Origin of the sequence: Paenibacillus sp. FSL R5-0636 (genome assembly GCF_037974255.1) — a bacterium.
In the GTDB taxonomy this organism is placed as follows: Bacteria; Bacillota; Bacilli; order Paenibacillales; family Paenibacillaceae; genus Paenibacillus_AQ; species Paenibacillus_AQ odorifer.
In genome coordinates this window covers 576,715-692,057 of the sequence record NZ_CP150232.1, presented here as the reverse complement: position 1 = coordinate 692,057, position 115,343 = coordinate 576,715, and the positions used below count along the sequence as shown (strand labels likewise).

107 protein-coding genes, 1 pseudogene and 2 riboswitches (2 of these 110 only partly in view) are annotated in these 115,343 nt (G+C 46.0%); of the genes and pseudogenes, 26 read left to right on the top strand and 82 right to left on the bottom strand.

The window, feature by feature from the left end:
* A protein-coding gene (gene acnA, locus MKX34_RS03070) for an aconitate hydratase AcnA (protein ID WP_076106042.1) crosses the window boundary here: on the top strand, positions 1–510 show its final stretch. Its footprint begins 2,232 nt before the window's first position; 510 of the gene's 2,742 nt are visible here — the last part of the coding sequence; its start codon lies beyond the left edge, outside the window; its stop codon occupies positions 508–510.
* 1,089 nt (positions 511–1,599) lie between these two features.
* Entirely contained in the window at positions 1,600–1,779 is a 180-nt protein-coding gene (locus MKX34_RS03065; RefSeq protein ID WP_339204381.1) for a hypothetical protein, read from the top strand.
* Between the two features lie 727 nt (positions 1,780–2,506).
* Here MKX34_RS03065 and MKX34_RS03060 read toward each other — a convergent pair.
* The gene (locus tag MKX34_RS03060) at positions 2,507–3,250 is read right to left on the bottom strand and encodes an IclR family transcriptional regulator (RefSeq protein WP_036676839.1); all 744 of its coding nucleotides are present in this window, start codon (positions 3,248–3,250) and stop codon (positions 2,507–2,509) included.
* 296 nt (positions 3,251–3,546) lie between these two features.
* On the opposite strand from MKX34_RS03060, the gene MKX34_RS03055 reads away from it, so the two are divergent.
* A complete protein-coding gene (locus MKX34_RS03055; protein WP_143763770.1) occupies positions 3,547–4,587 on the top strand; it encodes an alpha/beta hydrolase in 1,041 nt (346 codons plus the stop codon).
* On the opposite strand, the gene MKX34_RS03050 is transcribed toward MKX34_RS03055, so the two are convergent.
* The gene (locus MKX34_RS03050; RefSeq protein WP_256715524.1) at positions 4,588–5,679 is read right to left on the bottom strand and encodes an MATE family efflux transporter; all 1,092 of its coding nucleotides are present in this window, start codon (positions 5,677–5,679) and stop codon (positions 4,588–4,590) included.
* Between the two features lie 8 nt (positions 5,680–5,687).
* Positions 5,688–5,855 (bottom strand): hypothetical protein, encoded by a 168-nt coding sequence (locus MKX34_RS03045; protein ID WP_256715522.1) that lies wholly within the window; start codon positions 5,853–5,855, stop codon positions 5,688–5,690.
* Between the two features lie 255 nt (positions 5,856–6,110).
* On the opposite strand from MKX34_RS03045, the gene MKX34_RS03040 reads away from it, so the two are divergent.
* Positions 6,111–7,289, top strand: a complete 1,179-nt coding sequence (locus MKX34_RS03040) for a Fe-Mn family superoxide dismutase (RefSeq protein ID WP_076105973.1) — start codon at positions 6,111–6,113, stop codon at positions 7,287–7,289.
* A gap of 118 nt (positions 7,290–7,407) precedes the next feature.
* Here the strand turns inward: MKX34_RS03040 and folE are convergent, their stop codons facing one another.
* The 5 genes and pseudogenes from folE to MKX34_RS03015 all read right to left on the bottom strand — a co-directional run bounded on the left by folE (position 7,408) and on the right by MKX34_RS03015 (position 10,879).
* Positions 7,408–8,001 (bottom strand): GTP cyclohydrolase I FolE, encoded by a 594-nt coding sequence (folE, locus tag MKX34_RS03035; RefSeq protein ID WP_036676830.1) that lies wholly within the window; start codon positions 7,999–8,001, stop codon positions 7,408–7,410.
* Positions 8,002–8,046: 45 nt separating this feature from the next.
* Entirely contained in the window at positions 8,047–8,298 is a 252-nt protein-coding gene (locus MKX34_RS03030; RefSeq protein ID WP_036676828.1) for a YneF family protein, read from the bottom strand.
* Between the two features lie 171 nt (positions 8,299–8,469).
* Positions 8,470–9,624, bottom strand: a pseudogene (queG, locus tag MKX34_RS03025) (tRNA epoxyqueuosine(34) reductase QueG); the annotation flags it as partial.
* 35 nt (positions 9,625–9,659) lie between these two features.
* The gene (gene lepB / locus MKX34_RS03020; RefSeq protein WP_036676825.1) at positions 9,660–10,268 is read right to left on the bottom strand and encodes a signal peptidase I; all 609 of its coding nucleotides are present in this window, start codon (positions 10,266–10,268) and stop codon (positions 9,660–9,662) included.
* Between the two features lie 191 nt (positions 10,269–10,459).
* Positions 10,460–10,879: a GNAT family N-acetyltransferase gene (locus MKX34_RS03015; RefSeq protein ID WP_036676822.1), complete on the bottom strand. Its 420-nt coding sequence runs from the start codon at positions 10,877–10,879 to the stop codon at positions 10,460–10,462.
* A gap of 484 nt (positions 10,880–11,363) precedes the next feature.
* Between MKX34_RS03015 and MKX34_RS03010 the strand changes: the two genes are divergently transcribed.
* Positions 11,364–11,972 carry a superoxide dismutase gene (locus MKX34_RS03010; RefSeq protein WP_036676820.1) on the top strand — a complete coding sequence of 203 codons (609 nt, stop codon included), beginning with the start codon at positions 11,364–11,366 and terminating at the stop codon, positions 11,970–11,972.
* Between the two features lie 945 nt (positions 11,973–12,917).
* On the opposite strand, the gene mutY is transcribed toward MKX34_RS03010, so the two are convergent.
* Together mutY and acpS are read right to left on the bottom strand one after the other, a co-directional pair.
* On the bottom strand, positions 12,918–14,198 hold the full coding sequence (gene mutY / locus MKX34_RS03005) for an A/G-specific adenine glycosylase (RefSeq protein ID WP_076105969.1): 1,281 nt from the start codon (positions 14,196–14,198) through the stop codon (positions 12,918–12,920).
* Positions 14,199–14,235: 37 nt separating this feature from the next.
* Positions 14,236–14,634 (bottom strand): holo-ACP synthase, encoded by a 399-nt coding sequence (acpS, locus tag MKX34_RS03000; protein WP_076101391.1) that lies wholly within the window; start codon positions 14,632–14,634, stop codon positions 14,236–14,238.
* A 209-nt stretch (positions 14,635–14,843) separates the two neighbouring features.
* On the opposite strand from acpS, the gene MKX34_RS02995 reads away from it, so the two are divergent.
* A complete protein-coding gene (locus tag MKX34_RS02995; protein ID WP_036676817.1) occupies positions 14,844–15,671 on the top strand; it encodes an alpha/beta fold hydrolase in 828 nt (275 codons plus the stop codon).
* Positions 15,672–15,766: 95 nt separating this feature from the next.
* On the opposite strand, the gene nadE is transcribed toward MKX34_RS02995, so the two are convergent.
* The 3 genes from nadE to MKX34_RS02980 form a co-directional block, all read right to left on the bottom strand.
* A complete protein-coding gene (gene nadE / locus MKX34_RS02990; RefSeq protein WP_036676815.1) occupies positions 15,767–16,576 on the bottom strand; it encodes an ammonia-dependent NAD(+) synthetase in 810 nt (269 codons plus the stop codon).
* Positions 16,577–16,744: 168 nt separating this feature from the next.
* Entirely contained in the window at positions 16,745–17,179 is a 435-nt protein-coding gene (locus tag MKX34_RS02985; protein ID WP_036676813.1) for a BrxA/BrxB family bacilliredoxin, read from the bottom strand.
* A 120-nt stretch (positions 17,180–17,299) separates the two neighbouring features.
* Positions 17,300–18,916, bottom strand: coding sequence for an ATP-binding protein (locus tag MKX34_RS02980; protein ID WP_081394564.1), 1,617 nt, complete (start codon positions 18,914–18,916; stop codon positions 17,300–17,302).
* A 280-nt stretch (positions 18,917–19,196) separates the two neighbouring features.
* Here MKX34_RS02980 and MKX34_RS02975 point away from each other — a divergent pair, with 280 nt between their 5' ends.
* Positions 19,197–20,465 (top strand): NAD(P)/FAD-dependent oxidoreductase, encoded by a 1,269-nt coding sequence (locus MKX34_RS02975; protein WP_076105967.1) that lies wholly within the window; start codon positions 19,197–19,199, stop codon positions 20,463–20,465.
* A gap of 445 nt (positions 20,466–20,910) precedes the next feature.
* On the opposite strand, the gene MKX34_RS02970 is transcribed toward MKX34_RS02975, so the two are convergent.
* The 3 genes from MKX34_RS02970 to MKX34_RS02960 form a co-directional block, all read right to left on the bottom strand.
* Positions 20,911–22,170 (bottom strand): ABC transporter permease, encoded by a 1,260-nt coding sequence (locus MKX34_RS02970; RefSeq protein WP_076272729.1) that lies wholly within the window; start codon positions 22,168–22,170, stop codon positions 20,911–20,913.
* A complete protein-coding gene (locus MKX34_RS02965; protein ID WP_036676805.1) occupies positions 22,167–22,907 on the bottom strand; it encodes an ABC transporter ATP-binding protein in 741 nt (246 codons plus the stop codon). Before MKX34_RS02965 ends, MKX34_RS02970 begins: the two co-directional genes overlap by 4 nt.
* A gap of 159 nt (positions 22,908–23,066) precedes the next feature.
* Entirely contained in the window at positions 23,067–24,410 is a 1,344-nt protein-coding gene (locus tag MKX34_RS02960) for an MFS transporter (RefSeq protein ID WP_076297315.1), read from the bottom strand.
* A 349-nt stretch (positions 24,411–24,759) separates the two neighbouring features.
* On the opposite strand from MKX34_RS02960, the gene MKX34_RS02955 reads away from it, so the two are divergent.
* Complete coding sequence (locus MKX34_RS02955; RefSeq protein WP_036676802.1) at positions 24,760–25,227, top strand: MarR family transcriptional regulator; 468 nt, start codon at positions 24,760–24,762, stop codon at positions 25,225–25,227.
* Between the two features lie 613 nt (positions 25,228–25,840).
* Here the strand turns inward: MKX34_RS02955 and MKX34_RS02950 are convergent.
* The 4 genes from MKX34_RS02950 to MKX34_RS02935 form a co-directional block, all read right to left on the bottom strand.
* The gene (locus tag MKX34_RS02950) at positions 25,841–25,981 is read right to left on the bottom strand and encodes a hypothetical protein (protein ID WP_179088401.1); all 141 of its coding nucleotides are present in this window, start codon (positions 25,979–25,981) and stop codon (positions 25,841–25,843) included.
* Positions 25,982–26,006: 25 nt separating this feature from the next.
* The gene (locus MKX34_RS02945; protein WP_036676799.1) at positions 26,007–27,515 is read right to left on the bottom strand and encodes an MDR family MFS transporter; all 1,509 of its coding nucleotides are present in this window, start codon (positions 27,513–27,515) and stop codon (positions 26,007–26,009) included.
* A gap of 30 nt (positions 27,516–27,545) precedes the next feature.
* Positions 27,546–28,100 carry a GNAT family protein gene (locus MKX34_RS02940; RefSeq protein ID WP_036676796.1) on the bottom strand — a complete coding sequence of 185 codons (555 nt, stop codon included), beginning with the start codon at positions 28,098–28,100 and terminating at the stop codon, positions 27,546–27,548.
* A 184-nt stretch (positions 28,101–28,284) separates the two neighbouring features.
* A complete protein-coding gene (locus MKX34_RS02935) occupies positions 28,285–28,566 on the bottom strand; it encodes a hypothetical protein (protein ID WP_036676794.1) in 282 nt (93 codons plus the stop codon).
* A gap of 228 nt (positions 28,567–28,794) precedes the next feature.
* Between MKX34_RS02935 and MKX34_RS02930 the strand changes: the two genes are divergently transcribed.
* Positions 28,795–29,274: a GAF domain-containing protein gene (locus MKX34_RS02930; protein WP_036676791.1), complete on the top strand. Its 480-nt coding sequence runs from the start codon at positions 28,795–28,797 to the stop codon at positions 29,272–29,274.
* 86 nt (positions 29,275–29,360) lie between these two features.
* Here the strand turns inward: MKX34_RS02930 and MKX34_RS02925 are convergent, their stop codons facing one another.
* The 3 genes from MKX34_RS02925 to MKX34_RS02915 form a co-directional block, all read right to left on the bottom strand.
* Positions 29,361–31,793 carry a glycogen/starch/alpha-glucan phosphorylase gene (locus MKX34_RS02925; RefSeq protein WP_038568597.1) on the bottom strand — a complete coding sequence of 811 codons (2,433 nt, stop codon included), beginning with the start codon at positions 31,791–31,793 and terminating at the stop codon, positions 29,361–29,363.
* A gap of 100 nt (positions 31,794–31,893) precedes the next feature.
* Positions 31,894–32,997: a glucose-1-phosphate adenylyltransferase subunit GlgD gene (gene glgD / locus MKX34_RS02920; protein ID WP_036676786.1), complete on the bottom strand. Its 1,104-nt coding sequence runs from the start codon at positions 32,995–32,997 to the stop codon at positions 31,894–31,896.
* 122 nt (positions 32,998–33,119) lie between these two features.
* Positions 33,120–34,283 (bottom strand): glucose-1-phosphate adenylyltransferase, encoded by a 1,164-nt coding sequence (locus MKX34_RS02915; protein ID WP_038568594.1) that lies wholly within the window; start codon positions 34,281–34,283, stop codon positions 33,120–33,122.
* A 475-nt stretch (positions 34,284–34,758) separates the two neighbouring features.
* Between MKX34_RS02915 and MKX34_RS02910 the strand changes: the two genes are divergently transcribed.
* From MKX34_RS02910 to MKX34_RS02900, 3 genes are all read left to right on the top strand, one after another.
* Complete coding sequence (locus MKX34_RS02910; protein ID WP_038568592.1) at positions 34,759–35,442, top strand: response regulator transcription factor; 684 nt, start codon at positions 34,759–34,761, stop codon at positions 35,440–35,442.
* On the top strand, positions 35,439–37,022 hold the full coding sequence (locus MKX34_RS02905; RefSeq protein ID WP_076105955.1) for a HAMP domain-containing sensor histidine kinase: 1,584 nt from the start codon (positions 35,439–35,441) through the stop codon (positions 37,020–37,022). Before MKX34_RS02910 ends, MKX34_RS02905 begins: the two co-directional genes overlap by 4 nt.
* 166 nt (positions 37,023–37,188) lie before the next feature.
* On the top strand, positions 37,189–37,755 hold the full coding sequence (locus tag MKX34_RS02900) for an FAD-dependent oxidoreductase (protein ID WP_036676776.1): 567 nt from the start codon (positions 37,189–37,191) through the stop codon (positions 37,753–37,755).
* Between the two features lie 393 nt (positions 37,756–38,148).
* On the opposite strand, the gene galU is transcribed toward MKX34_RS02900, so the two are convergent.
* The 18 genes from galU to MKX34_RS02810 form a co-directional block, all read right to left on the bottom strand.
* On the bottom strand, positions 38,149–39,069 hold the full coding sequence (gene galU, locus MKX34_RS02895) for a UTP--glucose-1-phosphate uridylyltransferase GalU (RefSeq protein ID WP_218641946.1): 921 nt from the start codon (positions 39,067–39,069) through the stop codon (positions 38,149–38,151).
* Between the two features lie 18 nt (positions 39,070–39,087).
* Positions 39,088–40,074 carry a glycosyltransferase family 2 protein gene (locus MKX34_RS02890; RefSeq protein ID WP_036676773.1) on the bottom strand — a complete coding sequence of 329 codons (987 nt, stop codon included), beginning with the start codon at positions 40,072–40,074 and terminating at the stop codon, positions 39,088–39,090.
* A 78-nt stretch (positions 40,075–40,152) separates the two neighbouring features.
* Entirely contained in the window at positions 40,153–42,279 is a 2,127-nt protein-coding gene (locus tag MKX34_RS02885; protein WP_076105953.1) for a glycosyltransferase family 39 protein, read from the bottom strand.
* 205 nt (positions 42,280–42,484) lie between these two features.
* On the bottom strand, positions 42,485–43,030 hold the full coding sequence (locus tag MKX34_RS02880; protein ID WP_036676770.1) for a DUF1697 domain-containing protein: 546 nt from the start codon (positions 43,028–43,030) through the stop codon (positions 42,485–42,487).
* Between the two features lie 27 nt (positions 43,031–43,057).
* Positions 43,058–43,876: an aminoglycoside phosphotransferase family protein gene (locus MKX34_RS02875; protein WP_038568584.1), complete on the bottom strand. Its 819-nt coding sequence runs from the start codon at positions 43,874–43,876 to the stop codon at positions 43,058–43,060.
* Between the two features lie 14 nt (positions 43,877–43,890).
* On the bottom strand, positions 43,891–44,187 hold the full coding sequence (locus MKX34_RS02870) for an antibiotic biosynthesis monooxygenase (RefSeq protein ID WP_036676767.1): 297 nt from the start codon (positions 44,185–44,187) through the stop codon (positions 43,891–43,893).
* Positions 44,188–44,205: 18 nt separating this feature from the next.
* Positions 44,206–44,832 (bottom strand): alpha/beta hydrolase, encoded by a 627-nt coding sequence (locus MKX34_RS02865; protein WP_036676765.1) that lies wholly within the window; start codon positions 44,830–44,832, stop codon positions 44,206–44,208.
* 23 nt (positions 44,833–44,855) lie between these two features.
* Positions 44,856–45,374 carry a DJ-1/PfpI family protein gene (locus MKX34_RS02860; protein ID WP_076105951.1) on the bottom strand — a complete coding sequence of 173 codons (519 nt, stop codon included), beginning with the start codon at positions 45,372–45,374 and terminating at the stop codon, positions 44,856–44,858.
* Positions 45,375–45,599: 225 nt separating this feature from the next.
* Positions 45,600–46,712, bottom strand: a complete 1,113-nt coding sequence (locus MKX34_RS02855; protein WP_076105948.1) for an endospore germination permease — start codon at positions 46,710–46,712, stop codon at positions 45,600–45,602.
* Between the two features lie 26 nt (positions 46,713–46,738).
* A complete protein-coding gene (locus tag MKX34_RS02850) occupies positions 46,739–46,927 on the bottom strand; it encodes a hypothetical protein (RefSeq protein ID WP_143760483.1) in 189 nt (62 codons plus the stop codon).
* A gap of 24 nt (positions 46,928–46,951) precedes the next feature.
* Positions 46,952–48,109 (bottom strand): Ger(x)C family spore germination protein, encoded by a 1,158-nt coding sequence (locus MKX34_RS02845; RefSeq protein WP_036676759.1) that lies wholly within the window; start codon positions 48,107–48,109, stop codon positions 46,952–46,954.
* Positions 48,106–49,665, bottom strand: coding sequence for a spore germination protein (locus MKX34_RS02840; protein WP_076105946.1), 1,560 nt, complete (start codon positions 49,663–49,665; stop codon positions 48,106–48,108). Before MKX34_RS02840 ends, MKX34_RS02845 begins: the two co-directional genes overlap by 4 nt.
* Before the next feature lie 1,475 nt (positions 49,666–51,140).
* Positions 51,141–57,518 carry an S-layer homology domain-containing protein gene (locus MKX34_RS02835; protein WP_076103913.1) on the bottom strand — a complete coding sequence of 2,126 codons (6,378 nt, stop codon included), beginning with the start codon at positions 57,516–57,518 and terminating at the stop codon, positions 51,141–51,143.
* A gap of 19 nt (positions 57,519–57,537) precedes the next feature.
* Positions 57,538–58,416, bottom strand: coding sequence for a carbohydrate ABC transporter permease (locus MKX34_RS02830; RefSeq protein WP_081382617.1), 879 nt, complete (start codon positions 58,414–58,416; stop codon positions 57,538–57,540).
* The gene (locus tag MKX34_RS02825) at positions 58,416–59,393 is read right to left on the bottom strand and encodes a sugar ABC transporter permease (protein WP_081384022.1); all 978 of its coding nucleotides are present in this window, start codon (positions 59,391–59,393) and stop codon (positions 58,416–58,418) included. The genes MKX34_RS02830 and MKX34_RS02825 overlap by 1 nt, the downstream gene beginning before the upstream one ends.
* Before the next feature lie 34 nt (positions 59,394–59,427).
* Positions 59,428–60,828, bottom strand: coding sequence for an extracellular solute-binding protein (locus tag MKX34_RS02820; RefSeq protein WP_076103911.1), 1,401 nt, complete (start codon positions 60,826–60,828; stop codon positions 59,428–59,430).
* Between the two features lie 92 nt (positions 60,829–60,920).
* The gene (locus tag MKX34_RS02815; protein ID WP_076103909.1) at positions 60,921–63,332 is read right to left on the bottom strand and encodes a hypothetical protein; all 2,412 of its coding nucleotides are present in this window, start codon (positions 63,330–63,332) and stop codon (positions 60,921–60,923) included.
* A 67-nt stretch (positions 63,333–63,399) separates the two neighbouring features.
* On the bottom strand, positions 63,400–64,452 hold the full coding sequence (locus MKX34_RS02810) for a LacI family DNA-binding transcriptional regulator (RefSeq protein WP_036676749.1): 1,053 nt from the start codon (positions 64,450–64,452) through the stop codon (positions 63,400–63,402).
* A gap of 214 nt (positions 64,453–64,666) precedes the next feature.
* Here MKX34_RS02810 and MKX34_RS02805 point away from each other — a divergent pair, with 214 nt between their 5' ends.
* Entirely contained in the window at positions 64,667–64,984 is a 318-nt protein-coding gene (locus MKX34_RS02805) for an MGMT family protein (RefSeq protein ID WP_036676747.1), read from the top strand.
* Here MKX34_RS02805 and MKX34_RS02800 read toward each other — a convergent pair.
* The 8 genes from MKX34_RS02800 to MKX34_RS02765 all read right to left on the bottom strand — a co-directional run bounded on the left by MKX34_RS02800 (position 64,981) and on the right by MKX34_RS02765 (position 71,733).
* Positions 64,981–65,676: a DUF1361 domain-containing protein gene (locus tag MKX34_RS02800; RefSeq protein WP_076103907.1), complete on the bottom strand. Its 696-nt coding sequence runs from the start codon at positions 65,674–65,676 to the stop codon at positions 64,981–64,983. The genes MKX34_RS02805 and MKX34_RS02800 overlap by 4 nt on opposite strands.
* Positions 65,677–65,826: 150 nt before the next feature.
* On the bottom strand, positions 65,827–67,590 hold the full coding sequence (sulP, locus tag MKX34_RS02795; RefSeq protein WP_076103906.1) for a sulfate permease: 1,764 nt from the start codon (positions 67,588–67,590) through the stop codon (positions 65,827–65,829).
* Positions 67,591–67,697: 107 nt separating this feature from the next.
* Complete coding sequence (locus MKX34_RS02790; protein WP_036676741.1) at positions 67,698–68,024, bottom strand: metalloregulator ArsR/SmtB family transcription factor; 327 nt, start codon at positions 68,022–68,024, stop codon at positions 67,698–67,700.
* Positions 68,025–68,098: 74 nt separating this feature from the next.
* On the bottom strand, positions 68,099–68,476 hold the full coding sequence (locus MKX34_RS02785; RefSeq protein ID WP_076103903.1) for a hypothetical protein: 378 nt from the start codon (positions 68,474–68,476) through the stop codon (positions 68,099–68,101).
* 62 nt (positions 68,477–68,538) lie between these two features.
* Complete coding sequence (locus tag MKX34_RS02780; protein ID WP_076103900.1) at positions 68,539–70,107, bottom strand: phospholipase D-like domain-containing protein; 1,569 nt, start codon at positions 70,105–70,107, stop codon at positions 68,539–68,541.
* Between the two features lie 174 nt (positions 70,108–70,281).
* The gene (locus MKX34_RS02775; RefSeq protein ID WP_036676736.1) at positions 70,282–70,575 is read right to left on the bottom strand and encodes a putative quinol monooxygenase; all 294 of its coding nucleotides are present in this window, start codon (positions 70,573–70,575) and stop codon (positions 70,282–70,284) included.
* A gap of 58 nt (positions 70,576–70,633) precedes the next feature.
* On the bottom strand, positions 70,634–71,269 hold the full coding sequence (locus MKX34_RS02770) for a nitroreductase family protein (RefSeq protein WP_076101373.1): 636 nt from the start codon (positions 71,267–71,269) through the stop codon (positions 70,634–70,636).
* Between the two features lie 35 nt (positions 71,270–71,304).
* Positions 71,305–71,733 (bottom strand): MarR family winged helix-turn-helix transcriptional regulator, encoded by a 429-nt coding sequence (locus MKX34_RS02765; protein WP_036676732.1) that lies wholly within the window; start codon positions 71,731–71,733, stop codon positions 71,305–71,307.
* Between the two features lie 158 nt (positions 71,734–71,891).
* Here MKX34_RS02765 and MKX34_RS02760 point away from each other — a divergent pair, with 158 nt between their 5' ends.
* A complete protein-coding gene (locus MKX34_RS02760; protein WP_036676852.1) occupies positions 71,892–72,677 on the top strand; it encodes a carbon-nitrogen family hydrolase in 786 nt (261 codons plus the stop codon).
* A 100-nt stretch (positions 72,678–72,777) separates the two neighbouring features.
* Here MKX34_RS02760 and MKX34_RS02755 read toward each other — a convergent pair whose 3' ends face one another.
* Complete coding sequence (locus MKX34_RS02755) at positions 72,778–73,671, bottom strand: hypothetical protein (protein ID WP_081384020.1); 894 nt, start codon at positions 73,669–73,671, stop codon at positions 72,778–72,780.
* Positions 73,672–73,910: 239 nt separating this feature from the next.
* On the opposite strand from MKX34_RS02755, the gene MKX34_RS02750 reads away from it, so the two are divergent.
* The gene (locus MKX34_RS02750) at positions 73,911–74,798 is read left to right on the top strand and encodes a CHAD domain-containing protein (protein WP_036676731.1); all 888 of its coding nucleotides are present in this window, start codon (positions 73,911–73,913) and stop codon (positions 74,796–74,798) included.
* A gap of 28 nt (positions 74,799–74,826) precedes the next feature.
* Here MKX34_RS02750 and MKX34_RS02745 read toward each other — a convergent pair whose 3' ends face one another.
* The 7 genes from MKX34_RS02745 to MKX34_RS02715 all read right to left on the bottom strand — a co-directional run bounded on the left by MKX34_RS02745 (position 74,827) and on the right by MKX34_RS02715 (position 81,321).
* Positions 74,827–76,038 carry a Ger(x)C family spore germination protein gene (locus MKX34_RS02745; RefSeq protein WP_036676729.1) on the bottom strand — a complete coding sequence of 404 codons (1,212 nt, stop codon included), beginning with the start codon at positions 76,036–76,038 and terminating at the stop codon, positions 74,827–74,829.
* A complete protein-coding gene (locus MKX34_RS02740; RefSeq protein WP_036676848.1) occupies positions 76,035–77,126 on the bottom strand; it encodes a GerAB/ArcD/ProY family transporter in 1,092 nt (363 codons plus the stop codon). Before MKX34_RS02740 ends, MKX34_RS02745 begins: the two co-directional genes overlap by 4 nt.
* A gap of 27 nt (positions 77,127–77,153) precedes the next feature.
* Positions 77,154–78,899: a spore germination protein gene (locus MKX34_RS02735; RefSeq protein ID WP_076101368.1), complete on the bottom strand. Its 1,746-nt coding sequence runs from the start codon at positions 78,897–78,899 to the stop codon at positions 77,154–77,156.
* Between the two features lie 111 nt (positions 78,900–79,010).
* The gene (locus tag MKX34_RS02730; RefSeq protein ID WP_036676728.1) at positions 79,011–79,337 is read right to left on the bottom strand and encodes a thioredoxin domain-containing protein; all 327 of its coding nucleotides are present in this window, start codon (positions 79,335–79,337) and stop codon (positions 79,011–79,013) included.
* 38 nt (positions 79,338–79,375) lie between these two features.
* Positions 79,376–79,768: a MerR family transcriptional regulator gene (locus MKX34_RS02725; RefSeq protein ID WP_036676727.1), complete on the bottom strand. Its 393-nt coding sequence runs from the start codon at positions 79,766–79,768 to the stop codon at positions 79,376–79,378.
* Between the two features lie 145 nt (positions 79,769–79,913).
* Complete coding sequence (locus MKX34_RS02720; protein ID WP_076103895.1) at positions 79,914–80,549, bottom strand: ThuA domain-containing protein; 636 nt, start codon at positions 80,547–80,549, stop codon at positions 79,914–79,916.
* Between the two features lie 49 nt (positions 80,550–80,598).
* Positions 80,599–81,321, bottom strand: a complete 723-nt coding sequence (locus MKX34_RS02715; protein WP_076297314.1) for an SDR family NAD(P)-dependent oxidoreductase — start codon at positions 81,319–81,321, stop codon at positions 80,599–80,601.
* 228 nt (positions 81,322–81,549) lie between these two features.
* On the opposite strand from MKX34_RS02715, the gene ytxJ reads away from it, so the two are divergent.
* Together ytxJ and MKX34_RS02705 are read left to right on the top strand one after the other, a co-directional pair.
* Positions 81,550–81,876, top strand: a complete 327-nt coding sequence (gene ytxJ, locus MKX34_RS02710) for a bacillithiol system redox-active protein YtxJ (protein ID WP_076103892.1) — start codon at positions 81,550–81,552, stop codon at positions 81,874–81,876.
* Positions 81,873–82,112, top strand: coding sequence for a glutaredoxin family protein (locus MKX34_RS02705; RefSeq protein WP_036676715.1), 240 nt, complete (start codon positions 81,873–81,875; stop codon positions 82,110–82,112). The genes ytxJ and MKX34_RS02705 overlap by 4 nt, the downstream gene beginning before the upstream one ends.
* Positions 82,113–82,212: 100 nt before the next feature.
* Here the strand turns inward: MKX34_RS02705 and MKX34_RS02700 are convergent, their stop codons facing one another.
* The 5 genes from MKX34_RS02700 to MKX34_RS02680 form a co-directional block, all read right to left on the bottom strand.
* Positions 82,213–84,537, bottom strand: a complete 2,325-nt coding sequence (locus MKX34_RS02700; RefSeq protein ID WP_036676712.1) for a histidine kinase — start codon at positions 84,535–84,537, stop codon at positions 82,213–82,215.
* A gap of 104 nt (positions 84,538–84,641) precedes the next feature.
* Positions 84,642–85,250 (bottom strand): potassium-transporting ATPase subunit KdpC, encoded by a 609-nt coding sequence (kdpC, locus tag MKX34_RS02695; protein ID WP_076101422.1) that lies wholly within the window; start codon positions 85,248–85,250, stop codon positions 84,642–84,644.
* 55 nt (positions 85,251–85,305) lie between these two features.
* Positions 85,306–87,339: a potassium-transporting ATPase subunit KdpB gene (gene kdpB / locus MKX34_RS02690; RefSeq protein ID WP_076297313.1), complete on the bottom strand. Its 2,034-nt coding sequence runs from the start codon at positions 87,337–87,339 to the stop codon at positions 85,306–85,308.
* 16 nt (positions 87,340–87,355) lie between these two features.
* On the bottom strand, positions 87,356–89,032 hold the full coding sequence (gene kdpA / locus MKX34_RS02685) for a potassium-transporting ATPase subunit KdpA (RefSeq protein WP_076297312.1): 1,677 nt from the start codon (positions 89,030–89,032) through the stop codon (positions 87,356–87,358).
* Positions 89,033–89,248: 216 nt separating this feature from the next.
* Entirely contained in the window at positions 89,249–89,665 is a 417-nt protein-coding gene (locus MKX34_RS02680) for a hypothetical protein (RefSeq protein ID WP_036676842.1), read from the bottom strand.
* A 252-nt stretch (positions 89,666–89,917) separates the two neighbouring features.
* A riboswitch (cyclic di-AMP (ydaO/yuaA leader) is annotated at positions 89,918–90,107 on the bottom strand.
* Positions 90,108–90,526: 419 nt separating this feature from the next.
* A riboswitch (cyclic di-AMP (ydaO/yuaA leader) is annotated at positions 90,527–90,691 on the top strand.
* 80 nt (positions 90,692–90,771) lie between these two features.
* Between MKX34_RS02680 and MKX34_RS02675 the strand changes: the two genes are divergently transcribed.
* The 3 genes from MKX34_RS02675 (at position 90,772) to MKX34_RS02665 (ending at position 92,343) form a co-directional block, all read left to right on the top strand.
* Positions 90,772–91,314 (top strand): hypothetical protein, encoded by a 543-nt coding sequence (locus tag MKX34_RS02675; protein WP_143760484.1) that lies wholly within the window; start codon positions 90,772–90,774, stop codon positions 91,312–91,314.
* 14 nt (positions 91,315–91,328) lie between these two features.
* The gene (locus MKX34_RS02670; protein WP_051490930.1) at positions 91,329–91,850 is read left to right on the top strand and encodes a hypothetical protein; all 522 of its coding nucleotides are present in this window, start codon (positions 91,329–91,331) and stop codon (positions 91,848–91,850) included.
* 133 nt (positions 91,851–91,983) lie between these two features.
* Positions 91,984–92,343, top strand: coding sequence for a hypothetical protein (locus tag MKX34_RS02665; protein WP_155986523.1), 360 nt, complete (start codon positions 91,984–91,986; stop codon positions 92,341–92,343).
* Between the two features lie 462 nt (positions 92,344–92,805).
* Here the strand turns inward: MKX34_RS02665 and MKX34_RS02660 are convergent, their stop codons facing one another.
* From MKX34_RS02660 to MKX34_RS02635, 6 genes are all read right to left on the bottom strand, one after another.
* Positions 92,806–93,015 (bottom strand): hypothetical protein, encoded by a 210-nt coding sequence (locus MKX34_RS02660; RefSeq protein ID WP_179089320.1) that lies wholly within the window; start codon positions 93,013–93,015, stop codon positions 92,806–92,808.
* Between the two features lie 31 nt (positions 93,016–93,046).
* Positions 93,047–94,327, bottom strand: a complete 1,281-nt coding sequence (locus MKX34_RS02655) for an ABC transporter permease (protein ID WP_076141852.1) — start codon at positions 94,325–94,327, stop codon at positions 93,047–93,049.
* On the bottom strand, positions 94,320–95,222 hold the full coding sequence (locus MKX34_RS02650) for an ATP-binding cassette domain-containing protein (protein ID WP_036676693.1): 903 nt from the start codon (positions 95,220–95,222) through the stop codon (positions 94,320–94,322). Before MKX34_RS02650 ends, MKX34_RS02655 begins: the two co-directional genes overlap by 8 nt.
* A 4-nt stretch (positions 95,223–95,226) precedes the next feature.
* The gene (locus MKX34_RS02645) at positions 95,227–96,156 is read right to left on the bottom strand and encodes an ABC transporter ATP-binding protein (RefSeq protein WP_036676691.1); all 930 of its coding nucleotides are present in this window, start codon (positions 96,154–96,156) and stop codon (positions 95,227–95,229) included.
* Between the two features lie 19 nt (positions 96,157–96,175).
* On the bottom strand, positions 96,176–96,571 hold the full coding sequence (locus MKX34_RS02640; protein WP_036676688.1) for a GntR family transcriptional regulator: 396 nt from the start codon (positions 96,569–96,571) through the stop codon (positions 96,176–96,178).
* 61 nt (positions 96,572–96,632) lie between these two features.
* On the bottom strand, positions 96,633–97,361 hold the full coding sequence (locus MKX34_RS02635) for a hypothetical protein (RefSeq protein WP_052096740.1): 729 nt from the start codon (positions 97,359–97,361) through the stop codon (positions 96,633–96,635).
* 489 nt (positions 97,362–97,850) lie between these two features.
* On the opposite strand from MKX34_RS02635, the gene MKX34_RS02630 reads away from it, so the two are divergent.
* Positions 97,851–98,063: a hypothetical protein gene (locus MKX34_RS02630; RefSeq protein WP_076297310.1), complete on the top strand. Its 213-nt coding sequence runs from the start codon at positions 97,851–97,853 to the stop codon at positions 98,061–98,063.
* A 353-nt stretch (positions 98,064–98,416) separates the two neighbouring features.
* Here the strand turns inward: MKX34_RS02630 and MKX34_RS02625 are convergent, their stop codons facing one another.
* The 7 genes from MKX34_RS02625 to MKX34_RS02595 form a co-directional block, all read right to left on the bottom strand.
* Complete coding sequence (locus tag MKX34_RS02625) at positions 98,417–98,881, bottom strand: DUF420 domain-containing protein (RefSeq protein WP_036682502.1); 465 nt, start codon at positions 98,879–98,881, stop codon at positions 98,417–98,419.
* A 26-nt stretch (positions 98,882–98,907) separates the two neighbouring features.
* Positions 98,908–99,828 (bottom strand): cytochrome c oxidase assembly factor CtaG, encoded by a 921-nt coding sequence (gene ctaG, locus MKX34_RS02620; protein WP_076101359.1) that lies wholly within the window; start codon positions 99,826–99,828, stop codon positions 98,908–98,910.
* 85 nt (positions 99,829–99,913) lie between these two features.
* Entirely contained in the window at positions 99,914–100,240 is a 327-nt protein-coding gene (locus tag MKX34_RS02615; RefSeq protein WP_036682505.1) for a cytochrome C oxidase subunit IV family protein, read from the bottom strand.
* A 5-nt stretch (positions 100,241–100,245) separates the two neighbouring features.
* Positions 100,246–100,872, bottom strand: a complete 627-nt coding sequence (locus MKX34_RS02610; protein WP_076101357.1) for a cytochrome (ubi)quinol oxidase subunit III — start codon at positions 100,870–100,872, stop codon at positions 100,246–100,248.
* Positions 100,869–102,716, bottom strand: a complete 1,848-nt coding sequence (ctaD, locus tag MKX34_RS02605) for a cytochrome c oxidase subunit I (protein ID WP_051491246.1) — start codon at positions 102,714–102,716, stop codon at positions 100,869–100,871. Before ctaD ends, MKX34_RS02610 begins: the two co-directional genes overlap by 4 nt.
* A 126-nt stretch (positions 102,717–102,842) precedes the next feature.
* Positions 102,843–103,889 carry a cytochrome c oxidase subunit II gene (gene coxB, locus MKX34_RS02600; RefSeq protein ID WP_076101356.1) on the bottom strand — a complete coding sequence of 349 codons (1,047 nt, stop codon included), beginning with the start codon at positions 103,887–103,889 and terminating at the stop codon, positions 102,843–102,845.
* 403 nt (positions 103,890–104,292) lie between these two features.
* Positions 104,293–104,481, bottom strand: a complete 189-nt coding sequence (locus tag MKX34_RS02595) for a hypothetical protein (protein WP_019913840.1) — start codon at positions 104,479–104,481, stop codon at positions 104,293–104,295.
* 48 nt (positions 104,482–104,529) lie between these two features.
* On the opposite strand from MKX34_RS02595, the gene MKX34_RS02590 reads away from it, so the two are divergent.
* From MKX34_RS02590 to MKX34_RS02575, 4 genes are all read left to right on the top strand, one after another.
* Complete coding sequence (locus tag MKX34_RS02590) at positions 104,530–104,661, top strand: hypothetical protein (RefSeq protein ID WP_256715230.1); 132 nt, start codon at positions 104,530–104,532, stop codon at positions 104,659–104,661.
* A gap of 290 nt (positions 104,662–104,951) precedes the next feature.
* A complete protein-coding gene (locus tag MKX34_RS02585; RefSeq protein ID WP_076297309.1) occupies positions 104,952–105,941 on the top strand; it encodes a serine hydrolase in 990 nt (329 codons plus the stop codon).
* Between the two features lie 93 nt (positions 105,942–106,034).
* The gene (locus MKX34_RS02580) at positions 106,035–106,373 is read left to right on the top strand and encodes a membrane protein (protein WP_036682511.1); all 339 of its coding nucleotides are present in this window, start codon (positions 106,035–106,037) and stop codon (positions 106,371–106,373) included.
* 110 nt (positions 106,374–106,483) lie between these two features.
* Positions 106,484–107,440 (top strand): diacylglycerol kinase family protein, encoded by a 957-nt coding sequence (locus MKX34_RS02575; RefSeq protein ID WP_076297308.1) that lies wholly within the window; start codon positions 106,484–106,486, stop codon positions 107,438–107,440.
* Between the two features lie 113 nt (positions 107,441–107,553).
* On the opposite strand, the gene MKX34_RS02570 is transcribed toward MKX34_RS02575, so the two are convergent.
* Genes MKX34_RS02570 through MKX34_RS02555 form a run of 4 tightly spaced genes read right to left on the bottom strand, consistent with a single transcriptional unit; the run spans position 107,554 to position 110,168 of the window.
* Complete coding sequence (locus MKX34_RS02570; RefSeq protein WP_036682513.1) at positions 107,554–108,147, bottom strand: xanthine phosphoribosyltransferase; 594 nt, start codon at positions 108,145–108,147, stop codon at positions 107,554–107,556.
* Positions 108,148–108,189: 42 nt separating this feature from the next.
* The gene (locus MKX34_RS02565) at positions 108,190–108,492 is read right to left on the bottom strand and encodes a hypothetical protein (protein WP_036682514.1); all 303 of its coding nucleotides are present in this window, start codon (positions 108,490–108,492) and stop codon (positions 108,190–108,192) included.
* Between the two features lie 25 nt (positions 108,493–108,517).
* Positions 108,518–109,336, bottom strand: coding sequence for a TrmB family transcriptional regulator (locus MKX34_RS02560; RefSeq protein ID WP_036682516.1), 819 nt, complete (start codon positions 109,334–109,336; stop codon positions 108,518–108,520).
* A 40-nt stretch (positions 109,337–109,376) separates the two neighbouring features.
* Positions 109,377–110,168, bottom strand: a complete 792-nt coding sequence (locus MKX34_RS02555) for a zinc ribbon domain-containing protein (RefSeq protein ID WP_036682517.1) — start codon at positions 110,166–110,168, stop codon at positions 109,377–109,379.
* A gap of 204 nt (positions 110,169–110,372) precedes the next feature.
* Here MKX34_RS02555 and MKX34_RS02550 point away from each other — a divergent pair, with 204 nt between their 5' ends.
* The gene (locus MKX34_RS02550; protein WP_076218890.1) at positions 110,373–111,101 is read left to right on the top strand and encodes a GTP pyrophosphokinase family protein; all 729 of its coding nucleotides are present in this window, start codon (positions 110,373–110,375) and stop codon (positions 111,099–111,101) included.
* 362 nt (positions 111,102–111,463) lie between these two features.
* On the opposite strand, the gene MKX34_RS02545 is transcribed toward MKX34_RS02550, so the two are convergent.
* The 3 genes from MKX34_RS02545 to MKX34_RS02535 form a co-directional block, all read right to left on the bottom strand.
* Positions 111,464–112,615 (bottom strand): YCF48-related protein, encoded by a 1,152-nt coding sequence (locus MKX34_RS02545; RefSeq protein ID WP_076297307.1) that lies wholly within the window; start codon positions 112,613–112,615, stop codon positions 111,464–111,466.
* Between the two features lie 138 nt (positions 112,616–112,753).
* Positions 112,754–113,545 (bottom strand): hypothetical protein, encoded by a 792-nt coding sequence (locus MKX34_RS02540; protein ID WP_076101349.1) that lies wholly within the window; start codon positions 113,543–113,545, stop codon positions 112,754–112,756.
* Between the two features lie 33 nt (positions 113,546–113,578).
* Positions 113,579–115,343 carry the 3' portion of a DEAD/DEAH box helicase gene (locus MKX34_RS02535; protein WP_076297306.1) on the bottom strand. The gene runs 1,322 nt beyond the window's last position, so the window shows 1,765 of its 3,087 coding nt (coding positions 1,323–3,087); its start codon lies off the right edge, out of view — the gene reads right to left on this strand; it ends in the stop codon at positions 113,579–113,581.

Sequence of the window (115,343 nt, the reverse complement as noted above, 5' to 3'; positions counted from 1 at the left end):
GAAGGCGGCGTTACTACCTTCTTGCCAAGCGACGAGGTTATGTCCATCTATGATGCTTCCATGCTCTATCAGGATGCTGGACAAAATCTGATCGTCATCGCTGGTAAGGAGTACGGTACAGGAAGCTCACGTGACTGGGCAGCTAAGGGTACGCTTCTGCTTGGCGTTAAAGCAGTTATCGCTGAAAGCTTTGAGCGGATTCACCGCAGCAATCTGGTCGGTATGGGTGTACTCCCACTTCAATTCCAAGAAGGCCACGGCTGGAGCAGCTTGGGACTGACCGGACGCGAGACCTTCAATATTACTGGTCTCGATAACAACGTGGCACCAAGTCAAGAGCTAACTGTCACGGCTACCCGTGAAGACGGCACACAATTCGATTTCCCTGTCATTGCACGACTCGACAGTACAGTCGATATTGATTACTATCGCAACGGCGGTATCCTGCAGACTGTTCTTCGCCAGATGCTGGCAGATGCTACAGACTCTTCCGCGGTGTCGGTAGAATAGGTTTAAAGTAACTTAAAAAGGGACTGTTTCACGGCCATGAGTGGCTGTGAGCAGTCCCTTTTTTATGGGGTGGTTCCAGCAGCCAATTTGTGGCGGGTGGGGTGCCCTTGTCTTTTGGATCTTCACCATTGCTGCGTTGCTGGTTCCAAACTCCAAGCGTCGTTTGATTCGATGATATTCGCGCATAGGAGCAGCTCGAAGCAATTCACGGACAACTTACGGAATCAGCCGGCTTTAAACGTAGCTATATCCGACTTCGGGACCTGTAAGCCTCGGGCATCAGTAGGATTCGGCGCTATCGGACTCAGCTGACCTTATACGCTGGATTATCCGATATTTGGCGTGCTGTCGGACTTAGATGACTCTATACGCTCGATTATCCGACTTTTGGCGTGCGATCGGACTCCATAGTCGCTATTGGCATGAAAAACACACTAAAGGTTCCCGTTTTGGTCGAATAGCTGCACTGGGGTCCGCAACTCTGCCAAACTGGCTGTAAATTCGCAAATAGCGTCCCCTAAGTCCGCACGCCTCAGGAGACGCCTAGGATTCCGCGCTATCGGACCCAGATGACTCTATACGCTCGAATATCCGACTTTTGGCGTGCGATCGGACTCCATAGTCGCTATTGGCATGAAAAACACACTAAAGGTTCCCGTTTGGGTCGAATAGCTGCACTGGGGTCCGAAACTATGCCCAAAAGGCTTTAAATGGGCTAATAGCGTCTTCTGAGTCCGCACGTCTCAGGGGACGCCTAGGATTCCGCGCTATCGGACCCAGATGACTCTATACGCTCGAATATCCGACTTTTGGCGTGCGATCGGACTCCATAGTCGCTATTGGCATGAAAAACACACTAAAGGTTCCCGTTTGGGTCGAATAGCTGCACTGGGGTCCGAAACTATGCCCAAAAGGCTTTAAATGGGCTAATAGCGTCTTCTGAGTCCGGAAGCCTCAGGGAAGATCTAAATAACAACCCGAGATTACTTGTGTACGAGTTATGAGATACGTGGGTTCGTTGACTCGTGGGTTCGTGGGTTCGTGGGTTCGTGGGTTCATTGGCTCGTGGGTTCGTGAGTTCGTGAGTTCATGAGTTCATTGGTTCGTGGGTTCATTGACTCGTGGGTTCGTGGGTTCATTGGCTCGTGGGTTCGTGGGTTCGTGGGTTCGTGGGTTCGTGGGTTCGTGAGTTCGTTGACTCGTGGGTTCGTGGGTTCGTGGGTTCCTTGGCTCGTGGGTTCGTTGACTCGTGGGTTCGTGAGTTCATGAGTTCATGAGTTCATTGGTTCGTGGGTTCATTGACTCGTGGGTTCGTGAGTTCATTGGCTCGTGGGTTCGTGAGTTCGTTGGCTCGTGAGTTCGTGGGTTCATTGGCTCGTAAGTTCGTTGGCTCGTGAGTTCGTGGGTTCATTGGCTCGTAGGTTCGTGGGTTCGTGAGTTCGTTGGCTCGTGAGTTCGTTGGCTCGTGGGTTCGTGAGTTCGTTGGCTCGTGAGTTCGTTGGCTCGTTGGCTCGTTGGCTCGTAGGTTCATTGGCTCGTGGGTTCATTGGCTCGTGGGTTCATGGGTTCGTGGGTTCGTGGTGGTTTCTCTACCCTCCCGCCCCTCCGTCCCTCTGCCTATCTAGGCCCTGGGTTCAAACGCTCGTGCCTCAGCATTACGAGTTACTGAGGCTCCCAAAGGTACGTATATTCACTGAAGCTCACCATACAAACGCAAGGTGGGGAGCCGTTAGTTAGTCATCAGTTAGCTGTTGATTAGCCATCAGTTACGCATCTATCATCCCATCAGCTACCCGTCAGACCGTCAGTTACCCATCAGTTACCCATCAGTCACTCATCAGTCACTCATCAGGCCATCAATTCCCCCTCAGTTACCCATCGTTTCCTGCCACTTTACCCACAATCGACTAAGCATCCCTCCCCAAAACATCAAAACAGCGATCCTCCAGTAACAGAGAGATCGCTGCTTAGTTTCTTATATGTCTCAGCCAGCGAATTAAGGAATCATCATGCCCATTTCACTAGCCGCTTCCTTCAGTACCGCGGCATATTCCACTAACGTATCCCTTGATAGGCGACTTACTGGACCTGACAGTGATAACGCCGCGATCACATTTCCACTGCGCCCCGTAACAGGCACCGCCACCGCGGCCGCGCCGGGCTCGCGTTCCTCGAAACTGGTGGCATATCCGAGCCGGATAATGTCATTAAGCTGCTCTTGATAGACATCCTTCTCAACGTAGTCCGGCCATCCCGAACTCTCCAGCAATTCTTTCAGCACCTCTGGAGGAGCATAGGCTGCCAGCACTTTACTTGATGCGCCCACAGATAAAGGCAATCTCGCACCGATCTGCGCCACTCGCCGTATGGCCTGCTGACTCTGAACCGCCTGAATCCGCACACGTTCTATGCCGTCGCGTAAGTATAAACTAACGGTCTCCCCTAGCCGATCCCGCAGCCGTTCCATTGACGGCAACAATACCGCAGCCGACTCATCAAAAGCAGGCAAATGCGTAGACAATTCCCAAATTCGTATACCCAGGCTGTATTTCTCAGTGGCCGGATTACGAATGAGGAAGCCCTTTTCCTCCAAGGTTGCCAGCAGCCGATGGACGGTACTTTTATGTAAATCAATCTTTGAAGCGATCTCCGTCAACCCTAAATCTCTGTCCTGCGTAAAACAAAGCAATATATCAAGCGCACGTTCTACCGCACGCACTGTAAGCTTTCGGTCCTCCATGACAATCTCCCCCTCGTGTTTCATCAAATGAAACTCGGTTACATTATAACTAACTCTATCTTAGTGCAAAACTCTATGGAAAGTCCAGTATATTCACTCCTCCGGAGTTGTGCCAAAAATGTGCCGGAAAAGGTTGGGCCGCACTTTACAGTTACATTACAAAAGCGTCTAATTCATTGACTTTGTAAGGGCTTTTTCATACGATTAACATATTAAATTATCTACTGATGCTTTAGAATCATTTTTACAAATTCTTCTAGGCACTAGTACTCACATCATTCTTAGGAGGGGACCATATGGATCTGGCAACTCGCCAAACCGGCACAACCGTCTCCCGTCGACCTAAACTACCTAAACAAGGCAGTTCGTCCCGGCTATCGCTGCGGATGATTCGTGTGAAGCATATTATCGTTGCACTGCTATTATCTATTTTTTTCTTTTTAGCCTACTGCTTTGTCTCACTTCATGGCTATATCGCCTGGGTATTATCTAATCCAACGGTCGCACCTCTGTATTCCAATCCCATGCAGGCCAAAGGTCTCGCATACGAGGATGTGACGTTTCCAGCTAAAGACGGCAGTCGAATGATGAGCGGCTGGTATATTCCCTCCGAAGGGGCTACCAAAACGATCGTGTTCAGCCATGGCTATGGCGCCAACCGTGAAGAATCTTGGGTACCTATGTACGATCTCGCTCACTATGCACACAGTCTGAATTTCAATGTCGTGATGTTTGATTACGGCTTTGCTGCCCAAGGCAACAAGGATATTGCAACCGGGGGTAAAAAAGAATCCCAGCAGCTTCTAGGCGCTATTGATTTTGCTAAGGAACGTGGAGCTGAGGAGTTAGTTGTATGGGGCTTCTCCATGGGAGCAGGCACAGCACTGCAAACAGGATTAGTATCAGAGGACATTGACGCGATGATTCTGGACAGTACCTTTTTGTTAGAGCCAGATACGCTGTATCATAATATTAAGCAAAATATTGATCTGCCCCGCCAGCCTTCCCTGGCGATTATGGAAATGCTGTTCCCAGTTCTGAACGGTACGGGGCTGAATCAAATTCCTTATGCGAAGGTCAAATCCGAAGATTATCCTTTCCCTATTCTACTCATGCATGGAACCGAAGATGATAAAGCTCCTTATCCTATTGCAGAAAAGCTGGCCGCGAACCAAAGCAATCCGTTCTCAGATTCCTGGGTCGTAGAGGGCAGCCATCATGAATTGCTGTTCCGTGAGCACCCGCGTGAGTATTTGCGGCGAGTCTCTGCTTTCTTAGGAAATGTTCAACTAGCCAAAACCTACAATGGCAATCAGCCGGCGATGGCAAGTAACTAGTTAAGCACTACAATCCGCCTCTGTCCCCTGATGGGTCAGTTGCTTCAACCATTTACCACGGCGAAAACGCACGTAACCTATAACCAATCGAACAGCCTCTTCCAGGGACAGAAAGAAGTATACCCAGGGAAGAGGCTGTTTCCATCCCCATGACAACAGTAGCCCTAGAGGCACCCCAAGCAACCAAGTTGTAGAGGCTTCCATAATAAAGACGAACTTACTATCGCCACCACTCTGCAGAATCCCTCCCGCAATCATCATATTGCCCACCTTTATCCATAAAAAAAGAGCAAAAAAGCAGATAACAGAAGTGGCCATTCGGCGTTCTTCCACTGTTAAGTTAAAGGCTGAGACGTAGAGCGGGGCTAGAACAGCAATAAGAACACCAAGCAGCAATGAAATCCCTACTCCTATTCGAACAAAAAAACGAGCATACTGAAAAGCACCTGCATTATTATTCTCTCCCAGCTTATGTCCGACCATAATCCCAGCTGCACCAGAAAGCCCAGCCAGAAGTCCAATCGTCAACCCCTGCAGCGGAAAGGTCACTGTCATAGCGGTCATCTCTGCTGTGCCCATACGGCTATATATTACGGAATAACAAGCTTCACCTAAAACCCAAACCAATTCCGTTAAAACAATAGGCGCTATCGTTCTTAAAAAAGGTATACACAGCGCTTTCGAAAACGAACTCAGCTCCTTAATTCCTCCGGCACCCGGCAGTTTCCCGCGATACACAGCTCCGATGATCAAGGTACTTTCGACTATACGTGAGATTAACGTTGCATATGCCGCACCTGCAAGTCCAAGCTCTGGAAACCCCCAATGCCCAAAAATAAGCGCATAGTTTAAAATAATATTCAGTCCTACAGCAGCTATGCTCACACCCATTGGATACTTTACATGTCCTGAACTTCGTAGAACCGCCGAATAGAGCATCGTCAACATCGTTGGAATATAACTGAGGGCAACGATTTTTAGAAAAATGTACCCCTTCTCCAACACTTCTTTATCCGTTGTAAAAATAGACAGGCATAGCCGAGGGTTGAAAAAAACAACTATCGTAAATGAACCCGACAATATCAGGCCAATTCCAAGACTTAATCCCAGTAGTGGTGTGATGCTCTTTCGATCTTTACTCCCCCAAGCTGCCCTACCATCAATTGATCTACTAAATACAGCACCGCCATGACTAGACTTTGGAGGGATATCGGTACCGCTAATTTTAACAGCTGATTATAAAATTGTTTCTTCTCAAGCTTGTTCATACCCTCATCTCATTTCTCAAAGTTTTTCTGCTACCCCAAAGGATTTCATTAATCGGTCCACACGACAAAAAAAGGTACACCCTCCTTTTCGCGAGGTTGTACCTTTCGGTATCATTGCCTTTATTTTCCTGTATTATTTCACCATATCAAACGGTTGTCAACGATATTATTATCGCGTTCTTATGCTCTTCATAAGCTATCATGAGCACACATATAATGGACTGATGAAGACATATCACGGGAGGTTTTCTTGGAATGTTATATGTATACGGGCCGATGCTGCCAGTACGTATTTTAGAAGAAATCGTATTCTGGAAAACACAAGAGAAAGAGCATACCGAGGTTATCAAAGCAATCGTACCTAACCTGGAGGAGCCCTATGTTAAACTGCTGGATGAATGGGCGGTGGTCTTCGGTGCCACAGAGATGGCCGCTCAACAGTTATTGAATTCTGCCCTCTCTGCTTCTCCACCAAGTCAGGCTGAACTCACTGCGGAAACAGAAAAGCTGCTGCACATCTCCTGTACCCAATCCCAAGAATTTGTTCGGCAGCTTTTTGCCATCATGGAAAGCAGCGCAGCCGTCAAAGCCGTCCCCCTTGCTACCACTGTGATCCTGCATATTATTCGTGAATCAGAGTATTTCCTTGCCGTACTACACACTTTGAGCTCGCCCGGACAGCTCACGCAAATTATGAGAGATTATACAGCAGCCGACTATGTCGTAAGAACAGAAGAGGACAATGTCACGCGGAATGAGGGACTTATTCCTTCTACAGATACTATCCTTGATATTCGTGAAATGAGTGCTGTGCCAATTGGCGGGCATACACTGCCTCCATTGCCTTATGCTTATAATGCGCTGGAACCATACATCGATGAGAAAACCATGCGGATTCATCATGATAAACACCATCAAAGTTATGTAGATGGACTAAACAAAGCGGAGAACAAGCTAGCCGAGGCTCGCAAGAAAGGAGATTTCGATCTTGTTAAGCATTGGGAACGGGAGCTAGCCTTTAATGGGGCTGGCCACTATCTCCATACAATCTTCTGGAACGTAATGTCACCTCAAGGTGGCGGGCGTCCAACTGGAGCCTTACTGGAAGCCATTGAACAAAGCTTCGGCAGCTATGACAACTTCAAGAAACAGTTCACAGAAGCTGCGAATAAGGTTGAAGGTGGCGGCTGGGCTATTCTCGTCTGGAGTCCACGCAGTCATAGACTGGAGATTTTGACTGCGGAGAAACATCAGAACCTGTCACAATGGGACGTTGTTCCGTTACTGGCTCTGGATGTATGGGAGCATGCCTATTACCTTAAACATCAGAATAATCGGGCCGATTATATTGAGGATTGGTGGAAGGTCGTTAACTGGCCTTACGTCTCAGAACGTTATGCTGCTGCCAGTAAACTGGCCTGGAAGCCCTTTTGATATTATTTCAATTCACAGTGAACATCACTCTTATTCCCACAGCCTGACCAAAAAGGACCCATCATTCACATTACGTGAACGATGGGTCCTTCCAATTTCGAGGTATGCACCCCGATATTTATTCCTTAATCAAGCTTAGAAACTCCGCACGAGCGGCGGCATCCTCACGGAAGACCCCTCTAGTAGCCATAGTTACCGTTTTGCTGCCTGGCTTCTTCACTCCGCGTGCACACATACACAGATGCTCTCCCTCCACAACAACCATAACACCGTGGGGGCCTAACACCTCCGTCATAATATCAGCAATTTGCGCCGTAATGCGCTCTTGAACCTGTAGACGCCGGCTTACTGCTTCAACAAGCCGAGCTAATTTGCTGAGCCCAGCAATACGTCCGCTCGGAATGTATCCTATATGCACTTTACCAAAGAAAGGAGCCATGTGGTGTTCACATTGGCTGTAATAGACGATATCCTTAACGATCACTAGCTCTTCATGAGACTCATCAAAAGTAACGCCGAGCGCTTCGCGGGGATCTATCGAATAACCGCCGAATATCTCCTCGTACATCCGCGTAACACGTGCCGGTGTTTCCAGCAGTCCCTCGCGGCCGGTATCTTCACCGATTAATTCTAATATTTTCTCAACGTGATACTCGATTTGCTCACGGTTCTCTGCAACTTTACCGTTCACATATTCCTTGATGTTCCCCATGATGTCTCCCCCTTCCGCACCCGTATACATGTTATCCGGACCCGGTTACTTACTTCTACGTTTATTCCCTTTAGCTGCTCCAGGGCGCGCACCTGGCTGTCCCTGAGTCTTCATCATTTGCTGGGCACGCTGCATTTGCTTCCCGTTCAGGTTATAACCCATTTGCTTTGCAACCTTTTGCAGCATTTCAGGATCATTCTGCATGTTTGTCATTTGTTTGCGCAGATAATATACACCGATGAAAAAACCACCGATGAGACCTACGACCAATGTAATAATAGGTAATGCGATACTCATCTAAAGCCCACCTCTACACTCTATTGTCTGCATCGCCATATGGCACGCGAATCTATCATAGCATTTCAGGAACTGGACAGCAATTGGCAATATGCAACCTGTCTATGAACTTTTTCCTCCATTAATATCGCTGTCCTCCCGTGCCTTCTTCCCAGTAAGGAGCACATCCTGCGCCCGGCTTAGCATTTCCCTCACCGTGCCATCCTCCTCGCGCTCTAAACCCGCTTCTACAGCCGCTAGAGCCTCATCACCGCCAATACGTCCAAGCGCCCAAGCAGCAGTGCCCCGCATCTCTGGCCGCGGTTCTTTCAGAACAATTTCTGATAGCTTTGGCACAGCCCCGGCTTCCTTGAAATTGCCTAGGGCAATGATCGCATTTCGCTGCATCGGCTTTTTGCCTCTCCAGGCTGCTGAGCTATTGCCGAATCTCTCTTTGAACTCACGATTGCTAAGATCCAGAATCGGCAGCAGCAGCGGCTTCACGATTTCAGGATCAGGTTGCATCTGAGGGCGATGATTCCAGTTCTTACCTCTATTCTTGGGACATACAATCTGGCAAGTATCACAGCCGTATAGACGGTTGCCGATCTTGGTCATATACTCCTCGCTAAGGAACCCTTTAGTCTGCGTCAAAAAAGAAATACAAGCCTGTGCGTTAAGCTGCCCCGGACCCACCAGCGCTCCGGTCGGACAAGCATCAATACACTTGGTACACTCCCCGCAGCCTTCTTCAACAGGTTCATCCGGAGCAAAAGGAATGTTCGTAACCATTTCCCCAAGATAAATCCATGATCCCCATTTGGGCGAGATGATAGAACAATTTTTGCCGCTAAAGCCTATTCCCGCTCTTTCCGCTACCGCTCTATCTACTAGAACACCGGTGTCCACCATGCTTTCCAGCACAGCCTCCGGTACACGCTCGTGAATAAATTCCTCTAGCTTACTTAAGGCTTCCCTCAGCACATGGTGATAATCCCTGCCCCAAGATGCCCGGGCGAGGATGCCCCTACGTGCACCCGGCTCAGATTTAGGAGGTTTCTCCATTTTAGATGGATAAGCTACTGCAATCGAAATAATAGATAACGGCTTGTCTCCAGAAGACAATGCTGGAACTGTCCTTTTATCCAGATCGGGTTCCTCGAAGCCAGATTCATATCCTTTGTCCCGATGGTCTTGCAGTATATTTTTTAAATATAAAAAAGGTTCTGCTGTTGTAAACCCGATATCATCAATACCGAGTGATGTCGCAGCCTCCTGAATCTCTGCTTTAAGCTGTGCCCACTTGGAAGGCGGGGGAGCATACGATGACTGAAATGTATTGGTCATTTCCGCCTTCTCCTTTCATATCTTCGCTTACTTTCTTATAATCTATTCAGTTTTGACAGAGGCCACCATATATAATCAGCCCTGCCGACAATCATATCCTGTGAAATAGAGCCGAAGTAACGGCTGTCCTTGCTGGCTGATGCATGACGGTTATCGCCCATTACAAAATAATTGCCACCTTCTACGGTTAACGCTGCAAAATCCGGATCTTCAATCTCAGTATCGATATAGGGCTCATTCACTATTTTTCCATTTACGTATAACTGATGATTCCGTACCTCTATGATATCTCCAGGTATGCCAATCACCCGCTTCACTAAATACTCCTTATGACTAGGACCGGTACTTGGATCATGAAGAATGACAACATCACCATGTTTTGGATTTACGAACAGCAATGAAATTTTATTAATGAAGAGCCTTTCTCCTTCCCAGAGTGTTGGCTGCATAGACTGACCTTTAACTGTTGATATATTGAACACAAAAACATTAAGAACAGACATCACAGCAAAAACAATCACAGCTGTAAGCAGCCAATCCTTCATTTCCGAGACCAAACGACCGCCCAGGGTAGTCTTGGATCTGGAGGATCTATGTCTTTGTTTCCTATTTCTCGTGTAATCTACTTGGGGCTCCTGATTCAATATGTCACCTCTTGTTCTCAATAATTGAAGATTATACTTGCAGATATTATAACAATAAAAAAGCATATCTCCCAGCCATTAGCAATGGACTTCTGGGAAATACGCTCGAGTATGAATGAAACAGACTATATCGTCAGCTATAGTTCTTTTTTCTAGAAAATGTTTCCGCTTTCGCAGCTGAGTGATCAAAATTACCCAACAATGCTCAGCTTCCGGACAGATTTGAAGATTTGATTCTCGCTATATCCCATAGCTTCATACAATGGCAAAGCAAAAGAATTATGCTCATCGACGGCTACATAGATACCACTGACTTTACGAGCTTGAAACCTGGATTCCATAGCCGATACCAGACTTCTGCCGACTCCTCTGCGGCGATAATCAGGATGTACAGCAATCCGGAAATAACAACCGTGGTTTTTCTCAATCGTACCAATCAGTGCTCCAACAATTTCTTCTTCATCTTCCGCAACTACAATGAGATCTGAATCCCATGAAAGCTGCCTGGAGAAAGGCTCGATAGTGTTCTCGAAACACTCTTCCGATAATGCGGTTTGCAGCAAATCAGTCACAGGGCTAACGTCGCTTAATTGAAAGGAACGAACGTGCATTCTTTAAAATCTCCCTTGTCTATGGCTTATGAATTTAACAAAAAGAAGGGGTTCCCTTAACATAGAGAAAATAAAAAAAAGCATCAAATACCGAGGAATACCTGCTTTTAAATCTATTAAAGCACACTTTTCTCGTGATATCATCATTTTTCTTTTGAAAGCGCTTAATATCAAGCGTTTACATTTTAGATGGGGTTCATTTCTTCATTAAAAGGGTATTTATAAGGATATATGTCTATAGGATTGGGGACTATTAATTTTAACATTCCAAATACAATTGTAAAACCCTTTCCCTCTCCAATTATACTTTATAAACATTTATGTTTGTTTAGTGTTGCATTATTGGTCTAGATACGGTTTAATTAAGGTATCCTATCGGGCGAATACCCTATAGTACATATTTACAATAAAGGATTTTGACGTTAGTTCGCCAGAATTCTTTATCTATAACAAAATTCTAATATAACTCAGGAGGGATTTTTCCATGGCATTTCAATTACCGGCACTTCCTTATCCGAACAACGCACTCGAACCACACATCGACGCATTGACGATGGAAATTCACCATGACAGACACCATAACACATATGTAACTAATCTGAATGCAGCTTTGGAAAAAGCACCTGAATTGCAAAGCAAAAGCATTGAAGAGCTTCTTACAGATCTGAACGCTGTACCTGAAGCTATCCGTACTGCTGTTCGCAACAATGGTGGCGGACACGCTAACCACACCCTGTTCTGGGAAGTTATCGGACCAAACGGCGGCGGCGCACCAACTGGTGCATTGGCTGAAGCTATCGATAAGGAACTGGGCGGATTCGAAAAATTCAAAGAAGATTTCGCAGCAGCAGCAACTACTCGTTTCGGCAGCGGCTGGGCTTGGCTAGTTGTTAAAGATGGCAAACTGGCAGTAACAAGCACACCTAACCAAGACAACCCAATCAGCGAAGGCGCTACTCCAATCCTCGGATTGGATGTATGGGAGCACGCTTACTACCTGAACTACCAAAACAAACGCCCTGATTACATCAAAGCGTTCTGGAACGTAGTAAACTGGGAAGAAGTTGGCAAACGTTACGAAAGCGCAAAATAAGAAATTACATTTGGCTTAAGCTATGGAACTAAAAAAGAAGGTATCTCAGAGCCGAATTGGCTCTGGGATACCTTCTTTGTTTAGGTTGGATAGAGAGAGATATAAAGATAAAGATAAAGACAGAGATTGATTGAGATCCTCCCAGACACCGCATTTCACGCCGCTTGCGTCGCTTAAATGGATACACTGGATCGGAATAAATCGCAATAAATCGCAATAAATCTATACTCGGCTTATGAAAATCTGCTTTTGGAGTCGCTGAGCAATAGATTAGGGAATAACTCCCTAAAATTCTGCGATAGGCTCCATAAACACATGTAATTAGGGAAATACTCCCTAAAAATCATCCTTTATGGGCAAAAAACCGTTATTCGCCCAATTATTAGGGAGGTTTTCCCTAAAGTGATCAATTACAAGCCAAATCGACCTTTTTTTAGGGAAGAATTCCCTAATTAAATTTCACTCACTCTCGTAGCCATAGGAACACCAGAAGAATTTAGTTGGAACAAGACTGAACTAGTCTAAGCCAAATAAACAAATATTTGCTACGAAGAGACTGAAGCATACGACCGTACTTTGGTGCATACGACCATACTTTGGTGCATACGCCCCTACTTAGGTGCATACAACCCTACTTAGGTGCATACAACCATACTTAAGAGCATACAACCATACTTAGGTGCATACAACCATACTTAGGTGCATACGACCATGCTTAGGTGCATAAGACCCTACTTAGGTGCATACGATCCTACTTAGGTGCATACGACCCTGCTTAGGTGCATACGACCATGCTTAGGTGCATACGACCCTACTTAGGTGCATACGACCCTACTTAGGCGCACACGACCATACTTAGGTGCATACGATTCTACTTAGGCGCATACATCAAACTGAGGTTTTGTACATTTAGTGCTTTAGCAACACAACACGGCGAATCTTCTACTACTCTAGCTTCGCCCGCTCTTCCTGCTCATCAAAATAAAGGTTCAGTAGCTTCAGAAAAACGTTAGGGAACGCATAGTTAGCCATGTCTTCGCGGCTGATCCAGCGCACTGCTCCGCCGTCCTCTGGACTAGCGTTCCCGTCCTCAAATCTCTCGATAGGCATGCTGCTGTCGATCCCTGAGAACAAGTCCGCTTCCGCGTTGTACACCGCCCGTCCTTCTGCCGCTATCGGCAGCGGAAGGGCGTCCTCTACGCTGCAGCGGTACACCTGCAGCGTCCACACGATATGGCTGAAGATATGCTCAGCAGCCATCCAGTGCTTTTCAGGCCGGGCAGAGATCCCGGCCTCCCGCAGTGACCGGCGCAGCCGGTCCAGCGCCGCTGCTTCCGGCAGCCGCGCGCCTTTGGCGCCGCCTTCCACAGGCGGCGCTGGCCAGTGCGGCAGCTCCCACATGCGGGCTAACAGCCCGCTTTGTGGCCGCTGCCGGATGAGCACTTGGCCCGCGTGGGCACCGCGGCCCTCAATTAAGGCCGCCAGCCGCTCCTCAGGGCGCGGCGGCTTGGCCTTGGTCTTGACGGGCAGCGAGGTCTCGCAGCCCGCCAGGCGCGCGGCGCAATGCTCCATCACCGGGCAGGTTAAACAGCGCGGTGACTTAGGAGTGCATACGAGCGCCCCGAGCTCCATCAGGGCCTGATTAAAGGATGCCGCTTCCCCCTCCGGGATCAGTTCAGCTGCCAGGTGCTCCATTTTTACGCGGGTGGGTCCCTTGGCGATATCATCCTCTATCAGGAAGTATCGGGACAACACCCGCATCACATTGCCGTCGACCGCTGGCTCCGGCCGATTGAACGCAATGCTAAGGATAGCCCCTGCCGTATAAGGTCCCACTCCCTTTAAACTGAACACAGCCTCGCGATCATTCGGCACCTGCCCGCCATACAGCTCTTTGACCTGTTTGGCCGCATGCTGTATATTGCGGGCACGAGAATAATAACCTAAGCCTTCCCAGCACTTAAGCACGTCCTCTTCTGGTGCATCGGCGAGCGACTCCACGGTAGGAAACCTTTCGATAAACCGATTGAAATACGGGATTACCGTATCCACCCTTGTCTGCTGCAGCATTATTTCAGAAATCCAAATATAATAAGGATTGCGGTGCCGACGCCAAGGCAAATCCCGTTTCTGCCCTTGATACCACTCCAGCAAATGATAGCTGAAATATTGCTTAGCCTCCCGCAGCTCCTGTTCGTCTTGAACTTGTAGATCTTGTTGTGTCATTATAACGCTCCTTGCCTTTCTATAATCATGGTTCAATTTATGAACCTAGCCCTTCCACGACGGCAAAAGCCGAAGCCAAATCACGGCCATGTGTTATCGTAAGATGAATGGTGTACTTCTGTCTATCTGGAAGATTTAGTCTGCTCCAGGCTTCACACGATAAAGTTACCTCTGGTTTTCCTTTAACATCAGGCAATATCTCAATATCCTGAAACCCAACTACATTGCCGATGCCACAGCCTAAAGCCTTCACAACTGCTTCCTTGGCAGCAAAACGCCCGGCTACGAACTCAGCCAACCTCCCGCTTCGCTCTTCAGCAAGTTGATATTCTTGCTCTGTTAAGACCCGCTGGTTAAATTTCTTACCCAGTCCTCTATTTATTACCTCTGAGATTCGTTCAATTTCTAACACATCATGTCCGATTCCGTAAATCAACACTTCACGCTCCTTATGGACGTGTATCCCATTTTGCTTCAATAATGGTATGATCAATCATATGAAGTATTATTAAAAGTAATAGTCCTGCAAGATTCTTTCTGCTATCTTAAAAGAAAATGCACTTTAAGTCTAATAAGACTATCCAGCGACTTCACGATAGACTAGCTGATTTACTTCATTTTTATATATGGAGAGGGGATTACCCTATGAATCATCGTAATTTTGAAATACCTGCCGGAGACGGAGCTGTTCTCCGCTGCTCACACTTCCCAGCCCAAGGCAAAGCCAAAAGCGTTATAGTTATAGCCCATGGCTACAAAGGTTTTAAAGATTGGGGAATGTTTCCTTACATAGCCACAACTCTCAGCCAAGAGCATGAAGTAATTACTTTTAACTTCTCTCATGCTGGCATCGGGGAAGATCTGCTGCATTTCACTGAGCTTGAGAAGTTCGCCCGCAACACCTATCGCCGCAGCTTAAAGGACATGGAAATCCTGTTGTCCTATCTTAGCCAACACCCGAAATTCGGCAGCCTGCCCTTATTCCTTCTCGGCCACAGTCTCGGAGGGGGAATTTGTTTGGTCTACACGCTTGATCATCCCAATGAGATCAGCGGAGTAATCTCCTGGAACGGGGTTACGAAACTCGATTTGCTGACGGAAGAACAAAAGCAGCAGATGAAGGAAACAGGAAGAACCTATGTCCTTAATGGACGTACTGGCCAACAAATGCCGCTGGATGCTGTAATTTTAGAAGATATGGAGAACAACAAAGAACGCTATAACATCCTTGAACGCATACAGAAAGCGTCCTTCCCAGTTGTTCTTATTCAAGGCAGTCAAGATGGAGTACATCTCCGCCAAGGGTCTGAGCATCTCATCAAACTTCGGCCAGATATTAGCTGGGTGCAGGTTCCTGAGGGTAATCATACGTTCAACACTGTGCATCCTTTTGCTGGCACGACTCCGCAATTAGAGCTCGCGATTGCTGCGACAACTAATTTTATCGATCAGACACTTACGCTTACAGAATAATTATTCTTCTTTGTCTATCCAGCTATCCAACTCACAAAAACCGCCACGAGCTCTGCTGCTACGCAGACCCGTGGCGATTTCTAGTTCAACCTATTCTAAATCCCCGGAATAACATTACGCTTATGTGCCGTTCTCCGGTAATAATTCTCAAGCTTCTCAGCTACCTCAGGATTAACCTGTTTACCTTCCAGATAGTCGCTGTTATCGTCATAAGTAATGCCCAGCTCGGTTTCATCCGTCTGACCCGGCCATAAGCCCGCCGTAGGTGCTTTTGTGACAATATCCGCAGGCACACCAATATGTGCAGCCAGCTGACGTACCTGACGTTTATTAAGTGTGGATAGTGGTGTAATATCTACAGCGCCATCGCCCCACTTCGTGTAGAAGCCGGTAATTGCTTCAGAAGCATGATCCGTTCCTACTACAATCAGATTGTTCTCAAAAGCGAGTGCATATTGCATAACCATACGTGTTCTGGCTTTAACATTTCCTTTGCCTTGATGCGTCATATGGCGGTGTTGGCCTATTGATTTCAGACCATGCTCAACTTCAAGGGCAATTTCATTTACAGCTTCCTCAATGTTGGTCTCCACAGTATGAGTCAGATTAAAAGCTTTGGCAACATCATAGCTGTGCTCGATATCTTCCTGAACCCCATAAGGCTGGAATACTCCAAGCGTCATATACTCTGTGCCTTTTTCTGCCGACAGCTCGTCCGTAGCCTGTTTACAAAGACCCGCGGCTACCGCACTGTCCACTCCACCACTAATGGCGATCAATAATCCTTTAGCCCCTGCGTTCAGCACGTACGACTTTAAGAAATCAACCCGTTTGCGTGCCTCAACCTCTACATCAATCGTTGGCTTCACGCCAAGATCCGCAATAATTTCCTTCTGTAAACTCACCAAACACACCTCGTTCCATCAGAAATGGTTCCATATCCATCAAAATATCCACCCAAACGAAGCTCATGCTTCTAAGCATATTCTATCCCATTATTGCTCTTATATTTTGAAAAATCCCGCATGCAGCCGATTTGCCGGCTGATGCGAGATTATATGGAATAACTGTTTTTACTGGCACAAACGATTGAAGACCTCTTTCAATTCAGCAGCAATTTCAGCAGCCGAACGATCTTCTACGCCATGACGTTCAATAAAGTGAACGAGTTCTCCATCCTTCATCAGTGCGATGGAAGGTGAGGATGGCGGATAAGGAGCAAAATATTCACGTGCTTTAGCAGTAGCTTCTTTCTCTTGACCTGCAAACACTGTGAACAAGTGATCCGGAGTGATTTCATTTTGCAAAGCCTGAGCTACACCTGGACGACATTGTCCAGCAGCACAACCACAGACCGAATTTACGACTACAAGCGATGTTCCTTTTGCGGTTGGAAGAGTAGCTTCCACCTCTTCTGGAGTCATAAGCTCCTGAAACCCGATACTTGTCAGGTCATCACGCATAGGCTGAATTGAATCTCTCATATATTGATTAAAAGACATGGACATTTCTCTGCACTCTCCTTCACTTTTCAACTGTTTGTCAGATAATATTACAGCAGTACTTACTAACTTTATTATACATTCATACTCTGTGAAAGCAAGAGATGCTGTAGAGGGTGATTCAATCTAAGAGCGAACCCCGCTGGGTTCCTCCTTATCCAATGGGAAGGAGATCGTAAATACCGTCCCCTCTCCTTCTACAGACTCTACATTTATTTTACCGTTATGCCGCTCCACAATACTTAGGCACAAGGATAAGCCTAGACCTGTTCCCTGGATTTTCGTCGTAAAAAAGGGAAGAAACAGCTTCTCACGTTGACTTTCTGACATACCAACGCCGCTATCGGTGACAATCAACTCCACTTTATCATGAGTACTGCGTGTTTCCAGCGTCAGCACCCCCTTAGGTCCCATAGCCTCCATGCCGTTGCGTCCTAAATTGAGTATGAGCTGCTTGATTTCCCGGACATTCAGCTCTAATTCATGCAGTGATGGGCTCAGCTTCAGTTCAACACTTTGACCGCGAAGATTAGCATCAGCCCACAGCAATGGACTAACTTCTTCTATAATATGGTGCAGCAGCACCTTCTCTTTATCAGAAACCCGGCTCTGTGCCAAGGATAAAAAATCATTAATAATACTATTAGCGCGGTCCAGCTCTTCCATCACAATCTGATAATAAGAATCCAATTCTTGAGCACTCTTTTCTCTCATCAGCTGCAAAAAACCCCGAACTACCGCCATAGGATTACGAATCTCATGGGTAATTCCAGCAGCCATCTGCCCGACCAAGCTCAAACGTTCCACATGATCGAGCTCTACACGTAGTTTTTCCTCATTGGTCATATCCTGCACAATAATTACAGCACCACTTGTTACCCCTGAGCTCTTATGCATTAACGGCGCTGAATAAATCTGATAGATGCGCGACTCATGAATCATTTTTTCACTGGAACGCCGTTTAGAGCGGATATTATCACTTACCCGCATATATGCCTGTGTATCCACTGAGCTGTGAAAAAACTTTTTTACCGGTTCGTCAATAATATCCTCTTTTCGCAAATTGGGATAATGAGCCCGCATCATTCCTAACATGCAATCGTTAAGGTCAGTTACAACTCCGTGTTCATCCAGAGACATAATACTCAGAGGGACTACATTGGTAATCTGCTGCAGCTTCTCGGACTCCCACTGGAAACTTTCACTGATATTCTCCATCTGTACTTTATCCTGCAATCTACTTCTAACCATCTCAACATAATATACAAAAATACCACCTAAAGCGATGGTGAAAAACAGATATACCGTAATCAGAAATGCTTGCACGGAATTAGATTCATATATATTTTTCCCGCCTATAATAGGGACTAACGCAATAAATAGCATGCTTGGACAAAGAATCATCCATAACATACCGATCTTCTCAACTACTGTACCTTTCTTAAAAGGTTTGGCCAGTCCAAACAGTAGCGGATATAATAAAATCCCTGAATTCAATATCACATTACTGATTCCTGTAGGCTCCGCGATGATTACATTGCAGATAAGCAAAAAAATGGACAGCAAAATGCCCGAACGAGTAGTTCCATATAAAATACCAATATACGCAGGGATTAATCCTAAATTTAAATAGGCTACACCAAACAAAGTTGTCGAAAGAAGAGAGCACAGGATAAGACTAAACGTACACGCCAAAATCAAAAAGGTCTGATCATTTGGAAGCTTCCCCTTTTTCCGTGTCACAAATCTACGGTCCACCCACCATTGAAAAAGAAAAAGAAAGGAGCATGCTGCCGATATTTGCAATAAGATATCCTTAACCGCACCCATAATTACAATCACACCCCAAAATGGACAAATTACCCTACATGCTTAGATTAAAGCACAGGATTACTCTCCTGACAACGATAATCACCTAATGATTGGACAAGACTGGTTACATGTGAATCAGAATGGTATGATTCCGTTAGGAATACCCGCGGAATAGGCTTCCGTGTCTTAACATGTAAAGGAGTTAAATTTCATGAGCAATTACGATGTGATCGTCATTGGGGGCGGCCCTTCGGGTCTAATGGCCAGCGTGGCCGCTGCAGAACACGGGGCATCCGTTCTGCTAATCGACAAGGGAGCAAAACTAGGCCGAAAGCTCGGAATATCTGGTGGCGGACGCTGCAATGTTACCAACATCAAGGAAAGAGACGAGCTAATCGCCCATATTCCAGGAAACGGGCGTTTTTTGTATAGTGCCTTCGACCATTTTAATAACCAGGATATCATCGCCTTTTTTGAAGGTTTAGGCATTGCATTAAAAGAAGAAGATAACGGGCGGATGTTTCCCGTTTCCGATAAGGCCTCTAGTGTCGTCTCTGCCTTAATTAGCAAAGTACGGAGTCTAGGCGTACAGATTATGACCGACAGTCCCGTCTCAAGAATAATCTATAACGAAGGGGCTGTTAAGGGAGTCCAGCTGAGCTCGGGCAAGACGATCGCCTGCACTGCTGTTATCATCGCTACCGGAGGCAAGTCCGTACCACAGACCGGCTCCACGGGAGATGGTTACCCTTGGGCAGAAGCCGCAGGGCACACGATCACCGAGCTGTTCCCGACAGAGGTGCCGATTCTTTCACGGGAAGAATGGATTAAGTCCGGCGAGCTGCAAGGTCTGTCGTTACGTGATGTGGTCCTTACTGTGTGGAATCCTAAAGGAAAGAAAGTCATCTCTCATCGAGGGGATATGATATTCACCCATTTTGGATTATCAGGACCCATTGCACTGCGGTGCAGCCAATTTCTGAGACAAGTCCAACGTAAATCCGGCACAGATACGGTGGAGATGTCCATCGATCTCTTCCCTGATCTGAACGCACAGGAAGTAGAATCTATGTTGCAGGATAAGCTGGATCAGGAACCAAAGAAAGCGATCCGCAATTCGCTGAAAGGACTGTTGCCAGAACGTCTCATCCCCCTCTTGCTGACTAAAGCTGAATTAGATGGGGATACAACCGGTCATCACGTCTCCAAGAATGGATTGCTTCTATTGGCTGGGATTTTGAAACGCATGCCAGTTTATGTGCATGGCACCCGTTCCCTATCCGAGGCCTTTGTTACCGGCGGTGGGGTAAATCTGAAGGAGATCGATCCCAAAAGAATGGAATCGAAGCTTATGCCGGGGTTATTCTTCTGCGGCGAGGTACTCGATATCCATGGCTATACAGGAGGCTACAATATAACAGCGGCCTTCTCAACAGGATATACAGCAGGCAAACACGCCGCTGACATTCGACTGGGATAATCTCTAGTGCAACGTGAATATCCTCCAAGCAGCTTACTGCTTTGAAAATGGCGGACCGCGCCATTCTCTCATTAATTGGAGAATCGCTCCTCTGTTTTGGGTTCGTTAGCTATGTGGAGCGTCTGCCTAATCAGCTACTGCGGCTTCGGACCCAGATGACGTTATTTGCGTATTTTTCACCTTATTGGCAGGGTTTCGGACTCCAACGACGCTATTCCTTATAATGAGGCTCATATATGGTGTTTTTCATGGCAATAGCAACTATGGAGTCCGTTAGCATCCTAAAAGTGGAAAAATAGTATGTTTAGGGGCAGCTGTGTCCGATAGGCTAGCTAGGTACCTCATACGTACGTGCGTGCAATAGATCGAATCAAGACAAAAAAAGAAGAGTGCCCCAGCAGCCTTTTTACGGCTTATGGGGCACTCTTCCGTTCTATTTATATCTTTATTTCGCTAAGCGAAATGTTCCAAATATTCTAGAGCTAAACAGTGCAACGATATAACCTAGCGGGATGAACAGGATAATCCCAAACCATCCATATAAGGAAATACAGATCAGCGCAGAACAAATGATTGAAAAAGGAAACAGTAAGATAGGGACCGCACGCAGCCCCGCTTCGGCTTTTTGTTCTTTCGTAAACGGCAGAATTCCGATGTAATCATCTCCCACGAATAACGACCAGAACGACAACAGCCAATTGGTCATGAGGGAAACTAAAACTATAAAGCCCAGCCATTTGAACCCTGATGGAATGATAAATATCGCTAGAAGGGACACAGCAGTAAACGATAAGTAGAGCTTTAAATGGGCCGGATTCCGTACAAGTGCCTTAATCGCTGCCGCAGAGAAACGGCTCTCGGCAGTTTTTGATTTTAGCAAAGGCTGTGATTTTCGGAAAATCCACGGCTTATGGCGGGTCGGACGCGGCTTATCCAGTACGCCGCGGAGCAATAGGGCCGCTATTTTCATCCGCTGCTTATAATCTTCACGCACATCGTTCATGAATGTCCCACGCATCACTATACGCCGCTGAAGAGCGATTACCGCTACGACTGCAAAGAGTGCTGCAATCAGCAGCATAAAAACTGGACGGTTGTTCCAAAACGCAGCTGCACGGAAATAAATCCCACAGGGAACGGAGATGGCCAGAAACAGCCACAGCCAGCGCCGCCAGCCTTGCTTTTGTACTTTTACAATATGCCCAAGTAATTTAACGCACCAGCTACATGCCAGAGTTAGAGCGAACAGCGCCCATACCTCGGATGACAGCATTCCATATCCCCGAACCAGGAAAGGTAATAACAGCACAAAAGCTACACAGAACTTCAACGATGTTACGATCAGGCTGTACAGCAACCCGCGAAACATGATCGTATTTATCCATCGCTGCCGTTGTCTTAGAAATAATAGATCCCCTTCCTGCAATAATAGCACCAGTCCACCTCTACAGAGCAGGAGCACTAATAATGAAGGAATCAACATAAACGGCAAATCTGCACTCCAAGCTGGCAGTGCCTCATTCCAGAACCCGTAATATAACCGTCCTCCCAGAAATCCTCCGGGAATCAGTATATATAACAGCACAGTCCAATCGGCTGCCGTACGAATAATAGCAGATTGCTCACGCCAATGAGAAAATAATCGCCGCCAGAATAGCTTTTTGGAGGTAGGAAAAGCAAACCCTCGCTGCTTCTGCTTACTCATGTCAGTTCGTCGAAGCAATCAAACAACGACGCCTCCGGCAGCCCAGCATAATCACGTATATCTTCAAGCGTTCCTGCAGCGGCAACCCTGCCACCCGAGATCAGCACAAAATCATCGCAAATTTTCTCAGCAGTATCCAATACATGCGTAGACATTAATACACCAGCTCCGCGCTGCCGCTCCGCTTCCAGCAGTCGCAGGAAATCTTTAGTGGCCCGAGGATCCAAGCCGATAAAAGGCTCGTCCACAATATAAACATCCGGCTGTACCAAAAAGCCCAGCATCAGCATCATTTTCTGTTTCATACCCTTAGAGAAGCCAGCTGGAAGATCATCACGGACATGATTCATACCGAACTGCTTCAGTAATCTCTCCGCCGTTTCTTGAAACTGCTCATATTTTAGTCCATAAGCAGCAGCAGCCAAATCTAAGTGCTCCCATAAGGTCAGATCCTCATAAAACACCGGCTGCTCCGGTACATAAGCATAGGACTTATTAACTCCATTAAAGGAGACCTTAGCTTTGGTATTCTTAAGCAAACCGAGCAATGTTTTGATTGTAGTACTTTTTCCCGCACCATTTGGTCCGATCAGTCCGAGCAGCTGTCCACGCCGCACCTGAAATGAAATATCGAATATGCATGGGGCACCTGCTTCATAGCCTGCTTCATCGATCTCAACATCGAGTACAATCTCTTCGTCGCTCTCGGTATCCCCTGTTATTTCTACATTCTCCATATTCGCCAACTCCTAAATATTTCTTATAAATATTATTATCGAAATTCCAATCCAGAAAGATAGCTTCTCTAATCGTACTATATATACTTTCTCCAAGGAAGCATACTGATTTTTTCACAGCTAAGAGAACTACTCTTATATTTAAAAAGAAACCTCCCATTAAAGAGAGGTCTGTCCGAGAAGCTCTAGGTTATTTGTTGCTGAAATTCCTTCCTCACGTTTAATTGCCGCTTCATCTCTCCGCTCGATTTTACCACGCAGCATTAACAGCAACACTCCAAGCAGGGCTGTAAGCGTACCAGAGAGAATGAACGCCGGGACAGGTCCTGACGCTGTAACTAAAGCCCCACCGGCTACAGGTCCTAAGATAACAGCCGCACTTGTTAGAATGCCTATAGTTCCAAATACACGGCCCGTGTATTCCGCAGGGGTCCGCTGTTGCAGCATAGAATTGAAGGGAATAAACGCAAGGCCTGCCCCCACACCAGCAAACATAAAAGAACCAAACAAAGCGATGTTCATCCAGAGTCCAGCCTGACCGTGGGCAGTTACAATTCCTGCACTTGAGAAAACACCCCCCATAATTACAGCTCCCAATCCCATGAAGACGAGCGTATGTTTACCACTGCCTATACGGCTTACAAGCAGGGCTGACAGTAAGGTGCCAAGACCACTGGCTGCCACACACCAACCCAGCAGATCTCCGTTCACACCCGGAATTTCCCGGAATAACGTTACAATCTGCGAATCACCAATTTGCAGCATTAGCAGCACTAGCACCAGCATAGCAATCCCGCAAAGCACTACAGGCATTCCCACGATCACCTGCAGACCCGCCGACATTTCTTGGCGAAAAGACTTCCGAGCACCATTCTCCCCTGTGCTATCCTCTGCTGCATCTTTCTTCAGTGCAGCCGTACGCGGCAGTCCTATTAAGATGACCGCCGATAAAATGAAGGTAGCCGAGTCAATCACATAACAAGCAGCAATACCAAATGCGGCAACCAGCAGTCCACCGAGAGCAGGACCTACAATTTTAGTTATTTGTTCAATAGATGAGCTAAGCGCCATGGCTTTATCCATCTGGGCCGCAGGGACAAGCTCCTTGAGCTTTCCGCTTTTGGCTGGTGAAAAGAGTACATCCATGATCCCTTTAGCTACCAACAGGACATATACCTGCCAGAGAGAACCTGCAAATACCAAACAAACAACGATTCCGGCACGAGCAAGATCGGAACCAATCATCAGCGCCTTGCGGTTAAACCGGTCACTTAAATAACCTGCAAACGGCCCTCCCAAGAGCAACGGCACAGCCATACATAAAGATATAGCCGTAATTTCCCACGGTGTAGCATTCCATTTAAAACCTACCATTGTCAGTAGCGCTAGTATATGCAACCAGTCTCCCACATTCGATACAAGCTGTGCGGCAATAAGCAGCATAAAGGGCTTATTCGCCGTCAGCTTTCCTTCTTTTGAATCATGAGCCAGCTGTTCCTCCATCTTACTTCACTCCCCGTTACTATTTCTCGATGAAGTAATAGTAAAATATTGGAGAACATCAATCATCCGTCTGGAGGCGTAAATAGCGCTTGAACCTAAGGCTGAAATTCTTATCCTTTCAAAGACTGAAATCAAAAAAACCTTCGTTTTTATCGTATTTAAAAAATTGTTTGATTTTTAATAATTAAAAGTGTGCTCATTGTGACAAATCACATGTTCTTCATTCGCTCTTTCACGTATTCTAAGGTTATCTCAAGGTTCGTTGCACAGGTAACCCGTGCACTAATGACTATTGATTGCAAACTGTGCGATGAGTTCACACATGATTAACGATAGAGGGTGGAGAAGCATGATACAATCTTACGAACGTGATACGCAATTAACACTACATTTGTACCGGGTATTTGCCAAGTCTTTTAAGAGCATTAATGAACATGCTGTTACCGGCAGCAAAATTGAAGGTTTTAATCCGACTGCCTTTGCCGTTATGGAAGTGTTGTACTATAAGGGACCACAACCCATTCAACAAATTGGCGCCAAGCTGCTGCTGCAAAGCGGCAACGTTACTTACGTAATCGATAAGCTTGAGGAACGCGGCTATTTGCAGCGTAAGCCTTGTCCGAGCGACCGCCGTGTGATTTTTGCGGAGCTGACTACGGAAGGTGAACGTCTCATGAATGAGATGTATCCGAAATATTCGGAACGCCTGCATCTTGCTTTCAGCGGTCTGAATGATGATGAGAAGGAACAAATGATTGTTCTGCTCAAAAAGATGGGTCTACAAGCTGAGAAGCTATCCCCTCTTCCCCGTAAGTAAGAGTCCCTTGTTTATGTGTTACAGACAAGCTGTTATTGATTTCTGTTAATGTTAAAAAGAAAACCAATAGGCGATTCTCCGATTTATTTGAGAATCGCCTATTGGTTTTTTTGTTCTGCACCGGCTTACTTGAGCAGATGATCGGCAAGTCGATGCCGAAGACGGACTTTGAGGTCCGCTTTTGGCAACCCTCGGATCATAGTCATCCTTATTCGGCAGGACTTGCAAGCATGCTTCCGATTAGACTTGGCGAGCACGCTTCCGATTGGGCGTCCCTTTCAGCTGACCGTTACTATCGCTCTCGGTAAAATTCACTTTTGATGTAACCCGCTATATTTTCAGCGCCCGATCTTGATGAACCTGAGCAGTAACTTAGGGAATAACTGCATTCTATACAGCTATTTCGTATGCAAATCGGCTAATTCTAACTTTAAGTGTATTCTGTACAATTAAAAACCAGACAAACCACCCCTAGGCGAGTAAATCAAGAAAATAGGTGTACTAAATACAGCTATATCCATTGAAAAAGTTACCGGCAGGATTATAGTTGTACGAAATACAACTAAACGCGTCTATCCACTGCTTCCATCGACTCTCTACTCTAGAGGTTACATCAATCTGGCGTGCCACCGTCCGTTATTCCGTGCGTGATTCCATGTGCTACTCCGTCCGTTAGTCCATGTGTCTCTCCATGCGTCATTCTATGTGTCACTCCGTACGCCACTCCAAGAGTCAATTCGTATGGTTCAACCACTTTAACACGCTATCCACCTAATAAGTTATGCCTTTTTCAAGGACGATGTAGCATCCTCTACTGAAGGCACACCCTTGCGCAAACCCCAGGATATTATCAGCGACAAAACAGCGAAAACTGCCATTACGATAAATAATGAATGAAGACCACCTTCAAGGGCATCACGCAAACTATTTGATACTTCCCCTGACAGGTTAGTTCCTGCATGCGATCCAAGCAGCTTATTAATATCATCCCCTGAGATGTTCGAATCCGGTTGTTTTCTTAACAGCTTATCAATATTCAAGTTCAGCCAAGAACCAAAAATAGCCACCCCAACAGTCTGTCCTAAAGAACGCGTGAACGCATTAAGCGCTGTAGATGCTCCCCGTTGCTCATACGCAACAGAGGACTGCGCAATAATCGTAAAGACTGTAGAAGAATACCCAAAGCCAACTCCACAGACCAGCATCAAGCATAAAAGCAGCAGCTGTGAAGACTCCCCTGTTAAGAAAGCCAGGCCAATAGCCCCGGCAGCGATCATAATCAATCCAAGCATTGCGGTTCGACGCGAACCCGCTTTTAGAATCATCCGCCCTCCGGCGATCGAACCAAACATCCAGCCTACCGACATCGGCGCCAGTAGCAAACCTGAGATGGCGGCGCTTTTTCCGGATACACCCTGCACCCATAATGGCACATACGTAGAAAGCCCAATAATTAATGTGCTTACCAGCAGGTTAGCGCCAGTAGACACCGCTATGTTGCGGTTCGAGAATAGACCCAGCGGCAACATAGGTTCAGGAGCACGACGCTCCACAAAGAAAAATAAGACTAGCAGGATAACAGCCACACTTAGAGTTGCGATTAGCAGTGGGGATGTCCACTCCAGATTCTGTCCACCTGTGGAGAGACTGAAGAGCAATGCGCCCATACCAGCAGCGAACAGCAGCACCCCTGCCACATCAATTTGTGCTTTCCGACGTACCTTCTCTTCCTTCAGATAGCGGGCAATAAATACCATTGCTAATAAACCGAATGGCAGATTAAAAACAAATACCCAGCGCCAGCTTAGGTAATCTACTACATATCCCCCAAGAAGAGGACCTACCAAAGAGGAAATCCCCCATACAGAGCTAAGTAATCCTTGTGTCTTCGCTCTCTCCTCGATACTGTAAATATCCCCGATGATGGTAAAGGTCATTGGAATGAGCGCACCCGCGCCAATCCCCTGTATTGCCCGGAACAGGATCAGCTGCTCCATACTTTGCGAAATACCGCATAATAACGAGCCTAATAAAAAAACAGCTGCTCCCCACATGAACACCGGCTTGCGTCCAAAGAGATCACTGATTTTGCCGAAAATAGGAGTAGTAATAGCCATTGCCAGCAAATAAGAAGTGAATATCCAGCTAAGCCACTGCATTCCCTGAAATTCACCTACGATAGCTGGACCCGCTGGTCCTGTTACCGTTCCTTCAATCGCAGCCAGAAAGGTAGCTAGCAGCACCCCTATCAGTATTAATTTACGTTCTAAATCCCCTGTTGACTTCAATGTTCCAAACCCTCTCTTTATGTAATAAAATCATTCCCATTCCCCACGTAGAAGCGCATGTAGGGTCACATCCTGAAAGCCGGAAGGTGTCTGGCGATATTGACGCAGTATACCTTCCTTCTGAAAGCCGAGCGTTTGAACCAGCCTCTCCGCACGATTATTATCAGGATGACACAGCGCTTCTATCCGATTCAGCCCCATCCTATTAAAGCCGAAGTCGAGCACTAAACCAAGCGCTTCTTTCATATATCCAAGTCCCCAAAAGGCAGGCGCCAGATCGCAGCCAATTTCCCCGCGGTAAGCTCCCTGCAACTGCCAATAGTTATAACCGCAGCTCCCTATAACTTCACCTTCGGGTCCTACAATACTCCAGCGCAAACTCTCCTCTTCCTGAGCCATCTGTGATAAAAAAGCAATCAGTTGCTTAGTCTCTTCTATAGAGGATAATGCTGGAGCCCCCAGCCAGCGGGTGACCTCTGGATGAGACCAGATCTGATATAATGCTGAAGCATGCTCAGTAGTCATAGCGCACAGCTTCAATCTACTGCCGACCAGTGTGGGTATCACTCCATTGCAGATATACAAGTCTCTGCCCCCCTTCAACTTATCAATTATACATCATTCAAGAGTATATCCTTAAGATAAAAGTTCTAAATTCTTTAACATTGAAAAGAACAAATTCTACGCGTTAACATAAAAAGACGTCTGCATCAGGGGGCATACACTCCCTTAATACAGACGCTTTTTATTAAACTTAACTACAATGATTTCATTCCGCTTCATGAATAACTTCACTGCATAACACCTGAAGTTTGGCTCGAATATCCTTGAACTCTTCAATTCCAGTCCCCGTAATACTGTACCCTTCGGTATGGGCAGTCAGAAAGTTGTCCAGTGTCAGCTTTTCCAATTCCTGTTTCACTTCGCGTTCTCCTACACGATACCCCAGATCTTCAAGTCCGAGCAGCATCTCTGAGATCGTCACATCTTTATCCCGTGCACAATAAAGCATATGAATTCCTATGAACAAGTTCTGTACATCAGCGCGCATATTCCACCTCTTCCGGCTATATAGCCTTCGGTATTTATACTAGCATTACCCTCTGACCGATCCTCGGAAACATTATTGTGGCTGTTGCGCATTTCATGGACTTCAAGGAACATTCCATATTGTTACAGATTGGTATTGTCGCTTGACGTATCATGTCTAGCTGTACTATGTTGATAATTACAGTTATGAGTTCATATTTGAATTTAAAGTACAGGAAGGTGATGCTTCATGTTTCAAGCTATGCCTTACGATGGAACACGCAACGAGCAGTTTGAAGCGGTTCTAATCCAACTAGAAGCATTAGTAAAGGACGAACCAAGTGCTACGGCCAACCTGGCCAATGCTTCGGCACTGCTTAAACACGCTATGCCGGATACGAATTGGGCCGGTTTTTATTTATTTGATGGCAAGGAGCTTGTGCTCGGACCTTTCCAAGGTCTTCCTGCCTGCATCCGCATCCCGTTGTCTCGTGGAGTCTGCGGAACGGCTGCTGCGGAACGACGCACGCTAGTAGTTGGAGATGTCCATGCATTCCCGGGACATATCGCCTGTGACGCCGCTTCAAACAGCGAAATTGTTGTCCCGCTGATCAAGGATGATCGTTTGCTTGGCGTACTCGATATCGACAGTCCGCTGAAAGATCGTTTTGATGATGAGGAACGCCGGTTCCTAGAGCGGTTCGCTGCCCTGGTATCGGAAGTTATCTAAAGCAGCTCTGCCTTATAAAGCATAAGAAATAGGCTGTCTCATTTGTAGGAATCTCCTACTTATAAGACAGCCTAATCTTGTTGAGCCTATAGCCGTACCGGACTGATATTCCAAATCTCCGCGGCGTAGCGGCTAATCGTATTATCGCTAGAGAATTTACCGGAATGACCAATATTTATAATAGACTTCTTCAGCCATTCCTGACGGTTGCGGTATGCCCGGTCAATCTCGACATGAGTCTCGACATAACTTGCGAAATCCTTAAGTACAAAGAATTCATCGTTATTATCCAAAAGAGAATGGAAAATGGTCTCAAACTCCGCACCATGACAGCATATAGGTCCCGGATTAACCAACTGATCCAATACTTCCTTCACACGACTATCCCCATTGTAGATATCACGTGCGTGATAGCCGCCATGCTGATAATAATCCATTACCTGCTCAGCGCGAAGACCGAACAGGAACATATTGTTGTCCCCTACCATCTCATGCATTTCCACGTTAGCGCCGTCCATCGTACCTACGGTCAATGCACCGTTCATCATAAACTTCATATTCCCCGTACCGGAGGCCTCTTTACTCGCTGTAGAGATCTGTTCACTAATATCCGCAGCAGGAATGATCTTCTCGGCCAAAGATACCGAATAATTCTCAAGGAAAAAGATACGAATCTTGCCTCTAACATCCGGATCTTTGTTGACAGCCTCTGCCACAGTATTGATCAGCTTGATAATTCGCTTCGCCAAATGATAGCTTGGTGCCGCCTTTGCTCCGAATATAAACGTGCGCGGTACCATATCCATCGAAGGATTATCTTTGATTTGGTTGTACATATGCAGAATATGCAAAATATTAAGCAGCTGCCGCTTATAAGCATGCAGGCGCTTCACCTGAACATCAAAAATAGAGTCGGGGTCTACATGTACCGAATGCTTGCTGTAGATGTATTCAGCCAACTTGAGCTTATTCCGCCGTTTAATGCTGGCCACTTGTTCTTGGAAGGAAGCATCCTCACAATATTTAATCAAGCCAATCATCTCTTGCGGATGGCTCATCCAGCGGGTTCCTATCGATTGATTGATTAGGTTAGCCAGATCCGGATTGGCATGCATCAGCCAGCGCCGGTGAGTAATCCCATTCGTCTTATTATTGAAGCGGTGCGGGTACATTTCATTAAAGAGCCGCATTTCGCGTTTCATCAATATTTCTGTATGCAGCGCCGCTACCCCATTGACACTATGGCTCGCCACAATCGCCAGATGGGCCATGCGAACCTGATCGTCATGAATAATCGCCATCTGTGAAATCCGGTCCTGATCACCGGGATAACGGCTCATCAGCTCGCCGCAGAAGCGGGCATTGATCTCTTCAATAATAAGAAAAATACGTGGAAGCAAGTCCCTGACCATTTGAATAGGCCATTTCTCCAGCGCTTCGCTCAAGATCGTATGATTAGTATAGGACACCATACGAGTTGTAATACTCCACGCCTCATCCCATCCTAATCCATGTACATCCATCAGAATCCGCAGCAATTCAGGGATTACAAGCGTCGGATGTGTATCATTGATATGAAGTGCAACCTTGTCGGGCAACGATTGTATAGGGAGTCCAAGCTTTCCAAAGGTTCGCAGAATACTTTGCAGGCCAGCACTGCAGAGGAAGTATTGCTGCTTCAACCGCAACAGCTTGCCTTCGTATTGTGAATCATCCGGATACAGAAACTCCGAGATGGATTCTACGGAACGCTTATATTCCAGGAATTTATGATAGTCTGAACCCGCAAAAGAGCCAAATGTTCTCGCTGGCTGAGTGATGGACTCCGCACTCCAGTTGCGCAGTGTATTCACATGCCGCCGATCTGCACCAATGATAGGCACATCATACGGAACTGCACGAACGGCCTCATATTGACTATGCTCAAAGATAAGCCGCCCGTTCTCCTCGCGAGTCTCAATCACGCCCCAGAACCTTACTTCTACCTGCTTGTCTTCACGACGCACTTCCCATACATTATCATTTTGCAGCCAGTAATCGGGCAGTTCCACCTGATACCCGTCAACGATTTTCTGCTCGAACAAGCCGTATTTATAACGTATACCGCAACCATGCCCCGCATATTGCAGGGAGGCCAGTGAATCCAAGAAACAAGCAGCTAGACGTCCAAGTCCTCCATTGCCAAGCCCAGCGTCGGCTTCTACCTCCTCAATATCCTGCAGCGAGAAACCAAGATCGGCCAATCCCTCACGCACGACCTCCAGCACGCCCATATTCAGCAGATTGTTCCCCAGAAGTCTTCCGATCAGAAACTCCATAGAAAAATAGTATACCTGCTTATCCTTATCCGTCTTGTACTTTTGATTGGTATCCGCCCAATTTTTCCCGGCATTCTCGCGAATCATGTTGCCTAATATTTTATAGACATCAGCATTCGAGGCTTCCTCCAAAGGTTTGCCCAATTTACTGATGAGCGTCTCGCGAAACACCTGTTTGAAAGTTTCTTTATCGTTAAACAACAGCAGGTTCCTCCTGACAAAAGCTTTTTTTAGGGATGCATTAGACTATGCCTGTAGATCAGATAGGTTATACTGTTTCGTTTCATCTAATCCAGTTGGTTTATATTTTGCTGCTCTTGGCGATGACGAACGGACGTTTACTATCCCCGACGAGAATTCGATTCTTACTTAAATGTACGTCTTTATCCATGATCACATTCTCAATAACAGCATCTTCCTCTATAATGCACTTCTGCATAATAACAGAGTTGATGATCTTCGCTCCTTTACGTACCTGAACCCCACGAAAGATCACGCTGTTCTCCACCGTTCCAGCTATAATGCAGCCGTTAGCCACCAGTGAATTGCTGACATTTGCGCTTTCTAAATATCGGGTAGGAGCCTCATATTTAATCTTCGTCTGCACGGGACTTTCTTTGAACAGACTAAAGTAATTCTCCTGCTGAAGCAGCTCCAGACTATTCTTATAATAGCTTTCCAATGAATTAATTACGGCATGATAGCCATGATATTCATAAGCAGCGATTTTGAATTTATGGCGGTTTTTCTGAATCACATCACGGAAAAAATAACTCTCACCATGTGCAATGCAATGTTCCACCTGCTCCAGGAACAGTTTTTTCTCCATAATGAAGATATCGAGATATAAATTGGGATGATCCTTCTCATGATGGATATTGGTCACATTATTCTCTTCGTCCACTTCAATACGCTGGCATAACTCATGTTCTGGCTGCAATTGCTCTATTTTTTTGTATACTACTGTAACGTCGGCACCCTTCTCCAAATGATAGCTGTACAAGTCTTGGAGATCGATAGTATTAATATGCTGGCTGCCGGAAAACACAATATATTTAGCAGATCCCCGTTTAAAAAGATCCAGATTATTATGATAATGCTGAAGGTCGCCAAGAGAAGTATCGGTGGGATCATTCCAGTCCGGAGGCAAAATAAATAGTCCCCCATGCTTGCGATTCATATCCCAAGATTTTCCGTCACCCAAATGGTCCATTAAAGAACGGTATTTACGGCGAACAAACAGGCCCACGCTCTCCAGATCCGCACGCATCATATTGGAAAGCACGAAATCTATCAACCGATAACGACTGGCAAAAGGTACGGCTGCACCACAGCGGAAATAAGTGAGTTCATTTAGTTTATCTAGTTCATGATCCAGATTAATTACACCCATGAGTTGCTTCATCGGAATCCACCGTCCTCTTATAATTTATAAGAAAGTATAAGTTTCACTATATACTTTATCCTTATAAATCTCGCATAAACGCTTACCGTCCCTAGAAGGACGCCGAAGGCGTTTTAGCTTGATTATATGGTTTTGGCCACAGCTGATTTACGTTTCTTGCTTTTATTGTCGATCAGCAGAATTTCGTTCTCGTTCTCCCGCTCGATGCCTATTTCCATATAATCGTCGATTACCGTATTCTCACTAATAATCGCTTTATGAATGCGTACGTTCTTACCAATCTTAACCTTAGGCATAATTACGGAGTCCGTAATCACACTGCCTTCACCTACTTCTACGCCATAAAAAAGAACCGAGTGCTTCACTTCACCATGCACAATGCAGCCTTCATTAATAATGCATCCTGACACTTTCGCCCCAGGTGCGACATATTGGGCGGGTTGATTCGGATTGCGTGTAAATATGCGCCAGCTGGGATCATTTAGATTAAGCGGTGGATTATCGCTCAGTAAATCCATATTCGCTTCCCACAGGCTTGCTACCGTACCAACGTCTCTCCAATACCCTTCAAAAGGGTACGCAAATAAAGAGTTCCCGTCTTCCAGCATCAAAGGAATGATATCTTTACCAAAATCGTGAGATGATCCTATATTCTCTCCGTCCTCCAGTAAATGCTTGCGGAGAATTTCCCATTTAAAGATGTACACACCCATAGAAGCTAGCGTGCTTTTTGGCTGTGCAGGCTTTTCCTCAAATTCGTAAATTTTCAGATCGTCCTCCGTATTTAAGATTCCAAATCGACTTGCTTCCTCCAGCGGAACGTCAATCACAGAAATCGTGCAATCTGCGTTTCTCTCCTTGTGGTATTGCAGCATAGCATGATAATCCATTTTATAAATGTGATCACCGGATAGAATAAGGACATGCTCGGGGTCGAACTGATCTACAAATTTAAGATTTCGATAAATCGCATCGGCTGTTCCCCGATACCAGCTGCTTCCATTCTCACGTTCATGCGGTGGCAATACGAATACTCCACCATTCTTACGGTTCAAATCCCAATCACTGCCTACTCCGATGTAAGAATGTAGTATAAGTGGCTCATACTGTGTCAATACACCGACAGTATCAATACCCGAATTGGAGCAGTTACTTAAAGGAAAGTCGATAATCCGATAAGTGCCCCCAAAATAGACAGCGGGCTTGGCAAGCGATTTGGTTAAACCTTTCAATCTTTTGCCTTGGCCTCCAGCCAATAGCATGGCTACCATTTCTTTTTTCTTCATGGAAGAGCCTCCCTTGACTTATGGGTAATATAAAGTTCAGCAAACCTAGGATGAATGAACAGAATTCCAGAAAGAAGTGAATTAGAAAAGAAATACACCAGAAAGAAATGAGCCTTGATAGGAAGATGACAAAGTTGAAAAAACGAGGAAGGAAATTTTACACGTTCGGATGATCTAACCTAAAATAGGGAGAGCATTCTCCAAAATCAGGAGCCTGAATCAGGAGATTATCCTTATTGTAAAGTGTTCTATATTCTTCGTCAAAACCCTTTATCGCAATTCCGAAAATCCGGAATTTTTAACCCTGTTTGTCATTAAACACGTTAATATTCCTTATAACTAGATTAACCAATTTAAAGCCATGTGAAAGAAATCCACTCATTTATTCTAGAAAAAGAATCATCCGGTCTTCAGCAAACATTCAACCGGATATGGCATAATGAAGCTATCTATCACCGATTTGGAGGAACCTATGATGAAAGCAGTACAAGGAGTTCGACTTCTGCTCGTAGATGATGAGCCTCATATATTACAGTTCCTGGAGCTGGGTCTCCTTAACGAAGGTTTTGAAGTACGAACCGCGTCGGACGGGCTAAGCGCCATTTCGATTGCAGCTGAATTCAAGCCCCATGTAGCTATCCTGGATGTTATGATGCCGGGTATGGATGGATTCGAGGTATGTCACTATCTGCGCTCAGAAGAGACAGAGGTAGCTGTCATCATGCTTACTGCAAAAGACGAAGTGGATGATCGCGTAAAAGGACTATCTATTGGTGCTGACGACTATATGGTCAAGCCCTTCAGCTTTGATGAATTACTAGCGCGGATCCAAGCGCGGCTGCGGAATCAGTTTCCGGGGCTGCTAGGCGAGGTCCGCTGCGGTCCTTTCCGAATTGACAGCCGGCGAAAGGAAATTCGCTTCAGGGAAGAAGTACTTGAGCTCTCCCCTACGGAATACGAGTTATTGCAGTATCTCGTTATCAATCACGGCCTTGTACTCAGCAAGCCTATGATTCTTGATAAAGTGTGGGGCTATGATTTTGGCGGTGAGGAAAATATCGTTGAGGTCTATATCCGTTCGCTTCGTGAGAAGCTCGGAGATAAGGAGCACCGTATTATCCGTACCCTGCGGGGCGCAGGCTACCGGGTGGATCTATGAGCACTCCCATCTTCAGATGGCTTCGCAGACTACCTGCACCACGTTCCCTGCGTAAACAGCTGCTTGCCACATCGCTGCTCATTCTATCAGGATTGCTGCTGCTAATTGGAGTCTTACAATATATCCTTATGCGAGATTTTATATACAGCAATAGAGCGGAGTCTATGGAAGCGCAAATACGTTCTGTCCCCCGTGAGATGTTTTTTAACTTTTTTAATTCCTATGACGAGGACACCACAGGTATAAATGACACAAACAATGAGTTTAACAGCAATTTCCCGTTGGAAAGAGAAGACATGAATAAAATGCCAAGTGGGCTGCGAACTGGCGAGAACCGGCGCCCGCTTCTGCTTGATGCCCATACAACTCTCGCCATGTACAGCTCGGATGGCACCTTCAGGGATTTACAGCAATTAACCCTCTCAGATATAGCAGCACCCAGGCTGACCAATGAGCAATACGATGCGCTGCTGATTCACACCACAGATAGGGCAACAGGAAATTACAAGCTCATCCAAGCTGAAGACGGCACTGAACATCTAGCCATATTCATGAATCTTTATAGGCCTGGAAATACTAGATTGCTGCTGCAAATGAGTGTGAGCACGGGGCCATTAACGGATGTGATTATGCAGCAGCTGCTGATCTACGCAGGTTTGTCAGTGATTGCTTTATTGACTGGATTATTCCTATACTTGCCGGCCCTGCGAAAGACGTTAGTTCCTCTTTCTAATATGGGAGAATCGGCTGAGATCATTAATGCCGGTAATTTGGACATTCGGTTTCCAGTTGACCAAGGACAGGCCGAGATCGACAAGCTTGCTCATTCATTCAATGGTATGCTCGAACGTCTCGAAATATCCTTTCATAATGAACGGGAGGCCAAGGAGCAGATGCGCAGGTTCGCTGCCGATGCTTCTCACGAGCTTAGAACTCCGCTTACCTCAATACACGGTTTTCTTGAGGTCTTGCTGCGGGGCGCCGCCGATAATAAAGAACAGTTATATAACTCGTTGCGAAGCATGCATGGTGAATCGAAACGGATCAATAAGCTGGTCGAGGATCTGCTACTGCTCGCTCGAATGGATGGAGCTCCACAGCTGCAGATGACTGACCTGATTCTCAGCGAGGTAATTCACGAAATGAAGCCGCATCTGCTTTTGCTCGCAGATCAACGTAAAGTTACTTTTGATATCTCCTATGGCATCCGTGGTAAATATGATCCCTATAAGCTCAAGCAGGTGATTCTGAATCTGTTCCACAATGCAGTTCAGCATACCGATGCCGCGGCAGGCAGCATTCATCTCTCTTTACAAGCCGCAGGAAATCAGACTCTCTTAAGCGTGCGGGATAATGGCTGCGGAATTCCCGCAGAGCATATCCCACATATCTTTGATCGATTCTACCGCAGTGACTCCTCTCGCACACGTAAATATGGCGGATCAGGTTTAGGCCTCTCTATCACAAAATCTATTGTCGAGGCGCATCACGGCAAGATTAGTGTAAATAGCACCGTCGGCGAGGGGACAACATTTACGGTCAGCCTGCCTTGTGAGGAAGGATTAGCCAAGGAACAGTAACAACCGTTATAATTAAGAGGAACTGGAGCATCGCTCCACAAAACCAAGCGTATGCTTTCGTTGCCAGTTTTGCTCCACAAAACCAAGCGTATGCTTTCGTTGCCAGTTTTGCTATGTAGTCCATTCTAAGGAGCATCGCTCCACAAAACTTTTAGGAGGTAAATACATGTACGAAATCGCCGTAATTGGCGCCGGTCCTGCCGGTGCAAGCGCAGCCCTGTTCGCCGCCAAGGCGGGCAAAAAAACGCTGCTGATCGACAACGATAAGGGCATGACCCGCAGAGGTTGGTTTGAGAACTTTTATGGAATTTCCGAAGTAGGTGGTCCTGAGCTGGTCGAAACTGGGCATAAGCAAGCCGTTAAATTTGGCGCTGAGCTGGTTTCCGAGCAGGCTATCAACCTCACCTCCAGCGGCAACGGTTTTGTCATTGAAACTGAAGATGGAATTATCTATGAAGCAAAACATGTTATTCTTGCCACAGGCGCCCTTACAGATCTAGCTGCCAAAGCTGGCGTAGAGACTAAGGATGGTACAGAGCCAAGAATCAAAACTGTAGTAGCCGTTGATGCTGAAGGCAAAACGAATATCGCAGGTATTTGGGCTGCTGGTACTGTTGCTGGAGTAAGTGTACATGCCATTATTACCGCAGGCGATGGTGCGAAGGTAGCTATTAATGTAATTAGCGAGTTAAATGGCGCGCGTTACGTTGATCATGATGTGTTGAAAGCTTAATCTTCAGTACTCAAATCATAATCCGGAGGATGATTCTTAGGAATCGGTCTTCCGGATTTTTTCGTCACCAAGGAGAACCAAGTTACGAGATTTTAAAATAACTGCACTTGATGCAGCTATTTCAAACAATAACACCCACACGGCTGTTTTAAGTGTATTTTATGCAACTAAAAACAGGCTAAATGAGCATTATAGCTAAGATGTGAAGATATAGATGTATCAAGTGCAACTAAATCGATTTGCAGCTGTCCCCCCATACTTTTAATTGTATAAAGTACACCTATTTGCTCGTCCCTCACCTGCCCATTGAACACCACACGCAAAAAAACTGCTTCAAAACCTCATGCCACCGCCGAAGCCGATGTTATGATCATTTGAAACAGTTCCTCTCCCTCAACTGTGTATACTCCGATGCAAGGAGTCCACTTCTTCTTCTCTTCCCTTAAGACTAGCAGCCAGCTCCTGCAAATACGGAACCAATAATGGGCGCAAATCCTCCCGCATCAAACCTACCTCCAGCGTGGCCTTAATGTAACCGAATTTATCACCAATATCATAACGCTTGCCGATTAAATCGAGCGCCAGCAATCCTTCATGCCGGCATACCTCGTGCAAAGCATCCGTCAGTTGATATTCACCGCCCGCTCCACGTTCGAGGTTAGCCAGCACTGTGAATATCGAAGGCTCCAAAATATATCGCCCCATAATGGCATACTCTGAAGGAGCTGTTTCAGGCGAGGGCTTCTCTACCAATCCTTTTACTTCATGAACTCCATTTAGTGGGCCGCTGGAGGAGATAATCCCATATTTGTTAACCTCCTGCCGTGGCACATGCTGCACACCGACGATGGTCTGCTCCTCTTGCTCATACAATCTCATCATCTGCAACAGCGCCGGGTCCTCCGAGACCATGATATCGTCACCAAGCAGAACAGCAAAAGGTTCATCACCGATAAATTGTTCCGCACAAAGGATGGCATGGCCTAGTCCCAGCGGCTCCTTTTGCCTAATGTAATGGATGCTCGCTAGCTCACTAATTAGCTGGACTTCACGAAGTAGATCCTCTTTCCCTTTTTCCAGAAGCGTCTGCTCCAGCTCCACCGATTTATCAAAATGATCTTCAATCGACTTCTTATTACGGCCGGTCACGATGATAATACTTTCAATACCAGACCGAACGGCTTCCTCTACGATATATTGAATCGCTGGTTTATCCACAATGGGCAGCATTTCTTTTGGCTGAGCCTTAGTTGCAGGCAGGAAACGAGTGCCTAAGCCCGCGGCGGGAATGACAGCTTTTCTAATCTTCATCAGGAATCCCTCCCTTGCAGTTTATTTACGGAGATGGGTCACAGGGTGCTCACGAACATTCTTTTGCTGCCCCTTACCTTCATAGAACTCTTGGACAATATAAAGCGGACGTCCCTTAGTTTCATCATAAATCCGGCCGATATACTCACCTAGTATTCCTAGCATAATGAGTACGAAGCCATTAAAGGTCAGCGTAATTCCAATCATCGAAGCCCAGCCCTTAACGACTGAGTCTGTAAAAATTACCAGGTACAATACATACATAAGGTACAGAAAACCAGAAGCCGACAGCAGTGCGCCCAAATATCCTGCCAGCTTCAGCGGCTTATAAGAAAAGGAGGTGATTCCGTCCAAAGAGAGCTTGATCATACGTTTTAGTGGATATTTTGTTTCCCCCGCCAGACGTTCATCCCGTTCATATTCAATCGCCTTCTGACGGAAACCAACCCAGCTGACCAGTCCGCGTACGAAACGGTTTTTCTCCGGTAGACGTTTGAGCTCTTCGCAAACCCTACGATCTATGAGCCGAAAATCACCTGTATCCACAGGGATAGAAATATCGGTTGAATAACGCAGAATTCTATAAAACAGGCTGGCCGTCCACTTTTTGAATAAGGATTCACCGTTTCGCTTCACCCGTTTAGCATATACAACTTCATACCCCTTCTTCCATTCTGCAATCATGTCCAAGATCAATTCAGGCGGGTCTTGCAAATCAGCATCAATAATGACAACTGCATCCCCAAGGGCATAGTCCATTCCGGCAGTAATAGCGATCTGATGTCCAAAGTTACGTGACAAATCGATCAGCTTCACACTCTCATCCCAATAGCTATATTCCTCGATCATCTGGGCACAGTTGTCTGTGCTGCCGTCATTCACGAAGATCAGCTCATATACTTCCTCCGTCATTGCCATCACTTTTTTAATACGACGATACGTTTCCTGAATGACTGCCTCTTCATTAAACATCGGTATAATAATGGAATAGCGCACGTTGATACTCATGAGCAGCTCCTCCTTTAATTTGAATGCTGAAGCGTGCCTGCAAATGTATTAGCACGCTTCGTATCCTAAAACACTGAACTAGTTAACTGTAACTTTGTATAACGTTCCGCTGTTGCCAGCGTCGTTTCCTGCCCAATCCGCTGCTGGAACCTCTGTGCCATTGTCGGTAATCCAGGTAGATAGCGTAGAATTCCCTCCACGTCCACCACCCATACCGCCGCTGCTCAGCAGGAAGTATTTCACCTTGCCACTCTCTACTAACGCCTTTAGGGTATCTGTGGTATATACTGTGTCCGAATTGGAAAAACCGTTCAGAATAACAACCGATGCCCCCTTATCGACGATATAAGGAGCTGCTGTGCCATAATCCAATACGGCAAACAGATAAGGCTCCCCAGTATTATTTTCCTCCAGATAGGACAGCAGACTCTCATTCGCACTTGTGGCGCTATTACGCCCAAAGTTGCTAGAATTGCCGCCCATTCCTCCTCTGCCCTCACTGCTGCCTGGTCCTGCTTCAGGGGTTTGGCTATTCAGGCCATAAGTAATTGGGGTAGCTGCCCAGTAGAGCGGGCCAATTAACAATACTAGTACAGCGACAATACTTGCCGAGAAAACAAATGGCTTCTGCTTGCCTTTAAGAACGACCAGCACCAAAGAAACAACTATACCGGCTGCCAGAATGCCAATCGACCAGCCCCTGCCAATCGTATCGTCATAAGGATGAATAATGTACCATTGAAAAACTGCTGTAACCAGCGTCGCAACTGGCAATAGCCATGACAGCCAACCAGAGTGCTCGCGATACAGACTCCAGAGCTTTGACCAGCCTGCACCGACCAGCGCGGCTATCGGCGGAGCCATCATCACCAGATAATATTGATGGAAGAATCCCGCAATACTGAAGAATCCCATCACCGGGACCAGCCATGCTAACCAGAATAGAGCTTCTTTATGCCCTTGCGTAAAGTTCCTTCTCCGCAGATTAGCGAATAATCCAATACAACCAAACAATACAAAAGGCAACATCCAGCTTGCCTGACCTGACAGCTCTGATTGGAACAGGCGCAGTGGACCTGCGGTTCCAGTATTGAACATTCCACCTCCGCCGCCATTCATGCCGCTGCGTTGTCCTTGGCCCCCACCTTCACCACCAAATTGCCGGTTTTGATTATCTGTTCCACCGCCGGGTGGTTGCCCTGGTGAACCTCCATCATCGGCGCCATTTTGACCGTCTGAGGTTGAATTTATGCCTTGCCGACCCGAAAATGCTCCACGTCCGCTATCCGTACCATTTTCAGCATCTGCCCCGTTCATAGCGGGTCTTTCACCGTTCATAGCTGGCATCTCGCCATTCATGTTCGGCATCTCACCACCATTCATTGAAGGCATTCCACCTCCGCCACCTGTTCCCCGATCACCCGTCAATCGCGCGACACCATTATAACCAAAGGCAAGATTGAGCACGGAGTTAGTACCGCTGCTGCCGATATAAGGTCGTTTACTAGCGGGAATCGAATCCACTATCACTGCCCAGGATAACGAGACCACGAGTAATATAGCTGTCGAGGCCGCTAATACTCCAGTTTTTCGCTTCCAGTTCACTTTCGCAGCCAAGACATAAAAGAGATAAAAAGCCGGCAAAACCATATAAGCCTGCAGCATCTTCTCATTAAACCCAACACCGATTAAAGCGAATGCGGCAAGGAGACTGCCCAGCTTATTACTCTTCGTTCCTTTAAATAAAAACCAAACCGCCAACAGTAACGTGAATACTAACAAAGCATCAATGTTATTCGTCCGGCTAACAGCCGCCGCTACTGGAGTTGTTGCCATGGCCAGCGCTGCTAAACGTGCTGCCGCTTTACCAAAGGTAGGTTTAACCAGAAGGTATACGAGCAACACGGAGCCCACGCCCCCAAGCGCCTGAGGCAAAATTACACTCCAGCCATGAAGCCCGAAGATGAGCGCGCTAAGAGTCTGAATCCAAAAGGTGACCGGTGGTTTATCCACCGTGACTGAACCCGCAGAGTCGAGTGAAGCGAAGAAGAAATTATGAAAGTTTTGCAGCATACTTCCCACAGCAGTGGTGTAGTATGTATTCACATAGTGGTCATTCCAAACTCCATAACCGTACAAAAAAGCAGCGAGTATTAAAATGAGCCACAGTATAAGATCCGAGCTTATTTTTTTAGCAAAACTCATCTCCATTCACTCCTATCCCTTGATCATTCTATATGCCGGCAGTTCTGTAACTCCGGCCCAAGCTTTCCGTAGGTGTATTATTTCATCCATACCTTAACTCTCAATGAGTGCAAGCTGAATGTTTGCTGAATAAATGAGGCTGCCAGAACGCAAAAAAGACCCCACAATGTGGAGCCTTTCGGTACTCTTTTCAATCCAAACTATGTTATTCCATCTTGCCTATGGCAACAAGCTTATTCACCGTGTTCCAGTTGCGTGCGGTAATGGGCATCCCGAGTATTTTGTCAAAAGGGACTTTAAAAAGCGGCGATTGGCTCACACTGACCTCATATAATATATACATCTCTCTGCCGACAAAACGCACCTTATCCGGTCCATTCTCATAAGTGCGCAGTTTATCCAATGCTTCCGCTGAAGGCTCGGCTGGTAAAAAAGTAACATACCATCTTTTGAATTCCTCTGGCTCGGAGAGCTGAAAGGGATCGTTAGCGATCACGTTCTCCATCTCCGCTAAAGTACGGATAATAACAGAGACCTCGAATCCAAAAACCTCATGAATCTGACGTTCAATGACTCCGCTAAGCAGGCTCACCGAACCTTCATCACTCTCAAATACGACATTTCCGCTCTGAATATACGTTCGTACATTTGCAAATCCAAGAGCTTGAAACATCGCCTTCAGGTCCAGCATTTTAATAATTTTGTTCCCGCCGACGTTAATTCCACGCAGCAGCGCTATATAGGTAGTCATAGAATACGCCTCCGTTTTGTGCCATGATCAGCTTACCTCTGCGGCTAAGGTGTGTAGACGTTTACGAACTTCTTTTACCAGCAGCTCCTTCTCTGGAGGCGAAAGCCCCTCCACCAGACGCGCGGCCGCGATCGGCAAAATCCAGCGGTCTACGTCCTCATAAGTGTGTCCTGATAATCTGAGATACTCTTGAATGTATCCCTTAGTTAATCTTTTTCTTATAAAACCTAACATTAATTTGGAGAAGGCAGAAGCTCCCGGAGGCATAGCTCCCAAACTGAACATCACTACGGAACGCGCAGCATCTCCAGCAGGTTCTCCCACTACACCCGTCATCCAGTCGATCACCCAGAGCTGTTCATCCATAAGCACATTGTCGGGATGAAAATCCCCATGACATAAACGAGTGCCTTCCGGCAGCTTCTCCAGATACTTCAAAATGACGGATTTTTCCTCTTCGCTCAGCATAGGGGCAACCATGATCTGACTTTTCAGCATATCCTTTTGCTGGCCGATTTCCTCTGTAGTTTCAAGCTTATGCAAATCACAATGAAGCCCCGCCATCAGCCTGGCATATTGGGTAACTTTCCAAGGCTTCTCACCCATCACCTTTAGTAAAGAGGGACCCTGAATTTGTTGAAAAACGATACCTTGTCGATTCTGTTCAGTAATAAGCTCAAAAGGCTGAGGGGTCCGAACACCCCGCGCATGTACAAACCGGCTGATTTTATATTCCCGGCTGACGTGTTGCTCTGCTATATCCTCCCGGTACAATTTAAGAATCCTCTGATCGTCATGTTGCCAGATCTCCGCTGTTCTGCCTTCCCCAACAAGCTTCGCCTTCATTCGGTATCCTCCATTTAGTCCAGATTAATGCGGGTAAAATGCTCAACTACCGGAAATGGGTCGTAGTAATGGTGAAGGAGTGCTTTCCATTCCTGATATTGGCTGGATTCTCTAAAACCAACAGTGTGGTCTTCAAGCGTTCTCCACTTCACCAGCAACAGATACTTATGATCATCCTCCAAGCAATGTTGTAATTCATGGCCCATATAACCCTCTATCGAGGAGATTAAACTTGACGCCTCCTTGAAGCTTTGCTCAAATTCAGTAGTCAAACCAGGCTTTACTTGCAGCATCGCAGCTTCCAAAATCACAATCATCATCTCCTAAAGTTATGTATTTAAAGCATCACGGAAAAACTCATGATAGAAATTAATGATGACCAACAGTATAGCTAGTGACTCATTGACACTGCCTACCTCCAGCGAATGATTAGCATCATCGATTCTATACACCTTCAAATGATTCAGCCCACTAATTTCACCGGAATGTTCTTGACCAAATAAGGGGTCACTGCCGCCATAGATTACAGTACCACGACTCCGCTGAATCAGCGGCACCGCCTCAGGCAACGGGGTGATATATAGATGAGACGTCTTCTTCTGTATTTCTAGCTCTTCAGCTATTCTACCTGCAATAACAGCGCCCATGCTTTTACTTATAAAAAGAAATCTCTTATAATCCGGAAGAGAAGCGATCACAGCTTTACATTCCTCAATGATAATACTCATTTCTTCACGTTTGAAATCCACCCTTGCACTCTGGTAACCATATTCTAAAAGCAGAACATCACAATTATGCTCCCGGGCAGCTTTAGCCGCATAATCTAGCAGAGAGCGATCAGCTGAATAATTTTTACCCGGAAAAATAACAGCCAGCGCTTTGGACCCTTGGGTGATATATTTATGTTTAACCTCTCTACCCCAATAAGAGGACATAATGATATTGCTAACGTTCATACATGTTTCCCCTCTTCTACTCCTTAGACGGATTTAAAATGTTTAAAGAAATCTATCGTTTCTTGCAAATCTGCCTCATCTTTATAGATACTCATTATTCGCCCAATTTCAAGCGCAAAGTCTACATATCCATTCGGTTTAGCGGTAATGATTGTTCCATCGACAACGACGTTAGATACCCCAGATTCATTGTCCACATAAACCTTACCATCCAGTACTCCGGCAGCCTTAAGAATGGATACCCCACCGCAAATGCCCGCGATGACTTTTCCTGCTCGATTCAGGCTTCTGATTAAATCTAATAGAGCCTCCTGCCCTATTAAATTATCTGTTTCCCCACCAGGGATAATCAATAAATCTATGGTGCTAACGTCCACATTTTCAACCAATACTAATGGATTCACAGAAAAACCCTCGCAGGAAATTACCGCCTTATCTTCCAAGCTTAAGGTATAGACCTCGCCCTTTGTTTTCATAAAATAAGCTGCCAATGTAACCTCAAACTGCACAAAGCTATCATATATAAGAATATATGTATTCAATGATAGATCAGCTCCCCTGTTCTCAATAAAAAAGTAAACTCTATCTATGTATCTATCATTATAGCATCATCGCCTTCTCCTGAAACTTACGGACTCAGAGGACGCTATTTGCACATTTCCCGCGGCTTTAAAAGCGTAAATGTGATCAAATAAAACGAAATAAAAAAAGACACGGGCAACCAGCCACTTTAAGGCTTACGAGACACCTGTATCCTCCTATTAGAGCTATTGCTGTGACTGCGGCGCTAGCTGTTTATTTTTACGCCGGCTCACAACAATTTCAGCGCAAATCCATAACATCAGTGGAATAATCACCTGAAAAGGAAAGGCGTATATTTTATAAATATGGTAAGAAAAATAGTACATTTCCATAATATCCTTGTACACAAAATCCGCAAAATAGATCATGAGTAGTCCCATCTGAAGCACAACAGAGCGGTAACTCTTGAGCTTAAGTACTTTTGCTATCCCACTACTCGCTACATACAGACATAAACTTGTCTTGATAAAAGTAGTGATTACAAAAGCAACTGCCGATGAACCTTCAATTCGGGTCAGAAAATCACCTACATTAATACGGCCAGCAGACACATAAGCGGGAAAATATAAACTGGATAGAACTTCAGGACCCAGCATCAACAGGTTACGCAAAGTAGCCATAATGATAATCACCCCTGAAATTACTAGACTACCAAATAATATCTTCCGTATTGAGCTCTTGTCCGATAAATTACTGAATGCTCCCAGAAATATTACAATCTCCGCAAATGGAAAAGAAAAAGTACCCAGAGTGTCGCTTAATAAAGGCTGCCAGCCTTTGTCCAACAGAGGAAGTAAATGATGATATTCCAGTCTGGAAAAGGCGAGTGTTATCAGTACTAAATTAACAAATACAGCAAACAGCAACAGGAGCTTAGCGCTTCTCCCCATCACTTCAATCCCCGCCTTAACCACCCAAACACACAATAGTCCCAGACATATCATAGGTGCTAACATAGGGGTATCCGTTAAGGTAATTGTGCGACTGAATTCTCCAAAGTTTCTAATAATTAGTACCCCCAAATGAAAGGAATACCATATATAAAGAGTGGAGATGATTCGACCCAGGATTCCGCCAAACACGGTAATCAACATATCAAATAGATCCTTACCCGGTAATAGGACGTGGAGTCTGGCATATATCAGCAAAAGTGGGGCAACCAGCACCATAGCTAACAATACGGCGATCCAGTTACTGTTACCGGATTGTCCCGGTACGCCCATAAATATTGAAGTCCCCATAATAAATAAGACAGCAATACTAATAGCATGCCCTGTTGATATGATCTCTTTATTCATACTCTATTCTCCCTTTAGGCTAATACCTAGAATAGCTTCTTGATCCAATACACAAGGAATGGTGACGGACTAGGAATCGACCATCTCATTGCCAATGCAAAGGCAATACAGAATGAAATTAGACATAATGCAGAAGAAACATAAAAATCCCGCTTCATCCCCTGCTTCCACAGACCATAAGGATCGATTAAAACAATTACTACATAGATAAACATGACCACCACAACCAATATTATCACCTATTTTTGATGAATCTTGATAGACCTTGTCGTTTGTGCACTGTTCTCAATAATCACCTTGGAATTCACTACTACTTCTACGTTGGAAAATTCTTTCACCCAGTTTTTCTCGATTTTCTCCCAGGTCCGCGGCATTTTCTCATGAAGGAGCTCTCCAAACCCAAAAATATCTGCATGGTAATCCTTCTGAACCTTATGAATAACTGAGAAAATCTGCTCTTCTAGTTCTTTTTCAGCCCACCTTTCTATCGTCTTCTTGCTGTCCAGACTATTGAATTCGCCCGAAGATTTGACCTCGTCCAATCCGGCATGTGTCAGTGTATTAAGTTTTATTTGGAGCTTACCATTTACCCATACAGGTTTTATTTTTGTGCGATTGGATAAAATCTCGAGCGAAAAGTTAGGCTCTCCACTTTCATCCTTTACGATTAACACACCTCCCTGGATTTGATTGTTGGCAAACAGCATGTATTTCGTTTCTTCGCCACTGATCATACCGATCATTTTATCCATTTTGAATATAGCTGTTCCGCTAACTCGTGCATTCTTCATCTTATTTTGTTCATGGACATAAATTAACGGAGCGATAGCATATTCTCCAGAAGCCTCAAGCTTGTCAATGAAGTCCCAGATTTCCACAACAGGCGCTGTGCTGACATTCTTCTCAGTTCTCATCTGCTGTGCAAGTGCGTAAGACATAATACTCTCAGTTGAACTACTTAGGCTTATGATTTCTTGAGCCGGTTTGTCTTTAGCGACAAAGATATACACATCTGATCGGGTTTCCGTATCCCTGTTGTACCAATCAATTACTTTGGTGACTCCCTCCCTTGCAATCTCCTCACTGAGGATAATCGCCTTAGAATGGCTCCAAAATAACTTTTTTCCAGTAATCGAGATCATCCCCCGCACAATATCAAACATGGTCTCGCCCGCGAGCGTAATCATTTTGAAACCAGCCTGACTTGATTTCAACCCTTCCTTCGTATCTACAATTTCTGTCGTTACCAATAACTGACCGTCTTTTTTCCCCTTATCAATTGCGACCCCAGCAACAATCGACATATCGTCAATTTCAAAGTAGTTCCAGCAGCCTGTATTGCAGATCAGAAGCATCATGGATATAACAATCAGAAGTATCCTTTTCAGCTTGCTCATGGTCTTCTCCTTACTTTATTGGAACCTTTTCTCCTCATATTTCGTGCCCCAATCAACGCCGGACGCAGATACATATGCCACCACGGCGCCCTGATCGCTGTATCTTTAATGTCCTGAGGACGGATAGAGCCTACTTCAAGCATGTATGGAACCCCAAAGCTGCGCAAACTCATCAAATGTACTACTAAACCAAGCATTCCAAGAAAATATCCGTATATCCCCAGGAAAAAACTCGCACCCAGCAGCAATGTTCTTACGATAATTAAAGGACCGGTCAACCTAGGATTAAGTAGCGTCATGATCCCTGTTAAACCGACTACAATAATCATTGGAGCACTCACTATTCTGGCCTCCACTGCCGCTTGTCCTAACACGAGAGCGCCTACGATACTGATAGCCTGCCCTATATAGGTAGGTATCCGCTCGCCCGCCTCTCTTAATATTTCAAAAATAGTTAACATGAATAGCGCCTCTACTATTGTAGGAAAAGGGACTGCTACTCTTGCTGTAGAAATACTGAGCAACAACATGGTGGGGATCATTTCCTGGCTATAGGTAACTAAAGCTACATAAAGAGCAGGAATACTGATCGACAAAAAAGCTCCAAAAACTCTTAACATGCGATTGAACGAACCAAAATAAAAGTTAATGTAATAATCCGAGCTGGCTTGAAAATTCTCTACAAATAGATAGGGAACGGTCATTGCAAACGGGCTGCCTTCTATAAGCACGGCAACTCTGCCCTCCATCATGTTACTGACTACGGCATCCGGGCGCTCTGTACTTCCTGTCATCTCAAAGGGCGAATAGGGTTCGTCTCTAATTAATTCCGCCAGAGATGCCGTGTCCAGAATAAGATCTATGTCAATCTGTTCAATTCGATTCTGTAATTCTTTGAGAATAGCCGGTGATGCCAAGCTCTCCATATAACAGATACATATCGGTGTTTTGGAACGTGTTCCCAGTGAACTGAAAACAAACTTTAACTCGGAGTCTTGCACCCTGCGACGAATAAGGGTGAGATTCACTAACAGTGATTCCGTAAATCCTTCCCTTGGACCTTTGACACTTTTTTCGGTCACCGGTTCCGCAAGAGCTTTCGTCTCCCAACCCTGCGCACCAATGTTCAGAACACCCGCAAAGCCGTCTATCAGCAGTAAGGTCTTGCCAGCTATAATCGAATAAATCATTTCATCAAAATCTTCAGAGGCGACCACATCACTAATGCTAATGACCTGCGTCCGGATGTTCTCCATCAGCTCGGCTTTATTGTCACAATTCTTTTTGGTAAAATCAAAAGCCATAACAGGCTTAATAATCCCTTCCTGGATCAAATGCTTGTCAACCATTCCGTCAACATAGACTAACCCAAAGCGAAGACTATCAGTAAACATGTTGCTAAACACTCTGATTCTAAGCGTTTCATCGTCCTTGAATATGTTTCGAAACAAAGTCATCATTTCATCCAGTGACGTACTCAGAGTCTGCTCAGATTTTGTGTTTTTTTGAGACGTATTGCTGTTTCCACCTGCTGGCCGTTCCTCCACAGTAGTCACTCCTGTCAGAATTAGGTTTCCTAGAAATTATCCCCCGTCTCTCCAAATCCTATCCGCCAAAATTATACTGAAAAGGGATCAACAAGAAAGAAACGAGACTACTCCATACGCCGGGTTCGGCAGGTAAGTAACCCAATCAGCCCTTGGGGTCATGCCAATAGTGACTCACCGCATAACATCCTCAGACGCTTATGGACTCAGGCACGATAACACCGCATATATCCTCAGACGCTTTCGGCTCAGGCACGCAACACCGAGTACATCCTCAAATGCTTATGAACCTAGGGAAGATAACACCAAGTACATCCTAAGGCGCTTACGGACTCAGGAGGCGTTATTTGCTCATTTATCGCCTTTTTGGCACATTTTCGGACTCCAGTGCAGCTATTTCATCAAAAGAGTCTCATATTGGGCGTTTTTCATGCCAATAGTGACTATGGGGTCCGATAGCACGCCAAAAGTCCATAAATGCAACGTTTAGGGGCTACTGGGTCCGTTACCGCCGAATCACACTCATCCCTTGGGGTTTACGGACCTCGCACAATAACACCCAACACATCATCAGGCGCTTACGGACTTAGCCGCGATAACACCACTTGCATCCTCAGGCACTTACGGACTCAGGAGGCGTTATTTGCTCAATTATTGCCTTTTGCGAACAGTTTCGGACTCCAGTGCAGCTATCTCATCAAAAGTGGCTCAAACCGGGCGTTTTTCATGCCAATAGTGACTATGGGGTCCGATAGTACGCCAAAAGTCGATAAATGCTACGTTTAGGGGCTACTGGGTCCGTTAGCGCCAAAACACCCTCTTCCCGGGGAGCTTACGGACCTAGCACAATAACACCGAACACATCCTCAGACACTTACGGACTTAGCCGCGATAACACCACTTGCATCCTCAGGCACTTACGGACTCAGGAGGCGTTATTTGCTCATTTATCTCCTTTTTGGCACATTTTCGGACTCCAGTGCAGCTATTTTATCAAAAGAGGCTCATATTGGGCGTTTTTCATGCCAATAGTGACTATGGAGTCCGATAGCAAGCCAAAAGTCGATAAATGCTGTGTTTAGCGGCTACTGGGTCCGTTAGCGATCTCTTGCGTGCAAATGACATACCATGAAGCAAAGTTTGTTTTAAGAGCATGGGGGATACGAGCATGTGATTAGGTGTTTTTGAGTTGTCAGCTCTGAGATAGCAACTTCGATCTAGACGTTTGAGGCTGGCATCTCTATGCTAGCAACTTTGAGTTAGGCCTTAGGGGTTGCCAGCTTGTTCTATGCGTTTGGCACTGGCATCTCTGAGCCAGCAACTTTGAGTTAGGCGTTTGGGGCTGGCACCTTTGAGCTAGCAGCTTTGAACTAATAAAGCTGGCGTTCGGGACATACGGTCAGCAGCAAAAAAACACAGGTACCCCACCAGTCAATGGCATGACTAGGACACCTGTGTTTTTTATATCTTGTATTGCTGCACGATTATTGAAGCTGCTCAAACAGGCGGAAGATCACTGTCGCTGCTTGCGCTCTTGTAGCCTTACCGTTTGGCCCAAATTGGTTGGATGTCATACCGTTAATAATTCCACTAATACGCATCGCTTCTACAGCTTTGGCTGCATCCGCAGACAACTGATTCACATCAGAGAATGCTTCACCAGAAGCCTTTGTTCCGGCAGTCAATGGGATATTAATCGTCTGAGCCAAACGATAAATCATGACTGCCATTTCCTGACGAGTAATCTCCTCGCTTGCACCAAAGTTGTCATCCGCTTTGCCTTTAACAATGCCGAGCTTTTGAGCGCTCGCAATCGGACTGGCATACCATGCCCCATCCTTAACGTCTGTAAATGTGCTTACAGCCGTCTCATCTAGTAAATCAAAAGCGTTCATCAATATTTTGATGAATTCTGCACGGGTCACATTTCCACTTGGATTAAAGTGTTCAGCATCCATCCCTTCGATTGCACCTCGTGCTGCGAGTGCTTCAATGCTGTTTACCGCCCAATTAGCTGTAGCGATATCTTTGAATGAAACATTCGAGTGACCCACTACATAACTGCCAAGCTGCGGCAAAGTTAACTCAAGCATCTGTGTTCCTGTATTAAATCTTCCGTTCTTAACGATCTCTAGTTGCTGATTACTGTTCAAGTAATAAACCACTACTTTATGAGCTTTCTCACCAGACTTCAGCGTATAAGGAAGTGCCAGCTTGATCCCCGTTGTCTTCAGAACATCACTCGGAATAACCACACCGTCTACGCTAAGACTGATGTCTTTAATTGTACCAGCATTCAACTGACTGCTTACCGACAGTGGCAATCCGGATACATCTCCAGTGCCCACAATAAGCTTAAGTTTGCCGTTCTTAGCATCTGTGTAAGTCTTCAAGAAACTTTCCGGCAGCATTATGCTTGCTGTTCCTGTATCAATCTTGAGGGATTTAACATTTCCCGCTGCTGCCAGTGACTGCAGTGGCAGCTCAATTACAATTTGTTTCGCGTTTCCGGCAGGATTCACGACAATGGACAGAATACCATCCTTTGCATCTTTAGCTGCCTTTTCAACATCTGCGGCAGTGAGTTCAGCCAATGCTTTTCCATCTGCTCCGATGACCGTCTGGACCACGATTTTACCACTGCTTACAGCAGGGGCTGTCGCAGACGCGCTAGGAGACGGTTTGGCCGTAGCTACCGGCACATAAGTACCCGGTGCCTCTGTTGGTTTTGGTGTTGACGTTGGCGTTGGTGTCGCTGTCGGTACAGGTGTTGATGTTGGCGTAGGTGTTGGCGTAACTTCTGAAAGCAACTTCAGGCCCGCAACCGCCGCATTAAGCTGACTTAATGCCTCATCAATGTCTGCCTGAGTGGCAGTTCCACTCTCCAGCAACATCACTGCACGTGCTACCTCTTTCTCAAGAGTATTCCAGCTCTCCTCTACATAAAGGCTCTTATCCAGAGTCTCTATTGCTCTAAGCTTCTCCTCCAAGGGTGCCGTTATGAGAGGTGGATTTACAGAAACTAATGTTAAGGTATACGTTCTGGTCGTTGTTTTATCCAGTGCCGTCACAATGACCTTGTAACCCGTTTGGATTTCTCCCGCAATAGTAATGCTATCGGGTTCGTACACAGCGAAGGTAACCCCTACCGGAACAGTAAGTCCTTCCTTCAGCTCATCAAGCGTAGTCGTATCCGGTAAAATAATTTCTTTGGCTACCTGATCAATAGATCCGCCCGGAATTGTGATTCCGCTGATCGTTGCATCATGAGCTTCGACAGGCTGTAAGGCTTCAAAGGCATTTTTCAAATTGGAATATGCCACATTAATATCACCATCGGTAGCACCGTCATTTGCATAAGTGGCTTTAGCAGCCTCTAGTGCAATGCGTAGTGCCTCCCATTGCTCAAGCGTTCCGGTATAATTCTCTTCATTTACCGAAGGATCTTCCGCTGTATCAATGGCTGCTTTAAGTTTAGATTTATCGTACCTCACACTGATGCGGCAGCTGGCAGCAATATCGGTGCCCGCCACTTTACCAAATATAGTGAAGTCTGTAGCAATGGTGAGTTTGTTAAGGGGAATTTCCTCCCATACCACACTTGCCAAGCCTGTCGTTTTATCGGCGTAAGTTACTGTAACCTTAGCTGGAAGCGTAGGCACGACGTTAACTGTCGTACTCACCGCAATCTGTTCAATGCTCACAATCGCACCATGGTCGCCGGGAGCAGGAACTTCTCCTTCTGGCTTAGACGAAATAGCCCGCCATTCCTTAACGCCTGTCCAAATACTGGTGGACTGCTTATTAAGAATCAAACGGAGTTTATCCGTCTTCACCTCGTCAAAGGTTACCTCGTTAAATGCATTTCTTGCTTTGCCTTTCTCGCTCAAGCCCGTTACCGGTACATATTTTCCAGCATCCTTATCCCAATATTCGAAGTTGTAATCTCCCGGTACCTGCACACCGCCTTCATCATCATAGAAGTACACGGAGCTGCCTGACAAAGTCACGGGCTCTTTCCAGGTCAGTTGCAACCAGTGGCTTTCACCGGGACCGCCCCAGTTCCCATACTGAGTTTCTGCTTCGCTATTGTAAATACTTGCTGAAGTATAAGGGATATAACCATCATTAATGCCATACACAGACTCCCATGCCGAAGTGTATGAGGCACTAGGGGCAGCCAAAAGGGCAGCATTTCTGTATCTAAGGTTATCCACCGCCATCCGCATTTGATCCGTTGCCACCTTGATCTCTTCCAGCGTATATTCTCCCTGAGCCAGCAATGCCTTGGCAGCAGTCAGCGCAGCTTGCAGCTCTTGCCATGTTGCCGCAGTAAAATCATCCTTGTTCCGGACAAGTCTGCCGGAATCCCGATCCGCAAACTTCGCGATCATCTCTGTCAGTTCCGCAGTAGCTACAAATACGGTGACTGGAACCTTCACGACAGTTTCCAGTTCTCCATCGCTGACAGTCAGGCGGTATTCGTATTCACCAGTCGTCTTAAAGGTAGCTTGCAGCATGGCTTTATCAAGCCCTGTCTCCTCTACTTCTCCTTCACCTGAAATCTTCTCCCAGGTATAAGTCAGCTTGCCACTTGGCAACCCATCATCAACGATCTGCGGCATAATCGTCAGAGGAACATTTTGCTCAACCTTCAATGGTGTTTCTAGATAAACCTTTGGTGCTTGATTGGCAGCCGCCTTAACCTCCAGATTATTATTGTAGATCTGAATCTCCTTGATGGCGGTCGCAAGTTCCAGCGGATGCGTCACATGAATGCGAATCGCTGCAGTATTAACCTTTTGGAACTCCACATTGTTATAGTTGGAAGCAATATATTCCGGATAGCGGAATTGTCCCTCCACTGGTTTCCAGCTTCCATCAGCATCCTGATATTCGACACCAAATGTCTGTGGTGTACCATAACCGTTCAGAAGCCGGTCATTATAGAAATAGACTTTTACATTGTCCACAGCCTGGACTCCATCAAATTTGAACGTAACCGTATCGACAGAATTCGGCGAACCGCCGAATAAAGCTGTGTTTGACGTATGATTAATTGATGCGATTGTCGAATTGTCCGCCAGGTTGCGGATATTCGAACCGCTCTTGATATAAGTCGATTCAACAGTAGTGCCTGAAGCAACAGCCAGATTCGTACCGTTATTAACAATATCAACGCCTGCTTTATTAAACATGTCGACAGTCTTCTCATTGCTGGCTAAGGATGTTTGATCTGCCGCAGCAAGCGTCGTAGCACTGCCTTTTTCATATAACACCTGTGTCTTCGAGTTGTCGCCAACGGCCCCAGTTACATCCCCTGAAGGTTTTTCCACCTTGCCAGTAGCTGTATCATAAATCAGATGGGACATTTCGTTAGTTGTCATTACGAGTTCATCATTAATGAAGAGCGAATAACCTGCTGGAATACCTTGATAATGAGGATTGTCACTATACTTAGCAGGATCCTGCCATACGATAGATAAGTTAGCATCATGGTAACGCACGTTATCTACAGCAAAATAGTCATAATCGACATTAATCGGCCATAGCTCGATTTTGTCATCTGTCCGTGGCTGAATACCCGCCATATCTTCAACCACAGTGTAATTCATCATGCCAAGCGTATCGTGGTGAATCCATGCCCGTACCATATCTCCACTAGGGTTAGGAGGATTGTCTTTTGTCCATGGTGTGCCGAAGAAGTAATCCTCCAGCCAGAAAAATTCATTAGAGTCCAGGTGGTCCGTATTGCCCGGTTCCACTGTATGCAACCAAGCGCCCCAATCAAACAGTGTTTTGTAAACGTCACTGTTGATATTATCTATAGGATAATAGCGCAGAGAGGCACGAACGGTATTAATATAGTTGCCGAAGTTACACCATGCGAACTGGTCTGTACCGAAGGCATCCGTCTTGCCATTCTTGAAATCTTCTACCCGCTTCATAATGCTGTTCTGATCCGCTGTAAAGAAAGGAAAGATCGGATAATAATTCGGATCTGCGTAATCAGACAACTGAGATAAATATTTCGCCTCATATCCTTCTTCACCTTCAGTTGGTACTACACCAAAGTTAAAGACAAACATGTTATTATCCCGCCAAGGGTTGAATACATCGGTACCGCCCACAACTTTTTTATGCAAAAAGCTGCCTGTACCATTCGTATCTGCCACACCGTCACCATCAAAGTCAGCCTTGTCGTACCACATCTCATTCAGAATTGAATTCTTAATATTCTGCGCAACAGTGTTCATTTTAGCTGCACCCGCAGTATCTCCAAGCTGCTCGTACATCTTCGCTGTTGCCACTGCATTGGCGTAGGTAGTAGAAGAACCATCCAGGCGGGCATAGTTACCACTGCCATTCCAGTGCATGGATACGGTATCTCCGTCATTACCTGTAATCGGACCATGGTTATAATAAACAAGATTTGGATTAGTGCCTTTAAAATGTTCAAGTGTGCCGGTAACATCAGTCGCAGAAAAATCAGCGAACTTCTTCAATATTTCCTGACCACCACCGTAAATCTTGTAAGCGTCCCAGCCTACTTGCGACGTGTTCTGCATCATATCCCAGGTCCAGATGTTAGGACGTCCGGGATTATTTTTATAATTCTTATTCTCGGAATATTCCCCTTGAGCCAGCCAGGTTCCATACAAGTAGGAAGGATCACGCAGCCATTTCAGATCCTGCATCGCCCAAGGTACACTGACCGTAATCCCGTTGTTGTAGCCGAGAACGCCCTCCATGTTCATTGGGAACTGCCAGTCATTGCCCGGAATGTTGGCATCCAGCAAATTAAAGCGGTTACACCACCAACGATAATAAAGTACCTTCTTCACATTCTCATCGGGAACATCGATATATGGAATGTTCTCTGCCCACCACTCGTTGTACTCCCGCACCTGTGCAGAGAAGGCCGTGTCATTGCTGTCAGCAGCCTTAAAGCTCTCATAATGCAGCTTTGAGCCCGGTATTTCATCCGCGAGCCAACCCATGACTACCTTTTGGTCAACGGAGCCACCGGCGGGCACTGTAATCTCTCTAACCAGTTCATTTCCGGAAGGACTCATGCCGTTTCCGCTCAGATGAACATCCACGTAGGACATCGCTTCAACTACCTTTTGCCCGGCTTTGCCTATCATTAGCGGAGCAGCCACTCTGTAACCCACCAGCTCATCACCCTCAGCCGCTGAGACGAAAGGTGATTTAACCTTCATCGTCAACGTTATATCACTGGCCGTAGGATTCTTCAATTGAAGCAGCGTTACAGCACTGTTATAGCTGGAAATAAATTTCCGCTGGTTAATCTCCAGGCCTCCGCTTGTGTAGGTCTGATTCTCATGACTCGGGTAGTTCTTCCGCACATTTTTCTGTTCCGCCAAGTCTCCTGTAGAAAGGGTGATGTTATACATCGTGTCCTTGTTCAAAGTATCCGCGTAATGCACCGTTCCCACAAAACCCAGCTTGGTATTATCCTGAGTCTTCATGTACAAAGCGCTTCCCCGGCTGAACAGAGTATTGGCGCTAACTTCATCGTTGACATCATCCGGAATGACACCTTCGTTAACAAGCAAGGCATCAAGCCAAGGCAAATCGGAATTATCTTTTGCAAAAGCCTCAAAATCAAAAGCTTCAATCGCCTGCATCATTTCTCCGACGGTGACATCGCTGAAATTAACGCCTTCCTTAACAATAGAATTATCCTTCCACTTCGCCTGCCCGTAATCGGTGCCTACGCCTTCATGATAGAAATCAGTCGTGTAGTTAGCCGATACGGGAACAATCCCTGCATTTAATACAACAGCCGCACATAATGCCGCCACAGAAGCTCTTCTGGGCCATTTATGACTTGTCATTTGGATGAATTCCTCCTTTTTATCCCTTGATTCCCGTTAATGTAATGCCCTCAACAAAATATTTGTTGCCGATCAAGAAAAATACTAGACAAGGAGCTGTAACGACGAGCGCCAGTGCCATGACCTGTTCATAGTTCGGAATGCGCATCCCGTTCACAATATACAAGCCCATAGGCAGCGTATAATCTGCTTCAGTCTTCAAATAAATCATGGTATAGAAAAATTCATTCCAACAGTTAATAAAGCTGAACAACGCCACAACAATCATTGCGGGACGTATAAGCGGCAGCATGATGCGGGAGTAGATACGGAAGTAACCCGCGCCGTCAATCTTGGCAGCTTCACTGAGTTCTAGCGGAATCGTCATAAAAAATTGCCGGAGCAAAAAGACAAAATACGCGTTGCCGCCTGCACAGAAAAAGGCCGGAATAATAAGAGCAGGTTTGCCAGCTAGTCCCAGCGAAGTGTACAGGGAATATTGTGGCAGCAGGGTTACGGCACTAGGCAGCATCATCGTACTGATGACCAGCACGAACCACATCCCGCGCAGCGGAAAGTTCAGCTTAGCAAAGGCATACCCGGCAAAGCTTGTCGTCAGCACCGTCCCAATCACATAAGGAACTACAATCGAAACTGAATTCCAGAGCTGCCGCAGGAACTGAATACGTTCCAATCCAAGCCGAAAATTATCGACATTTAGTGACTCGGGGAAAAACACAGGCGGCCGCGCCAGTATTTCTGTGTGGCTCACGAAGGCACCTCGCAGCAGCCAATAGAGCGGAAAAGCAAACACCACTGCGAGCAGACAGGAGAACAGAATCAGCCCGGTATTGATGGCTTTAGCTCTTTTCTTTTTTTTCTGGATACTTGTATAATTCATAATTGCGGTTGCCGCCATTATCTCACCTTCTTTCTTTTGCCCATCGAATCGTCCCTTTTAAATGCGCCCTGGAAGTAGAACAGCACACCAGTAATGGCCATAGTGATTAGGAAGACGACCCATGCCTCAGCAGACGCCAAACCGCGCATCCCTACCTGAACAAATGAATGGTCATAGATCATAACGTTGATAAAATAAGTCATCCGATCGGGTGCACCATTTCTGGACAACACCACACTTTGCGTATAAATCTGGATAGAGGTCATCATGCACATAATCAATTGGAAAAAGAGGACAGGCTTGATCGTCGGATAGGTTACTTTGAGGAACTTGTGCCAAGCATTTCCCCCGTCCATCTCGATGGCTTCCAGCAATTCTCCCGGAACATCCTGCAGCGTAGCGATGAACACAACAATCGTCCCACCACAGGTCCACAAGCTCATGATAAACAATGTCTCAAAAATACGGATGGGATCAGTCAGGAAATCAACAGGGGCTATTCCTATCTGCAATAAAATCCAGTTAAGCAGTCCACCCTTGGCTTGGTTCTGTAGAAGCATCTGCCACACAATCGTTGTCGCCAGCATCGGAACTACAGACGGCAGAAAGAATATAGCCCGCATCAAGTTTCTGCCGATAAATTTACGGTTCAATAAGAGTGCAACAATCAGACAAAAGGTGATTACAAGCGCCACGTTAATGAAGGCATAAATCAAGGTCACCGTTATGGATTTCTTGAATTCGGAGCTGGTATTGGTGAATATGTACCGGAAATTATCCAGCCCAATCCATTCCATAACTTGGCTTCCGCTCATAATCGTTATTTTATGAAAGCTGTAAAACAAACTGGCCAGCATCGGATAAAGCGTCAATACCAAAAATCCAATAATGGCCGGTGCTGCAAACATATATCCAGCCACCGCCTCTTTGGTGACACCTTTGGCATGCTTTTTAACATAGACCGCAGCCGTTTCGGTTTTGCTCTCTGGGTTCATAAGCAATAGCCCTCTTTTCAAATATAAGCTCTAATTAGGAAACCTTGCCGCTCTCGAACAACTGCTTGATCGCTGGCATGATCGCGTCATAGACTTCTTTAACACTTTTCTTACCTGCCAATGCCTGATCAATAGATTTCTCATATTCAGTATTCATCTTGAGGTAGGCAGGAACGTAATATGCAGGCCATTGTGCGATAGAATCTTTCGTTGTCGAATAACTAAGGATAGTTTCTTTTGCGCTTTCAGGAAGATCGGAGGTCCACTTTTCAACCAAGGTAGGATCGGTATACCAATCTGCCTGGTTTGGCAACCACGCACCACTCTTCAGCAGCTCCAGACTGTTCTCAGGGTTGACCATGTAGGCATAGAATTTCTTGGCTTCCTCAATGTGCTTCGATGTATTGTACACAACAAGCGGAGCACCACAGTTCACCGTTACTGCCTTTTCCATCTTAGGCAGAACCCCAACGCCGATATCTTCATTTCCTTTGATATTAGCTAGATCCCAAGAGCCGCTGATCGCCATGGCATAACCACCACTCAAAGCGTCTACCGCAGAACCAATTCCGGAATTCCAAGTGTAATTGAAAGCGGATGCAACCTTATCTTTGTTAACGAGATCAGCTAGCTTCTGGATGGCATCAACCGTTTTGGGAGAATCCCATTGAAACTCCTTTCCATCCGGGGAAACAATCCCGCCACCGTTGGCATAAGCTGCCCAGAAATGGTGGAACTCCCGTCCCGCTGTCATACCAAGCCCGTAGTTCTCGGTCAGAGCAGCATCAAAGCCTTCATCTGCCGCTGTTTTTCCTTTAGTATCTGTCGTTAACTTTTTCGCGTTTGTTACGAATGTATCCCAATCCCACGCATTTTCAACTTTGGAGGGTGGATATTCAAGACCTGCTGCATCAAATTTGGACTTGCTATAGTAAAGCAGCTCCAGCTGGTTGGATAGACCGACTCCGATCACTTTTTGCTCAGGTGAATGGATTGTTATCGCTGATAGTTTTTCAGGAATACTTCCGTCCGCTAATAAATCGCTGATATCTTCGATAATTCCCATTTCATTGTACTTTTGGATATCGCCTTCGCCCATATAACTGATATCTGGAAGTTCGCCGGATTCGAGCCGGGTCTGAATAAATGTATCAAAGGAGCCATCCGCTGGAAGCACTTGTGCATTGATTTTTACTCCGGTGTCGGCTGTATATTTTTCTGCTGCCGCTTCTACCAGCTTTTTCTGTACATCATCACCCCAATACAATAATTCCAAGGTTACATCTTTATCAGGCGTAGTTTCTTTGTTGGCTGCTCCAGACCCTTCAGATGCCTTTGGAGCCGCATTGTTGGAATTGCCCGAACAACCTGCCAGTGCGGAAAAAACCATCATTGATGCTAAAGATAGAACTAGAGTACGTTTTCCAAACTTCATGTTTGTTGCCTCCCTTTTTTCATATCTATTTATTTCAAGCCAAGCATTTAAAGCTTTAGCCTAAAATCATCATGGTTTGTCATTCTTAGCGATTACAGACAAGGGCTGAACATTCCGCCTGCCAGTCTTACGTGAGGCTCTAGCATCCCCTCAGTTGTGCGATATTCGAGCTTGTCCTCAAGCAGCACATATCTTGACGGATATGCAGCGTAACTTGTTACGATCCAGCCCTCCGAGTCTTCTTCAATATAACCGTTAATACAGCGCATCTTTCCGCGTGGATCCCTGTACAAATATGTGGTTGTCCCGAAGCCCATTAGATAGGCCACTAGCTCCTCCCCCATATCCCAATCATCTCCTGTCACACCCGAGAACAGCGAAGCAAACAAGGAATCACTTGCCCCCACAAATACGGATTGCCCAAAACGGTTTCGCGACAATTCTGGCATATTCAGGTTAGGAGCTGCCACACTATATGTAGAAGCTGCCTCTCCAGGCAACAAACGGCGTGGAGTAGAGCGTACATTCCAATCGTAACAATTGAATACTGCCATCGTAGAACGGTAAGCGGCTTCCAAATATTCAGGGTCTCCAAGGAATTCATAGGCAACCCGGGATGCTCCTGCTACCAATCCACCCCAAAGGGAATGAATCATATAAGACAAAGCTTCCCACCAGCGATCCGGATTCTGCACTCTGTAATCATTGCTGAATCCGATATTTGCCAGAATTAGTTGTCCATAACGCTGGGCCTCCTCTTTATTTCCAAGGTGACACAACGTTTCACAGGTAGGGCCAAATCCTGCATTATCGTAAAAATGCTCCGTTATAGCTCCCTCATACTGCTGTATCCCTGTCTCCAGATTTCTACCAAAGCGCTCCCATAAGGTAAGTAGACGTTTATACTCTTCTGAAAGACCGCACTGCTTCAGTGCTTCTAATAAATCAAGAATATAGAGCACAAATATCCCATTTAGACGGCTCTCATCCTTCTCACGCTGGCCACTGTGCCGATCAGGGTCTAGGCGAAGACACATGATTTCGGCAGCCCATTGTAGATATTCTCTAGGAGAATGAATTTTAAGTAATGAACCATCCATTCGTGACAATAGATAAAAGACATGCCCAATATAATCCAGATCATAAATGCGGTAGAATTCTCCGTACAAGGGACGCGGATGATTAAAATCCCCGCCTTCAAACCAATGCTCCTTCACATCCAATACTGCTGCAATCTCGGCCTTAGCTACTTGTTCTGGGACAGCCTTGGCCATGCTATTCTTCATCAGTAGAAAAGCAACCTTACCCAGCGATTCTCCCTGATTCGATAGCGGACGGAAGGCATATGGCCTTTCGACCTCCCCTGTCCCTCCAAAGTTATTATTTACCAACCACTCGGCTCTCTTTTCCAGAATCCGGTCAATCGACTCCAGTACATTCCAGACCAGGATATCGCTCCGTCCATCTTCTAGCACCAGCTCCAGCTTATGTTCTCCCGGCTCCAAACGCTGTAAAGATATAGCATAGCTACTGCCTGATTCCAACCGTACAGCTTCGTTCGTAATATTCTCCTGGCGGATCAGCTCCGTCCCCGGTAAAGTGCTATACAAACGCAGCTCACGTAGAACCTGGCCCTGCGGCAGATCAACAACAGCTTCGAACCTTCCTCCTCGGGTTAATACAGGCGTATAGCTCCAGCGCGGATGTCCATAGGCCATGCCCTGCCTATAGAAATCATCTCGATTCTGACAGGGATGGAATATGTATTCCCAGCTGTAGGTCTCCCCAGCGCCAAGATCCAGCGGACTGTAAGCGCCACCATATATCCAGTCGGCAGCTGCAGATTCGGTCATAGATGATCCGTCCTCCACCAACGATAGCCGATGATACAGCAGACCATCCAAAGAAGGGGAGACCTGCTCAAGAAAACGATTCTTATAACTACAATAAGTACCTACGCTTACTGTTCTGCCCTGAACCCCATAAACACCCAGATGTGGTGCTTTGTTGCTCCGTCGAATAGCAGCGATTTTAGCGAAATCCCCACCAAGATGGGGGAACACTGCACAGGACTGGCTCATATTGCGCTGCACATTTTCATCTCTGTACATGATATACGCGAGCGAAAGCCACACATGAAGTCCATTAATTCTTACAGATTGTGGTGAGCGGTTTGTAGCTTCAATAGTCCATCTTAGTCGCTCATCTTCCAGAGAATATGTAAGTCTGATTGCAATCGGTGCGCCTTCAAAATCCACAATTACACGGTGTTTTCCTTCTGGCGTAATTTTGGGCAACAGATCAGTGCTTTTTATGATATTCCCGTCCAGCTCTATTGTCCATTCTCCGAATAGCTTATCTGTATCCGCATAACCTGCCTCTTTCAAATAAGACGGATCAACTACCCAATTCATTTCACTAGGGTCGCCCTGTAATATCAGAGACTGAAGTGCTCCGCGGTCGCTTAGCTCCATCGTGAAGTTTTCATTGCCTAGAATCGTCATTGCCTAGCACCTCTTCGATATTTTAAGTTAAACGTTTAGATTTATGAGGAAAAAGGAGCTGTGAAACTTATTTTTGTTTCACAGCATTTTTTAACGTAGCCACGGAATCACGTTCGATCAACCGGCACTCCGGCATGGTCAGTGAATCCATCTTCGTCCCCTTGATTAAATTGAACAAAACCTCAATAGCTTGATAGCCCATCTCATGTAGCGGAAGTCCCATTGTTGTTATACGCGGGCGTAAGTAATCACTGAATTCACGATTATCAAAACCGACAACCGACAGATCATCCGGTATTTTAACCCCTTTTTCCTCTGCCGCCTGCAAAATACCTACAACCATTACATCATTCATGGAAAGAATCGCGGTTGGGGGCTCCGGCAAAGCGAGCAACTCGGAGGTAAGGCGATACCCTGATTCCCTCTCCCAGTCTCCCATCTTAATTAACAGTGGATCGAACGGTAATTGATATTCAGTAACTGCCTTGTAATAACCGTTCAGTCTTAATCTGGAAGGGATAGAATCCATCAAACCACTGATTACAGCAATTCTGCTATGTCCTTGGTTAACCAAGTAGGACATGGCTTGGTAAGCAGCTTGCTCATCATTATACTGGATAGAGATATCGTCCTGTGTGTAAGAGTAGGTATACACAATCGGCTTACCCTCCGTATCGATTAGACCCGTTAAATCACGGGGATGAACACCGATATAAATAATCCCATCCACTTGATTGCTGAGCAGTTCGGCAACCGCATTAGCGGCATACTTTCGGTAGTCTTCCGTATTCGAGAAGTTACGGCCGATACGCTTGTCTAAACGAAGATTCACCAGTAAAATATGCAAATCGTTTCGATCTCCAAAATCATTAATTCCATCGATAATATCGGGGGTGTTAAATACCGTCACATCTTCTGCAATAACACCTATTGTATTCGTACGGTTGAGTTTGAGACTCTTCGCAATAGCATTCGGCTTATAATTCAACTCCTCAATGGCGGCAACAACTCGTTCCCTTGTATCAGAACGTACATTGCGGGTACCATTAAGCACATAGGAGACTGTAGCAATCGAAACATTAGCCTTTGCGGCTATGTCTTTAATGCTGGTTTTCCTCATTACACCTTCTCCTATCTTATTATGGAACTCTTTCAATCACATTGTTAAACGTTTAGATTATTTTTACAGTTAGAATATACCACGCGTATTTATTGCTTTGCAACCCTTTTTTTGCTATCCTCAAAAAATCCTCCTGTTCGTCCCCCGTTTCGTTTAGAATTGATTTATCTGTTGAGCAATGGATAAAAATAAGATATAGGAGCTTGAGCTTGCTATGACACCATTTACTGAGAGAGTTATTCATATCATACAGTCTATACCAGAAGGTAAAGTGATGACTTACGGAGGAGTTGCCCGCGCGGCAGGTAGCCCAAGAGGAGCGAGGCAGGTCGTTCGCATCCTTCACTCCATGAGCAAAAAATATAAGCTGCCCTGGCATCGGGTCATTAATGCTAAGGGAATGATCGCACTAACTGAGGATGAGTCTAACTCCCTCCAGAGGCTCTATCTACAGGGAGAGGGAGTTAGTTTTAATGAAAAAGGTGTGGTAGATCTGAAGCAATTCCAGTTTGAGCCGGAGTGTACCGATTAGTACCCTCTGGTAACTCTTCGTCTTTCTCCGGTGCCAAGAGCATTGAGTAGACAATACATCGTCGCGTAAATGACCAGCAGGACAAAGGCAATGAACAAGCTGAAAAATACGGACTGGAGATTCAGGCTATCCAGAACAAGTTGATACAACTGATGCCTGTCCGTCAGGACGTCCCAGCTATTGAGTCTGTAGACTCGGCCAAGCAGTACACCATATCCCCCGAGCATACATGCCGCAAGCACAAATACCCATGACCACAGCAGGTTGCTTTTACGATAAATGACCGTCTGGAACTGATACAATGAGAAGAACCCGGTCAACCATCCACTCCAGGTGAACAATAAAAGAGTGACCAAGTCATACCAGTAGCGATTCTGAATGGCTCCCTCCACGATATATCTACTTTTTCTTACCGTTAAATGCACCAGGTCAGTCATGAGATAAGGCGCGTTTGGAAAGAACAGCAGCCACGCGACACCCAAAGGAAGAAGTAATAAACCGCCTATCTTCCTTTTGTCTAGCTCATAAGCAGCCATGGAGAATAAAAACGGAATCCAAGCTAAGAACAAATTCCAAATTAAAAAAGCGTAAAACGAATCCGTCTGAAGTGACACTACACGATATACCGCCAATGTAGCGACAGACAATCCCGCCAAGAGCATAAACACCTTCGGATAATTCAATTCCTTCATGAGCTTATATTCTCCTTATCGATATTGATTACATTAAACTTATACCCAATTGTACAAATTCAGAATTCCGAAGTCCAATTTTAATACAAAAGCCCAGACGCAAGAATAGCGCCCAGGCCGACTTTATTTATTAAGCTCAAGTACCGCTGATTAGTTCAGAGGCAATGCTGGCTTCTTGCGTCCTGTCAGACCCCGTAGTCCACCTGCATCCTCCTGACAGGATAATGCCGTACACTCCCTAAACGCCGCATGACTGCATCCGATACATTTGTTGTGATTAATACTGCTAAGAGCTTCATTGATCGCTTCACCGGTATGATGATAAAACTGTGCTTCTCCTATTTTGTCATATAGCCCGGTTCTCTTAAGTAGCTCAAGCGGCTGTGGCTGAACACCAGAGATCATTAGTTTCCCTCCAACAGCATGTAAATGCCGCACCAGCTCCGCCAGATTGGATTCGCCCGTAGTATCCATGAATGGCACTTTTCCCATCCGCATTAATATAATTTTCGGCTGATCGGAGCCATAACCCGGCATGGTGTCATCAAATCTATACGCAGCGCCAAAAAACAGCGGCCCTTCCACGGTATAAATCCCAATCTGCGGACAATCATGACTCTCCGTTACCATATGTGCCCCTACCTTGACGGAATTAGGATCAGGCAATACTTTGGATACCAGATGAACCTCTCCCATCCGTTTCACAAACAAAATCACCGCAAGAATTAATCCCACCTCTACGGCCAGCGTTAAATCTGCAAATATCGTCAACAAGAAGGTGATGAATAATACCAAAGAATCACCTGTTTTGATTTTAAGCAAATGAAGAAATTGTTTGCGTTCACTCATATTCCAAGCTACTACCATCAAGATAGGAGCCATCGCTGCCAACGGAATACTAGAAGCATAGGGTGCAAACAACAAAAGAATTAGGAATACCACTACCCCATGAACGATCCCTGAGATCGGAGAAACTGCACCGCTTTTGATATTTGTGGCGGTTCTGGCAATGGCACCTGTAGCTGGAATTCCTCCAAACAATGGAGCTGCAATATTGGCGATTCCCTGACCAATCAGTTCACGGTTGCTGTTATGGCGGCTGCCTGTCATCCCATCAGCTACGACAGCTGACAATAAGGATTCAATAGCACCCAACATCGCGATGATAAAGGCCGGACGAATCAGCATTGTAATCCGCTCCCAGGTAATGGTCGGAAAACGGAAGCTTGGCAGTGTATTAGGGATATTCCCATAGGCCAAACCAATCGTAGTCACCTTACCGCTAAAAAATAACGCTGCTATGACAGTCGCACAAAGAAGGCCAACCAATGAGCCCGGCACCTTCGGAGCGAAGCGAATCGCTAGGATAACAACGGCCAGACAAATCGCGGCGGTCAGGATACTATATCCATTGATCGTCGATAGATGAAGTCCAATTTCTTTCATGTTATCTACAAAGCTCTCGTGCCGTTCAATATTCCTTAACCCAAGGAAATTAGCAATCTGTCCGGTGAAGATAATAACCGCTATTCCTGCTGTGAAACCAATCGTGACCGGCTTCGGAATAAATTTAATCAGTACACCCAGCCTTAACAATCCCATGAGGACTAAAATAACCCCCGCCATCATCCCTGCTAACAGCAGGTTCTCATAACCATACTGCATCCCAATGGCGAACAAGATAGGAATAAATGCACCTGTCGGTCCACCAATCTGAAATTTCGATCCCCCGAACAATGAAATACATATGCCGGCAACGATTGTCGTATAAATGCCATATTCCGGCTTTACACCAGAAGCAATAGCAAATGCCATCCCTAAAGGAATGGCAATAACTCCGACGATTGTCCCCGATATCAAATCCTTGCGAAAAGCGTTCATGTTGTAGCCTTTATAACGACCCCGCCCTGTCATGTTCAAACCTTCTTTTCTTTAAATATCTGATTATTTGAATATAAGAAGAACATTACTCTAGGACGCGACTGTTGTCAACGCCAAAATAACGTTAATCTATGCCATTTTCACTCGCCGCGCATGCCTTCCAGCAATGAAATGGTATTCACGAGATGGTTATCAAATATTTGTTTGGCCACTACCAGAAGGTCCTTGATCAGAGGATCACGTAAGGCATAAATGACTGTGGTGCCTTCTTTCACACTGGTTACTACATTTTTGGCGCGTAAAACAGCTAGCTGCTGGGATACAGCAGAACCTTCCGAGCCGAGAATAGCCTGCAGTTCATTCACATTCTTCTCACCTTCGCTGAGCAGCTCCAGAATACGAATACGCATCGGATGAGCCAGCGCCTTGAAGAATTCGGTCTTAAATTGCTGAATTTCGGTGTTCATAGCTTTCTACTCCTCTTGCTTAACTTTCTGAATCTAATGTTATCTTTGTATGTTATCTTAGTCCCTAAGAAGCGTCAAATACTGAAGGGATAGATTCGCACATCACGGACCTGCAATTCTACGAACACACCCAGTGCCATAGGTTCACCGAGACACTCGAACATCACTAACCCTTCACCTATTCGTAAGTATCCTGTGCCATCTTCTTCAATATTCTCCAACACGCCCGTAAAAATAACCCTATCCTGCTCGAGCCTGATATTGAACTCACCTGCAGGTACAGGATGGATATCCACCCACCTCATAAGCAGCTCCGAAAGCTCGAATTCCACATCCATTTCTGCCCCTGGATTCACAGGAGCACCACACCAGATTCCCCGGCCCTCCCCAAATTCTGTGAGAAAGAATACCTCGTCCTTTTTCAAACCACTTTTTGTAATTTTGATTTGCATAGCCAATACTCCACCCTAATGATTTATAACGATCATTATATCATGAGAATTAGCCCAATTTATCAAGTATAATTCTGGGTTACCTTATTCAGATAAGTACTAGGGTGTAGCCAAGGATGCTTAAAGAACTCACTTTTACTGGTAATCTTCCGCGAGACACTCAGGTCATAATCGATCATAGACTTTATCTGCTCTGCAAAGGCCTCCCCTTTTACCAGCATTCCCAGCTCAAAATCGTGGCAGGCACTTCTTTCGTTGATATTATATGAACCATGAAAAACGGCTTGTGATCTATGATCATAGGTAATTTTCCAATGGGAAAATCGACCGGTGGCACTGTAGTCATAGAAGGAAACACCGTTAATAAACGGCATATACATATTGCCTCTTACCGCCGCGCGATTTGTAGGATGATCATTGACCTCCAGCGGGTTGCAAATGTTCAAATTACACGAGCATTCCGGACCAAGCAGCCCGAGCCGATCCCAAAAATCCTGATCAATCAAATAAGGATTCACGATGATAGTCTCTTCAGCCGCGTAAGTAATTAAATCCAGATAATATTGTTGAATCAGGTTAACCGGGTTACCTGGAAAGCTTGCTAACAGCGTACATTCTTCCTCACCAAAATGATAATCTACATCAGGATAATAAAAGACATCATTCACGTCAAAATGATCTCCGCCTAGTAGCAGCCAGCGAGAATAGAACATCGCATTCAAAGGCTGCGCTGCAGCGCCGCGAATCCGGAAGCAGCCATCATGCCACTCAGCCTCTTTACTAGGAATCCCCTGTGGATGTCCGTCTATACTCATTGCAGAGGACGCCTGAACTGGGGTCTCATACGTATATTGGTCACCAATGTTTACACTGCCTATAATCGAGGTTACCCCATCTATGACCATAAACTTCCGATGGTCGATGACATTTAGTCCTGTGACCTCAACATCCTCTTGCACTTTATCCTGCAGAAACAGAATACTTTCCGGCACTCCCTCTTGCTCCAGCGCCTTTCGTTTCACCCGCCATTCCACGGCTGTATAATACGAATTGAAGGTATTCAGCAGCTTGGCGCCTGCATTCTCAAGCCGATCAGCAATCTTGGAGAACTGGCCGTACTCCAGATTATTACCGTACCCCAATGCCGTCAATGTGTAATTGACCATAACCCTTACCTTAACGCCACGCTTAAGAGCATAAAATAGCTCATCTGCAACCAGATTGCCCGAACGATCATTAAAGAAAAGCATGACAGACAGGTGGATATAATGCTGCGTTTTTCTAATCTCCTCTAATATCATTCCTAGACACTCTGGACCATTCACGTAAGGTGTTACTTGATTATTCCAAGTAGTCTGTGGAGCCAGAACCTTTAGCTTGCCTGAGTCTAGTCTGCCCAATACTTCAGTAAGTTGTTCCAGTAAGCTTGGGCTAAATCCAGGAAGCTGGAATAGCTGCTGACTTGTCGTAATGACTCCGCCAAGCGTCTGACGATAGGCTCTGGCAGCCTCTAGGTCTATCCCCTCAAGCTTACGCTCCACCTCTTCTCCTGCTACACCCATAATACGGGCAAGCGATCCACCGGATAGATAATAATTCAAGAAATCAATCATATTTCTCTGTGTCTTCATATGTAAAGTCCCCCATCGTTTATATTGCATGCCTTTGAATCAAGGTAAGGATAGATACCCTAGATCTCCTTTTTATAAACGGGGTGTAATGCAAAACAGGGATGCCCCACAGCCTTTATGGCTATGGATCATCCCTGTTTAGGTTTAAACAGAATTCCTAAGAATGGAGACAGCTTATTTTACCTGTTCTGCGCTAAATACTTTAACATCTAGAGGAGCAGCCAAGAATTCGCCAGCTTTAGCTGAGAAAGCAGTGAAATGAGCGCTCGTATTGTGGCTGGATACTGCTTCAGCATCACGCCATTGCTCAATCATGATAAATGAGTTGGCTTCTCCAGCATTCTCATATAGCTCATAAGAAAGGTTACCCTCTTCAGCATGAGTAGCAGCCAGTAATGCTTTAGACTCCGTCAAAAACTGTTCACGACGCTCTGGATTAACTTTAAGTACAGCATGAATAATGATCATTGTATATTCCTCCTAAGATTAGTGTTTATGGTAGCGCGTTGGCTTACTAACTTTATAATTATTTCCACTCAGCAACTTTATCGATAGGCAGACGAACAGATGGGTAACCTGCATCAACAGCTTTACCAATGGAGAGTAGCATTACAGGAACATAACGATCTTTTTCCATACCAAACGCTTCAGCGATTTGGTCTTTTTCAAATCCACCAATTGGGTTTGTATCGTAACCATGTGCACGAGCAACCAGCATCAGCTGCATAGCAACAAGTGCGCCATCGATAAGCACGGTGTCTCTGTTAATTTCCCGTGGCAGGTTAGCGAAATGAGCGGATAATCTGGTTAATTGATTTTCTTTTACTTCAGCAGGCATAAGTCCACGTTCAACAGCAGTACCGTAAATTTCTTCAGCATAATCGAAGTTGTTCAGATCACCAAAGATGGCAATCATAGCCGCAGAAGTCTCTACTTGTACGTTATTAAAACGAGCGAGAGGCGCTAAAGTAGCTTTAGCTTCGTCACTTTCAATGACCAGAAAACGCCAAGGCTGCATGTTCACTGAAGATGGAGCAAGTGTAGCTTCGGTAAGGATCTGTGTCATTTCTTCTTTGCTGATTTTAACGGATGGATCATATTTGCGGATAGAGCGGCGTCCTGTAATAATTTCTTGAAAGTCATTTGTTTGTGTAGCGTTCATATGTGTAATTCTCCTTTGAGTGTGTGATTTGTAAGTTACAACAGAATGATATTAGATTGCAGACGATTAAGCATATCAATGAGCACTGCTCGCTCCTGATCGTTAAAACCTGTTAGCAAAGTAGCGATAAACCGCCTTTTCTCTTCGCTATATTTAACCATTCTTTCCCGACCTTGATCGGTTAATGAGACCAATGTGACCCTGTTATCGGCTGGGTTATTGCGGCGGGCGATCATGCCACTCTCTTCCAATCCCTTCAGATGACGTGTGACGGCTGCCCCATCAATCTCCATTTCCTTTTGCAGACTGATTTGGCTGACTTCGTCTACCCGAAACAGTTCGTGCAGGAGGCGAAGCCGTGTGGGACTAATCCCGGCACAACGTTCGAATTTTGGAGAGATTCCTTTGTTTAAAGCCTGCAGCAGTTCAAATATATGCTCTTCCTCAGGACAGTGCTCCGTCAAAATATGCCTCCTTTCTAAATTTAATTGCATGCAATTGTTTTGTACAAAATTATACTAACGCATAATCATTGACCCGTCAACTAATATATCAAATCATTTTTAAAAAATCAACATTGCTTATCCTTATCCGGTGCTATACGCTTGAACAAAAGAGGAGGATACCTATGAGAATATCCCTGATTCAGCTGGATATAGCATTTGGCAATCCCGCTATGAATTATGCTGCTGTTGCCCAGAAAATAAATGAAGCTGCTTCCGCAGCCCCTGATTGTCTGATTCTCCCTGAGCTATGGACCACTGGCTATGATCTGACTCGCTTAGAAGATATTGGCGATCTAGAAGGAGAAATTACCAAGGAATTCATCTCCAGCTTGGCTAAACAATACAGCATCAATATCATCGCCGGTTCAGTGGCTAGCCGTAATGATGCTGGGGTCACCAATCGTATGTATGTATTTAATCGATCAGGTGAGCTTGTTGGACAATACAGCAAGCTGCATTTGTTCCAGCTGATGGAGGAGCATTTGTATCTCCAACCGGGAGAAACTAAAGGACTCTTCACATTGGACGGCATCTTATGTGCAGGGCTAATCTGTTACGATATCCGTTTTCCGGAGTGGGTTCGCGCCCATACCGCACAAGGGGCGGAAATCCTGTTCGTCTGCGCTGAATGGCCACTGCCCAGGTTGTCCCACTGGCGGGCGCTGTTGATCAGCCGGGCCATCGAGAATCAATGTTATGTTGTAGCCTGCAACCGTGCAGGCAGCGATCCAGCCAATATCTTTGCTGGGCATTCTATGATTATTGATCCTTGGGGAGATATTGTGTGTGAAGCTTCTGAAGAGGAAGAAATTCTAACTGGAGATATCGATTTACATCAGGTGCGTGAGATTAGGAAACAAATTCCGATTTTTTCGGACAGACGTCCTGAGTTGTATAATTAAAAGAGCGTGATTGAATATTAAAAAAAGACGTTTCGTAGGCTGGCTCTAGCCAGCTTTCCATTACGTCCTTTTTTAACAGACTCCAACCCATGCTTAGCCCTCAGGAATACCGCTCGCGAAGCACCCGCGTTGCATCGAGCACACGTGGATCATCATAGTCCAAGCTGTATCCTGTCTCTTGCTGCAAAATGCCGGATGGTCTAAGAGACACTCCCCGGTGAATTAAAGCCTGAATAATTCCCTCCACAAACACTGTCGCCACTTCAGGTCCACCGAGTTCACCAAGTCCAGCAATCGTCTCTGGACGAACCCGTGGATAAGCTAATGAGGAGTCTCCTCCGGAGGCTTGCGCATAGAAATCGCGGATTTGTTCACCGCGTTCTTGTCCCGAGCCAGAAACTACAACAAATGCATGTACAAAATAAGCATTATTCTGCCTACGCTGAGCGATCCCACAAAACTTCCGACCATTAATGGCCAGATCGAAATCACCCGGGCAGTAAGAACCAACAATCTCACCAGCCTCAATTTGCGCCGCAGCCTGTGGATGACTTATAGCAACCGCTTCCGTGATCAAAGCAGCCAAGAGCTTAAAGTCATCATGAAAGTCCAGCTTTCCACGTCCTTTGGGCAGAACTAGAGAAACATTAACGATCCCTGAATCCAGAGGCACCGCAGCCCCGCCTGAATGCCTAACCGCCGTTCTAATCCCTTGCTCCTCAAGCATAAGCATCGCCTGAGCTGCACACGGTAGCTTACTGTCCCGAAGTCCAAGCGCCACACCACCAGAATGACTCCACAGATGTAAGCTAGGAGGTATAATGCCCGCTCCAACATCCCTGCATAAGGTTTCCTCAAAAGCGAATGGAACCAACATATCTTCTAGGCTCCCTGCTTCTGTATCTTTGCTCTCATCCTTTGCACTCAGATGTTGAAAGAGCCCCATTTCTGAAGGAAGTTTACTAACTATTGAATCATACTCACGAGTATCCACCAAAGCCCCTCTTTCCCGAATATGAGCCACGAGACCTGCTATTCTCTACCAGCTAAAGATCCAAGCCTATCCGTATAAATAATGATAGTAATATTGTAACCGATCTGTCTCTATGCTGTGAGTAGAGAATTGAAATGAGGTTATGATAACGCTATTCTTATAGTAAATGGACTTGCCCCAGAGCATAATAGGGGAAGCCCTAAATTCATGCTATCCCAAACGTTAAGGAGTGATGCTGCATGACAGGAGACAAGCTGACCAAAGAACGACAGCTAACCAAAACAAAGCAATGGGAACAAGCCCTTAACCACCTTTATATCAACTTTTGGGATTACAGCCATGACGCATTAAATAAATTCGCTGATGAAGATATCCACCAGGCAAGAGTGAACTGCCGTAAGCTGCTAAGTCTATTATCCATTCTTGATCCGCGGCACACTTCAGGCCTGTACCCTATTTTCAAAAAAGCGCAAAAGAGATTAGGTAAAGTGAGAGATGCAGATGTTCTAATAGAATCTTTTAAGAACAAGCGCAAGCAAGCGAAGGAGAACGGAGATTCTAAAACTGCAGACCTGTTAAAGGCAGTGATTGCTTACCAAAAGGACAAGCGCAAAACTTACCGCAAGAAGCTCACTAATGAGCTGCCTGAACTAATCAATGAAGGCCTCGAGGAAAAGTGGAAGACCTTCCTAAGCGAGCAGCTTGAAGCCCTAGTCGCAAAAAAGAATGTTAACGTTGTTATGCGTGAGCTTGAGATCGCTTATGAGCAGAAGAAAAAAACCTGTAAAGCTATTTTTCATGAAGACAATGCCGAATCTAAAGAAGCCTTCGACGCTTTGCACCAGCTAAGAATTGCCGCTAAGGAACTGCGCTATACCGCGAGTGCAGCCGATTTTGCGTTAAATCAGAAATTTCATGCGCATGAGGAGATCTATAAGGAGATTCAAGATCAACTTGGGCTGATTAACGACAAACGTCTGTGGCTAGAAACACTGAATGCTATTGGACGTGAAGAACTGGACATCGGTAAAAAAACATGGAATGCCTTCACATCTCAATTAAAGGATGAAGTGCTCGATGCACTGCATCAGAATGATGTCATTCCTATCCAGACACAAACGAAGTAGCTCCATACAACATTGCAAATAGCCCTTTCTATTCAGCCGATGTATCTGATGCACCATACTCTTCAATATTCAGTTTCACTTCATAGGTAATCGGAATCTCGCTAAAGGTTTCATCCCAGTTATCCTCTACGCTCCGCCATACGGCTGGATGTTGAATACGCAAAGCGTTGCCGAAACCTGCAACCTCTGTATGCAGCTCCTTCTGCATTTTTTTCACAGTGACCTGAAGCATGTCTACGACATGCTTCTCTAGCACTGCTTTATCCTCCTTTACAATGCCGTCATGTAACTTCTTCGCACTCTTAGCAAAAGCCTCACCATATCTCCCCGTAGATTCTATTTTCACATGAAAGGAGATCTTCCCATCCTTCACAATAGCCTTATACTTGCTACCCAGGGATTTGATTTCATAGGTAATGAGCTTATTGTTAGACGGGTCGTATGCTTTGAGAGCACCCCCCTCTCCCTTTCCAGTCAGCCAGACCATTCCTTCCAGCTCCGATGCATCAAAAAAACCAACGAGTTTTCCCGTTTTCCCTTTAATTACGCCTGCTCCATCCAGCTTTGTCTCCTTCTCTTTTTCTAAAGATATTACATTCTGCAACATGAAACTTCTTTTACCATGCAAAGGACCCGCTACTTTAGCTATTGAAACTGGCTCCCATATCCTCGTGCTCCGACTTCTATTCACAAAAATCCCCTCTAATACAAATGAAGGGGTTTGGCCCGGCAGCGCATTTTCCAATACATCTCTGGCTTTTCCCTTGCTGACATATAGTAGAACACTGGGACGAATATCGTTATCCCTGCTAAAGAAATCAATTAACTCAGAAAACTTAGTAGAGCGTGCAAGCTTCTCACCGATCACAATGACCTTAAGGTGATGTCCGATCGGAGTACGTCTAGTACGCAGTGAAAGTGCCCGTAATGCTTCAAACATCGAATCACTTACTTCACTCATGTTATAGTAATTTCTGGTTGAGGATGGGGAAGCCCCAGACTTCATACCTGACCCTCCTGAGCCTTGAGGAATCGTAAACTGATAGGTACTCATTATTTGGGCAGGCATGGGATTCCCCCCACCTCCTTGCTGAGTTGCCTCCTCATCCCCTGTCTCCTCCGCACTGTCCAGGGCAACACCAATCTCCATACTCAACTCCTCAACAGGTGTACTGCTCCAGCAACCGGTCAACAGAATACATAATATAAGAAATGTAATCGACACTCTCCACTTTTTCATGAAGCCGCCCTCCGGAAATGTGCGATGATTAACAGCGGCAATGGAATTAATCCAAATAAAACGATCATCCAATTCCCCACAACTGTCCCTAATGCAAACAGAGCATTCACATTTGGAGGCGTTCTGGAAACTACATAGGCTACTGGAAGTATAGCCAATAAGCAGCTATTAAATCGTTTATGAAATATTTGAGAAACTCCCAAAGCAGCAGCATAAATAGTGATGCAGAAGGTGCAGAAAATTTGCATAATCCAGATTACCAGCAGCAGCGATTCAAACCTCTCAAAAATAAGATAATTCACCTCAAAGCTTCTCACTAGATCAAGAAATGGCCAAGTTCTTGTGACCACTCCATCTATAGAAAACGCACCAATAGTCATTACAACGGCTAAAAGATAAAAGAACGTTGATATACATGATCCAGCAATAATTACCTTTACTGCTTTTTGTGGCTTATCCATAAAAGCAACAATGAACAGCATCGCTTCACCAGCAGTAAAAGTCAGAATGGTTGGCCTGATGCCCTTCCATACCGGTCCTAACCCATCTCCAAGAAAAGGCCGCAGATTATCGATATCAAAAACTTCAACACTAAGCAAACATACCCCAACAAAAACTGTCCATGCAATCGGAACAATCAACCTACACATGCTAGTTATGGCATTAAGCCCTCCTCTGCACAAATAGAAGGCTATCCAAATAAACACGGCAACAATAGCCCAAGGAGGGGTTCCCTCCAGCAGAAAAAAAGAGGTCACTTCCTGCACGGAACGTGCTTCAAAACTGGCTATGCACAGAAAATAAACAATCACTAATATAGAGAGAATCACTCCAAGTGGCTTGCCAATGATTTTCCCGCTAAATTGAAAGATGGTTTGACCTGGAAACCGTTGACTAAGCTTCACTATAATTAAACCTGTAAAAAAGGTAATCACTCCCCCTAAAAAAACGGAGATCCATACGTCTGGAGTCTCACTAGCCTCTACAATCGTCCGAGGAAGTGTAAGTATCCCTGCCGCAATAGTATAATTGGCTAATATGATCGTTGCTTGAACAGCAGTAATTCGGTCCTTAACCTCGGTACTCATAATTTCTTCCTCCTTTACCTAGACCCCTCACCCTTTGCGTCGGGGGTCCTTCGGCTTCAACAGCGTAGGGCGGCCTGTTAGAAATTGCAGTGGCATACGGAATATAAAATCTTTCCAATCCTTAATCTTATACGGTATGAACATGCCAAGATAGGGCATGCCAAAGCTTCTTAGCTTGATTAAATGGGCACTCAGGAAAAGGAAAAATAACACAACTCCATATAATCCAAAGACTGCTGCAGAAAACATAGCTACAAAACGGAGCGTGCGAAGTGTCATTCCAGCACTATACATAGGGATGGTGAAGGAAGAAATTGCTGTAACTGAAACAACGATGACTAGAATTGGACTCACAATTCCGGCTTCTACCGCGGCTTGACCGATGATTAGACCGCCAACAATCCCCATTGCAGGACCGATAGGTTTAGGCAGCCGGAGTCCAGCCTCCCGTAATATTTCGATTGAGGTCTCCATAATCAATGCTTCGATTAATACCGAAAAAGGTACACCTTGGCGGGAGCTGATGATTGAAATAGCCAACTTTGTCGGAATCAATCCTGGCTGAAAGGAGAGGAAGGAAATATATAGTGCCGGTGCAAACATTGATATCAATGCCGCGAGAAAACGCAGTAAGCGCACCAACGAACCCACCATCCACCGATCGTAATAATCCTCAGGTGATTGCAGCAGCATCCCGAAGGAAACTGGCATGATCAGGGCAAAGGGAGTGCCATCCAGTAAAATAGCTACTCTCCCTTCCAGTAGCGCTGCCATTACGCGGTCAGGTCTTTCCGTATTCTGAATCTGCTGGAATGGCGTGAAGCTATTATCTTCGATTAATTGCTCCACATAACCAGATTCTTGCACATCATCTATATCAATCGTCCTAATTCTTCGTTTGACTTCTTCGACAAGTTCATCATTCGCGATATCTTTGATATAAGTTAGAACCAAATCCTTCTTCATTCTCTTTCCTACAGTAAACGAAATCATCGCTAGCTCTGTGCTTTGCCCGTGCCTGCGCAGTAATGCTGTGTTGTCACTTAACGTCTCATTAAATCCGCTTCGTGATCCCCGCAAGACTGCCTCTGATTCAGGCTCCTCTATCCCTCTTGTGTTCCCCTTCGGGGTGCTGAGCACAATAGCCTCCGGTATCCCTTCCACTAGCAGCACTACAGAGCCGAACAACACCTTTTGAAGCGAGAGCTTCACATTATCCGTAAACTCAACTTCCGAAATAAGCACAATTTCATGAATGAGAATATCTTTTAGATCCTTTGCTTCCGGTATCGTATGGGGATCCTTAAAGACCTGATAAGCATCCATTAAAGGCTTCAGAATATTCCGATCCATTTTATCTTTATCCGTCAATCCATCTACAAATATAAGGGCCGCTTGCAGCTTTATACCTCCGATACGCAACTCCCGAAAACTCACATCATGCATATCTGTGCTCATCTCTTTAAATCGTTGCAAATCCTCCCGAAATTGACCGCTATAGCTTGCTCCTGTAGGACCTTCACTTAGATCAGCCGATCCATCTGGCTTAGCAACCTTTTTCGTGCCGCTAGTCCCTATAGATGTTTCTCCGTAAGGAACACCCCCGCCTATGCTGCCGGCAGCTTTTTTTGCTCTAGTACTTATCGTATCTTCCTTTGCCCTAGCCCAACTCGTCGTACGAATTAGAATAAACGGAACGAAAAAGATCATAAAACCTTGGAAAATTACGCTCCATTTAGGAATTAGCTCTAAAATACTACCCCACACCCTCATCACCTCCTTTATAGCTGTGTTCGTATTTTTTACCGAAGATGGTTAATTCATGCACAAAAAGAAGACCCCACAATATGGAGTCTCCCTAATTTCATCTTTATATTTATTGCCTTATGCTTGGAGAACCTTGTTCAGTATGCCTTGGTAGGCTGCTTTCGGACGCAGACCGACCAGCTTTTCTATAGGCTGTCCCTCTTTATATACAATGACAGTAGGCATCCCCATAACACCAGCTTCCCCAGCAAGATCCGGAAGTTCATCACAATTCACCTTTACAATAGAAACATCGTCTCCATATTCCTGGTGAAGATCTTCCAGAAGAGGCAACAGCACCTTACAAGGGGGGCACCATGGCGCACCATAATCCACCAGCACGGTTCCTCCACCACGTATTTCTGCCCGCACCCAATCCGCGCTATCGGCATTTATAATTGACATTTGCCATTCCTCCTCATATTTTCCAGCACCAGCAGTACCTATTCCAAGTTCTCCAGTGTACACGCGCCCAACTTGCTCTCATCCTGCTCCTGCAAGATAGATGCCATTCGTTCTTCCAAATTCCTCTTGATCTGATTTAGCTCTACAAGCTGACGTTCAATATCCTCCAGTTTACTGCGGTATAGTGGCATCACTTCTGCGCAGAAGGCTTCTTTGTTCTTCAACACACAATGTAGAAAGCCCGCGATCTGCTCTGTCGACAGACCCAGGTTCAAATATAGTTTAATCGTTTCTACCGTCTCTACAGCAAGTAAAGAGTACTCCCGATATCCGTTGGCCTGACGGATCGGCGAGATTAATCCCTGACTCTCATAGTAACGAAGTGAACGGACGCTTACGCCCGTCAGTTTAGCAAGCTCACCTATTTTCATAGCATTCTCCCCGGGGTTCATGAGAATTGTTCTACACCAGTATAAACCCTGACACCAATGTTAGAGTCAACAAAAAAAATCCAACCGCAGTTAACCCGCAGTTGGACTCGTGTTTTATGTTACAACAGGTATATCCGCTTATATCCTACAATAATCCCGCCGCCCAAAGTCCACCTCTACGAATCATCTGGCGAAAAGGCTCTACGGAAAATGACGGCAAATGATGACCAGGCATTAAATAAACAACCCGGCCTAGACCAAACTCATGGCACCAAGCCGCCTGCCTCATTGCCCCATCATGAGGATATTCCATAAGCACAGTTGTTTCGAAATAGGGATGCTGCTCAAAATAATAAGGCTCATCATCGATCACAAATTCTTCTATTCCCTGCATAATGGGATGCTCCCCTGCCGGTATGGACATCTGGAGCGAAGTGAATTCTGGATGATGAGTGAAATGAGCTCCCAGCATGGCGCCTAGCTCCTGATTACGCTGTAAGGAGATTCCGTTATGTACCACTAGTAATCCGCCACCATTAGCCACATAGGAGAGCAATGCGCTGCTTTGTTCCGCCGGTATTTTATCATCGGAGAATTCGGTATAGGAGATCACCAGCTTGTAGTCAGATAATGTTTCTTTATTAAGCAGCCCGTAATCCTCCGAGGAGAATACCTGCAGGTCATTGGCAAATATCTGCTCAATCTCCCGGTCTACTCCCGCAAATGGGTGATATTTAACCTCCGAATAACTTCCGAGTGCCAGTGCTTTTAGTGTAGACATCCTATCATCGCCTTTCTTCGTGTACTTTTTTTGATTACGGGAAACCCCTCTACCAAGGCCATGTATTGCCATCCACATCAAGATAGGCCGGCTCATCCCCTAGATATTTTTTATACTCCATAACCTGACTTATAATCTGATCTGCGGACACATCAGGTGAAATATCCGCTTGCTCATTTTTTTCGCCATGCATATAAGTCTTCATCCAGCCGGGGTGAAACACCATCACTTGACCCCCAAGCGTCTTTAGATGATTGTGCATCAGGGAGGACTGCATATTCAGTGCCGCTTTAGACATGCAGTAGCCGTACATATTAATACGCTTATTTCTGCCAATGCTGCCCGCTTCCGAAGAAATATTAACAATTAATTTATCCTTACTTTGCAATAATAGGCCCATAAGTGCATTGCTGACTCTCAACGCGCCTAGCGTATTCACATTATAAATCTCTGCCATGCCCTCATCATCCATATCCACCAGCATCGTAGCATCATCTGCGGAATGAATAATTCCGGCATTATTAATAAGAATATCAACATGCCCAGTTCTGCTGGCGATAGCCCTTGCTGCCTGCTTTACACTATCCTTACTACCAATATCGAGTGGAATAAGTTCCAGCTGTTCCGGATACTCTTCTTGAAGCGCTTTCAATTCATCTGCGTCTCTCATGTATTGTCCAGCAAATACTAAGAACTGTTTCTCTAAAAGAGAGTGTACAAGAGACAATCCAAGACCCCGATCAGCTCCAGTCACACATGCGACTCTGTTCATTCTTATCAACACTCCTACCTAGTAAGGATTATTGAAGCAAGTTGTCTTGCTTTCACCTTAGCATGCCGTCCCCTTTTTTTCAACGCGCTAAAATGAGGGTTTGGTCATCCTTGGATTAGCTGCTCCAGAATCCTTTTTGTTTTAAATTTAATATATGTTACAATCATGATTACAGGTTGTTAACAACACAATGGTTAGTAAAATAACGATCCCAGGAGGGTGATATCTATGTCTATTCAACAACTTCATACATTGGAAGATCTTAAGCAGTATGTGGCTAAACCTGGCAAAAAACTGCTGTTCAAACACAGCACTACCTGCCCGATTAGCGCCAAAGCTAATGAAGAATTCCAGGCTTATCTAAAGGATGCGGATACTGCAGCAGCAGTAGTTCTAGTCATCGAGGATCGTCCAGTTTCCAATCAAATTGCCGAGGATTTTCGGATTAAGCATGAATCTCCACAGCTCTTCCTGCTTGAGGATAATGAGGTTCGCTGGAACACTTCCCACTGGAAGATCACAAGAGATGCTATCAAAGAGGCTGTGAACCAATGAGCCAGCAAGTGATTGTTTATTCAACAGCAGGCTGCAGCGATTGTAATCTGGTCAAACAATATCTTACGGAGCAAGGTATCCCTTTTGAAGTAAGAGATGTTATGACTAGCACAGTCTATCAAGAGGAAGTCGAAAAGCTTGGTTTCATGGGTGTTCCTGTTACTGTAGCAGGGGATCATGCCACCAAGGGATTCAATCTTCCCGAGCTGAAAGCACTCATCGAAGCGGCCCAGTAATTCATCCGGTTAATTATTTAGCACTTGATATATGCATACCAAAAAAGGGTATTCCAACAGCCACTTGGCTAGGAATCCCCTTTTTTCATTGTTCTAAAGCTTAAGGTTCCTCACGCATAAGATTTGCCACGACCAGTACATCTACATTTCTGGCCGAACGCAGAATCTGCTTAGTGACATCCCCACGCAGCCATTTACGTACCCAGGAGCGTTGAGATTGGCCGATAATAATCTGTGTGCTCTGTAAGGCTTGAGACCTTTCAAGCAGCAAGGAAGACACTCGTGCCGGGAGCACGTTAGGAATCATCTTAAACGTTCCACCCAGTCGTTCCGTCAATTCTTTCAAATCATTAATTCGTTTATCGTAAGAAGGCCCGCTCTGCTTATATTCCTGTACGTACGTAACATACCAGCAAGCTTTTAGACGATAGGCAATCCGAAAACCTCGCCGAATCAGACGTTCCGCATGATCTCCTAAGGTGATGCACACATAGATCACTTCCTGCCGCCGCCAAGGTCCCCGCAGCGACCCGACACGTTCCCAGGCCTCCAGACGTTCATCCACATCATCAGCAATTTCCCGCAGCGCCAGTTCACGGAGGGCGATTAGATTGCCGATTTTGAAAAAAGCCCCCAGCGCCTGATCCACTTTGGTCATCGCATATATTTTCCCATCCTTCATCCGCTCTTGCAGTGTTTTAGGAGATACATCGATAAGTTCAACCTCGTCGGCCCGTTGCAGAATGCTGTCTGGGAAAGTCTCTCTAACTCTAACTCCGGTAATTTGTTCTACAGCATCATTCAAGCTTTCTAAGTGCTGAACATTCACTGTGGAGATTACAGAGATCCCTGCATCCAATAGCTCCATAACATCCATATACCGCTTCTTATGTTTGCTGCCCGGCATATTGGTATGTGCCAGTTCATCTACCAGTACGACCTCCGGATTACGCTTAATGATAGCTGCCGTATCCATTTCCTCAAGGACAGTCCCCCGATAGTCAATACTCAGTCGCGGAAGGATCTCCAGATCACCGATCTGTTCAAGGGTTTCTTTACGTCCATGCGTTTCTAGTAGTCCAATAACAACATCGATCCCTCTCTTTAGGAGATCATTTCCTTCTCGCAGCATCTTATAAGTCTTGCCCACTCCGGGAGCAGCACCAATGTACACTTTAAATGTGCCCCCACGAATGGCATCGATTTTATCCTTTACTTCCTGACTGCTTAATCTGTGATAGGCATCGGCTTTCCGCTCATTTCGGCTCTGCCGGGTAGGAAGAACGCGTTCTCCCTCACGCTCAGCACGATCAGCCACGAAAAACACATCTACTCCGCGGATTTGCTTTAACAATGAGTTAGCAATCGAACCCTTCCACAGCTCCTGCCACGCCGTTTGCTTGGAGTGTCCCATAACGATACGGGTAATATTATGCTGGATGGCGTATTTCACTAGAAGTCCCGGAATCTCCCTCTTCGAGCGAAAAGAAATCTCCTCCATCGAGGCCCCAATCTTCTCAGTCAGCTTCCATAGGGATCGCTTGAAGGTTGCTGCTTCCTTAGAGGGCGTCAGGCCCTGCTTCCAGAAGGATACCACCGCCAGATCTCCGTTTAACCGTTTAGCGATTTGCTGTCCACGGCGGATATGAATCGAGCCATTCCAATAATACTGTGCGGACACCAACACTTTTTCGGCAATCCCCGAAGCCCCCAGCAATCCTTGCTCCTCCCGATGCTTCTCCAGCGAGCCATTAACATCCTCCGCAACCATTCTCAGCGCCAGCTCCCGCAGCTTGCTTAGATTCCCTTTGTTAAAAAGCGAAGTCCGCTGCTTCTTGCCCAAATGTCCTTCGGACAAACGTTGAAGTATCTTTTCCGGAGTCACATCAATTAGAACGATATCATCTGCAAGGGTGAGCACTTCCGCAGGCAAGGAATATTCCACTTCAATCCCCGTCCACTTCCGCGCTAGATCTGCTGCGCCCTCCAGCTCGTATACGTTTACAGTTGTGATGACACTAATTCCACAGCCCAATAAATATTTGATATCCTCCAGCCTAGTTGATCTCTCCGCACCCTCGCGATTATGATGAGCCAATCCATCGGTCAGTACAACCTCTGGATTACGTGCCACAATAGCCTCCACGTCCAGATCCTTCTTCTCGATCTCCTTCTGAAACCAATGAATACTTGGAATCCGTTCCAAGTCACCCAGCTGATCCCTTGTTTCTGGACTCTGGTTGGTTGAAACCGCACAGATTACAACATCGATGCCCTGTGCTTTCAGCGCCTGACCCTCACGCAGCATCTGATAGGTTTTGCCCGATCCGCTGACCGGACCAATATAGATCTTCAGGCGTCCACGATGCAGCTCATAAATAGAGAGCAGCAGTTCCTCCGGCGTCTTCCTCCGATATGTTCCCATCAAGACCACTCCTTAATAACCCGTTCATCCATTCACTCTTCTATGCCAGAAAGCAAGATATCCCTGACCCAGTTTGAACAATCGGGCAGGGATATTAGCTATATTTATTTGTTCGTTAATTTCTGCAGCTCCATGTTCAACTTCAGAACATTTACCCGCTCTTCACCAAACAGCCCTAGATCGCGGCCTTCGGTCTGCTTACTCACTAGCTCTTCCAGCTGCGTGGCTGGAATCCCGGTCAAATTACTGATCCGGGGAATCTGCACAATTGCCGACGCAGGAGTGATATGCGGATCAAGACCTGAACCCGAGTTGGTTACTAAATCAACCGGCAGCTTGTTTACAGGCACATCCGGATTATCCAGCTGCCACTGTGTGATGGAATCCTTCGTCCGCTGCAGCATATCCGGGTTGGATGGGCCGTAGTTATTGGAGCCTGAAGCTTCCGCTTTATAATCAATGCTGGATACACGGCCATGGAATAACGCCGGGTCCGTAAAGCTTTGCCCGATGAGTTCTGAACCCACAACAACTCCAGCGTCATTCTTCAGCTGACTGCCGTTTGCTTGCGATGGCATCAGAACTTGAGCAATCGCTGTAGTAGTCAGAGGATAAATCACTCCGCAAAGAACAACAAACACTAGACATAGCCGTAATATAATAAAGAAATTAGCACCCTTCGATGATGACAACTGTTCTTCAGCGTCCGCAATCGATTTTCTGTTATTCACGATGCTCTCACCCTTTCAATGATTAGTCAATCCGTTGTTATATCCATACACTTACGAGCAAATCAATAAGTTTGATGCCCGCAAAAGGAACGACTACTCCACCTAAACCATAGATAAAAATATTACGTCCCAGCAGCTTCATAGAACTCATCGCTTTATACGAGACACCTTTCATAGCCAATGGGATCAGCAGCGGAATAATAATCGCATTAAATATTAATGCAGATATAATTGCCGAGCTAGGTGAACCCAATCCCATGACATTCAGAGCTTCCATTTCAGGAATGGCGAGCATGAACATTGCCGGAATAATTGCGAAATATTTAGCGATATCATTCGCAATACTGAACGTTGTCAACGCGCCCCGCGTCATCAGTAGCTGTTTACCAATAGCTACAACCTCAATGATCTTCGAGGGATCGGAGTCCAGATCAACCATGTTTGCTGCTTCCTTAGCGGCTGTAGTCCCACTGTTCATCGCTAAGCCCACATCAGCTTGGGCAAGGGCAGGTGCGTCATTCGTTCCATCACCAGTCATTGCCACCAGCTTGCCTTCGTTCTGCTCGCGGCGGATAACCGCTATTTTATCCTCAGGTGTACTCTCTGCAATAAAATCATCTACCCCTGCTTCACGGGCAATAGTAGCTGCGGTCAGCGGATTGTCCCCTGTACACATGATAGTCTTGATTCCCATTTTTCGCAGCTCATCGAACCGCTCTTTCATGCCTGGCTTAACTGTATCCTTTAAGTAAATAAGTCCATAAATCCGGTTGTCTACCGCAACAGCAAGCGGGGTCCCCCCCATACGAGCGATAGCATCAGAATTACTGTCGAGGTTCGCGGGAATGACTCCGCCCTTCGACTGTACCCATTTCTTCACGGAATCGACTGCCCCTTTACGAACAGATCGTCCATCACACAGATCTATACCACTCATCCGGGTCTCAGCCTTAAACTCTACGAACTCTCCGCCTTCAGCAAGTTTGCTGTCATAGCTGCGTTCCAGCTTCTTAGCCAGCTCAATAACAGAACGTCCTTCCGGAGTCTCATCCTTTAGCGAACTAATAGCTGCCCAAGCCGTAAGCTCAGCTTCCGTTTCATCTCCAACTGGCACAAAATCACTCGCCATCCGGTTTCCGAAAGTAATCGTACCGGTCTTATCTAGAATCATTGTATTAATGTCGCCGGCAGCTTCAACGGCCTTCCCTGACATAGCAAGGACATTAAACTGTGTGACGCGGTCCATCCCTGCTATCCCGATAGCAGAGAGCAGTCCCCCGATTGTGGTCGGGATCAGACAGACCAGCAAGGCGATCATAACAGGAATATCTAGATCAACGCCCAGATAAGTCGCAATTGGCCGCAAGGTCACTACTACAATCAGGAAAATCAACGTCAGACTGATCAAGAGTGTATTTAGTGCAATTTCATTGGGTGTCTTCTGACGTTTCGCCCCTTCAACGAGGGAGATCATCCGATCCAAGAATGACTCACCGGGATCACTGGTAATTTTGACTTTAATCTCATCACTAACTACCCGGGTGCCGCCTGTGACTGAGCCGAAATCTCCGCCGGCTTCCTTAATAACAGGTGCAGATTCACCTGTAATTGCCGATTCATCTACGGAGGCCAGCCCTTCAATCACTTCACCATCGCCAGGGATAAGTTCTCCCTGACTGACGATCACGATATCTCCTTTCCGCAGCTCGGAGGAAGAAACGGTCTTCACAGACCCTCCAACGAGCTTATTAGCTGTGATATCCTGTTTCGTTTTCTTAAGCGAATCCGCCTGGGCCTTCCCGCGGCCTTCAGCCAGCGCTTCAGCGAAGTTGGCAAACAGCACTGTGAATAACAGAATGAACAACACCGTGATATTGAAGCCTACCGATTTCTCTGCATTAAAATATCCGGGGGCCAGTACCATAAGCAATACAATAATCGTGCCGATTTCGACTACGAACATGACCGGATTTTTGATTAACGTCACCGGGTTAAGCTTAATAAAGCTATCCTTTACAGCGCTTAGGAGTATGGGTCCCGTCAGCAGCTTTTTTCTTTTTACAGTACTCATCTTGTTCTCCCTCTTCCTACCGTAAGGTCAAATATTCTGCAATCGGGCCGAGCACAATGACCGGCAGAAACGTCAGCGCACCGATAATCACTACCGTACCAATCAGAATTCCGGTGAACAGACCATTGTCTGTGCGGAATGTGCCAATCGTCTCAGGAACCGGCTTCTTCTGGATCAGTGAACCTGCAACTGCCAGCATTGCGATTATAGAGACATAACGGCCAAGCAGCATTACGATCCCGGTTGTAACATTCCAAAAGGTGGTATTGTCCGCAAGCCCTTCAAATCCTGAACCATTGTTCGCGGCAGAAGAGACATATTCATATAACACTTGGCTAAGTCCATGGAATCCGGGATTCGTGATGGAACCGTTGCCCAAGTCCGTTAAGAACGCACCTGCTGTTGGTACAAGGATAATGAACGGATGCACAAGGATAGCAATCGCAATCAGCTTCATCTCCTTGGCTTCTATCTTTCGCCCGAGAAACTCTGGTGTTCTGCCAACCATTAGTCCACATAAGAAGACGCCCATGATGGCATACATCAGCATATTGATTAGTCCTACACCTTTTCCCCCGAAGACGTTATTGAGCATCATTAGGGCCAGAGGGGTAATGCCACCCAGCGGTGTCAGCGTATCATGCATATTGTTAACACTACCTGTCGTAGCTGCCGTTGTTACCGAAGTGAACAGCGAAGATTGCGGGATACCAAAACGCACCTCTTTACCTTCCATGCTGCCTTGCGAAGACTCGATCCCCAGCGCATTAATAGCGGGATTCCCTTTAGTTTCCGCATAATAATTCAGCCCCAGCAGCAGAACGAACAAGGTCATCATTGCTGTGAAAATCACCCAGCCCTGACGTTTGTTCTTAGCGAACAATCCGTACATATATGGCAAAGAGGCTGGCAACATCCACATAGAGAGAATCTCCAGAACGTTCGTAAGTGGATTAGGGTTCTCAAAAGGATGCGCTGAATTGGCTCCGAAGAAGCCGCCACCATTCGTACCTAAGTGTTTAATTGACTCCAAAGAAGCGACTGGACCGATAGCGATTTGTTGCGTCTGCCCTACGAGTGTAGTGACCTCAAGCGATGGCTTGAGCGTTTGTGGCACATGCAACCCTACCAGCACCAATGAAACTAGCAGAGCTAATGGAATGAATACACGAATATGTGCTTTTACGAAGTCCTCAAAAAAATTCCCGACTGATTTCTGTCCTGTAATCCCTCTGACAAAAGCAACCGCAACAGAAAATCCGCTCGCTGCAGACGTGAACATCATCATCGTGATGACTGCCATTTGTGAAAAATACGATAGTCCCGTCTCCCCGCTATAATGCTGCAGGTTCGTATTGGTCATAAAGCTGATCACCGTATTAAATGAAAGCGTCTGTTCCATATCGGCAATTCCATTCGGGTTCAGCGGCAATCCCCGCTGTAATCTTAGAAAAATATAACTGAAAGCAACCAGTACGATATTAGTTAAAACAAAGCTGAGTGCATACTTCTTCCAGGACATTCCGTCCCGTTTTTTCAGGCCGATCAGCTTATAAATACCTTTCTCTGTGCCTGCAAACCAGCGATCCGTACGATTCGGTTCGTTAGAAAATACATGATATAAATACGTCCCCATCGGCTTGACCAACAAGATGAGAATTACAATTACGACGACTATTTGCAAAATGCCCATGAATGCCCCTCCTTAAAATTTCTCAGGATGAATCAACGCGTAAACCAGATATATAAACAACAGTAGGGTAACAGCGATTACTAGAATCACAGCTTATCCCTCCCCGTATCCTCAACTACACCTGCGCACCAGCGCATAAAGCCATAAAATAACCCGTAAATTACAGCTAACGAAGCCACCATATACAGATCCATCATATCTTCCGCACTCCTTCCATTATCCTTGATGAGGTGATCTATCGATTAGAAAATCAGCATCACCACTATGGGAATAGATTACATAGCTCGCACCAAGTCTTTTATAGACCAATCTAGGATTTATAGAACTTGTAATCACAAAAATTGGCTGTGTCGTCCAGGTACGGCACATCTGAATATAGCGGCAGCAAAGCGGAAAGCTGCTCTCAAACAGATATACCCTGCCTACCGGGAACGATGGGCGAAACCAAGTGCTCTGATGGCGGGTATCCACTAGAATAACCTGCTCGATTCCGAGCTCCTCTAGTAAAGCTTTCTCAGCCAGATTGTTGGTTAATCCCGCCATCTTAATACCCCTGAACTTCAGAAGTTTAATGAAATGTTCTCCCGCCTTTGTAGGCGCACATACAAGCACATATTCATTCTGATCCGTCATCTCTTTTTTCTCCTCCTGCTCATTTACAACAAGGAGGCAACGAAAATCTCCGAAAGGATGTTGACCTATCGTCATTTTCGGGCACAACCTAAAGCTCGGTTGTGTCACGTCATTAGACGCTGCCTTACAAATACCGCTAATGATGAATTTAGCGACCTCTTGGGGGAGGCCTCCATAAATGCTTTGCTTCTAAGAGCACAGCAAAAAGCCACAAAGGATCTCCTCTGTGGCTCGCTAGCGGTCACATTGCACTCATCCTCTCTCCATACGCTTACGAGGTTAGCTGTCGGATTCGGGCGGTGAGAGTCGCCCTACCTGTATAGATGCGAGCTCACTCGCACCCTCTACAGGATTCACCCCATAATCAGCTTCCGACTCTCACATCGGCTGCCGATTGTTGGTTCCCCCGCTTTCCTTATCGGAAATTAAGCGGATCAAATATTCGATTGTCGTTGAAACAGGAGTAATCATACTCTTATGCACGAAGACTTGTAAAACCTGAATGATGCCAAAATAATGCAAATTAAAAACTATTTTCCCATTAGATAGCGCTTACTTGATATCTAATCTCTCTATATCTCTTGTTTACTCGAGTTTCGAGCGTTTAATCGCTATCTATAACCCATGTGATTTTATTCACCTTTTTAGAGCGAAAATACTGCAAATTCCCTTTATAGGTAGAAACGCAAGAAGCTGAGGTTGAGCGAGAAAGAGGCGCGATAACACGCCATAAATACCTATTTACCTCGTTTTTCAGTCGTAGTCGGCAGGATATGGTTAAAATCGCTCTAAAAGAACATTTTCCGTTTTTTACAGAAAATCTTGAAAAGAGTATGATTCGGGTTGAATCTAATTCATGAAAAACAATCAACGCTGAGTTCCTGCATTCGCAGGGAACGGGGGAACCATCAGGCCACCTGGCCTACTTGGGGTGAATCCAAAGGAGACTGCGTAAGTCTCAATAGGTAGGGCGACTCTCACCGTCCGAATCCGACAGCTAACCTCGTAAGCGTAAAGAGAGAGACCCTTGATCCGCCACGCTTTGGCCCAGGTATATCTGCCTGTAATCCAAAACCGCAGCAGAGGTCCTCCTCTTGCTGCGGTTTTTGCGTTACCTGAGCCTATTAGGTGATAGCACGCTGGATGGGGTGAATGTTTTGAAGCACTATTATTTAGGGATACATCAAGGGCTGCTTGAGCCGATAAGTCTAAATTACGTTTGTTTCGGGGCCTTGTGGTTCGAAGAAAATAATCACAGATACATTGTAGGTTATGCATTTGGCCAGAACCAGATCCAAGCCCTTCGCCAATTCAGTACACCTTCTTCTTGTAAAGACTGTTTAGACTCTAAGATTGTATATGAAATATATAAAAAAATTCGAGAACAACAACAGCAGCAGGATTGGTCATCGCATCAAAAACTCCCGTGGTTTACAGCCTTCAAGGAGCCTTGGAAAGATGTAAGCGCCGGTTGGTATGTCTTGAGATCCCGCAGCACCTTTCCCTTACATCTATCTGTTATACGGAAAGAGAAGTTCCGACTATGGCTAGAGCATACCGCAGTCTGTGAGAATAAAATGGAAATGCTCGCTTGTGTAGAAAAGGCTAGTGTCACTCATCATGTAGACTTAAAGCTTTTGGAAATCTAAGGAGGAACCCTACTATGGACCAGCGCAGACTATCCCGCATTGAAGTATTTGTATTGGATGAACCCGAGCCTATTCACTATGGAATGGAAGGGGCTGAAGGCTGCCGTTATGGTATTCTGAAGCTCACCTGTAAGGGAGGTTGCAGTTGGGGGGCTTGTCTAATCTCTGCCAACACCAAAAATTTCGATCTCATTAAATGGAGTTCTTTTTTACGGGCTATCTGTCATTGCCGTCTTGAGGAAGCGCTGGATAAGGTCCGCCGCGAAGGTTCAGATTGGGAGCAGGTTAAGCTTGAGCTAGTTCAGGGTGCTTTGCAGGATTTAAAGGCCAAGCTCCAGGGTAAATCCTTGGCTGGGCATATTCAGCAAGGGCGTCTGTACAGTGTTGCAGCTGGGGGGAGCAATTCCAGAAGTGAACGGCTCTACTACAAACCTTCCAAAGCTTTATCCACTGCCTCCCAGCAGAAACACAGTTGCCCGGAACCAGACACCGCCGATCTTATCAATAAATCCATCTCTTACTTTTCTATATTATAGATTCAAGCAAATCTCTCATTCTGAAAGGATCGTGTTCACCATGCCTGACCCCTTACCTCCCGTGTCCACCTACAGTGCTAAATTTGCAGAGTGTGTTCAAAAGTATACTAATGAAGTCTACGTACTCAGTTCCATGTTATTAGAACAATCTAATGAGGCAGACAAGGTTACTATCCGCACCTTCACAGAGCTTCATAAAATATATCGTCAGGATAACTTCGACCCTCAGTTATTCTCTATCCACGCTTACCGCACTTGTATTCGCCAGTGTGCTGATTCTTTTGCCCGGCGCTCTCTTCTATCGGCTAAGGGATTACCTTGGGAGGAACAGCTTGTGAAGGTATTGTGGTACGGCTTAAAGCTGCCTCTTTCTCAAATAAGCATTATTCTGCAAAAAAGTGTTCCTGCACTGAAAGCACAGCTTAGAGCTGTACGGGAGCAGATGACCGCCCAAGCGGATATACGAACGAGCGCAAATCTTTCTATAATTTAGTCACTGACTAGAATTCAGACGATCTTTAAGCGCATGAAGCATCTAACGGACTCAGGAGCCTTTAATTGAAGCTTTTCCTCAAATTTGGCCGGCGTTCGGACTCCAGTAGAAATCCCGAGCGATGAGCGTCTCGGATCGTCTTCAAGCAGGCCCTAATCATCTTCCACCAAGGCAAGGCTTACGGACCCAGATGACATTATTTGCACGTTTATCGCCTTTTGAGCATAGTATCGGACTCCAGTGCAACTATTTGGTTAAAAGAGCTACTAATTCACCGTTTTTCATGCCAATAGCGACTATTGTGTCCGATATCTTGCCAAATCTCGATGATTGTTGCATTTAAGTGTTGCTGGGTCCGTTAGCTATATCAGCTCGTATACAAAGAGATTGCCAACGCAAAAACGGGGATATCCCAGCAACCATAAATGGCTGTTAGGATCCCCCCCGAAAATTCAGTACCTACTATTGTGCCTTACTCTTACGCGCCTTACTCTTACGCGCCTTACTGTACATCCACAATCCTGCCAACATCCCCACTATAGCAACACCGGTCAATACGCCTTGAACGAAATCCATAAAAGTGGAGCCATCCGGAAGCATTCTACTAACCGAAGCCAGTGATACCGAACTCATTAAAAGCATAATGGTATATTGTTCGCTTGGAGACATCATTAGCACTCCTTAAAAGTTATATGAGGCCTTCTTAGATCTTGTATGCTTTCATTGCTTTTCTGATTTCTTTAATACTTGGGCGTTTGCCGTACATCAGTACGCCGGTACGATAGATCTTGGCTGCCAGCCATCCGAAGATGAAGGTAGTCACAAGCAGGATCAGCAGCGATACAATGACTTGCCAGATCGCCACCTCACCGACACCAATTCGGAGCAGCATCGTCAATGGTGAAGTGAAAGGTACATAACTCGCTATCTTAACCACTAGAGTATCCGCATTGGAGATACTGAACAGTGGAACATAGAACGCTACGAAGCCTAACATCATGATTGGCATTACCGCCTGGCCGAGATCCTCCGTACGGCTGACAATCGAACCTACAGCCGCATACATCAAGGCATAGAGGAAGTAACCTAAGACATACAAGACAAATCCATAGAGCAGCAAGTTAATATTGAGCTGGCCTAAATCCAGATCAAAGTCAGCCAATACGGTTGCGTTATGCGGGAGCGTCAAATTGACGACGATCGCTGCGACAAAGATCCCAATTTGCAATATTCCTACTAAGAAAACACCGATAACTTTACCGAACATTTGCGCTAAAGGTGAGGCACTTGTAATGAGAATCTCCATAATCCGCGAGCTTTTCTCAGAGGTTATCTCAGCGGCAATCATGTTGCCTGTCATCATAATGGACATAAAGAACAACATAAGCATGGCATATACGATAATGTAGTTAATGGCCGGAGTGTCCTCCTGAGAGCTTTCACTGCCACCGCCTGCCTTAAGCTGTTGTGTAGTAATCTGCACTGGTGTTGACATTGCAGCAATCTGTTCAGAGGTCAGCTTGTCGCCAACGATGAATTGTGTGTTTGCTTGCTGAAGTGCATTTTGAAGATAAACTTGAACATCTCCGTTTAGTTCCCCATCATTACTGTGATAAGTAACGGGTGGAAGCCCTTCACCAGTAGGTTCTGCAAAAGTAACATAACCTTCTACTGTCTCTTCATCTAATGCTTTCTTTAACTCGGCATCATCCGCAGAAGCATATTGTACTATCTTAGCCTGTGGCATGCCCTCTGGCGCAGTATAAGCCTTCAGCAATTCTGCAACCTGATTTCCCTCTTCAGCAATCACAGCAATTTGAGTAACTTCACTTTTGGCCGAATCACCCTTAAACTGATCGATGATATAGGGAAGATTCATCCCTATGCTGAGCAATAATACTAGAATCAAAGTAGTAATCATAAATGATTTCGTTCTAACTTTATTTTTAAAGGTAAAGCCGATAATTGTCCCCATCTTATTCATTAGATTCACCCACCGCTCTGATAAAGATTTGGTTTAACGTAGGTTCCTTGATTTCAAAATGCTCCACTTCACCCTGTGCTATCGCCTGCTGTAAAATACGCTGTGCTGCACCGATCTCACTGATCGATAACAGATACCCACGCTCCAGCCGTTTCACTGCTGTAACGCCTGCGATGGACTCCAGACCTTTTACCTCATTAGCTGTACGCAGCAATACTTCTTCCCGCGGGTAGCCATTCTTGATCGTGCGGATATCCCCTTGAACGACCGTATTGGAACGATCGAGAATCGTAATGTTACGGCACAGCTCTTCTACATGCTCCATCCGGTGCGTAGAGAAAAGGATACTTGTTCCCGAATCACGCAATTCTTTGACCGTATCTTTCAGCAGCTCCACGTTTACTGGGTCCAGCCCGCTGAAAGCTTCATCTAGAATCAGAATCTGCGGTTTATGAACGACAGCGGCGATAAAGCCCATTTTTTGCTGATTTCCTTTGGAAAGCTCTTCTATCTTTTTATTGTAATAATCCGGAACCTCAAATCGATCCAGCCAATAGCGCAAGCTCTTATCTGCATCACTAGCTGACATCCCACGCAGGCGGGCTAAGTAAACGATTTGATCGCTGATCTTCACCTTAGGATATAGTCCGCGTTCTTCGGGCAGATAACCCATAAGTTGCTGCAGTTCACTGTTGAAAGGCTTCCCGTTATACAAAATTTTGCCCTCATCAGGGTAGATTAGGCCGAGTACCATACGCATCGTGGTTGTTTTTCCCGCGCCGTTCGCCCCCAGTAATCCGTAAATTTCCCCTTTACCTACAGTTAGGTTAATTCCGTTTACTGCGGTTTTTTCTCCATATTGCTTAACTACACTTTCCAGCTTTAAGGCTTCCATTTCTCTAGTCCCCTCTCTTGTGGTCAATTAGAATAGGACGATGACCCTGTGTCCATAAACTTAATATTTCGTCCAGTTCCAAACTGCGGCTCTTGATAACCTTTACGCCCAAGTTATGAATGCGTTTCTCGTTTTCAGAAAATTGTTCTATGATAAAAGAAGCTACACCCGGTGTATCCATTGTAAAGTGCAAGCCTCCTGGCAACTCAGCCGATAACTCCGCAAGCTCCTCTTCATCCGCAGCATTCACCCAAACCTCGGTCCAAGCACCGAACAGACTGTCTTTTTCAGCCATGCCCAGCAGTTCTCCCCGATGCATAAGGACGATATAATCCGCCAGCCGCCGCACCTCATCCACAATGTGTGTGGAGATGATGATCGTTGCGTTGTTCTCATCCATATATTTACGAAGTGTCTCGATCATAATCTTCCAGGCAAAAGGATCAAGACCTGATGAAGGTTCATCCAATAGCAGCAGACTTGGCCGCGCCGCAAGTGCTGCAGCAATTTCGAATTTCCGGCGCTCCCCCTTAGACATCTTCGAAAGTCTCATATGATACGGAACCTCCAAGCGATCCATCAGCTCCTGAAAATATTGATCGTCCCAATTTGGATACCAATACTTCCGAAATCGAGCTGCCTCCTCTGCATTCCAGTGGTTCTCCTCAGTAATTGACGTTTCAGGAACATAGGCAATGGTCTGGCGAAGCTCCAGAGACAACCCGCTATCATACCTGTTCTCGAACCAATATATCTCGCCTTCCTCTGGATTAGTCAGCTGCATCAGCAGATTCAGCAGTGTGCTTTTGCCGGAACCATTCTGACCTACCAAAGCTGTAATATATCCTTTAGGCATATTCAGGGTCAGCGGCCCTATCGTCTTGTTTCGCCGCCGTTTAAGTACATTCCGCAATTCTATAGCCATCTGTACCATATGAGTAAGCGCCCCCCTCTCAATCCTTTTCTCTATACTTGCGTTCTACAATCTCCATAAAAATCTGTTCAAGTTCATCCTTGCTGCAATGTACCGATCGGCCGATATCCACTGCACTTTCAAGTGCTTTGCCAACCGTTTCCCGTTTATATTCTTCCATTGCTCCGTCACCTACATGGGATACAAAGGTACCTGTTCCTTGTCGCGTTCGCAGCAAACCTTCGTTCTCCAGATCCTGATATACCCGCCGCACGGTAATTACACTGCATTTCAGATCTCCTGCGAACTCACGAATTGAGGGCAGCAGCGTACCTTCTGTAATGACTCCGCTAATGATTAATGATCTAAGCTGAGTCTCTATTTGATGATAGAGGGGCTCTGCACTATTTTCGTTGATTTGTACCGGTATCCACATTATTTACACCTCGCCTTCCACTCTAGCGTGCTAGAGCGCAGTCCTTGCCATTTCCGATTTTTTATACGAGATTGCGACTTTTCAGCCGATGTATAGTCCATTTAGAGAATAATTGCACAGATATTGTCCCCAGCAGAAGTGACCCCCACATGATCGGAGATAACAACCCCCACTCCTTTGAATAGGAGATACTGTATAAGAACAAACTGCCTCCGCCCAGTGTAACTAAGAACGATGTTGCCCACGATAAAACTACGATAAGCAATGTTAGCCATAGATAAGCTTTGCCGCTAAAAAGATATTCAATAAAAATATATAGACCCGAGACCATGAATCCGAAGCCGAGCCAAGTAATCGCAAAAGCTATATACGAAGGAACCGCCAGTTCTGTCCGGAAATTCTCTCCTAACAAGTAAATAATACCGAAGAATAACGTACCATTTAGTGTAAAGGAGCCCACACCCTGAAGTTTCCTCCGCGATAATATTACTGCAGCTGGAATCGGTAAAGTCCGTAAGTAAACCAACATTTTTGTGTAAGAGTCTTCACTCCAATATTTCATGGAGCGGCGAGAGAATGTTAATCCCAATAAGGGGATAAAGGAGAGAAATAAGAAATCCGCTAGCATCGTCCGATCCTGCTCACCTAGTACATCATTTGCTATCAGGCTAGTCAGTCCACCAAGATAACTCATAAAAACAACTGTTATTACGAGGGTCCCTAATATTTTTAATTTGTCTCCGCGAAAATCAGAGCGCAACATAAACCATGAATCTTTTAATGTTTTCATCAATGCTAACCTCGCTTTACAATGTCTTCAGCGTCTAGCAGAAGCAGGTGTTCATATCCCTGTGCTTACTGTATATATCTATATACACAGTATATGACCTTGGTTTTTTATTGTCAATCCTGTAACTGGAAATTATTCAAAAGAAATAAGAGGTTTGGGCAACCTCATACTTCAAGTTTATGGAGATACTCTCAGACGTTAGGTACCGCTTATTAATTGAGATTAACTACAATGAGGGGGAATTGAGGGGGAATTGAGGCAGAATTCTACGGGGCGAATGTAACTGGGATAATTGAGTTTATTAGATAATTCATTCAGTAGAATGAATTAGTAAGAGCTCACTCTCTGCTTCTATGCAACGTGTTGGTGTGATGTGCGTTGAAGGAGGCGGGTGGTGAGTATCGGGGCGGATAGTGGTTCAGGTTCGGGTTCGGGTTCGAGTGAGGGCGGGGGTTTCGGATGTGGGGTGCTAGTTCGGGGGTATGATGCGTGCGCGGCGGATGGTCCGGTTTCGAGGGTGGGGTGCTGGTTCGGATGCTGGTGCAATTTCAGATGCGGGGTGCTGATTCGGCTGCTGACTGGTTCAGGTTTCAGGTGTGGGATACCGTTTCGGCTGCTAGTGCAGTTTCAGGTGTGGGATATGGGCGACTGCCGGACGGAATAGCAACATTAGGGAAAAACTCCCTAAAATCAGCCAAATAGAGCTTAGATTACGAGCTTTTAGGGAATTCCTCCCTAAAAATTCAGCTATTACTCTGTTATTGGGTTAATTCCATTCAATTTTAGGGAGGATTTCCCTAATTATGGCCTTTTTTAGCTAATTTCGTTCATTTTCAGGGAGGTTTTCCCTGATTGCGTCTTTTTCGAGCTAGCTTCGTTCAATTTCAGGACAGATCCCCGAAACTCCACAAATGAAAATAAGCCCATTACCCGCAATCCCTACTCAGGAACATGCAGATATATAGGCTTATTTCATAACTATTTACGACTCTGCTACTCTAGTGCTGTTCATTCGCTCAACGCACTAAACTCTGTGCTCTATTCAAGCACTTATTTTACGCACCCAAAATAACTTCCCACACCGGCTTGGTGTGTCCACCTGGATACAAAACATACAACAGCACGTACACCATAACGCCTGTAATCGCTGTGATAAACCAAATTATCGATGTCACTCTGCCCCACTTACGGTGCTTGGAATACTTCGCCTTGAAACCAAGAGTTAACGTAGTAAGTCCGAATACCGCAGCTACGGTTGCCAGGACGATATGGAAGATCAGAAACACTTGATAAATCGTCTTCAGTTCATCCGGACCGCCCCATGAGGTATTCCCCACAAACAACGTTCTCGATACGTAAACAATAAAAAACAGCAGCGCAGCGATAGCGGCAGCAATCATCGTTTTCTTATGCGCCTCGCGTTTGCCCTTGATAATGAGCCACCAACCTATAGCCACCAGCACCGCGCTGAGCACGATGAATGACGTACTAATAGTCGGGAACACTGTGAAAATATCCATGATTCTCCCCCTCGGCAGTCTACCAGTTATGCACGGTTCAAGTTGCTCTCCTGAAGTGTTGAGGATGGCGTCGACAATTCATCGTCGTCTTGTCCGTTCTCTTTTTTATACCAATGATAGAACACATAAGCAAGCATAGAGGCAAAAATAAATTCCTGAATGAACTTCATCGCGATGCCTCCCACCTGTTGATCCACCTTCGGCGACATCACTTCAAAGAATGCAGGACCTCCAAAATTCTGAAGTAAAACAGTGGGGTCACCCGAGATACAATAGCCCATAGCACGCGCCCAAGTCTCTGGATCACTGTAAGTGGCGTAGAGCGGATGATCGGCAAATATAATCAGCCCGCAAGCTGGCGTCAGCAATACCATGTTCAGAAAAATAAACCCAATCTTCCCAAGCCCACTCGCCATACGATGTTCCGGCAGCGGATTAATCAGCGTCCACCACATTAAAGCAGAGGTCAGGAACAAAATAATGTAATAAATACGATGAACAGTAAAATGCAACATCACATAATCATGAATAACAGGAATATGGTACAAGGAAAAAAGTCCGTTAAACAATAGGGCAGCGACCACTGGATGAGCTAAAAAAGATAACCGCCGAAGCGGATTCACCTTTAGTATCCTGCGCCAGATAAAATCTGGTATTCCAAGCATAATCAGGGGCACTGCTACCAGATAAGACAAGGCCATACTGACCATGTGGAAGGAAAACATCATATGCCCTAAAAGGCTAATGGGTCCTCCTTGTGCCAGATAAAGGGCAAGCATCCCACAGACAAATAACGCTCTACGCCAAAATGGCACCGTAACTGAATCGGCATAACGCCCAGCAATCGGACCAATCCACACAAAATAACCTGCTGTCAGCAGCAGCATTACCGCTAGAAAAAGCGGACTCCATAGTTCAGCAAAGCTAAAGTATTCTAATCCCAGCATAATCCCAACCTCCTAGCGCAGGAATTCTTATATCTAAACATCAAAAAGAGGGGGCATCGCAGCCCACCTCTTTCATTATTGTCCGTTAGTTCCACCAAACCCAATACAGCGACATAACAATACAGGTCCCAGCGATAAAGAAGCCGCCCAGCATGAAGAGAATCGGCAGAAGATGCCCTTTATCTTTTAGGTGCATCCAGAAGCCCATCTGTACAATCACCTGAAGAACAGCCATTACCAGCAGCAAAATAATCGCAAAGGTTGCATTTACTCCCCCAGCCGCAACAGCGGCGAAAGCAATCAATGTTAAGACAATGGAGAAAATAAAGACAACAATATGTTTCTGTGGTCCTTCATGCCGATGACGTTGCTTATACCCGCCGCTATCTGGCATATGCTGATCCGTCGTCATAGTGCCTAGCCCACCTTTCCGAGTAGGTATACAACCGTAAAGATGAAGACCCATACCACATCGATAAAATGCCAGTACATGGCTGACACATACACTTTTGGTGCAGTAACTACCGTTAACCCCTTGCGGGCGAGCTGCCCGATTAAGATGGAGATCCAAGCGATCCCGAAGGCTACGTGCGCACCATGAAATCCTACCAGTGTGTAGAATGCCGAGCTGAATGCACTTGTGGTCATTCCGAATTCTTCGTGTCTTACATATTGAGTAAACTCATAGATCTCCAAAACCAGGAAACCTAAACCTAAGACTACAGTCACTAAAAGCCAATTCCGTAGCAGTGCCGGCCGATTTCTGTGCATCGCTTGAATAGCGAATACACTCGTCAGACTGCTTACCAGCAGGATGAATGTTGCAGCGGCTACTAGCGGCAGGTGAAACAGTTCATTCGCCGAAGGCCCCTCATTCGTCTGATTACGCAGTGCGAGGAAAGTAGCGAACAACGTGCCGAACAATACCGCTTCGCCGCCTAGAAACAACCAAAAGGCAAGAACCTTGTTGCGTCCTTCGAGCGTAGCTTTTTCCGGCTCGTGCGGAAAGGTATCCTTAGAAGCTTCTGCATGTGCCGTTGTCATGTCCGCTCACTTCCTTCCAGCTCTTCAGGTTCAATATGCCATCCGTGATCATCATACAGCGAACGCATCAGCATGGATCCAAATGTAATAATAAGACCGATGGCTGTAACGATATAATTATTAAACAGGAAGCTCATAAAAGCATTGCCGAATTCATCACGGCTAAACATAAAGCCAAGCCCAGCGATAAAAATTCCGATAGACATCGTAAACGGTAAAATCGTTGCCGACGGCATATGAATTGAGCCCACCGGCTCTGCTGGTGTCATGCCTTTATTCCCTGCTACTTTTTCTTTCCAGAAGGCATCAATCCCCCGAATAAGAGGTGTTTGCTTGAAGTTATATTCTGGCGGCGGTGAAGGAATGGTCCATTCCAATGTACGTCCATCCTCCCACGGATCATTGCTTGCATCCGCTGGTTTTCTGGAAGTCAGGAAGATGTTCACCAAGAAAATAATCATACCGACACCCATAAGTCCTGCACCGATGGTACTGACTAGATTCAGGAAATCAAATTGCTGATTAGGTAAATAAGTAAATACGCGGCGCTGCATCCCCATAAGCCCAAGGAAATGCTGTACAAAGAAGGTCAGATGGAATCCGATGATAAACGTCCAGAAGGTCCACTTGCCCAGCTTCTCACTCAGCATCCGTCCGAACATCTTCGGCCACCAGTAGTGCAGACCTGCGAACAGGCCAAGCACCAAGCCACCAACAATAACATAGTGGAAATGCGCTACGACAAAATACGTATCATGGAACTGAAAGTCAGCAGGTGCGGACGCCAGCATCACTCCAGTTACTCCCCCCATAGTGAAGGTAGGAATAAATCCAACAGCGAACAGGTTAGGGGTTGTGAAACGTACTTGCCCGCCCCACATCGTGAACAACCAGTTAAAAATTTTAATCCCGGTAGGAACCGCAATTAACATCGTTGATACGGAGAACAACGCGTTAGCTACAGGTCCAAGTCCAGTTGTGAACATGTGGTGAGCCCAGACCATGAAGCCTAAAAAGGCGATCAAGATGGTTGCAAACACCATGGAGCTATATCCGAACAGTCTTTTACGCGAAAAGGTTGGGATGACCTCGGAAATAATCCCGAAGGCAGGCAGAATGAGAATGTAAACTTCCGGATGACCAAATATCCAGAAGATATGCTGCCATAGCACTGGACTTCCTCCGGCTCCAACTTCGAAGAAATTGGCTCCGAGAATCCGGTCGAATGTCAACAGTACTAAACCTACTGTTATTGCTGGAAAAGCAAACAAAATAATGGCGGAAGTGATAAATGTGGTCCAGGCGAACATCGGCATCCGCATATAGGTCATTCCCGGTGCACGCATCGTAATGATCGTGGCTAGAAAGTTAATCCCCCCGATGAGGGTCCCTAATCCGGCAATTTGTAAGCCGATCGTATAGAAGTCTACACCGTGTGTAGTGCTGTATGTACTCGTAGATAGTGGGGTGTAGGCGGTCCACCCGGCGTCAGGAGCGCCACCCATAACCCAGCTAAGATTCAGTAGAATCCCGCCGAACAGGAAGGTCCAGAAACCAAGTGCATTTAGAAAAGGAAAGGCTACGTCACGTGCACCGATCTGTAGCGGAATGACGGCATTCATGAGTGCGAAGATGACTGGCATGACGCCGAGGAAGATCATCGTCGTACCATGCATGGTTATGAGTTCATTAAACGTTTGTGCATCCAAAAAGTTATTCATCGGCTTGATGAGCTGCCAGCGAATCAGAAGCGCTTCAATTCCCCCGATGCCAAAAAATAATCCTCCGGCCCATAGGTACAAAATCGCGATTTTTTTGTGATCGACGGTTGTTAGCCAATCCATAAGTCCTGTATGGCGCTTCACACTGTGGCCGTGCCCCAGAGGCTTGGATGAATTCAAGGTATGCGCTGCTTGAGCCAAAGTTCGTCCCCCCTTTTCGAAAGTTCCGCCCGCCTTTAGGCTAAGGCATTAGTCCAGCTTATAGTTGGCCAGATACTCTGCAATGCCATCAATCTCAGCATCACTCAGGCCCAGATCTTTGGGGTTAGGCATCAGATTGCCTGGTTTTACGGATTGCGGGTCGTGCAGCCAGGTTTTGAGATTCTCTTCAATCGGCGCACCATCTTCCCTCGTGTCGTCGTTGAGCAGAATTCCAGCAATCGACTCCCGAGAACCAATTCCGGTCAAGTTCGGCGCATTATTAATCCCTTGATCGCCTACAGCGTGGCAAGTCAGACATGCCGCTTTGAACTTCTCAGCTAAAGCAGGATCCTCCGGCAGCACAGCGACAGGCGCTTTCATCGAATCAATCCACTTCTGAAATTCCTGTTCACTAACTGATTTCACCTTAAATTCCATCAATCCATGAGAAGGCCCACATAGCTCCGCACATTTCCCACGGTAAACGCCTTCATTAGGCGCACTAAAGCTAAAGCGGTTAATCGTTCCAGCTGGGTTGGTATCGATTTTACCGGAAAGAGAAGGGACCCAGAAGGAGTGCAGCACATCTTTAGTTTCCAGTTCAAAGGCGATATCTTTGCCCACCGGAATAATCAGATCCTGTGCTGTAGTTACCTTATAATCGGTATACTCAAACTCCCACCAGTATTGGTGGCCGGTTACTTTAACCTTGATCGCATTCTTGTCATTGGAATGATCATCTCCAGCGGCAAACACTGCTTTCACCGTTGGCACGGCCAGTACTACAACAAGGATAAGCGGAATAACTGTCCAGAGAATCTCAAGTTTAATGCTGCCCTCAACCTGCTCAGGGATTTCATTCTGACCCGGTCTTCTGCGGAAGCGGATCAGTACATAAGCTGCAATCGTAAAGACAATCAGCAGCACCACGATCATAATGCTGATCGACAGCTCCATTAATCCGTAAGATCTGTCTGCTGCAGGTCCCTGTGGTCTGAGTACTGACAAGTCCTCACGACCGCACCCGGCAAGAAAGAGTCCAAACATAGCGGTCATGGGAAGGAGTCGCTTTACAGCCTGCCACGTTTTCATCATTGATCTACCCCGCTTTTCCCGATTTCGTAGATTCCTGTTTTTTTCTGTCAATTATAACAATCACTATTAATATAAGTTTAAGGGAAAGTTTTGTCAATCGTTCACAACTAGTTCACATTGTAATTTTCGACACAATAAACCCTTGTCCCATCTGGATTTGATGGCATTTTATGAAAACGCAAACAAATAAAAAATAATAAAGAAAGCGCATACACTTTAAAATGTGTCTATTAATTCATTTGACTATTCTATGAGGAAGACTTTTCCTTATTCGTAAATGGGCATACAAAAAAAACCGATTCCAGCAACAAAAGTTGCTCGGGCACGGTTTATAAGAATCCTCGTGGATGTTATTACTCAAAATGATGTCTAAAGTTAAGCAAGTGACAAACGTATCTGTTAGCTAGGAGACGGATGAATTCATCCGTACCAACTCGTGTTCCACGACCATGGTCAGTTCCTCTTCATAGCCTCCTGTAATCCGATACTTTCGGACGTACTCCTTTACGAATTTCTTGGGATCTTTGGGCCGGAAAATGCGTGTCATTTCCCGTAGACTTTCCTTGACTTCGTTATGACCTTTACTTGCCATGATCAGTTCCCTCCCAAAACATTGAAAATGAATGCTCCGTTGTAGAGAATGCATGATGAAAAGTACGCCGTAACCTCGAATGCAAGTGAAGTATCCATTACACATACGTGGCTTGCACTATCCGTCAAAACGTGGAATCTAAAGCTAAATCTAGCCTTTGAAACACCGCCTTGCCGGTGAAGCAGGTTCGTCGTGATTTGGGCTGAGAGTAAGGACGCCTGATGAACGATAGCTCCTTGACACTTTTATTACCCGAAGAGCCACTTACTGAATCACTCCTTTCGGGCCTTATCGTTATATTGTATCATATTCCGGATTAACTTCCACCTTTCCTTGTAAAATGTACTATTTGGAAAATATTATTTTTTTACAACTCTCTTCGTAAGTCATATGTCTCCAAACTGGTTAAAATACAATAACCAATACAGCAAGTGAAACTGCATTTATCAACAAATGAGAAGGAGATCGTTATGGCCCAGCCTGTAATTCCCGTAATGACTACCGCAACGCCAGAGGACACAGCTACACGCCGGGAGGGTCTTGAACAAGCCCATCAAGCTATCCTAAAAGAATATCCCAAGATGCATAGCATACTTATTGTGCGCCATGGCAACCTTATCTTCGAACGTTATTATAACGACCATCATGCTGGAGCATTAAATGATCTCCGTTCTGCTACCAAAAGTTTTGTCAGTGTCCTTACGGGAATCGCTATCGACCGTGGCGAGATGCCTGATCTCCATATTTCTGTATCTGAGGTACTTCACAAGCATATTCCATACCTTCACTCCCCACATCTCTCAAAAATCACACTCCGTCATCTTCTTACCATGACTTCCGGCTTTAGCTGGATCACAGGGAAGAAGCTCGGTGAACCTCTCGTTCGGAACCTCCATCGCAGCCGCCGCTGGGGTTCCTTTGGCCTTAGCTTGAACATTATTCCAGAACAAATCGGCCAGTTCCAATATCGAAGCATCGACTCACATCTAATCTCGATGATGATTAGTGAATCTACAGGTCTTGATGCATTTTCCTATGCAGCACAGCATTTATTCACTCCACTCCGAATGGCTAATACCGCTTGGTTACCTAGCCCCGAAGGACATAGCATGGGTCATATCGGTTTGCACCTAACGTCTCGGGATATGGCTAAATTCGGAATTTGCCTGCTGAATAATGGAGTGTTTGCAGAGCAGCAAATCATCCCAGAACATTGGTTGCAGGATGCACTTACCACTCAAACTAAGGGATATCCAGCGTTTGGTGATTACGGATATCAGTTTTGGATCGGTACGATGAGCGGGCAGCCCTACAAACTCGCCCACGGGCATGGCGGGCAGCAGATTCTGCTCTTCCCCAATCTGGATGCTGTAGTGGTCTTTACAGCAGAGAGCAAGACAAACAACTGGAAGAACCCTCGCAGGCTGCTTGAAAAGTATGTTCTCCCTTCAATGAGCTAAACATACTTTTTCCTGACAAGTCATAGGCTTGTAAGGAAGAAGGATTCGAACAATCAAGCCCCTTCTTCTCCAAGCAGAAGGAGAGTGAGCCCATTGTCCCCTTTTAAATCATCCACCGGATTGCCCGATAATATAGCGGGCGCGTTGTGTTACTTTTTCCCTTTTCTCGGCGGCGTCGTCTTTCTCGCATTGGAGAAACGCAGCCGCTTTGTGCTTTTCCATTCGCTGCAATCACTGATTACCTTCGGGGTGCTGATGATCCTCCACGTACTAACCGGATTGGTCCCATTCCTCGGTCCCTTGATGAGTGCCCTCGTCTCTCTTTGCAGCTTTGGGGTGTGGCTGTTAATGATCTACCATGCCTTAAGTGGCAGGTGGTATAAACTCCCTTGGGCAGGTGATATCGCAGAAAGTCAGATTCGCCATCTGTAATCCCCCAAAAAGCAGCCCCTCTGATCGCTGAAAAGTATTCCCTTTTGCCCATCCACTCCTTACAATGTAGAAAGGGCATCAATGGAATTCTACAGGCTGGAGGAAATCATATGTATCTATTTATCATAAACCCGCGTTCCGGCGGGGGAGCAGGCGGCCGGACCTGGCATACTGTAGAGGCGCTCATGAAGGAGCGTTCGCTGCCTTTCATGTCCTTGTTTACGCACAGCGTAGAGGGTGCAGAAGCCCTTGTTTTAAATACACTAAAGCATCGCGAGGATTGGAAAGCTGTGATTGTAATCGGTGGTGACGGCACGCTCCATAGCATTTTGGGTGCACTTTGCGGTAAAGATATCCCCATGGGCGTGATTCCTGCCGGCTCCGGCAACGACACCGCCCGGGGGTTCGGCATCCCGCTTTCGATAGAAGCCGCGCTGGAGGCCGCCCTTAGTGAGCGGTATATCGAAGCAGACCTGCTTTCAGGAGCAAACGGACTGACCGTAACAGCCGTTGCCAACGGCTTTGATGCTCAGGTGGCCGAGAATGTGAATGCCAGCCGTTACAAACGGCTGTGCAATGCCATTGGAGCAGGCCAGCTGGCGTATATCATCGGCATATTGCATACGCTGATGACGTTCAAGCCCTGCCGGGTAAGTGTAGTCTGCGACGGCACGGAGCATGCCTTCGAGAAGGCATGGCTGGTCTCGATCTGCAACCTGCCCAGCTACGGCGGCGGGCTTTTGATCTGCCCGCAGGCAAAGGCCGATGACGGCCAGCTCGACGTCTGCGTCGTGCACGGGTGCAGCCGCGGGCAGCTGCTGCGGCTGTTCCCTACGGTACTGAAGGGCAAGCATGTGGCGTTGCCCTTCGTGTCTATGCTGCGCGGACGTAGCGTAGCCGTAGGCTTTGCCGAGGCCCGGCCTGCGATCGGCGACGGCGAGAGCCTCGGCAAAGGGCCGCTGGCCGTTCGCTGCGAGCCGGGGGCGCTGCGGGTGCTCTCGCCGCTGGCGGCGGACAGCATACAGCTGCCCGTCGACACTGCAGCGGCATGCGGCAGCAACGGGTAACCTGACCCGTGCATACCATACACACAAAAAACAGCAAGCGACTGGTTCGTAACCAGTTCGCTTGCTGTTTTGTATATCCTATAGCTTTTGACTGAGAATTCATTCCAAAAGACTCAAACAAGATGCTCTTCCTCGTCTTCCACGAAAGTGACTCTTCCGTCCTCCAGCGAAGCGATACGCACGAGTGATTCTACGCGATATCCCGCTTCCTGCAGCAGCCGATTCCCTGGCTGGAACGCTTTTTCGATCACAATGCCAATTCCAACCACACTTCCGCCCGCCTGCTCAACAATACGGGCAAGTCCGAAGGCGGCTTCACCATTCGCCAAGAAATCATCAACAATCAGCACCCGTTCTCCGGGAGCAATGAATTTCTTCGAAACGGTAATTTCATTCGTTTCTTTCTTCGTGAAGGAGTATACCTTCTCCACGTAAATGTCTTCTGTCAGCGTCAGCGATTTCTGCTTACGGGCAAAAATCAACGGAACCTCCAGCTCTAATGCTGTCATAATCCCCGGAGCGATTCCCGAGGATTCTATAGTCAGCACCTTCGTAATTTCTTCGCCAGCGAACCGGCGGATAAACTCACGGCCAACCTCGCGCATCAGGAAGGGGTCCATCTGATGATTCAGAAAAGAATCCACCTTGAGCACTCCTTGCCCGAGTACAATACCTTCTTTCAATACCTTTTGTCTCAACAGCTCCATAGTGCTCCTCCTTCTCCCATCATTAAATCCATTCTCCCCACATTACAGGCCTGTCGGCTTCTGAGGCAATAAATTTCCAACGATCGATTTTAAATTATGATCATCCTTGCTCTTTTCCTGACCGTTATCATAACCCGTAATTCGAATCTCCAAGAAATCTCCCGGATTTACCGGTTTAAAAATCAATTTCTCGCGGTCTTCCAGTCTCACGTTAAAATTCATATCCTTAAACATTTCGACCAGTTCTGCTTCTCCAGGAGATGCTCCCTTATCCAGAAACAATAGTCCACGCAATTTCTTAGGACCATCACTGTGCACCACTTCAAAATGAACGATACATTCCATGCTTCTCACCTCCCTATGATAATAACTACTGCGCCTGTTCTTCCCCATCATCGCCTTGATCATACATAACATATTTGCTATGAATTTTGCTGTAACGTTCTCCATAACGCTCTACTAATTCTGCGCCCATATCCTGCTCCAGCTCGAATAAGACCATTTCCTGTGTAAAATGATTCAACAGCAGCTCCACTAACACCGGGTGCTCTGTTACCACTGCTTGTGCGGATCCATCATCATAACGCATCCCCAGCATACACCAGCTCCGGTCGATCACAAATGAGAACTTCCGTCCATCCGCCCGCTGCGAATCTTTTCCGAATGACGGCCATACCGGGTAAGAGGCAGCAGCAGCATTGCCACCGTCAAAAGCCCATAAAAGCCTAACGCCACGCAGTTCGGCCTGTTCAAGTTCGCTCCGCAGAAGCGACGCTTCCTCGCGCCACATATCCACCACAATCTCCTGCTCTGCCATGTTAAGCTGGCGAATCAGCGCCCCCATTACATTGCGGTCGCCCTCTACATTATAAAAAGAAGGACTAACAGGCCCCCCGCGAGGCATCTCACTTTCCATATAAGCCAGCGAAGCTTGAACTCTTCCCGAGATCATCGTCGCCAGCTCCTCTGGATTGAGAACACTATACCGCGCAGGCTCTCCTTCACCACATCGTACATATCCCTGCTGTGTTAGGCGCTGAAGCGCCGCATACACATTTGATCTTGAAACTCCGAGCTGTTTGGCAACCTCATAGCCAGAAGCCTGACCTTTAGTCGCAAGCTCGACCATGATTTTGGACTCCATCTCCGTGAAGCCCAGATTGCGCAGATGCAGCAGCAGCTGTTCCATCTTGTTGTCCCCCTAAGCCCTAAGCTGACTGATATCTGTACTATATTTGCTCCGATCCACAACGCGGGCACCATAAGGAGCCCTTTGGCAATTCATTCCGACAGATTTGACACTTAATCATATCACGTACACCACTGTCCTGGGTGACTGCGGACTCCTCCTGATGTTCATTCGCATTCCAATCGCGGATGCGACGATCCAGCTCAAGCTGTCTTTGTCTTTCCCGTTCCAGCTGATCAGCATGTCTGCGATCCCGTTCAATGTCATGTTCGTTCGCCGCATATTCCTCCAATGGCAGCTCATCATCCTCTGAAGGCAGGATCTCAGAATACACCATACTTTGCGGATGGAGCTTCATTGCAATCTCCTTCTCTTCATCCGTTAGCTCATCTGCACCATAGTATTGATCCTCATCCTCTTCGTCCTCATCCACAGTTTTGACGAATACGGGCGGTGAAGGAATCTTTCTTGAAGTGGTTAGCTCCTCCAGCTTACTTCCACACTTTGGACAAAAGTTTGCATCGAGCGCCACAACATTGCCGCAAGAACATAACCGTTCATTTTTCAGTTCAGCAATCCTTGCGCGTTGGACTTCGATTTTTTCCTGAAGTTTGGAACAGGTCCGTGCCAGTTCTACCATTTTGCCTTCAGCTACCGACATATCCTTAGTGCGATACCCTTCATAAAAAAGCCTGCCCATTTTCGTGAATTCCACTTCCATCTCACGTTCAATATCGGAAATAAGCCCGTTCAGCTTGCCAATCTCAACAGAGCTTTGTGCTTTTTCAGTAACCCGGCTCGCACTATCTTTGATTCGTTTCATAAAACTCATTACAGTTCCTCCCTCTCCAGCGATACGTGATTCTATCATACCAAATGTATCGAACAGATTCATTAATGTGCTTTAATACGCGATTTAGCGGAGAATGTTCCTATAAATTCTTATTTTCACTGATTTCAGACGTTATTTTGCGTCAGGGGTTCTACATCGGTTAAAATAGAATTAATCACAAATAACGAAATTGGGAGAGTTTCAGTGGAAGAACATGACAGCACACAGCTTACGCTAAAACAGATGCAGGTACACGTTAAGGATCTGCAACATTGGCAGGATAACGAGGATTTCACAAATCTTATCAATGAGTTTAAGTCTCTGCCAGCACTCTATCGCCATGCACTAAATGATCTTGAGAATAAAATCGATGTGATCAAAACGGAATGGCAGGTCCGTGACGGCTTCAGTCCCATCGAACATGTTAAATGCCGAATTAAAGAACCCAAGAGCATCCTGCAAAAGATGGAGCGCAAAGGTTTCGAGTTCAACTTGGAAAATATGGAGCAGCACATTCACGATATTGCAGGTATGCGGATTGTATGTGCTTTTGTTAAAGATATTTACCGTCTGGTTGATCACCTCAGCACACGCGAAGACATTCGCGTATTGGAGATCAAAGATTATATAGCCCATCCCAAGCCGAATGGGTATCAAAGCCTGCATCTTATCGTCGCAATTCCGCTCGTCCTGCTGGAAGGAACACGCTGGGTCAAAGCAGAAATACAGCTGCGAACCCTAGCCATGGACTTCTGGGCAAGTATGGAACATATTCTGTATTATAAATTCGATAAACAGCTCCCTTCGCATGTTGCTGAGGAATTGAAGGATGCCGCACGCGCCGCCGATGAACTGGATCAAAAAATGTTGCGCCTGCGCCGTGAGATTCTGGAACTTGCAGAAGGGGAATCCCCTGCCGGCGGGCAGGTTTAAGCTTTCATATTTCTACATTTCTCAAAAATTAAGGGGATGTCTCATAAGCCATGACAATGGCTGCTGGGACACCCCCTTCTTTTTAATCGATTAGGCCGTTTGATCGATACCCTTCGCCGCCGAAGCAAGGTGTTATCGGACACAGCCGATCTTATTCACAGATTAATCCTCCATTTTGCATAATAACGGACCCCAAAGTCGCTATGGACATAAAAAACACCAGATTTGTGCCCTTTTATATGAAATAGCTGCACTGGAGTCCGAAAACATGCTGGATAGGCGGTAAATGTGTGAATAACGCCCCCTGGGTCCCTAAGCCTCAACGGCTAATCATTACATCCGGCATTCCGCTGTATTCAGCCTCAAGGCTTGCCAACCAAAGGCTTCCATGTAACGCCACCATCTGTAGTGGTCTGTAGAAATTCAGGACCCGCCAGCCAACCGTTTTTCGGCGTAACAAACTGAATATTCTCTGCCTTCGTGAATAGCTGCGAAGTAGCAATTATCCTCCAGCTTCCCCCCCCGTTGACAGTCGCCACCAGTTTACCACCCTCCTGCAAGGCCCAACCTTCCCGAGCGTTCAGCCATGTTGTTCTCACCGCCTCAGTACCGAGTAATTGAGGACCCGGCTTCCATGTCCTACCTCCGTTATCACTTATGTAAAACACCATACTTCGAATCCCATCGTCAACAATCTCCAGCGGCAGGATGCCTTTCATATTGTCTTTGCCTGAGAATTTAGGTGGATAACTATTACTGTAAGTAAATGCTGCCATAGCAGCCGGCTTCTTTAATTGTTCCGGCTTCCAGCTCTTCCCGCCATCCGAAGTTCTGAACGTTAAAATGTATTCTTGCCCATGGTTGCTGGAGGTGATCCAGCCATTCCGGGAATCCTGAAAGGTCATCCCTGTTGGATAGGCTTTAATACTCCCCGTTAGATTTCCGATTCGCTTCCAGCTGTTCCCGCCATCTGTCGTGCGATACAAGGATTTCTCCATCATCCCGAGACCAGGTTCTGAATCCAGCAGCACATACCCGTTATTCACATCGATAAAATGAATAAATCCGCCACTGTATCCTTGCTCCCAATCCTCCGTGACGGGAAGTTTTGTCTCCTTCCAGGTCTGGCCCTGATCAGAGGTATGATAGATCAGGACAGGTTGACCCATACCATGACTACTTATAATCCAGCCATTTGTGGCATTCAGGAAAAAGCTTGCTGCGGCAAAGATGCCTGTTTCTTGTGGAATAGGAACGATATTGCTGTCCGGATGGTACCAACTACTCCCTCCATCGTTCGTAGTCCATAATCCAGTCTCGTCTATTCCCCACCCATGCTTTATGTCATTCATGCTAAATTTAGCAGGATACCCCTGCAAAGAATTCATATCCGTCTTCAGCTCAGCGGTATTTGTCCCCATACTCGAATCTAAACCAAGCTTATCGTTTACCATGCAGGATTGCAGAAATAACCCGGCAATGATTATCGGGGCAAAAACGGCATATAGTCTCAAATGAAATCCTCCTTTTTCCATTTCCTTCTATTCTATAATCATAGACAGAGTTTAATAGTAAAAGGTTACAGAAGCTTTACACAAAGAAGCCGCCTCCTCAGATAGGATGCGACTTCTTTACACTCCACTGCTGTTTAATTACGCCTTACTTGCTCGACGGGCAGCAGCTTCTGCTACTCGATTCATAATCAAAGTTAGGCCTTCTAGCGCCTTAGGTGTCTGAGGGAGCAAAGCTCCCCAGTCTTCCGTTACCGCTGCTACTACCGGCGATGAAGGAAATGGCCTAGCCGTAATCTCATGGAACTGCGGTCCCGGCTGGTGAAGCGAACCTTCAGCAGCCGCTTCTGCAAGCCATTCTCCAGAGGAAATTGCGGGGCCCTTGCGCTCTAGCCGTGCTAATTCCGTTGCAAGCTCACTAACGGGGGCTGCCTCTGTCTCAGAATCATCGGCGGCTATATCACTTTCAGCCCAAAGGGCAAATATTCCATCCAGGAGTTCTCCCTTAGTAAATCCTCTCAGAGAAAGCGCCAGCAGCGGTTCTTCAGCAAGTCGTTCTTTTATAAGCTGCAGAGTCTCCGCCTGATCCTCTAACCCTTCACCCTCAAAGAGGGCCTGCTCCAGCTCTGTATCTGTAGGCAGAAGATCCAGTTCCGCCAGCCCACCCGTTAATCTCCCCTGCAACAATGCAAATACCTCATCCGGACTTAGCGCCAGACGCCGCAATATTTCTTTTCTACGGGCAGCATGCCATACTGGAACCTTCAGAGAGAGAGGTCGCTCCGGTCTTTGTCCCTGAGGAACAGCAGAAGTACCGACATTCCATTCACCCTTTGCCCGCGACCCTCCCGTCACTCTCCCGGGCGAAGTCGTCCATGCTGCTTTTACTAATCCAGGCACAACTTCCAGCCGCATCTCTAACAGTTCACTCATTGTTTGATCCCTCCGTATTGCTCATGTCTTTCCTTACATCCAATCCTGATCCTGCAGTTCAATAAGCTCCTTCAGTTCATGATTAGACATCTCGGTCAACCATGTTTCACCAGAACCAACAACCTGCTCCGAAAGGCTTTTCTTCCGCTCAATTAATTCGTCAATACGTTCCTCCAGTGTTCCTTGGCAAATCAGCTTATGAACTTGAACATTCTTATCCTGTCCAATTCGGAAAGCCCGGTCTGTCGCCTGATTCTCCACTGCCGGATTCCACCAGCGATCGTAATGAATAACATGATTGGCCCGGGTTAAGTTCAAACCTACTCCGCCCGCTTTAAGAGATAACACGAAGAAGGATGGACCCTTGCCCTCTTGAAAATCATGCACCATCTCGTCACGCTCTCGTTTTGGAATCCCTCCGTGAAGGAACAATGGCGATGTACCATAACGCTTAGTAAGCTTGCTCACCAGCAGCTCACCCATCGCTACGTATTGCGTAAAGATCAACACAGATTCGCCAACTTCAGCAATACTGTCCAACACCTCGAACATAACCTCCATTTTACCGGAATGTTCATTACGCGGACTGCGACCTTCTTCTTTCCGGAATAGCTGAGGATGATCGCAAATCTGCTTCAGCTTCGTCAGAGAGGATAACACCAGTCCACGGCGAGCCATACCACTGCTCTCCCCGATCACGCCGAGCATTTCATCCACAACACCCTGATACAGGGCAGCTTGGGTCTCGGTCAGCGGGCAATAAGACTTCAACTCCAGCTTCTCCGGTAAATCCTTAGAAATATCCGGATCACTCTTCAGACGCCGCAACAGGAAGGGTGATACCAAGCGATGCAGCTCCCGCAGACGCTCCCCACCCTCCCCAGACACATAACGCTGCCGGAAGGAATGATAGGTTCCTAAATAGCCCGGGTTTAAAAAGTGGAAAATAGACCATAACTCGCCAAGTCTGTTCTCTACCGGAGTACCCGTCATAGCTATGCGATGCGGCGCTGATAACTTCATCACACTCTGCGCCTGCTTCGTACGGTGATTTTTAATATATTGAGCTTCATCCAGCACCACTGTTGACCACTGAACATTAGCTAAATCCTCGCTGTCACGCCCTGCCAAGTGATAGGTCGTCAGTACGATATCATGACTGGTTGCCAGTTCTAAGAAGCTATCTCCCCGAACACGGCGTCCACCATGATGTATGTGTACATTAAGCGAAGGAGCAAAGCGCTGCAGCTCCCGCTGCCAGTTGCCAAGAAGCGAAGTTGGGCAGAGAATCAGCACAGGCTCCTGCTTCTCTTCAGGGGGAGCACTTAACGCCCGGTCCAGCAGGCAGGTGATAACCTGCACCGTTTTACCTAGACCCATATCATCGGCGAGACATACCCCAAAACCCAGACCACTGAGCTCGGCCAGCCACTGATAACCCCGCTCTTGATAAGGTCTTAAAGTTCCATGCAGACCTTCAGGTACGGGACGCACCGGAAGATTACGTAATACATCTCCGCGCATAAGCGATGCCAACAGCCCGGATGTCTCCATCCCAGTGACGGACATTCCTTTCCAGAGCCGATCTTCACCATCCTCGGCTTCTAGGCGCATCCAATCCGCGGCAGTCATTTCTCCGTTTTCATGGCGTTTCATATATCTAAGAACCTGGCGGATTTCTTTAGGATCTATCTCGATCCATTCCCCGCGGAAACGTACAAAAGGTACGCCAGCCTCTACTAATGCGTTTAGTTCTTCCTCACTAATCGCACTTTCTCCAAGCGAGGCCTCAATACGG

Excerpts from the sequence above, each read along its gene's own strand:
- MKX34_RS02720 (WP_076103895.1), bottom strand. The coding sequence starts at position 80,549 with ATGTCTACACTAAAAGCACTGGCACTCGGAAGTTATTCGGAGGTTAAA.
- MKX34_RS02890 (WP_036676773.1), bottom strand. The coding sequence starts at position 40,074 with ATGAGTATCAACGTGCGCTATTCCATTATTATACCGATGTTTAATGAA.
- MKX34_RS02915 (WP_038568594.1), bottom strand. The coding sequence starts at position 34,283 with ATGAAGAAAAAAGAAATGGTAGCCATGCTATTGGCTGGAGGCCAAGGC.
- MKX34_RS02930 (WP_036676791.1), top strand. The coding sequence starts at position 28,795 with ATGTTTCAAGCTATGCCTTACGATGGAACACGCAACGAGCAGTTTGAA.
- MKX34_RS02815 (WP_076103909.1), bottom strand. The coding sequence starts at position 63,332 with ATGACGATTCTAGGCAATGAAAACTTCACGATGGAGCTAAGCGACCGC.
- MKX34_RS02885 (WP_076105953.1), bottom strand. The coding sequence starts at position 42,279 with ATGAGTTTTGCTAAAAAAATAAGCTCGGATCTTATACTGTGGCTCATT.
- MKX34_RS02835 (WP_076103913.1), bottom strand. The coding sequence starts at position 57,518 with ATGACAAGTCATAAATGGCCCAGAAGAGCTTCTGTGGCGGCATTATGT.
- MKX34_RS03065 (WP_339204381.1), top strand. The coding sequence starts at position 1,600 with ATGAGTTCATTGGTTCGTGGGTTCATTGACTCGTGGGTTCGTGGGTTC.
- MKX34_RS02965 (WP_036676805.1), bottom strand. The coding sequence starts at position 22,907 with ATGGAGAATGTAGAAATAACAGGGGATACCGAGAGCGACGAAGAGATT.
- MKX34_RS02615 (WP_036682505.1), bottom strand. The coding sequence starts at position 100,240 with ATGACGACGGATCAGCATATGCCAGATAGCGGCGGGTATAAGCAACGT.
- MKX34_RS02875 (WP_038568584.1), bottom strand. The coding sequence starts at position 43,876 with ATGAAGGCGAAGCTTGTTGGGGAAGGCAGAACAGCGGAGATCTGGCAA.
- ytxJ (WP_076103892.1), top strand. The coding sequence starts at position 81,550 with ATGTCTATTCAACAACTTCATACATTGGAAGATCTTAAGCAGTATGTG.
- MKX34_RS02725 (WP_036676727.1), bottom strand. The coding sequence starts at position 79,768 with ATGAAAATAGGTGAGCTTGCTAAACTGACGGGCGTAAGCGTCCGTTCA.
- MKX34_RS02960 (WP_076297315.1), bottom strand. The coding sequence starts at position 24,410 with ATGGAGGAACAGCTGGCTCATGATTCAAAAGAAGGAAAGCTGACGGCG.
- MKX34_RS02705 (WP_036676715.1), top strand. The coding sequence starts at position 81,873 with ATGAGCCAGCAAGTGATTGTTTATTCAACAGCAGGCTGCAGCGATTGT.
- MKX34_RS02770 (WP_076101373.1), bottom strand. The coding sequence starts at position 71,269 with ATGAACGCTACACAAACAAATGACTTTCAAGAAATTATTACAGGACGC.
- MKX34_RS02635 (WP_052096740.1), bottom strand. The coding sequence starts at position 97,361 with ATGAAAACATTAAAAGATTCATGGTTTATGTTGCGCTCTGATTTTCGC.
- MKX34_RS02610 (WP_076101357.1), bottom strand. The coding sequence starts at position 100,872 with ATGACAACGGCACATGCAGAAGCTTCTAAGGATACCTTTCCGCACGAG.
- MKX34_RS03060 (WP_036676839.1), bottom strand. The coding sequence starts at position 3,250 with ATGGAGGACCGAAAGCTTACAGTGCGTGCGGTAGAACGTGCGCTTGAT.
- folE (WP_036676830.1), bottom strand. The coding sequence starts at position 8,001 with ATGGGGAACATCAAGGAATATGTGAACGGTAAAGTTGCAGAGAACCGT.
- MKX34_RS03010 (WP_036676820.1), top strand. The coding sequence starts at position 11,364 with ATGGCATTTCAATTACCGGCACTTCCTTATCCGAACAACGCACTCGAA.
- MKX34_RS02750 (WP_036676731.1), top strand. The coding sequence starts at position 73,911 with ATGACAGGAGACAAGCTGACCAAAGAACGACAGCTAACCAAAACAAAG.
- MKX34_RS02660 (WP_179089320.1), bottom strand. The coding sequence starts at position 93,015 with ATGATGTCTCCAAGCGAACAATATACCATTATGCTTTTAATGAGTTCG.
- MKX34_RS03030 (WP_036676828.1), bottom strand. The coding sequence starts at position 8,298 with ATGAGTATCGCATTACCTATTATTACATTGGTCGTAGGTCTCATCGGT.
- MKX34_RS02800 (WP_076103907.1), bottom strand. The coding sequence starts at position 65,676 with ATGAAGGAATTGAATTATCCGAAGGTGTTTATGCTCTTGGCGGGATTG.
- MKX34_RS02625 (WP_036682502.1), bottom strand. The coding sequence starts at position 98,881 with ATGGATATTTTCACAGTGTTCCCGACTATTAGTACGTCATTCATCGTG.
- MKX34_RS02700 (WP_036676712.1), bottom strand. The coding sequence starts at position 84,537 with ATGGGAACATATCGGAGGAAGACGCCGGAGGAACTGCTGCTCTCTATT.
- MKX34_RS02880 (WP_036676770.1), bottom strand. The coding sequence starts at position 43,030 with ATGACTACCTATATAGCGCTGCTGCGTGGAATTAACGTCGGCGGGAAC.
- MKX34_RS02975 (WP_076105967.1), top strand. The coding sequence starts at position 19,197 with ATGAGCAATTACGATGTGATCGTCATTGGGGGCGGCCCTTCGGGTCTA.
- kdpA (WP_076297312.1), bottom strand. The coding sequence starts at position 89,032 with ATGGGCATTTTGCAAATAGTCGTCGTAATTGTAATTCTCATCTTGTTG.
- ctaD (WP_051491246.1), bottom strand. The coding sequence starts at position 102,716 with ATGGATTGGCTAACAACCGTCGATCACAAAAAAATCGCGATTTTGTAC.
- MKX34_RS02670 (WP_051490930.1), top strand. The coding sequence starts at position 91,329 with ATGGACCAGCGCAGACTATCCCGCATTGAAGTATTTGTATTGGATGAA.
- MKX34_RS03045 (WP_256715522.1), bottom strand. The coding sequence starts at position 5,855 with ATGAACAAGCTTGAGAAGAAACAATTTTATAATCAGCTGTTAAAATTA.
- MKX34_RS02640 (WP_036676688.1), bottom strand. The coding sequence starts at position 96,571 with ATGTGGATACCGGTACAAATCAACGAAAATAGTGCAGAGCCCCTCTAT.
- MKX34_RS02645 (WP_036676691.1), bottom strand. The coding sequence starts at position 96,156 with ATGGTACAGATGGCTATAGAATTGCGGAATGTACTTAAACGGCGGCGA.
- MKX34_RS02825 (WP_081384022.1), bottom strand. The coding sequence starts at position 59,393 with ATGAACCCAGAGAGCAAAACCGAAACGGCTGCGGTCTATGTTAAAAAG.
- MKX34_RS02955 (WP_036676802.1), top strand. The coding sequence starts at position 24,760 with ATGATACAATCTTACGAACGTGATACGCAATTAACACTACATTTGTAC.
- MKX34_RS02715 (WP_076297314.1), bottom strand. The coding sequence starts at position 81,321 with ATGAACAGAGTCGCATGTGTGACTGGAGCTGATCGGGGTCTTGGATTG.
- MKX34_RS02745 (WP_036676729.1), bottom strand. The coding sequence starts at position 76,038 with ATGAAAAAGTGGAGAGTGTCGATTACATTTCTTATATTATGTATTCTG.
- coxB (WP_076101356.1), bottom strand. The coding sequence starts at position 103,889 with ATGATGAAAACGTGGCAGGCTGTAAAGCGACTCCTTCCCATGACCGCT.
- MKX34_RS02560 (WP_036682516.1), bottom strand. The coding sequence starts at position 109,336 with ATGGAACAGCTGCTGCTGCATCTGCGCAATCTGGGCTTCACGGAGATG.
- MKX34_RS02565 (WP_036682514.1), bottom strand. The coding sequence starts at position 108,492 with ATGGAATGTATCGTTCATTTTGAAGTGGTGCACAGTGATGGTCCTAAG.
- MKX34_RS02805 (WP_036676747.1), top strand. The coding sequence starts at position 64,667 with ATGACACCATTTACTGAGAGAGTTATTCATATCATACAGTCTATACCA.
- mutY (WP_076105969.1), bottom strand. The coding sequence starts at position 14,198 with ATGACACAACAAGATCTACAAGTTCAAGACGAACAGGAGCTGCGGGAG.
- MKX34_RS02775 (WP_036676736.1), bottom strand. The coding sequence starts at position 70,575 with ATGATCATTATTCATGCTGTACTTAAAGTTAATCCAGAGCGTCGTGAA.
- MKX34_RS02865 (WP_036676765.1), bottom strand. The coding sequence starts at position 44,832 with ATGAACGTTAGCAATATCATTATGTCCTCTTATTGGGGTAGAGAGGTT.
- MKX34_RS02810 (WP_036676749.1), bottom strand. The coding sequence starts at position 64,452 with ATGAGGAAAACCAGCATTAAAGACATAGCCGCAAAGGCTAATGTTTCG.
- MKX34_RS02900 (WP_036676776.1), top strand. The coding sequence starts at position 37,189 with ATGTACGAAATCGCCGTAATTGGCGCCGGTCCTGCCGGTGCAAGCGCA.
- MKX34_RS02830 (WP_081382617.1), bottom strand. The coding sequence starts at position 58,416 with ATGGCGGCAACCGCAATTATGAATTATACAAGTATCCAGAAAAAAAAG.
- MKX34_RS02850 (WP_143760483.1), bottom strand. The coding sequence starts at position 46,927 with ATGTTTATCTATGTAGTAATTGTTTTAATCGATCCTTATGGTCTGTGG.
- MKX34_RS02590 (WP_256715230.1), top strand. The coding sequence starts at position 104,530 with ATGCATGATGAAAAGTACGCCGTAACCTCGAATGCAAGTGAAGTATCC.
- MKX34_RS02665 (WP_155986523.1), top strand. The coding sequence starts at position 91,984 with ATGTTATTAGAACAATCTAATGAGGCAGACAAGGTTACTATCCGCACC.
- MKX34_RS02540 (WP_076101349.1), bottom strand. The coding sequence starts at position 113,545 with ATGAGTGAACTGTTAGAGATGCGGCTGGAAGTTGTGCCTGGATTAGTA.
- MKX34_RS02790 (WP_036676741.1), bottom strand. The coding sequence starts at position 68,024 with ATGAACACCGAAATTCAGCAATTTAAGACCGAATTCTTCAAGGCGCTG.
- MKX34_RS02785 (WP_076103903.1), bottom strand. The coding sequence starts at position 68,476 with ATGCAAATCAAAATTACAAAAAGTGGTTTGAAAAAGGACGAGGTATTC.
- MKX34_RS02905 (WP_076105955.1), top strand. The coding sequence starts at position 35,439 with ATGAGCACTCCCATCTTCAGATGGCTTCGCAGACTACCTGCACCACGT.
- MKX34_RS02740 (WP_036676848.1), bottom strand. The coding sequence starts at position 77,126 with ATGAGTACCGAGGTTAAGGACCGAATTACTGCTGTTCAAGCAACGATC.
- MKX34_RS02820 (WP_076103911.1), bottom strand. The coding sequence starts at position 60,828 with ATGAAGTTTGGAAAACGTACTCTAGTTCTATCTTTAGCATCAATGATG.
- sulP (WP_076103906.1), bottom strand. The coding sequence starts at position 67,590 with ATGACAGGGCGGGGTCGTTATAAAGGCTACAACATGAACGCTTTTCGC.
- MKX34_RS03015 (WP_036676822.1), bottom strand. The coding sequence starts at position 10,879 with ATGCACGTTCGTTCCTTTCAATTAAGCGACGTTAGCCCTGTGACTGAT.
- MKX34_RS02585 (WP_076297309.1), top strand. The coding sequence starts at position 104,952 with ATGGCCCAGCCTGTAATTCCCGTAATGACTACCGCAACGCCAGAGGAC.
- MKX34_RS02655 (WP_076141852.1), bottom strand. The coding sequence starts at position 94,327 with ATGAATAAGATGGGGACAATTATCGGCTTTACCTTTAAAAATAAAGTT.
- kdpB (WP_076297313.1), bottom strand. The coding sequence starts at position 87,339 with ATGAGTACTGTAAAAAGAAAAAAGCTGCTGACGGGACCCATACTCCTA.
- glgD (WP_036676786.1), bottom strand. The coding sequence starts at position 32,997 with ATGAAGCAACTCATGGGTGTAATTAATCTGGATCATGAACTAGATAAA.
- MKX34_RS03040 (WP_076105973.1), top strand. The coding sequence starts at position 6,111 with ATGTTATATGTATACGGGCCGATGCTGCCAGTACGTATTTTAGAAGAA.
- MKX34_RS02935 (WP_036676794.1), bottom strand. The coding sequence starts at position 28,566 with ATGCGCGCTGATGTACAGAACTTGTTCATAGGAATTCATATGCTTTAT.
- MKX34_RS02910 (WP_038568592.1), top strand. The coding sequence starts at position 34,759 with ATGAAAGCAGTACAAGGAGTTCGACTTCTGCTCGTAGATGATGAGCCT.
- MKX34_RS02985 (WP_036676813.1), bottom strand. The coding sequence starts at position 17,179 with ATGTCCATGTCTTTTAATCAATATATGAGAGATTCAATTCAGCCTATG.
- MKX34_RS02855 (WP_076105948.1), bottom strand. The coding sequence starts at position 46,712 with ATGAATAAAGAGATCATATCAACAGGGCATGCTATTAGTATTGCTGTC.
- MKX34_RS02970 (WP_076272729.1), bottom strand. The coding sequence starts at position 22,170 with ATGAGTAAGCAGAAGCAGCGAGGGTTTGCTTTTCCTACCTCCAAAAAG.
- MKX34_RS02595 (WP_019913840.1), bottom strand. The coding sequence starts at position 104,481 with ATGGCAAGTAAAGGTCATAACGAAGTCAAGGAAAGTCTACGGGAAATG.
- MKX34_RS02995 (WP_036676817.1), top strand. The coding sequence starts at position 14,844 with ATGAATCATCGTAATTTTGAAATACCTGCCGGAGACGGAGCTGTTCTC.
- MKX34_RS02650 (WP_036676693.1), bottom strand. The coding sequence starts at position 95,222 with ATGGAAGCCTTAAAGCTGGAAAGTGTAGTTAAGCAATATGGAGAAAAA.
- MKX34_RS02730 (WP_036676728.1), bottom strand. The coding sequence starts at position 79,337 with ATGTCAATTATAAATGCCGATAGCGCGGATTGGGTGCGGGCAGAAATA.
- MKX34_RS02575 (WP_076297308.1), top strand. The coding sequence starts at position 106,484 with ATGTATCTATTTATCATAAACCCGCGTTCCGGCGGGGGAGCAGGCGGC.
- MKX34_RS02570 (WP_036682513.1), bottom strand. The coding sequence starts at position 108,147 with ATGGAGCTGTTGAGACAAAAGGTATTGAAAGAAGGTATTGTACTCGGG.
- MKX34_RS02735 (WP_076101368.1), bottom strand. The coding sequence starts at position 78,899 with ATGAGGGTGTGGGGTAGTATTTTAGAGCTAATTCCTAAATGGAGCGTA.
- MKX34_RS02555 (WP_036682517.1), bottom strand. The coding sequence starts at position 110,168 with ATGAGTTTTATGAAACGAATCAAAGATAGTGCGAGCCGGGTTACTGAA.
- MKX34_RS02780 (WP_076103900.1), bottom strand. The coding sequence starts at position 70,107 with ATGAAGACACAGAGAAATATGATTGATTTCTTGAATTATTATCTATCC.
- MKX34_RS02680 (WP_036676842.1), bottom strand. The coding sequence starts at position 89,665 with ATGACGGATCAGAATGAATATGTGCTTGTATGTGCGCCTACAAAGGCG.
- MKX34_RS02845 (WP_036676759.1), bottom strand. The coding sequence starts at position 48,109 with ATGAGCAAGCTGAAAAGGATACTTCTGATTGTTATATCCATGATGCTT.
- ctaG (WP_076101359.1), bottom strand. The coding sequence starts at position 99,828 with ATGCTGGGATTAGAATACTTTAGCTTTGCTGAACTATGGAGTCCGCTT.
- MKX34_RS03055 (WP_143763770.1), top strand. The coding sequence starts at position 3,547 with ATGGATCTGGCAACTCGCCAAACCGGCACAACCGTCTCCCGTCGACCT.